Consider the following 115,343-nt stretch of genomic DNA (forward strand, 5'->3'; position numbering starts at 1 on the left):
AAGTCTTAGTGCTCCAAATAGCCCACAACAACTCGTAACAACCCTAAATATAGTCATAGTTTTAACCATACTAGCTCTTGCGCCTACCATTGTTTTTGTAATGACTTCTTTTTTAAGACTTGTTGTAGTGTTTTCTTTTTTAAGAACAGCTCTTGGCACTCAAACTATGCCACCAAATACTATTTTGGTTACCTTAGCTTTGATTTTAACTTTTTTCATTATGGAGCCTGTAGCTACAAAATCATACAATGAAGGTATAAAACCCTATATCGCCGAACAGATAGGTTATGAAGAAGCTTTTACTAAAGGTGTTAAGCCTTTTAAAGATTTTATGCTAAAAAACACTAGGGAAAAAGACTTAGCGCTTTTTTATAGGATTAGAAATTTAGAAAATCCAAAAACCATAGATGATGTACCTTTAACAGTTTTAGTGCCAGCCTTTATGATAAGCGAGCTTAAAACTGCTTTTGAAATAGGCTTTTTACTTTTCTTGCCATTTTTGGTTATTGATATGGTAGTAAGCTCGGTATTAATGGCTATGGGTATGATGATGCTACCTCCTGTTATGATTTCTATGCCTTTTAAACTTTTGATATTCGTGCTTGTAGATGGATGGAATTTACTCATACAAAATTTAGTCAAAAGTTTTTTAACCTAGCAGAATAAAATGTATATTTTTTCTTCCTTATTTAGTATATTTTGTTTGCTTTTTGGTGGATATTTTGCTAAAAAAATCAAAATTTTAAAACAAAAACAAGCGCGTGCTTTTTTAGATTTTGCTATTATTTTTGCCTTACCTTGCTTGATTTTTGAGCGCGCTTATCATTTAAATTTTGATTTTTCTTTGATTGTTATTATATTGCTTGGGTTAGGTTGTGCTATTGTTTCAGCATTATGTTGTGTGTTTTTAGCTTTTTGCTTTAAATTTAGTAAAAGTACTCTTGTAAGTATTTTTTTACTTTCTAGCTTTGGAAACACTTTATTTGTAGGTATACCTATTATTAGTGGAATTTATCAAGATCCTCATTTTTTGGGCGAAATTATCCTTTATGATGTTCTTGCTACTTCTTTACCAATGGCACTGCTTGCTCCTTTTATCATCTCTTTAGCTAGCGAGCAAAAGGTAAGCTTTTTGCAAAATCTTAAAAAAGTTTTCACTTTTCCACCTTTTGTTGCTTTGATTTTAGGACTTTGTTTTAAGCTTACCGCACTTCCTGATTTTATCTTTGAACCTTTGCGTATGCTTGGAGCTAGTGCCACACCTATAGCGCTTTTTGCCATAGGTTTAAATTTAGGCTTTTTAAGTATAAAAACTTCTTATAAAGCAACTATAATAGTCATTTTTGGCAAAATGATACTCACACCTTTAATATTTTTAGTACTTTTAAAGCTTTTAAATTTCAAATTAAATCCTAGCTCTACCATCGCTTTACTTGAATCAGCTATGCCTACTATGACAATGGTTGCAGCAATGATCATGAAAGCAAAACTTGATACAAATTTAGCGGTTAGTTCTGTGGCTTTTGGTATAGTTTTTGCCTTTGTTTCTTTACCTGTTTGGGTGTATTTTTTAAGCTAAGGATATAAATGGCATTTGCTATATTTGGAAAATATCTTTATGATGATCTTGCCTTCACTCTTAAAGCTCACACTCAAAAAGAAAGCAAAAAAGCTTTTAAAATCATAGAAAAATATAAAAATCAATATTATTTTTTAGGCTATATTCAATATGAATTTTATAAATATCTAGAAGATAAAAATTATAAAAGCAAAGAACCTTTTTTGTATTTTTTTGCTTTTAAAACAAGAAAAATCTTTACAAATAAAGAAAAAAATTTAGACTTTTATCCAAGCTTTTCATCTAATTTAAATCAAGAAAAGTATTTTGAAAATTTTAACAAAGTTAAAGATGCTATAGCTAAAGGTCAAAGTTATCAAGTTAATCTCACTCAAGAATTACATTTACAATCAAATCTTAATGTGTATGAGAGTTTTTTAAGCCTTTATCCTAAGCAAAATACCCCTTATAAAGCTTATATGAAAAATGAATTTTTAGAACTAGCTTCTTTTTCACCTGAACTTTTTTTTAAAATCAAAAATAAAAAAATCATCACAAAACCCATGAAAGGCACAATCAAACGCTCGAATAATCCAAAAGAAAATGAAAATCTAAAAAACTTTTTAAAATGTGATGAAAAAACCATTAGCGAAAATGTAATGATAGTTGATTTATTACGCAATGATATTTCAAAACTCATCAAAAAGCATTCTTTAAAATGCGAACTTTTTAAGGTTAAAACTTATCCTACCTTACACCAACTTATTTCAAAAATAAGCGGAAAATTAAAGCAAAAAAATGGTTATTTTAAAATTTTCAAAGCCCTTTTTCCATGTGGATCTATCACAGGTGCACCCAAAATAGAAACCATCAAACTTATAGAAAATTTAGAGCAAAGAAAACGTAGAATTTATTGTGGAGCAATAGGTTTAATCCATAAAAACAAAGCAAAATTTAGCGTAGCTATACGCACTTTAGAGAAAAAAAGCAATGATGATTTTTTAAGATATGGTGTGGGAAGTGGGCTTGTGTGGGACTCACAAAAACAAGATGAATTTGAAGAATTAAAACTAAAAAGCAAAATTTTAGAACCTAACTTTTACTTGTTTGAAACAATGTATTATAAAAATCATTCTATTTTATTTTTCAAAGAACATTTACAAAGAATTTTAAACTCAGCTAAATTTTTTGGCTTTGATACTCAAAGATTAAAACATGATTTTAAAAATATACTAGAGAGTAAAGATAAAAAATTCCATTTTAAATCTTTACAAAATTTTAACAATTTTGTTTTCAATCATCATCATTTTTTTGCAAAAAGTAATTTTACTCAAAAAGGCTCAAAGGCTATTAAATTAAAACTTTTCAAAAATGGCCTCTATGAGTTTGATTTTAGCAATATACAAGAAAATTCAAGCAAAAAACTACTCATAAGTAAAGACATCATAAAAGTAAATCTTTTAACACACCATAAAACTTCTCTGCGTAGTTTATATGAAGCAAATTCTTATCTATGGAAAGAAAATATTTGCTATGACATAGTTTTTTTTGATGAAAAAGGCATACTTTGTGAGGGTTCAAGAAGTAATATTATTATAAATTTAAATGATGAGTATTTTACCCCTTATGCTAAAAACTGCCTCAATGGTATTTATAGACAAACACTCTTAAAACACAAGCTCATCAAAGAAAAAGATATCACTAAAGATGCGCTTTTAAATGCTAAAGAAATTTATGCTATTAATTCTTTAAGAGGCTTAAAAAGGGTGTTTTTGTGAGAGTTTTAATTATAGATAATTATGATTCTTTTACCTACACTATAGCCTTTTATTTAAAAGAATTAAATATTACTTATAAAATCATCAAAAACGATAAATTTAAAAACCCAAAAAAGCTTAAAAAATATGATTTTACCCATCTTTTAATCTCCCCTGGACCAAATTCTCCAAAAGAATCAAAGCTAAGCTTAAAAGCTATAAAATATTTTAAAAAAGATAAAAAAATACTTGGAATTTGTCTAGGACACCAATGTATAGCACATATTTTTGGTGGTAAAATTTCTAAACTTCCAAACCCAACCCATGGTAAGGTAAAAACTATAAAATTTAAACCAAACCCACTTTTTAAAAACCTTGAGCAAAATTTTAAAATTTGTTTATATCACTCTCTTTATGTCAGTCATATAGGCAAAAAATGTGAAATTTTAGCCCATAGTGAAGATAATATCATCATGGCTTTAAAACATAAAAAATACGATATTTACGGAATCCAGTTTCATCCTGAAGCCATACTAAGTCAAAATGGTAAAAAGCTACTTAAAAATTTTCTTGCTTTATAATTACTTTAAGTTATATTTTCTATAATAAAACAAAAAGTTTAAAAATGAAAATTTTATATTTACTTTTCTTGCCCTTATTTTTACTAGCTAATAATCTTAAAGAATTTATAGATTTAAGTTTAAACAATGAAAATTACTTACAAAAGCAACTCCAATTTTCAAAAAGTATTTTAGAACAAGAAAGTGTGCAAAATGCTTATTTGCCAAGTTTACATTTAGGTGTTTCTTATCTTGGCTCAAACAAAGATCGCTTTATCATAGAACCCCAAGAAAGTCTAATGAGCACCCTTTCGCTTAAATTTTTACTTTTTGATGGGGGTAATAGAGAAGCAAAAATCGCTAGTATGCAAAGTCTAAAACAACTTGCTCATCTTGAAAAAGAAAACATGGCAAATTATATGGCACTTAGCGCTAGTGTTTTGTATTTTAATTATCTTAGTTTAGAAAGTATTATAGCAAGTGATAAACAAAAAGAAATCACTCTGCAAAATCAACTCAAACGCTTAGAAAATTTTTACCAAGCTGGACTTGCTAGCCAAAGTGAGCTTGAGAGCATAAGAGCAAAATTTGAGTTAAGCTCTTATGAATTAGCTCAAAATGAATTAAAACTGTATGAATTAAAAAATGAAATTTATAATCTTAGTAAAACGCATTTTACGCCTTCTTTTCAAAATATTTTACAAGAACCAAGTGTAGAAAAAAACAAAAGCTATGAAATAGCCCTTATGCAAGAAAAATTAAATTTAGAAAATTTAAAAATAGACTCTGCCAGAGCTGAGTTGTTTCCAAAAATATTTTTACAAAATAGTTTTAGTTTTTATGATATGAACTACAATCCTAAATTACCACATGAGCTAAAATCAACAAGCGAAAGCTTTTTAAAAGAACATGGACAAAGCAATCGTTTTATTTTAACTTTTGAGTGGAAAATTTTTGATTTTGGTGCTAATCAAAAAGCTCTAGAAGCTCAAAAATATACAAGCAAAATTACTCAATTAGAGCTTGAAAAAACCAAAAGAAAAGTAAATATAGAACTAGATAATCTTTTACAAGAAATTGAAATTTCTAAAGTTAAAATAAAAGCATTAAATGCAAGTTTCAAAGCAGCTAATTTAGCTTTTGAGGCCATTGAGAAAAAATACACCGCAGGACTTTGCTCATATGTAGAATACCTAAATGCATTAGAATTAAAATACAAAAGTCAAAGTCAACTTGAACTAGCTAAAAATGAATATGAAATCACAAAAGCAAGGTATTATTTTACAGCTGGAATTGATATAAAAACAAAGGTTTTAGAATGAAATTAGTATTTTTAACTTTATTTTCTCTACTCACTTTAAAAGCTGAAGAAATTTATGCTAGCTTTGATGTGCTTGCACAAAATCAATCAAAATTATCCTTGCAAAGTGCTGGTATAGTTAAAGCAATTTATGTGAATGTTAATGATAAGGTAAAAAAAGATCAAGTTTTACTTAAACTTGAAGATTCCAGCGAGCAAATAGCCTTAAAATTAGCACAAAATGAATACAAACTTGCTACTCTTGCACTAGAACATGCTAAAAGTTCTTTAGAAAAATTTAAAAAGGTACAAGAAGTTATAGATAAGCAAAGTTATGAAAATGTTTTATTTGAGTTTCAAAAAGCACAAAGCTTGCAACAAAAAGCCTTTTTAAATATACAACATTACAAAGACTTAATCGATAAAAAAACCCTAAAAGCACCTTATGATGGGATTATTTCTAACAAATATATTGACATAGGCGATGGAGCTAGGGGAATTTCTCATGTTTTATTTGATTTTTTTTCTTATCCAAAAGTAAAATTGCTTTTAAGTTTTGATGAAAAATTTAAAGATAAGATAAAAATCGATGATATTTTTATTTATAAAATAGACTCAAATGAAAAAGAATATCAAGGTAAAATCACACTTATTTATCCAAGTATAGACATAAAAACACGAAAAATTTATGCAGAAGTTGAGGCCTTAAACTTTACTCCAGGTTCTTTTGGAGAAGGAAAAATCATCACCAAGGATTAATCTTGTATCGTTTTGCTATTAATAATCCTATTGCTGTTTTGATGTTTTTTATCGCTTTGGTGATTTTTGGTACTTTTTCTATTTTTAGTATGCCCATTAATCTTTATCCAAAAGTAGATATTCCTTTGATTAAAATTACCACAACCGCTAATGGAGATTTAAAATTCATAGAATCTAAAATAACCAAAGAAATAGAAAATGCAATTTCAGATGTACAAGGGATAAAAAATATCAATTCTACAAGTTATAATAATTTTTCTATTTCTGTTGTTGAATTTGAATTAGGCAAAAACTTAGAAGTAGCTGCAAATGATATTAGAGATAAACTTAATACTATTAATCTTCCAGCAAAGCCAACCTTAGAAAAAATATCCCCTGATGCAGGATCTGTTGTATCATTATTTTTAAGTTCTAAGGATCATTTAAAACTTATGCGTAAGATTGACAATGATATAAAACCATTTTTACAAAAAATTTCAGGAGTTGGAACGATCAATGATATAGCCTTTTTAAAACCACAAGTTCAAATCAAACTCTTGCCTAACGCTTTACAAAAATACCACATTAATGCACTTGATGTAGCTAAAATCATCCAAAGCCATAATTTTAAACAATATCTAGGTGAGTTTGAAAATTCAAAAGATAATTTCACCATCAAAGGATATTTTGAAGCACAAAATTTAAAAGAGTTAGAAAATATACGCATTTTTAGTGGAATATTTTTAAAAGATATAGCAAATATTAGCTATGGCTTAGAAGATCAAAAGCAGTTTGCATTACTTGATACAAAAGATGGGGTATTGCTTGAGCTTAATAAAATTTCTGGCTATAACTCCTTAAAAGTTATAGAAAATATCAAAAATTCCTTAAAAACACTACAAACAATAGCGGGCAATGAGGTAGAAATTAAAATAGTTTATGATAAAAGCCAAAATATCTTAAAACATATCAATCAAGTTATTTTTGATATGGTTTTTGGTGTGATTTTGACACTTTTAATAGTGTATGTATTTTTAAGAAATATCAGTGCGACTATTTTAGCTTTTATTGTTTTACCAACTTCAATTATTTCTAGTTTTTTTCTCATTAATCTTTTAGGTTATGATATTAATCGCTTAACCATCATAGCTCTTACTTTAAGTATAGGAATTTTTATAGATGATGCTATAGTCATCATTGAAAGTATAGCCAAAAAAGCAAAAACACTTCCTCCTTTACAAGCTTCATTTGAAGGGATCAAAGAAATAGGCTTTAGCGTCTTAAACATTAGTGCGGTTTTATTGTGTGTATTTATACCTATTGCTTATATGAATTCAGTTCCTGGTTTATTTTTTAATGTATTAGCTACTAGTGTTGCTTCTGGTGTGATTATAAGCTATCTTGTAAGTGTATTTTTAATACCTACCTTAAGTGCTAGATTTTTAAACACTAGCGAAAGCACATTTTATAAAAAAAGTGAATTTTTATTTATAAAACTTGACTTATTTTATGAAAAGCTACTTTATAAAGTTTTAGCTAATAAGATTAAATTTATCCTATCAACGCTTGTTATAATTATTTTATGTTTTTCTTTAGCTCCTAAAATAGGATTAGATTTTCTAACTATAGAAGAAGATAGTGAAATACAAGTTTTATTAGAAAGCAAAAACGACTTATCTTTAGAAGCTATGAAAGAAAAAAGTTTAAAAGTATATGAAAATATAAAGCAAGATCCAAGTGTTGCTTATGCATATTTACTTATAGGATATAATGACGCAAAGGAAATTAAAAAAGCAAAAATTTATGTAAAATTAAAACCTTTAAATGAAAGAAAATTCAGACAACCTAAGCTTATTAGCCTTTTTCAAGAAAAATTAAACTCCTATGAAGACTTAAAGATAAAAGTTTTAGAACTCCCTAAAATAGAAGGAGCAGGCATTGAAGATCCGGTTCAAATTCAAATTTTAGGTGATGATTTAAAGCTAATAAAAGAAGCTATTAATAGAATGAAAGAAGTGTTTTTAAAACATGAAGGCTTTATTGCTATAGATGATAATGAAGGGGATTTAAAAGAAGAGATTGCTATTAATATCAATAGAGAAAAAGCTGCTAAACTTGGTATTAACCCTCAAGAACTTGCTTATGTCTTGGCTTATTCCTTTGGAAATTTAAGCGTTGGAAATATGGATTATAAAAATTTTAAAGATGAAATTATCCTTAGCTTTGATGAAGCTTTTAAACAAAATCCAACTAGTTTAGAGCTAATAGAACTTAAAAATCATAACAATAAAAGTATAAAACTTGCTAGTATTGCTAGCTTTTCTTATAAAAAAGATCTTTCTTTAATTAACAGACACAATAAAACTACTAGTATAAAACTCACTTCAAGCATAGAAAACATTTCTTTAGGTGAAGTAAGAAAAATTTTTGAGTCCAATTTAGCTTATATTTTAGGAAAAAATAACCTATCTTTTGCTTATTCTGGTTTTTTGGACTTTTTAGATGATACCATTAGTGGGTTTTTATTTTCTATATCTTTAGGGATGATTTTGATTTATTTAATCCTTGCTTCTTTGTATTCAAGTTTAATACTTCCTTTAATCATCATGATAAGCATGCCTTTGGCTTTTGGTGGAGCTTGCTTTGGAATTTTTATCACAGGAAATCACTTTTCTTTATTTGTGCTTGTAGCTATTATTTTGCTTTTTGGAATGGTAGGAAAAAATGCTATATTATTAGTAGATGTAGCTAATAAAAAATGCGATGAAGGTATGGAAGTAGAAAAAGCACTAATTTATGCAGGAAAAAGTCGTTTAAGAGCTATTTTAATGACAACTTTTGCGATGATTTTTTCCATGCTTCCACTAGCACTTTCAAGGGGTTCTGGTTTTGAAGGAAATTCTCCTATGGCCATTGCTATTATATTTGGTCTTATTAGCTCAACCTTACTAACACTTTTAGTAGTGCCAGCTTTATTTAAATTTGCTCATAATTTAGATGTGAAAATTAAAAAAATCTACCAAAGAGAGAAAATTTAATTACTTTTTGAAAATCTCATTTACTTTAAACTTAAATTTATGGGGGGGGGGAGGTATAATTGCTTTTTTTCAATTTAAACTTATGAAACTTTCTTATTGCACAAGTAAAGTTTTAATGGGAGTTGGTATTAGTGCTTTATTAAGCAATGCTGCTTTAGCTCAAGAAATTACCATAACAGATGACACTATAAAAAATTATTTTGAAACTAGTGATGGTAGAAATTTCAACTTAAAAACAGATTATACTAATGGTGATTTGACTCTAAATCTTTCCTATACAGACCTAGCTAACGATGAATTTAAAGATCTCTCAAGAGTAAATATTAACTTGGGTTCCAACAACCTTACTTTTAAAAATACTTCTGAAGGCGCTAGTTATGTAACAAACTATACCATTGATGCTAAAAAAACTGAGGCAACAGATGTGATATTTCAAAGCTTAGATGGAAAATCCATCGTAAATGGAGATTTTAATATAAAAGGTTCATCTAATCCTACAGATGGTGTTTTAGATGATATAAAATCTTCAGCTATTTTAATCGCTGATGGGCATGGCCTACAAGGTTCTCTTGAAGTAAATGGAAATTTTACAGCAGATAAATCTACTCTATTTACCATAGGTGGCAATAAAAGTCAAAACCACATACAAATAAACGGTAAAGCAAATATCACAAATTCAAACTTTTCCATAGGAACAACAAGCTTTGGTGATTTGGCTTTAAACAACTATGTTTTCATGAGTGCAAGCGAAGGGTTTAATGAAGATATAACAAGCTCAAATAAAGCTAGTGCAAACATAAGTAAAAATTTTGAAAACATTGTAGGTATGAGTAGCAAAGATTTAGGACTTGATTATGAAATTGTAAGAGCTATAGATGTAAAAGATTTTGTTGATTATGAACTTTCTACAAAAGATAATAAGCTTTTAATTAGCGGTGACGCAAATGAAAATGTACTTAATAATAAGAAAGTCTTAGAAAGTGATAAAAAATACCTAGAATTAATTAAAACTGATTTAGAAGATGCCAAAGATGATGAAGGTGCTAATATAGAAAAAATTGATGAAGCCATTGTAAAAATTGATGAGCAAATAAAACAAATTCAAGATATGATTAGCAATGCTGAAAGTGGAATAATCTCTAATGATGATTATGTAAAAAACGATTCTAGCGTTTCAACTTCCAACAAAGACTTTGTTTCTAAAATTTTAGATGGACTTACACTCGGTAAAGATTTAAATGCAATAGGTAGTATTAAATTTGATAAAGTCGGGGAACAAGTAGCAAATGATATAAAAGATTCAGCTAAATCTATCTCAAATGTAAATCAAGCCTCATCAGGTATAAACTCGACTATCAATGTATCAAATGATGTATCTATAGGTTCTCGTGTAGCTATGTTAAATAATCCTTATGGAAATTACGCTACAAAATTATCTCAAATAAGATTTGCTACTAATGATTATAGAGGAAATTATGTTGATAATTATAATAACAGCATTTGGGGTAATGTAATAGGTGGTGCAAACATCATAGATGGAGATAGTGGTGCTTTATATGGAGCTACTATAGGTATGGATAGAAAAATTAACGATGATGTTATTATTGGTGCTTATTTTACTTATGCAAACGCTGAAATAAAAGATAATCTTTTAACCCAAAAAATCAGATAATTTCCAATTTGGTGCTTATTCTAATATCTATATAAGTCCAAAAGTTGAAGTTAATGTTAGGGCTTATGCTCAAATTTCTCCAACAGATCAAGATATTATAAATAGAGGATTTAACACTACAAATGGTGCTGACTTTAATAGAAAATTCCTTGGTTTGAGTGCTAACATGGGATATGTTTTTGATTTTAGCGATAATACTTTATTTATCAAACCTTTTGCTGGAGCAAACTACTACTATGCACATACTCCAAGCTATAAAGAAAACGGCATAGCAGGAAAAGATGTCAATAGCGCTAGCAATAATTCTATCTCATTAGAACTTGGCGCTGAACTTAGAAAATATATGAGTGAAGAATCATATTTATTTATCACCCCAAAAATAGAACAATATGTAATGAATAATGGAGATGATTTTGTAGCAAGTTTAAATGGTGTAGCATTACCTAGCGTAAAAAGTGATGATAAGAAAAAAACCTATGGATAAATCATTATAGGTGGTAATGTAGATATTAACAAGCAATTTAGCTTAAATGCAGGTGTTGGAGCTAAACAAATACTAGCTGGTAAAACAGATGGTAAAAATGAAACTTATGTAAGTGGTCAAGTAGGTTTTAAATATAAATTCTAAAAATCTTTCGAGAAACTCCTTAAATGCTAGAGCAAAAACTCTAGCATTTTAAAAACTCTCATATTCTTTAGCTATAAAAACTTCATCATCTTTTATGATTAATGGGCGTTTTATAAGCGTTGGACTTTGTAAAATCATCGCTTTAATTTCATCTTGGCTTAAATTTTGAAGTTTTTCTTTATTTAACCCTAATTTTCTAGCACTCATGCCCGCTGTATTTACAAGCTCTAAAACACTTCTTTTACTAAGCCAAAAATCTAAAGTTTCTTCATCTAGTTTTTTAATGTCTAAAAATTCAAATTCAATTTGCTCAGAATTTAAATAATCCATAGCTTTTTTCACACTATTGCAATTTTTAATACCATAAAATTTTAACATTTTCTTGCCTTTTTAACTAAGTCTGCTATGATAAATGCTAATTCTAATGCTTGATCAGCATTTAATCTTGGATCACATTGTGTTTCATAACGTTTAGAAAGTTCTTCTTGAGTGATATTTAAAGAGCCTCCCACGCATTCGGTTACATTTTGCCCTGTCATTTCTAAATGCACCCCACCAGGATACACTCCCTCGCTCATAGCTATTTCAAAAAACGCACGCACTTCTTGGATGATTTTATCAAATTCTCTTGTTTTAAAATTACCCGATTTAACTGTATTTGCATGCATAGGATCTATGCTATAAAGTATATTAAATCCTTCTTGTTTTAACTCTTTAAATAATTTTGGTAAGGCTTTTTCTATCTTATTGCATCCCATACGGATGATGAAATTTAATCTTCCTGCTTCATTATGCGGATTTAAAATACCTACTAGCTTTTTTATCTCATCTAAATCATAATTAGCACTAAGTTTAACACCAAGTGGATTTTTTACTCCACTTAAAAAATGTACATGTGCTTCATCTACTTTTCTAGTACGCTCACCTATCCAAAGCATATGTGCTGAACAATCATAAATTTCCCCACTTAAACTATCTACCCTAGTTAAAGCTTCCTCATAAGGCAAAAGCAAGGCTTCATGAGAAGTATAAAAGGCTGTTTGAGAAAGATTTGGAGTATCAGTAATGCCACAAGCTTGCATAAAGGCTAAGGCTTGAGTGATTTTTTCACTAAGTTCATCATATTTTTTCCCAAGCTCTGCTTTTTTTAAAAAACCCAAATTCCACTTATGTACTACTCTTAAATCCGCTAAACCGCCTCTTGAAAAAGCTCTTAATAAATTTAAAGTTGTAGCACTTTGATAATATGCTTCTAACATTCTTTTAGGATCAGCTATTCTTGATTTTTCATTAAATTCAAAACCATTAATAATATCCCCACGATAACTTGGAAGCTTTACCCTATCAACCTCTTCAAAATCACTACTTCTTGGCTTTGCAAATTGCCCTGCAACGCGCCCTACTTTAACTATAGGGCAAGATCCTGCAAAAGTAAGCACTATAGCCATTTGAAGCATAACTTTGAACATATCTCTTATATTATCAGCACCAAAATTTACAAAACTCTCCGCACAATCTCCTCCTTGGAGTAAAAATGCTTGAGAATTTACAACCTTAGCAAGGGATTTTTTTAATTTATCCACCTCGCCTGCAAAAACAAGCGGTGGTAGTTTTTCTAATTTTTTAACAACATTTTGTAATTCATTTTCATCAGGATATTGTGGTTGTTGCTGAATTTTATAATTTTTCCAAGAATCTTTAGTCCATTTCATAGCTTAACTTCCTAATTTTAGTAAGCTAAAATTATACAAAATGAGGCTTAAATTAAAATTTTAAAACACCTTCAACACGTTCAAGACTATCTTGCTTATACAAAGTTAAGCGCACTATAGAATCTTCTAGCGCTAAAAGATTATGGATCTCATGAGTTTTTAAACTTATACTATCTAGCGTTTTAAGTAGAATTTTTTGATTTAAAACTCCAAAGTCAATGGAGCCTTTTAATACTTGTATGGTAATATCAAAAGGCGCTTTATGATCTTTCATAAAGCTATCTTTTGACATAGTTATGCAGATTTCTTTAGCATAAGCATTTTCTATTTTATTAGATATATTTATGCCATTTTGAATTTCTTGTTCCCAAGAAATTGCTTCATATATTTGAGTTCTAAATTTCACTTTTATTTTTTAAGTTCTTTAATACGAGCAGCCTTACCTCTTCTATCTCTTAGGTAGAATAATCTAGCACGGCGCACACGACCTCTTCTTAATACTGTAATACTTTCTAAACTTTCACTATAAATAGGGAAAATTCTTTCAACACCTACATTATTAGCACCTATTTTGCGCACAATGAAAGTTTCATCTACACCATTTCCTCTACGTGCTATACAAATACCTTCAAAATTTTGAATTCTTGTTTTATCGCCTTCTTTAATGCGAATAGCAAGTCTTAAAGTATCTCCAGCACGAAATTCTGGAACATTTTTACCTTCAATTTGTTTTTGCTCAAATTGCTCAATGTATTTATTTTTCATAACGATATTCCTTAAAATTTGCGTTCATGCTTTTGATACAAATCAGGACGAAAATATTTCGTTTTGCAAGACGCCAAAGTAGTTTTTAAAGCTGTGATTTTAGCGTGATTTCCCTTTAAAAACTCTGAAGGCACATAAAATTTTTTATTTTCCTTTTCAAAAATAAAGGGTTTAGAAAACGATGGGGCTTCTAATAAGTCATTTTCAAAACTTTCTTCACTTAAACTTTCACTATTTCCAAGAACATCTTGAATATTTCTGCTAATAGCATCACACATAACTAAAGACGCTAACTCTCCACCTGTAAGTATAAAATCACCTATAGAAAACACCTCATTAGCAAATTCTTCCACAATACGCTCATCCAAACCCTCATATCTACTGCTTACAAAGCAAATATGATCTTTCTTGCTTAATCTTTTAGCATCAGTTTGTTTAAAAGTCTTAGCACAAGGTAAAAGAAAAACAAAATGAACATTTTTATCTTGCTTTTTAATATGCATTAAGCAATCATACAAAGGCTGAACTTGTAGCAAAAGCCCTGCGCCTCCTCCTATTTTATAATCATCTACTTTAAAGTGCTTGTTTGTGGTAAAATTTCTAGGATTAACAAAAGCAAATTCTAATATCCCTTTTTCTTTTGCTCTTGCTAAAATAGAAGTTTGAAAATAAGGTTCAATAAATTCTGGGAATAAACTTACAAAAGTATATTTCATGAATTTTCTAAAATATCCAAAGCAGATTGTGTGAATATCTTTTTATTTTCTACATCAACTTTTTGAATATATTTATCAACATAAGGAATATAAAAGTTTTTAACCTTTGTCTGCAGTTTTTCATCACATTTTATACAAAATAAATACCCTACTCCATTTTCTAAAATGTCTTCAACTACACCTAATTTTTGCTCATTTTCAAAAACATCACATCCAATTATATCAAAATAAAAATACTCATCTTTTTTTAATTTACAAGTTTCTTTTGTAGCTTCAATAGTTTGAAAAAGAGTAATATTAGTTAAGGTTTTGGCAGTCTCAACACTCTCAAAGCCTTCAAACAAAACTAAAGATCTAGTTTTATCAAAAGCCTTTATGGTGTAAATTTTTTGATTAATATCAAAAAATTTAACACCTATTTTAAACTGCTCATAAAAATCACTAAGATTATGTAATTTTACATAACCTTTTAAACCAACACTTTTCCCAAGTTTAGCAACTTGGATCAAATCATTCTTCAATGGCTTTTACCGTTATACGATATGAAGTTGCATCTTTAACTTTGTAAGCCATAATGACTGTTTTTATTGCGTTGATTAATTTTCCATTTTTTCCGATCAACTTACCAGTATCAGATGGATCAACATAAATGATAATTTCAGCAAAATTATTTTCTAAATTTTGTCTTTGTATATCAACTTTTTCAGGAAAATCAACAATTAATTTTGCATATTCTCTTAAAAAATTTTCAACCATTTTTATTTGCTTGTAATAGCTGCTACTCTATCGCTTAATTTAGCACCTACGCTTTTCCAATAAGCTAAACGCTCAGCATCAAATTTTACCACTTCAGGTTCAACCATAGGATTGTAATATCCAATGCTTTCTATCCAGCTACCATCACGTCTTTTTCTACTATCAGTTACAACTATACGATAAAATGGTCTTTTTTTACGTCCCATTTTTGTAAGTCTGATTACTGTCATTTTAATACTCCTAAAAAAATTAAAATTTTGTTATAGATATTTTAACTCATATATCCATAAAAAAGCTTTAATTATTGCGGTCTTTTAGCTTGCTGTAACATATTCATAAAGTTTTCCATTCCTTTTTTGTTTGAAAATTTCTTTGCCAACTTAGCTGCATTGCTAAATTGTTTTAAAAAGCGATTTACTTCCATTTGAGATAAACCAGCACCCTCTGCAATACGACGCTTTCTTGCGTTGTTTAACAAATCAGGATTTTCTCTTTCTTTTGGTGTCATTGATGAAATCATTGCCTTAATATGAATAATTTCTTTAGATTTATCCAAATCAATATCTTTAATATTTGCTGCCATAGATGATAAACCAGGTATCATACCAATGATTGATTTCATACTACCAAGTTTTTTAACACTTTCCATTTGATTTAAAAAGTCATTAAAATTAAATTCACCTTTTTTAATTTTCTTATTAAGTTTTTTTGCTTCTTTTTCATCAATAATGGCTGCAGTTTTTTCAGCCAAAGTCGCTAAATCACCCTCACCCATGATACGATTAACAATTCTATCAGGGATAAATACTTCTAAATCAGCTACTTTCTCACCAACACCAATAAATCTTAAAGGCACACCAATTTGTTTTGCTATACCTAGCGCAACACCACCTTTAGTATCTGCATCAAATTTACTTAAAATAAACCCAGTGATTTCTAAAGCTTCATTAAAGCTACTTGCTGTTTTAACTCCATCTTGACCACTCATAGCATCAGCTACATAAAATACTTCATCAGGATTTAAAATAGCTTTTACATCTTTAAGCTCATTCATCAAAGCCGTATCAATTGCTAAACGGCCGGCAGTATCTACAAGCAAAACATCATACATAGAATTTTTTGCTTTTTCTAAAGCTTGTTTAGCTACATTTAAAGGATTACTTTCATTTTCTATAAAAAATAAATCAAGCTCATTAGCTTGAGTGAGTTGTCTTAGCTGTTCTACTGCAGCTAATCTTTGCAAATCACATGCAGCAATTAGTACTTTTTTATTTCTTAGTTTTAAGTAATTAGCAATTTTTACCGTAGTGGTAGTTTTACCACCACCTTGTAAACCACACATCAAAACAACCGTAGGCGGCTTACTAGCAAATACAAAACCTTGATTTTTACCTTTAACACTAAGAATTTCTTCTAAATTTTTCTTAATTGAGTCTAAAAATTGTTTTTGACCTATACCATTAATTTTTACATCATTTTCTACCAAAGTAAGTAATTCTTTAGTAACTTTATGATGTACATCTGCTTTTAAAAGGGCTTTTTTTAAAGTATCAAGAGCATTTTTTAAAGCTTTTTCATCATCAACAAAACGAAGTTTATTAACTGCGGATTTAAATGACTCACTAACTATTTCAAACACTTTATTTTCCCTTTTATTAAAATTTTAAAAAGCTAAATTATAAACCCTTTTAGCTTTAAACGCCTTTAAAAATTTAAATTTTTTATTTCAAAACCATAAGCATTGAAGCTCTCATCAAGTAAGGCTTTAAATTGATAATCAAAAATATGCGTTTCATATGAATGCAAATACATTCTAGAAGAGCTAATTTTTGCATATTTTTCATCACCTATAATACCATGTTTTATATGATTTAAATGCACTCTAATTTGATGTGTTCTACCTGTTTTAATGACTGCTTTTATTAAGGTTTTTTTAGCATTTACCATTAAAGGTATAACCTGACTATGAGCTTCTAAGCCAAATTTATCGATTTTACTAAAGGCTCCAAATTTATTTTTTATAGTAGTTATTTTTTCACAAATTTCAAGTTCTTCAGCAATCACTCCATCAACAATAGCTAAATAACTTTTATAAACATTTTGTTTTTTGTATTCTTGAATGCATTTTAGTCTAAATTCCTCATCTTTACTTAAAAGTAAAACTCCACTTGTTTCCTTATCAAGTCTATTGATTAATTTAGCATTATAAATACCTTCTAAATTCTCACTAATCTCACCATAAGGCTTATTTAAAGCTATGATTTTATCATCTTCAAAAAGTATTTTTGCTTTTTTTATTTTTTGCACAACAAATCTTGTTTTAGAACTCATTAAAGCCCTAGCTATAACAACCTTTTTACCCATAGCAAAAACACAGCCTTTGTCAATCAAATCCTTTGCTGCGTTATTAGAAATTTTTTCTTGCATTGCAAGCAATTTATAAGCTTTTTCTTGCATCTAAACCTTCTTTTATGCTTAATATAATTTCATTTAAATCACTTTGTTCTTTAAGTTGTGCTTGTGGTAATTTTTGCTTTAAAAAATTATTTATATCTTTTACACTCTCGCAAATATATAAACCATCAACTTCTTGATATAAACTTTCTTGATTAAAAAAATATCTCCCTGAGATAATAACATTATTCCATCTAGCTGCTTCTATGGGATTATGTCCACCTATATTATTTATGAAAGAGCCACATAAAAAAACCACATCACTAATCTTATAAAAACTTTCTAGTTCACCCAAAGTATCTAACAATAAACATTTGGTATTAAAAAAATTTGCAAAATTATTTTCGCTTAAAGTAAAGTCTGAAAATTTTTGCATATTATAGTGGTTTTTTTGACAAAAATCTTTTAAAATTCCCTCAACCTCGCCAAAACGCTCTGGATGTCTTGGGGCGATAATCAATTTATCGTTTTCTTCTAAATTAATTTCATTAAGTAATAATCGTTCTTCATTTTCATGTGTACTAGCAAATATAATAATCCTAGCTTTGGGCTTGGAATAGTTTTTCACTTGTTCTTGTTTTATATTAGCTTTGATATTTTTATATGCTATAACATTTTTAGCGCCCAAGCATTCTAATCTTTCTTTGTCTTTTTGACTTTGTGCAAATACAACATCAATATATTTAAAAATCAAACGATAAAAAAAGCTAAAACGCTTATAGTTTTTTAAAGATCTATCGCTAATTCTAGCATTTAATAAAATAACTTTTGCATTATAAAATTTAGCCATAAACACAAGCATAAGCCAAAGCTCTGCTTCAAAAATAACCAAAACTTTACAAGGTCTCATCCAAAAAGGTACAAAAATCTCAAAAGGGAAAAAATTTACTTTTTTAGAATATTTTAAAGCTTCACTAAAACCAGTTTGAGTTATGGTTGAAATTTTACAAGCTGGAAAAAGTTTTATTAAAGGAATAAGGCTTTTAATTTCACCAAAAGAACAAGCATGAAAATACACGTCACCTTGTTTTTGCCTTAAATTTTTGTAAAGAAAGAATCTTGATTTTAATGATATTTTATACTTTTCCTTACAAAAACTTAAAATCAATAAAAAAGGAGCTGCAATTATATATATAATCACAGCAAAAATATAATAAAAAAAAATCAATTTTGATTTTCTTCTTTTTCTTTGTATAAAATTCTTCCACAATGTAGGCAAGTTATGATTTCATCACCTTTTAAAACAGCCAAGTAAGTTTTATCATAAATTCTCATAAAACAGCCATAACAAGCATGTTTTTTTACAGGAACTACTGCAGTATTTCCTGCCCATTTTCTAATTTTTTCATAAAAAGTTAAAACTTTTTGATTTATTTCACCTACTAATTTTACCTTTTTATCATAAATTTGCAATCTTTCTTTTTCAATATCCACTAAAACAGTTTTAGTTTGAGCATCGATTTGATCCACTTCATTTTCAAGTTCACTTCTTTTAGCTTGCAATTCTTGTATAAACTTTTCTTTATTTTCTAAAATTTTATCCAATCTTTCAATTTCTTCATTTGCTGCATCAAGTTGTTCTTTGGCTATATCCTCTTCAATTTTTAAAGCATTTGCTTCTTTTTCAGTTTTTACCGCTGCACTTTTTTTGGCTATTTCTTTTATTTTTACACCAAATTCTGCAATATGATTGTTGTTTTGAATTTTTTGATTTTCTATATCTTTAATATCTTTCTCAAAACCTGCAATTTCTTCTTCTGTTTTATCAAGTAAATTGCGTTTTTCTTTTAAATCTTTTGTAGCATCTTCTACTTTATTTGCAAAACCATCAAGTTCTTTATCAATTTGCGATAAAGCTATAAGTTGTTCTAAATATTTACTCATTGAAATTTTCCTTAAAAATATTGAAATGGATTTTTTGAAACTGATATTATAACTTCTAAATGAAATTTTTGCAAATCTTTTGCTAAAATTTTACCAAAACAAGATTCGCTTTCATAATGTCCTATATCAATCAAACTAAGTTTATTATGATAACTTTCCAAAGCTTGATGATATTTAAAATCTCCACTTAAAAAGCAATCTGCCTTAATACTAGAAATTAAATCTCCTCCACTGCCTGTGCATATTGCTAAAGTTTTAATTTTCTCATTACCTGCATTTACAACTCTTATACAATCAAGCTTTAAACTTTTTTTTACATGATTAATTAAATCACTAAATTTAAAATCAACATCACAATAAATTAAAAACTCATTTTGTTCTTTAATCTTAAAACCTAAAATTTCACGAGCGAAATAAGCATTTAAATGACTTAAGTCAAAATTCGTATGCATAGCAATTAAAGCTATGTTTTTTTGTATCATTTTAGTAAGAATATTTTGCGGATAAAACACCCCGCTTAAGTTTTTTAAACCTTTAAAAATCAAAGGATGATGAACTATAAAAAGTGAATTTTCACGTGCATTTTCAATTAAATGCATATCCACATCAAGAGCAAGATAAATTTGATTTATTTCTTGATCTAAAGTTCCAAGTAATAGGCCACTATTATCCCATGAACTTTGCGTACTAAATGGGCTAATAGTATCCAAATAATCATAAATTTCTTTAATTTTCATCTAAACTTTCTTTATACACCAAAGCACAATTTTTAGATAATTCTCTAATTTTAAGCATAAAGTCTTGTCTTTGAGTTACTGAAATAGCTCCTCTTGCATCAAGCAAATTAAAAGTGTGCGCTGCTAACATACAATAATCATATGCAGGTAAAGCAAGCTTTGCTTCTAATGCATTCTTACATTCATTATAGGCATTTTCAAATTGCACATTTAAAGTTTTAACATCACTTACTTCAAAATTATATTTACTAAATTCAAACTCACCTTGCTTATGAACATCTTTATAGGTAATTTTTTCACCGTTAAATTCATTCCAAACTATGTCATATACATTATCTACATCTTGCAAATACATTGCAAGTCTTTCTAAACCATAAGTAATTTCAGCACTTACTAAATCTACGCTTATACCGCCAACTTGTTGAAAATAAGTAAATTGTGTCACTTCCATGCCATCAAGCCAAACTTCCCAACCCAGACCCCAAGCACCTAAACTTGGACTCTCCCAGTTATCCTCAACAAAACGAATATCATGTGATTTTAAATCAAAACCTAAATTTTCTAAACTTTTTAAATATAATTCTTGGATGTTATCAGGGCTTGGTTTAATCAAAACTTGAAATTGATAATAAGCACCTAACCTATTAGGATTTTCACCATATCTTCCATCAGTTGGTCTTCTACTTGGTGCTACATAAGCAGCTGCCCAAGGTTTTTTACCCAAACTTCTTAAAAAAGTTGCAGGATGAAAAGTCCCTGCACCTGCTGGAAAATCATAAGGTTGCATAATAGCACAACCTTGTTTTTGCCAAAATTCTTGTAAGTTTAATATCATTTGAGAAAAAGTCATTTTTCTTCCTTTATTTCTTCTGGCTTTTCAGGTGAATTTGCATATAACTCTACTGTTTTATTCCACATCATTTTGTATTTTCTTTTTAGAAATTCCACTTCATTGCGCGCATATTTGAGTTGCTCGTTAAGATTTTCTATGGTTTTTCTATCTTCATCATAAAGTTCTTGCATAGAATAAAGAGCATCTTTTAAAAATTTATTCTCACCCTTTAAAGCTTCTAAGGTCTCATCTTTAGCATCAAGAACTTTTTCGTGTAAGTTTAAAATAGTTCCTATGGTTTTTTCTACAAAACTTTCTCCTGCTAAAGTCATAGAATTTACCATAGCAGGTTGCTTTGAGCTTGTTGGAACCACACTAAATGTTCCTTGATTAGCTTCAATATAAATTTCACCCTCTTCTTCTTTGAAATTTAAAGCACCATTTGCCATCATTCCTTTTACAACATCTTCAGATAAATGCACTAATTGACAAAATTCTTTTAACTTCAAGTAAGTTTGCATAAATACTCCTTAAAGAAAAACTTCAATTGTATTAGAATCTTGAATTAATTTTTCTTGTTGTTTTTTTCTATCTTCTAATAATTTTTGTGCTAAAGATTCATCCTCTATAGCTAAAATTTGTACAGCTAAATAAGCTGCATTAATAGCCCCTGCTTTACCTATAGCCAAAGTTGCTACAGGAATCCCACTTGGCATTTGCACAGTAGAAAATAAAGAGTCCATACTTGCTAAATTACTTCCTGGCATAGGTATGCCTAAAACAGGTTTTGTTGTATGTGCTGCAACAGCTCCTGCTAAATGTGCTGCCATACCTGCTGCGGCGATAAATACTTTAGCACCTTTTTCTTCTGCGTTTTTAATGTATTCTTGGGTTCTTTGAGGACTTCTGTGTGCTGAAGTGATTAAAATTTCATATTTAACATCAAATTTTTCCAAAATTCCTAAAGCTTCTTTCACTACATCATAATCACTCTTACTTCCCATTAATATAGAAACAAATTTCACTCAACACTCCTTCTTAAAAAGCTAAATTCTGGAAGCTTAAACGGTAAAGTAATTTCATTTTCATTACCACTATGAATTTCACTAAATTCTTTATTATTTTTGGCCAATAATTGCTTAAAAACTATAAATTTCTTACCATCATTTTCATAGATTAAACCTAGTTTATTTTCTCCTAATTCTATATTAGAATTAACCGGAGCTAAAATTTCATATTCTTTGTTTAATTCTATCTTGCCTTTACATTTAAAAAACTCACCATCTTCACTAATAGCATGCACTTGATGAGTTCCTTCTTCTATGCTTGTATTGTGATTAATAGAATCGGTTTTTTCATAAGCTCTTGAGACTAAATATCCATCCGTAAAACCTCTGTGTTTTAAAGTATGGATTTCTTTTTCATATTTAGCAGCATCAAAAGTGTCTTCCAATACATCTTGCACTGCCATTTTATATGTTCTTGTAGTTAAAGCTACATAATACTCACTTTTTGTTCTTCCTTCTATTTTAAAAGCATGAATACAATTTTCTTGCATGATCTTTTGAATATATGAGCTTAAATTTAAATCTTTAGAATTAAATACATGTGTGCCATTTTCATCTTCTTCTAATCTAAAAAGTGTATTTGTCTCTGGATTTTTCGCATAAAGCTCATAATTAAATCTACAATCATTTGCGCAAGAACCACGATTGCTCATGCGTCCACTTTGTACTGAGCTTATTAAACATCTACCAGAATATGCAAAGCACATAGAGCCATGCACAAAACTTTCAAGCTCGATATCACAATTGTTTTTCAAATCTTTTGCATCTTTTAAGCCAAGCTCTCTTGCTATAACAACACGCTTAGCTCCTATGTCTTTATAGACTTGAGCGTCTAAATAGTTTAAAATATTAGCTTGAGTGGATACATGAAGATTGATTTCAGGTGCAAGTTCTTTAACTAAACGCATAGCACCTACAGAAGCTACTATAAAAGCATCAGGTTTCATTTCTTTTAATTTTAAAATATGCCTTTTTAAACCCTCAATTTGTGAACTAAAATGAAAACCATTAATGGTTACATAAATTTTTTTTCCTCTTGTATGAATATAATCAATAGCCTCTTTAAAAGTTTCATAATTGAAATCTCTAGCAGTTCTTGCTCTTAATGAAAAATTACTCACTCCCGCATAAACAGCATCAGCTCCATAAGCTAATGCTATTTTTAATTTTGTAAAATTTCCCGCAGGAGCTACTATTTCAGGAATAATCATTTTTTGCCTAAACTTGCGATTAATGCCTCAATATCATCATTGCTTACAACATCTGTAGTTGTATCACCTTGGATATGCACAGCCGATCCTACGCGTTTTTCATCATCAATTTTACCTTCAAATAAACTACTCATATATCTACTTAAAGCTCTCATAACATTAATAACACGTTCGATTTTTTGACGATGAATATCTTGATATTGCATAGCATCCATTGCCATCATAACTTCATCTTGTCCAGTTTGCAAACAACCTGTAATCTCATCTATAATATTTTTAGCATTATTGTTAGTTTCTATGGCTTCTTTAAAGCTTACAACATTAGGAAATTTTGCATTTAGCTTTTCAAAAATTTCTATATTTTTATTCAGAGCATCACTAATTACACAAAGCTCATTTTCTGAATTTGCAAAGAAATCATTAATAATTTCTAACTTTTCCATCATTTCAGTAGCTTTGATTTCACTATCTCTTGTAACATCATCAAGCTGATGCACAACTTTATGTTCTTTGCTAGGTGGTGGTGGTGGCCATGCCATATCTGCTCTTACTTTATAATCACCATTAATCATTGCATCAACAATTTGTTTATTTTTTTCCTCATCTTCATACTCTGTTTCAGGCTTTGTTTCTGTTTCTTCTACAGAATCAAGATCTAAATCTTCAGTGCTATTCATTAAAGCATCTAATTCTTCTTGAGTCATTTTTACACCTTTTTAATATAAAAAACTAATGTGAAATTATATTACAAAAAAATATAAACCAATATTAATTTTGTTAATTAATTATATAAATTAATATTTTTTATATTTGACTATAAAAAAAATATTAATTTAAACTTAATTTAATAAAAATATACTACAATCTTAAAAAATAAATTAATACCTATTAAAAAAGGAGAGAAAATGGGTAAGTTTGTAAATAACATTGGTGAGCTTTTTAGTTATTGTCAAGAACATGAGGTTTTATTTGTTGATTTTAGATTTACTGATATGATAGGTACTTGGCACCATATTACTTACAATATAAAAGCAATTGATGATAAAACTTTTGAAAATGGAATTCCTTTTGATGCAAGCTCTTTACACGGTTGGCAACCTATAGAAAAATCGGATATGATTTTAAAACCTGATGTAGAAAGTGCATTCTTAGATCCATTTACAGCAGATCCTACTATCATAGTAATTTGTGATGTATATGATATTTATAAAGATCAAATGTATGAAAAATGTCCAAGAAGTATTGCCAAAAAAGCAATGCAACACTTAAGTACAAGCAATATTGCCGATACAGCTTATTTTGGTCCTGAAAATGAATTTTTTATTTTTGATAATGTAAAAATAGTTGATTCTTCTCATTGTGCAAAATATGAAGTAGATACTGAAGAAGGTGAATGGAATGATAATAAAGATTTCACAGATAGTTACAATAGTGGACATCGCCCAAGAAATAAAGGCGGATATTTTCCTGTAAGTCCTATTGATTCTAGTGTAGATATTAGAGCTGAAATGGTGCAAGTTTTAGAAAGAGTGGGTTTAAAAACTTTCGTACATCACCATGAAGTAGCACAAGGACAAGCTGAGATTGGTGTAGAATTTGGAAATTTAGTTGAAGCTGCTGATAATGTACAAATTTACAAATATGTAGTAAAAATGGTAGCACATTTAAATGGAAAAACAGCAACCTTTATGCCAAAACCACTATATGGAGATAATGGAAATGGTATGCATGTACATATGAGCCTTTGGAAAGATGGAGTAAATTTATTTTATGATAAAGAAGGCTATGGAAAATTAAGCGAATGTGCGATTAATTACATCGGTGGAATTTTAGCTAATGCAAGAAGTGTTGCAGCATTTACTAATCCTAGTTCAAACTCTTATAAAAGAATAGTTCCAGGTTTTGAAGCACCTTGTATATTAACTTATTCTTGCCAAAATCGCTCTGCAAGTTGTCGCGTGCCTTATGGTATTAACGAAAAAAGCGCAAGAGTAGAAATCAGATTTCCTGATAGCACTTCTAATCCTTACCTAGCTTTTGCAAGCTTGCTTATGGCAGGACTTGATGGTATTAAAAATAAAACCATACCGGTTGGCCCTATGGATGAAAATTTATTTGCACTAACCCTAGATGAGATTAGAGAAAAAGGTATAGAACAATTACCTCACACTTTAAGAGGATCTTTAGAAGCACTCATTAGAAAAAATGCTTTCTTAAAACCTGTTATGAGTGATGTGTTTATCGATGATTATCAACATATGAAATTTGAAACCCAAGTATGGCCTGTAGAAGCTAGACCAACTGCATATGAGTTTAAAACTTGTTATTCTTGCTAATTTTTGATGCCTTTTTTGGCATCAAAAATTTAAAACACTATTGTTTTATTTTCGTGTATAAAAATCCTATCATCAAACACCAAATCCAAAGCCTTAGAAAAAACATTTTTTTCCACATTACGCCCTGCTTGTTGCATAGCCTGCCAAGAATATTCATGAGTAACCGGTATAACATCTTGAGTGATAATTGGTCCCTCATCTAAATTATTATTTACAAAATGTGCTGTTGCACCTATAATCTTAACCCCTCTTTCATAAGCTTGCTTATAAGGATTAGCTCCTATAAATGCAGGTAAAAAAGAATGGTGGATATTAATAATCTTCCCTTCAAAATGCTCCACAAAAGATGGAGATAATATTCTCATATATTTTGCTAAAACAATATAATCAAACTCATATTGCTTTAAACACTCTAGTAATTTTTCTTCATGCTCTTGCCTACTTAAGTCCTGTGCTAAAATAGTATGAAAAGGTATGTTAAATTTATCCACCAAAGGTTTTAATACCTCATAATTTGCAATAACTACTTTAATATTTGCGTTAAATTCACCACTAAATTGACGGATAAGCAATTCACCTAAACAATGAGTTTCTTTGGTAGCTAAAACAATAATATCTTTTTTTCTCTTTGGTGTAATTTCAATTTGTGCATTATCAGGAAGCATAGCTTCAAGCGTTCCTTTAAAAGCTTTTATATCAAGCTCACCTTCTAAATGCGCCCTAAAGAAAAAACGATCTTCTCCAACAAATTCATCATTTTTTATAATATTGATTCTATATTTAAAAATAACATCTGAAATTCTATAAATCAACCCTTTCTCATCGCTACTTGAAATTTTTAAAATATATTCATTCATTTTTACTCCTTTATATAGTTTTTTAATTCTTGTAATCTTCTTTTTTCAAGCTCAATCCCAAGCTCTTTCCCACTAAATCCTTCCTTTAGTAAATCATTTGCACTTATTTTACTTTCAAAAGTATGATGATATAAATTTAATTTCTTTGCTTGTGTTATACGCTCATTATCCCAAAGCCCAAGCCATTTACAAAGTGGCATTTTCAAAGCAATTTTAGCTAAATTAAAATCATCAATTTTACCCAAAATAAACTCTTGTTCACATTTTTTTAATAGTTCTTTTTTTAATTTTGTTTTTTTAAAAAAAATCTCTTTATTTATATGAAAAAAATTCAAATACAAATACAAAAACAAAGCTTCATTGCAAATTAATTTTTGACTTTGCTCTAATAATCTTTCAAATTCTTTATTACAGCTTTGATAAAAAAATATTTTTTTTTCTAAATTTAAAATTTTGAAATACTCATAAGCTTTATTTAGTCTTGAAGTTTTAAAAATTTTATAAAGTTCATTATTAATACGTTCTTTAGATAAATCACTTATATCCATAGTTTGCATTAATTTTAAACTTTCTTTTGCAATTGTTAAATCAAACCTGCATGCAAAAGAAATTCCACGAAGTACTCTTAAACTATCTTCAACAAAACTTATATCATTAATATGTCTTATAATCTTTGCTTGCAAATCTTGCAAACCATTAAAAAAATCTAAAAACTTAAAATCAAAAATATTTACCATCAATGCATTAACGGTAAAATCCCTTCTTTTAGCTCCTTCTTGTTCATCATTACAAACTTTAACCTCAAAACCTCTATGACCTGTAGAAATTTTATTTTCATAACGTGCTAGAGCTAAATCAAATTTTTTATATTTATATACAAAAAAACTTTTTCCCACTCCATTTGCACCAAGTTTTTGCATAAGCTCATCAAAAAGCTTAGGCTCAATATCATAAATTTCTATATCATAATCATCGCTAGATAAATCTAAAAAAGAATTCCTTACACAACCACCTACTAAATAAGCCCTTCGTGTGTAAGGCTTAAGTATATTTTTAATACTTAAAAAATCTTGGTCATTTTTTAAGTCTATCTTCAATCTTTGCAAGCAAAAACTCTAAAAAAGTAATGGTCATATCTAATCTTTTTTCCATATGCTCATCTTTGGTGTTTTTTAATCCTTCAAATAAAACCAAGATACGCTCTCTAAGATTTTTTAAGAAAAATTCTTCATTATTTATAATACTTTCTTCTTTTTCTTCTAAAGCTTCAACCTTAATAGCGACATTTTGTTTATCATCTTTTACTTTTACTTCTAAATCATCTAATTCCTGGATTAGCTCTTGCGTAACCTTGCTAATTTCTTCTTTGATTTTTTTCTCTTGAGTATTAACACTTTTTTCTTGAGTAATCTCTTCTACCATAGGAGCAAATTCATCATTTTTGCTTTTTTTGTTATCTAACTCTGAATTAACTTCACTAATAGCCATTTTTGCTAAATCTTCTATATTCATAGTTTTATCAACCACCTTTTAAATTCATTAATTTCTTCTTCGCTTTTCATATTGACAAAAAAATCAAGCATATCATAATTTAAATCTTCATGATTAGAACGCAAACCACTTAAACGCCTTATAGCATCAATGGCATTTTTATTTTGCGGATCTTGTTTTAATATATTTTTATAAATCTCCAAAGCTTCATCTTTTAAACCTTGTGCTTCATAAATAGAGGCTTCTGTTACTGTATATCGCATTATCAACTCACAAAAAATAAAATATCAAAATTCTAACAAAAAAGACTTTAATTTATTTTAATTTTTACTTAATCACAGGAGCTTTATAAGCTAAAAATACAAAAATATTAAGTATTACAGCTACTACAATAAGCATAATAAAGCCTGAAGTGAAATTTCTAAAATTATCATGGAGTATACCTATAATCCAAGGTGCTTGAGCTGCTATTAAATACCCTATGCCTTGTGACATGGCAGAAAGTTTAGCTGCTATAAAAGAATTTGAACTTTTTATAGCAATAAACAATAATGAAATTGTAAAAACCCCACTAGATGCAAAACCTAAAAAAATAGCTGCTAACAATAACACTAATTTTACATCACAAAAAAACACCAAAATAAAACTTAAAACATATAAAAAACCTAATATTATAATAACAAAACTCTCAGCATGAGCTCTTAGTTTTCCTAAAACAATAGGCAATAAAAATGCCACAGGCATGCCTATAATTTGAGAAAGTAATAAAACATTAGAACCAAAATCAATTCCAAAACCTTTTTCACTTATCATCACACTAAGCCAAGCAAAAAGACTATAAGATAAAAAACTTTGTAGTCCCATTACAATAGTAACTTTCCAAGCTGTTAAATTTAAAAAAAGATTTATTTTATTGATATTTTTCTTTTTAGGACGCAATAATCTTTTATTTTTCAAATGTGGAAAATAAAAAATCAAAGCAATCAAAGCTAATATAACCCAAAAAAACATAGCCTGTGGCACTTCAAAAATTTTAAGTAAAGGAAGCGATAAGGCCACGCCAGCAATTGAAGATAAACCCATAATTGATCCATATAAACCCATTATTTTATAAGCATTTTTTGCAAATTTTTCTTTTACAAAAGAAGGCAATAAAACATTAGCTATTGCAATGCCTGCTCCAATTAGAAAAACCCCAAAAAATAAACCTATATTACCCCCATAACTTCTAATAAGCTCTCCAAAAACAATTAAACACAAAGCAAAAAACAAAGCCTTAATTTGTGAAAAATATGCTACAAAAAAAGATATAAGACCAAAAGCTATCAAAGGTAAAGTTGTAAGCATACCTGCTAGAGCTGAATTTATCTTATAATATTCTTGAATGTATTCTACCATAGGGCCTATAGAGGTTATAGGTGCTCTTAAATTTAAAGCAAGGGTAATTACAACTAAAATATTAATCCAAAAGAATTTTTTATATGAAATTTGCGCATACATGATTATTTTTGATTTAATATATTTTCAAGATATTTTTGTTTATCTTGCTTAATATTTTTTTGTTCTATTTGCTTTTGCTCTTTTATTATTTCATTTTCTTTAGAAAAATAAAAATGATCAATGATAAAAATAGAAGATATGATTACTATTAAAGGTATTAAAAAAACCATAATCAATACTTCCTAAAGACATTACCATAGTATTCTATATTATCTTTTTTTAAATTCTCATCAAAAGTATTTGCTTCAAAATTTGCTTTTAAAATTTTCTCTCTTTCTTCGTCTAAATCCTGATAAGAAAAAACCATATTAATGCTTACTACCCCATCAAGTTGTTCTAATTGTTTATATGCTTTTAATTCATCATCTAAATTTTCACTTTCTATTACTACTATAATTTTTTCATCCTGAGCTAATTCCACACTACAACATGGTGTTTGTTGAATTTGCTTTTTAAGTTTTTCTAATTTTTCTTCTTTAGTTAAAATCAATACACTAGAAAGATTCATCTATACTCCAAAATATAATTTTGTTTTCATAACCTGCACTAATAAACTCATGCTCGTTTAAAAATATAAGATATTCTAGCAAAAAATCTTTATTTTGGATTTTTTTTATTGTTTTTAAATTTTTAGTATCTATAAGCTCTATAATATTTTTTTCATTATCTCCAAAAACCGCTATAGAACCACTTTTATTTAGACTACAAGCATATATTAAAAAGTCTCTTTCTATGCTTTTTTCTTGATCATTTCGCACTATGCCTAATTTTCTATCAGTGCTACAGCTTGCAATAATTGTGTTTTTAAAATCAAGTTGATAGATATTATCCTTATGAACACTCTTATAATTTTTTATTTTTTGCCACTTTTTCACATCAAAAAGTATTATTTCGCCACTTTCAAAACCTGCCACTAATTGAGTTTTAGTTTCATTTAAAACCACATCACTTAAGCTAGAACTAGAAAAAGTAAAATTTTTTACAACACTCTTTGTTTTTAGATCAAAAAGCTCTATATTAGAACCTAGCAAGGCTAATAAAATAGTATTATCATCTAAAAACAAAGCCTTTTTCACCCCATCATTAGCTAAATCATAGCTTAAAAGTTGTTTATTTTTGTAAACATGTAATTTTTTGCTTCCAAAATCACCTTCACTTAAAATCAAAATAGCCCCATTTAAGTAATCAATACTATAAATTCTAGGGCTAAAATTTGCTTCATAAAAATTTTTAATCTTATCTAACTGAGTGATTTTTTGCATTTTTTTATCTTTAATGAAATATTGATTTATTTCTCCATTATCAAGTCCCATAAACAAACTATCATCAACAATTTTCAAAGCATTTAAATTTGAATCAATTTTAAGCTCATAGCTAAATGCATATATACTCATTAGTAAGATTAAAAATATTTTTTTCATGATTTTATTTCACACCTTCATTTAAAACATCTAAGAAATTAGATTTTTTCTTTGATTCCTCGCTTTTAAATTTAGCTTCAAAGCTATTTCCTACTAAAGGCTTAGCATCACTTTGTGGCACATGACATTGTGTACAATTAAATCTTGCATCGCTTATCATATCTTTAGTAGATTTGTTTTTTCTTAAATCAAAATAATGACTACTTGGAAGTGGTGTAGCTCCAACATCTTTAGCAATAGTCTTATCATGACAACTTAAGCAAATATTATTATCCTTAGTAATTGGAAGCATATCCTCTAAAGTGTGCGGGATTAATGGCGGAGCATTTTCAAACGATCTTTCAATCAAAACAGATTCACCAGCCACTGCTTGAGAATATTTTACATCCAATAATTCTACATTTTCACTTTCTAAACTTGTTTTTCTTAAACCTATATCTTTTGAATCAACACTTTTAACAGCAAGCCCACAAGCACTTATTAAAACAGCTGCTGCTAAGGATAAAAAGATTTTATTTTTCATTTTCTCTCCTTAAATTTATTATACTAAAACCTAAAGCATCATCACCGCAAATATCAATACATTTTCCACATCTTATACATTCACCTGATTTTACATCTTGATCTTCTTTACCTATCATCCAAAGCACTTGCTTTTCAGGGCACACTCCAAGACATTTATAACACTTAGTGCATTTTTGTAAGCTATATCTTACTTTTAACAATGAAAAATGCGAACTTAAAGCCCAAAAAGCCCCTAAAGGACAAAAATGCGAACAAGTAAATCTTGGACTAAAAAATGTATCTATACAAAAAATAATCAAAGCCATAAAAAGCCAAGAAACACCACCGAAAATAATCCCTCTTTGGATTATTCCTATATAAGAAAATTCCTCAAAAACAGGAAAAGAAAAAAGAAAAGAAAAAATCAAAACAAAAGCTAAAACATAATAACGCAAATTTTTATTTACATTAAAAACTCTTGCTTGATTAAAACCTAATTTATTTCTAACAAAATAAGCAAAATCAGTAATGATATTGACAGGACAAACCCAAGCACAAAATGCTCTTCCAGCAAAAATAGCATAAAACAAAAATACTATCAAAGCACCACTTAAAGCCATTAAATCTACTTGCAAACTTGCTAAAGCAAGTTGAATAAATGCAAAAGGATCACTTAGTGGCACCGAAGAAAATAAAACCGAAGAGCTTAAATTTCCTTTTAATATAAAATTAAATACACCAAAAGAAAAAAAAGTTAAAATAGACAATTGCATTACTCTTCTTAAAATAAGATATTTCATAGCAATTCTCCATCATTAAGATAATCTTTAGCCTTATTTTTATTGAAATTTTTATCTGTGTTTACATCTTGCAAACGCTTTTCATCTTTTTCATCCCAACCTTTGATGTAATTATCCCCAGCTTTTCCTAAAACAAATTCTCTAGGCAAAACTTTAATAGCTGCTTTTTGTGTTATACAAGCTTTTTCACAAATCCCACATCCAACACACACTTCATGATCTACCACAGGTAGTAAAAATGCATGCTTTGCTGTTCTTTCGTTGCGTTTTGTTTCAAGTTTTAATGCTTTATCCATTAGAGGACAAGCTCTATAACAAGCATCACATTGAATTCCCCAATAAGCAACACAACTTGCACTATCAATTATAGCTATACCCATTTTTGTTTTATAAATTCCATTATTTTGCTCTAGATATTTATGATTTAGAGCATTTGTAGGACAATCCCTTATACAAGGTATATCCTCACATAACCTGCAAGGATTTTCTCTTGCTACAAAAAAAGGTGTACCATTTTTAGCACTATTTTCTAAATTTGCTAACTTTAAAACATCATAAGGACAGGCTTTTACACAAAGTCCACATCGTATACATTTTGATAAAAATTCTTTTTCATCATCTGCCCCAGGAGGTCTTAAAAAATACTCCTGATTTGAGCTAAATGCTAAACTTGCCAAAAATGCACTTCCGTTTCCTATGCATAAAAGCTTAAAAGCAAAGGCTAAAAATTCTCTTCTATTTTTCATTTTTATGCTTTAGTAATTTTTACGGCGCATTTTTTGAAATCTGTTTGATTAGACAACGGACAAGTTGCATCTAGTGTAACTTTGTTTATATATACATTCTCATCAAACCAAGGCACATACACAAGGCCTTTAGAAGGTTTATTTCTACCACGAAAATCTACTCTAGCTTTTACTTTACCACGACGTGATTCTACCCATACAATATCACCTTGATTAATTTTCATAGCCTTAGCATCATCTTCATTCATATAACAAAGTGCTTCAGGTACTGCACGGAAAAGCTCAGGAACCCTCATGGTCATAGTTCCACTATGCCAATGCTCTAAAACCCTACCAGTACATAACCAGAATGGATATTCTTCGCTTGGTCTTTCAGGTGCTTTCATAAATGGTCTAAAGAAAATTTTTACTTTGTTTTTTAAACTGTATTTTTCTTTAGTTTGTGGAGCTAGTAAATCTCCTTTTGGTAATTCTTTAGCAAAATCACCATAAAACGCAAAGTCTGATTTTGGAGCGGCTTTTTTAGCATAATAGTCAAATTTAGTATTAAATCTCCACTGGGTTTCCTTGCCATTTACCACAGGCCATCTTAAACCTCTTACTTTATGATAAGTATCAAAATCAGCTAAATCATGTCCATGACCTAAGCCAAATTTGCGGTATTCTTCCCATAGATATTTTTGTACAAAAAATCCATAACCTTCAAATTCTTTACCGTCACTACCTATAATTTTTCTTTCATCGCCATTAACATCACTATTATCAAATCCTTTTGCAATAGAATCGTTTGCTTTAAAAGATTTTGCTTCTTTATTAGCAAATAATACATCATATAAAGTATCATCTTCGCTATAACCCATAGCTTTAGCTTCTTCTAAAACACTTGGTAGGGTAAGCTTATCATTTACCTTAGTTTCGCCCCAAACTTCTTTTAATTTAAAGCGTTTTGCAAATTCCATCATTTGCCAAGTATCACTCATAGCTTCACCTACAGGCAGCACTTGTTGCTTCCAGTGTTGAGTTCTTCTTTCAGCATTACCATAAGCACCCCATTTTTCATAAATCATGGCACTTGGTAAAATTAAATCTGCCACCTTAGCACTAATTCCTGGGTAACAATCACTCACAACGATAAAATTATCCATTTCTCTAGCTGCTGCTATCCAGTGGTTTGCATTAGCAGTGTTTTGCCAAGGATTATTTACTTGTACCCAAGCAAATTTGATATTTCCATCTTCTAAATCTCTCATGATTTTTAAGTATGGAGCACCTGGTTTTGGATTAATCGTTTTTGCAGGAACTTTCCAAATTTTTTCACTAATTTCTCTATGTTTAGGATTTGCAACCACCATATCAGCAGGTAAACGATGTGAAAAAGTCCCTACTTCTCTTGCAGTTCCACAAGCACTTGGTTGTCCTGTTAATGAAAACGCACCACTTCCTGGCTTAGCTTGTTTACCGAGTAAAAAATGCACCATATAAGCTTGCTCATTTACCCAAGTACCTCTTGTGTGTTGATTAAAGCCCATAGTCCAAAAGCTTACAACTTTTCTATTTTTTTCTATATATAAATTTGCTAACTCTTGAAGTTTTTTCTTAAATTCTTCTATGCTTTCATCTTCATTACCCTTAGCAACTTTAGCAACATAATCAAGTGTATAAGGCTCTAAAGCTTTTTTGAAATCTTCAAATGAAATTTCCCAATGTGCATCAGGAGCATTTTGGTGTTTCATTTCAAATTTATCGCCTGCTTTTACACCCAAATAAGCCAAAGATACTGCTTCTTCTTCATCTACAATAATAGCATTTTGTTTTGCTACGGTATCTTTTTCACTTGCTTTAAATTTAGGATGGTTTGGATTATTTCTCATTCCATAACCAATATCAGTATAACCTGTTGTAAAAATACAATGTTTTTCAATAAATTCTTTATCCATAGCTTCAGGATGATTATAAACAATCTCTCTAGCGATATAATTCCAAATAGCTAAATCAGTATTTGGTTTGAAAATGATTTCAGTATCTGCTATATGAGAAGTTCTATTGGAAAAAGTAGATAAATTTACGATTTTAACTTTATCTAAATTACTTAATTTTCTATCACTTACCCTTGACCATAAAATCGGATGCATTTCTGCCATATTTGCACCCCAAGTAATAATAGTATCAGTAAGCTCTATATCATCATAACAACCAGAAGGCTCATCAACCCCAAAAGTTTGCATAAAACCAACAACGGCACTAGCCATACAATGGCGTGCATTTGGATCTATATTGTTGGATCTAAAACCAGCTTTTACTAATTTAGCAGCAGCATATCCTTCTTGTATAGTATACTGACCACTTGCAAAAATTCCAATCCCCTCAGCACCTTTTTCTTTATAAGCTTTTTTGAATTGTTTTTCCATTTCATCAAAAGCTCTTTGCCAAGAAACTTGTTGGAATTTTCCTTTTTTATCAAACTCACCTTTTGCATTTACGCGAAGCAAAGGTGTTACTAAGCGATCTTCTCCATACATGATTTTTGCATTAAAATAACCTTTAATACAATTTAACCCACGATTTACTGGAGCTGCTGGATCTCCTTTTACAGCAACAATTTTGCCATCTAAACTTGCAACTAAAATTCCACAGCCTGTACCACAAAATCTACAAACAGCCTTATCCCAACGCCATTTATTCTCAGTATTTGCAAGCACACTACTTGGAACACTAAGACCCGCAACACCACAAGCACTAGCAATAGCGGTATTTTTAATGAAGTCTCTTCTGTTCATTATATCCCTCGTTATTGTTTTATTTATGTATATTAAAGAATACATAAATAAAATATTACTATGATTAGTTTAAATTTAAATTATAAAAAGAATATTTTATAAGTATTTATAAATAGGAGTTTTTTAGTATTTTTTTAATATTTTTTGCATATTATAAAACGCTAGTTAATTCTAGCGTTTTAATTGATTTACAATTCCAAGCATATCATCACTTGTAGTGATTGCCTTTGAGCCAGCTTCATAAGCTCTTTGCCCTGTAATAAGATCAGTCATTTCTTCTACAAGCTGAACATTACTAAGCTCCACAAAGCCATGTTTGATAACAGAAAATCCATTCTCACCTGCTATGCCTGCAATAGGCGCTCCACTTGCATCAGTTTCTACCAAAAGATTATCTCCTAAAGCATGTAAACCTGCGGGATTAATAAAATTAACAAGTTCAATTTGACCTATTTGAGTTTCAGCTGTATTTCCTGGCTGCATAACAGAAACCGTTCCATCACTTGCTACGTTAATAGCTGTAGCATCCTCAGGTATAGTCATTTCCGGCAAAAGTCTATAACCGTCTGAATTTACAATATTTCCTTCAGCATCTTTGGTAAATTGACCATTTCTAGTATAAGCTATAGTTCCATCAGGCATTTGAATTTGGAAAAAGCCATTATTACCAGCAATTGCCATATCAAGACCTGAAGTTGAAGTTTGCTTTAAACTACCTTCGCTAAAAATTTTACTCACAGCTGTCACTCTTGAGCCAAGACCCACTTCTATACCACTTGGGTGTTTTGTGGTACTTGAGGTTGAAGTACCTGCGTATTTCATCGTTTGATACATCAAATCTGCAAATTCTGCACGCGATTTTTTATAACCTACTGTATTAACATTTGAAATATTATTTGAAGTTACATCAATTTGTGTTTGCTGTGATACCATCCCTGATGCTGCTGTGTATAATGATCTTAACATTTTATCTATCCTTAGTTTTATTTAGTACTTGCTAATTTATTAATAGCTTCTTGATTTAAATCATCCATATGAGATGTCATAACTTTTTGATACATCTCAACCATTCTATTTGCTTCGATTAATCCTACCATTTCTGTAACTGGATTAACATTTGATCCTTGAGTAAAACCTTGCTTAATGGCGTTTGAATTTGGCAAATCTCTAATTTTGTTTAAATTATCGATTTTATACATATTATCGCCATCTTTTTGCAAATCTCTCAAATCATCAACTTGTGCGACGAATAATCTTGCTATATCTTGATTAGATGCACTAATGATTCCGTTTTTATCCACATTAATAAAAGAAGTAGAATCTCCTATGCGTATGCCATCATTTTCAGGATTGTTAAAATAATCACTGCTTAAAACTCTATATCCTTGACGATTTACCAAATATCCCTCATCATCAAGCTGGAAATTTCCATCTTGGCTTAATCTTACTTCGCCATTATTTGTTTTAATTAAGTAAAAAGTATCCTCACGAGTAAGAGCTAAATCCAAAGGATTATGTGTCATTTTCATAGAACCTACGCTAAAATTTGTATAGACGTGGTTAACTTGTGGAACTCTATCTATAGTTGTATTTACAAATCTTGCAGCATCTCTTGTATGATTTTGTATAGGTAACTCATCTTGAGTTTCTTTAAAAATCCTTTTAAAATCTGCAATAACAACATTATCTCTTTTATAGCCACTTGTATTTACATTTGCTAGGTTATTAGTTACAACATCTAAGCGATTAAACTGCGTAACCATGGCACCGGTGGCTTGATAATACCCATTTTGCATTGTTTTTCCTAGCTAAAATCTTAATTTTTCACTAACAAAGCAAAAGTTGTTCCAAAATGTTTTTATTTGTTTTTAATTAATCTTTAGGCATAATATTTAGTTTTACACTTATTACTTAAATACAAGGGGTATCCATGGCTAATGAAACCAATGTTTTAGAAGAACTTTTCAAAGAAAATTCTAAAGATTATATCACATATGAAAAACTTGTCAAGTATTTTGCAAAGCTTCCAAATGCAACAAGTGCAAAAAAAATCCGTGATTTAATGGATAAATACAAAGTAGAGTTAATCTCTTCAGCAGAAATTGCTAAAAAAAGAAATTTAGAAGAAGCAAAAAAACTACAAGAAGAAAAACAAAAATTACAAGATACAAGTTTGGAAAATGAATTTGATTTAGCCAATGAAAATGATTTATTAGAATGGAGTAGATCAGACTCACCTGTGAGAATGTATTTAAGAGAAATGGGACAAATTGCTCTTTTAAATAAAGATGAAGAAGTTGAAATTTCTAAAAAAATCGAACTAGGTGAAGATATTATCATCGATGCTTTTTGCTCGGTGCCTTATTTGATTGATTTTATACTTGACTATAAAGAGCCTTTAATTAATAGAGAAAGAAGAGTAAAAGAGCTTTTTAAAAGCTTTGAAGATGATGATAAAAGTGATGATGATAAAAGTGATGATGAAATAGACTCTGAAGAAGAAAATGAAAACGAGGAAACTGAAAATTCAAGTGAAAAAAAACCTAAAAAAACAAGCAAAAAAGAAGACGAAAGAACCTTAAAAGTTATAGAAAGTTTTAAAGCTTTAGAAAAAGCAAAAAAAGAATGGTTAAAAACCATATCTACTATTAATGCAGAAAAAAATGATGATGAATTGTTAGATAAACTCATAATTGCTTTTAAGAAAAATATATTAAAAGAAAAACTAATGGATCTAGGTCCAACTTCAAAGCTTATCTCTGAAATCGTAAAATCCATGGAAACAGCTTTAAAAAGCGATGAGGAATTTGACAAAGAATTAAAACGCTTAGAATATCGTTTGCCAATGTTTTCAGAAGAATTAAAACAAAGACACCAAGATATCTTAAAAGATATTACAAAACTTAGCAAAGAAGAAATTGCCGAACGCGCCCTAGAAACTACCATGGTAAGCACTTATATGGAGATAAAAAAACTCATTCAAACCAAAGAAGCTAGTCAAAATTCTTTTGATTTAGAAAAAGATCAACTAAAAGAAATTCTAGAGCAAATCAAACGTGGTAAAAAAATCTCAGATGAAGCTAAAACCAGAATGGCAAAATCAAATTTACGCTTGGTTGTAAGCATTGCTAAAAGATACACTAATCGTGGATTACCATTTTTAGATTTGATCCAAGAGGGCAATATAGGCTTAATGAAAGCGGTAGATAAATTTGAATATAAACGCGGTTATAAGTTTTCAACCTATGCAACTTGGTGGATTAGACAAGCTATTTCAAGAGCTATTGCTGATCAAGCAAGAACGATTAGAATTCCTATTCATATGATAGAAACTATTAATCAAATCAATAAAATCATTCGTGAATACTTGCAAAAAGAAGGTAAAGAACCTGATGTAAGCATTATTGCCAAAGAAGTGGGACTTAGCGTAGATAAAGTAAAGCAAGTTATTAAAATTACTAAAGAACCAATTTCTCTAGAAGCACCTATTAGCAATGAAGATGATGGTAAATTTGGAGACTTTGTAGAAGATAGAACTTCAATTTCACCTATGGATCACATCTTAAAAGATGATTTAAAAGAACAAATTGATGAAGTTTTAGATCAGCTTAATGATAGAGAAAAAGCTGTTATTAGAATGCGTTTTGGTTTAATGGACGATGAAAGCGATAGAACCTTAGAAGAAATCGGCAAAGAATTAAATGTTACAAGAGAAAGAGTAAGACAAATAGAAAGCTCAGCTATAAAAAAACTCAAACACCCAAAAGTTGGTAGAAAACTTAAAAATTACATAGAAGGTTGGAAATAATCCTTGCTAAAAAAGCAAGGATTAGCTATCCCTAAAAAGCTTCGTTGCTAAGTGTGTTGCTCTACTATGATCAGTATCTTTTTTCAAGGTATTAAAAATTCTACTAATATATTCTTCTAAGATTTGCTGAGAATTATTAATTTTTTCTGCTTCATTTAAAGTAACCTTACGATATCTTCCTTCACTATCTAACTCATAAGCTAAATCATTATCACTTAATTGTAGTTTTAAAATTTGGGCTAATTTTGCACGTGAATGCTCATCAAAAATAGGAGTCATTAGTTCTAGTCTTCTTTCTAAATTTCTTGGCATCCAATCAGCACTTGAAATAAAATAATTTGGCTCAGTGTGTTTAAAATATAAAATTCTAGCATGCTCTAAATATTTTCCCACTATACTTCTAACTTTTATATTTTCACTATACCCTTTTACTCCAGGTCTTAAACAGCAAATTCCACGTACAATAAGATCTATTTTAACACCCTTATTTGAAGCCTCATATAAAGCCTTAATCACATCACCATCTACTAAAGCATTCATTTTAGCTATGATTACTCCATCTTTTCCGTGATTTGCTTCAGTAGCTATCATATCTAAAATTCTTTCTTTGATTTGCTTTGGACTCATTGATAAAGTCTTTAAACGACGACTTTTGCTATATCCTGAAAGTATATGAAAAAAAGTTGTGGTATCTTGAGAGTATTCTTCTTTAGAAGTAAAATAACTCACATCAGTATAAATTTTAGCTGAACTTGCATTATAATTACCTGTACTTAAATGATTGTAAATTTTTAATTTTTCCCCTTCTTTTCTAATCACTTGAGCCACTTTTGCATGCACTTTAAAACCAGTGATTCCATACACCACATGAGCTCCTGCATTTTCTAATGATTTTGCCCAGTGTAAGTTATTTTCTTCATCAAAACGTGCTTTTAGCTCTACCATTACAGTCACTTGTTTGCCATCACTGGCTGCGTCAATTAAAGCTTGAACTATGTTTGAATTTTTTTCCACCCTATAAAGAGTCATTCTTATAGAAATAACCTTAGGATCCTTACTTGCTTCTTTGATAAATTGATACACAGGCTCAAAACTCTCATAAGGCTGTATAGCCAATATATCTTGTTTATCAATTGCACTAAAAATAGATACATTATCTCCAAAAGGTGGTAAAATCTTTGGTGTATATACAGGGTTTAGTAAGTGTGTAAATTCTTTATTAGAAATGATTTGCCACAGTGATGGTAAATTTAAAAGTATGCTGTATTCGTAAATATCTTTATGAAAAATATTCATATGAGAACTTAAAAATTCAATCAACTGCCCATCTGCGCCTTTTTCTATTTGTAAGCGTATAAAAGCACCTTTTCTGCGAAGCTTTAAACCTTGCTCTAAAATCAACATAAAATCATCAGCCTCTTCTTCTTCTATCTCCATATCTGCATTTCTAGTTACCCTAAAAGCAGCAGAAGATAAAAGCTTATAGCCAGGAAAAATATGCTCCGTATGATGACGCACTATACTTTCTATAGGCACATAAATATTCGAACTTACTTGATAAAATCTTGGTAAAACTCTAGGTATGCGTATCATACCAAATTTTAAAAGCTCAGGATGCATAGGATCACAAAGCTTTACTGCCAAAGAAAACGAAAGATTATTTAAATGTGGAAAAGGATGGGTTGCATCAACCGCAATAGGCACTATCACAGGAAAAATATTAGAAAAAAAATGCTCATTGCATTGCTGCTTTAAGTCCTCATCAAGTTCTTCATAAGAGCGAATAAATAAATTTTCTTTTTCTAAATCTTGAGTAATTTTAGTAAAATACTGCTCTACTACATATTTTTCTTCATGTAAATAATTTCTAATGGCTTTAAGCTGCACAAGTGGGGTTATTTCATCATTACTTGCTGTGCTTATCCCTGCTACAAAAAGTTGTTTTAATCCAGCTACTCTTATCATATAAAACTCATCTAAATTTGTACAGTATATAGCAATAAATTTAAGTTTTTCAAGCAAAGGAAGATCTTTAGAACATTGATCCAAAACACGGGAGTTAAATGCAAGCCAAGAAAGTTCTCTATTAATATACATTGATGGTTGAATTTGCATAATACACCTACCTTATTTTCTAGTATTTAATATTTTAGTATTTCTTTTATTAAAATTTATTTTATTTTTATAATAGTAAATAAAATTATATAAAAAATAATACTTTTTTTCTCTTATTAAAAAAATAATAAATGATTAATAAACTTAATATTTACTTTTTAGGTTTTATAGTGTAATATAATTGCACTTAAGTTCTTGTAACTTAAACTTCATTCAAAGGAGAGACTTTGAATGAAGCAAACTCAAAACTTTTTGCTGTTTTCCTCTTCTTACTTGTAATTTTAGCGGGCGTGGGAATGTATACTTTCCATAATGCTAAAGGCACTTCTTATTTTAGTGATGCCAGTGAAAGCTGTAATAATTGTCACATTATGAACGATGTTTATAATGATTATTTAAAAGCTTCACACTCTAAAGAAGTTGATGGTAAACCAAGAGCAACCTGTAATGATTGCCATTTACCACATAGATTGCTAAAGCTCAAAGTGGCTTAGGACATGCTTATGCATTTACTTTCAAACTTAATTCTTTACCTACGCATTTAAGTGCAAATGCAAAAAGTAAAGAAATAGTCCAAAATAACTGTATAGAATGTCACAAAGAAATTGCGAGAACACTATCAACCCTACTCTAGATCCACATAAAGATAATGCTTTAAGTTGTGTGTCTTGTCATCAAAGTGTTGGCCATAAGAGAGGATTTTAAATGAAAGGAGTATTTAATAAATAACAAAGGCATTTTATATAGTGCTATTAGTGCTACTATAGTAACTATTGCGGGCGTATTGTGGTTAAATCAAGATATCACAGCCAAAACAAACGATTCAGTAGGTGGGATCATTTCTCAAGAAATCGTAAAACTCGGCGATGAAAATCCTACTTTTGACTACTGGGGAAAGAATTTTCCTGATTATTTAGACATGCATACAGCAGTGGAAAAACAAGCACCTAATGCAACAGAATTTGGTGGAAATTTAGCTTATTCAAAACTAATTCGCTATCCACAATTAACTGTTCTTTGGGCTGGCTATCCATTTAGTATTGATGCTGATGAAGAAAGAGGTCACTTTTGGGTCCAAGTAGATCAAATGGATACAGCTAGAAACAATAAAGATTTCTTGAACGCACACGGTTTTGCAGGATTTGGTGGTCAACCAACAGCTTGTATGAATTGTCATAGCGGATGGATCCCTTGGCTTTTAAACAACACTGCAAAAGGTGATTGGGTAGCATTTAACTCTGCAAAATATTGGACTATGGTAAAACTATCCCAGCTGTAAATGGAGCTAAAGAAAACTCACCTGAGCACAGTGGATCTCATGGCGAAAAAAGAATGGGTGTAACATGCGCAGATTGCTATAACCCAACAGATATGAGTTTAAGACTTACAAGACCAGCTTTAATCAAAGCATTAATTTCAAGAGGTTATGAAGCAGATGAAAAACAAGGCATTAAAGCTTCAAGAAGTGAAATGAGAACTTTAGTATGCTCTCAATATCACGTTGAATACTACTTCAAACCAACAGGCACCAAAGTAAAAACTATCGGAGAAAATATAGCTAATGATAGTTCTAAAAAATGGTGGAATGGTACTCAGAAAACTTATGATGAGTTTGATTCTTGGAGAGATGGTAATAAGCCGGTTGAAATCGAAGTAGATGGTATAGAACTGGCATTTCCTTGGAGTGAGTGGAAAAAAGGTGAACCATTTAGAATAGAAATGTTTGATGATTATTACGAAAAAAATAGAGAAAATTTCCCAAGTGATTGGGTTCATAAAATCACCAAAGCACCTATGCTAAAAATTCAACACCCAGAAAGCGAACTTTATAGTGGCGGTGTACATACTGCAAATGGAGTAAGTTGTGCAGATTGCCATATGCCTTACATTAGAAAAGGTGCAAAAAAAGTTACTAACCACAACATCACATCACCTTTAGTTGATATCAACTCAGCTTGTAAAACTTGCCATACTCAAAGCGAAGGCTATTTAGCTAAACAAGTAAAAGATATTCAAAATTCAGTAGCTCATGATTTAAGAACAGCTGAATATTCTTTAGTAAACTTGATTAAAGATGTAGAAACTATTCGTGCAGAGCTTGGAAAAATGCCTAAATTCCAAACTGATGGCAAAGCAAATGATGCTAAAATTTCAGCTGAATTAAAAGAAGTATTAGAACTACATAGAAAATCTCAAGTAAGAGTAGACTTTATAGGTGCTGAAAACTCAACAGGATTCGACAATCCTAGAGAAGCTTCAAGAATGCTTTTACAATCAGTTGATATGTCAAGACAAGGACAAACTAAATTAGTAGAAATTGCAGCCAAAAATGGCATTAAAGATTTCAAAACTTCAAATTTAGGTTTTGAAGATATTCAAAAATTAAATCCAGGTGAAATTCGCTATAAAGTAGATCTAAATGGCAACAAAGCAGGTGATCGCTACTATGAACATCAAGAAGTAAATGGTAATCCACCAGCAAAACTTCTTGAAGATGATAAAAATCTAAAACCTTATAATTATAAAGTGATAGATTAATCAAAATAAACCCTCATAATCGAGGGTTTATTCTTTTATCAAACTTACATCCTCGCCTTTTAAAATTTTATTCATAGTATTCATAGCACACATTTTTCCACACATTGAACAAGAATTAAGCTCATCAGGTTTTCTTTCATTAAACATTTTTTTAGCCTTTTCTCCATCGATTGCTAATTTAAACATTTTTTCCCAATCAATATCTTGTCTAGCTTTACTCATTACATCATCTATTTTTCTTTCTTTAGGAAGTTTGGCTATATCTCCTGCATGAGCTGCTATTTTAGTCGCTATTATACCATCTCTTACATCTTCTAAATTTGGAAGTCTTAAATGTTCAGCAGGGGTTACATAGCAAAGTATATCAGCACCAGCTGCTGCTGCAACTGCTCCGCCGATTGCCCCACTTATATGATCATATCCTGCACCTATATCAGTAACTAATGGTCCTAAGACATAAAAAGGTGCGCCGTTACAAATTCTTTTTTCAAGTTGCATATTAGCTTCTATTTCATTAATAGCCATATGACCAGGTCCTTCTATCATCACTTGCACATCTTGAGCCCATGCTCTTTTAGTTAATAACGAAAGTTCGATAAGTTCAGCAATTTGAGCTCCATCACTTGCATCATGAGTACAACCAGGTCTTAGTGCATCGCCCAAAGAAAGTGTCACATCAAATTCCTTACATATAGCAAGCAAATCATCATAATATTCATAGAATGGATTTTCAGCATCATTCATTTGCATCCAAGCATAAAGAACTGATCCTCCTCTTGAAACTATATTAGTAATCCTATCGCACTCTTTAAAAACCCTAGCAGCACGAGAATTTATCCCTGCATGAATTGTCATAAAATCCACTCCACTTTTAGCATGATGATATACTACATCTAAAAAATCTTTTGCCTTAATATTTTTTAAATCTTTTTCTAAAAATCCAACCGCATCATAAACAGGTACAGTGCCTATCATAGCTTTTGAAGTAGCAATTAACTCATCTCTAAAACGACTAGTTTTACCATAATTACTAAGATCCATAATAGCTTCTATATTAAATTTATGAGCCAATTCTACTTTTTTCATTTCTTCGCTATAATCTACACAATCATTTGAAACACCTAAATTTACATTTACTTTTGTTTTAAGTCCATAGCCAATACCATTTGGGTCTAGTGCTTTATGGTTGATATTTGCAGGAATGATAATTTTTCCACATGTTATATTTTCAAGCAAAAAATCTTCACTTACTTGCTCTTTTTGTGCAACAATTTGCATTTGTTTTGTGAAAATTCCTTCTTTTGCATAAGACATTTGAGTTTTCATTTAAATTTATCCTTAAAATAAAATTTGGATAAATGAAGGGTATGTGAGTAGTTGATAAATTATCCCAACGCTAGCATTACCTAGTTCTGGTGCGGTCTAAGCTTTTAGCTTACTCTCAGCCTGTATCACAAGCTCCCGTCATTTATGCAAAGCAAGTATAGCAATAAATACAAAACAGAATTTATTTTTTTATTTGATTTTTAGCTTGCTTGCTAAAATGTAACAATTCTTCGGTAGTTTTTATATAAAAAGGAATTTTTTTAAGACAGTATTTTAAAATTTCACTTGCAGCTAAAGCATCACTTAAGGCTCTATGATGTTTACTTTCAATACACAAAAACTCTTTTAGCGCATCAAGACCGTATTTTGGACTTTCAATACACTTTTTAGCTAAATCAATAGTGCATAATCTTCTATTTAAAAGCACCCCAAAATCATTTTCATACATAGCTTTAGATATAAAATGATAATCAAAGCGCACATTATGTGCTACAAAAATACTATCTTTTAAAAACAATTTAAAATCATTTAACACAGTTTTTAAAGAAGGTGCATTTTCTACCATATCCAAACTAATCCCAGTTAATTCTGTAATATTTTCAGGTATGCTTTCTACTTTTATAAAACTCTCAAATCTATCAATTTCTTTATAATTTTGAATTTTAACCGCACCTATTTCTAAAATTTGACCACTTTTTATCCCACCAGTGCTTTCAATATCTACTACACAAAAAATCTCATCTTTTATTTTTGTATTTTTACTTTTTAAGCACAAGCAATTTTGCGCATTAAGCTCCGCTCCTATTCCTAAAAGCTCAAAAATATATAAATCAAACTCATAATGATTTAATTCTTCTATTTTTGCAAGTTCTTTTAAAACCCAAGGAAAAGGTTTGTTTTCTTTGCTTAGCTTGATGATTAAATCATCGATTTGTTGTTGACTCAAAATTCAAGCTTTAAAGAATTGATTGCTGTTTTTTTATCTTGTGAGGAAAAGATATAACTACCTGCGACCAAAATATCAGCTCCTGCTTCATCTAAATCAGGCGCATTTAAACCATTTACCCCACCATCTACTTCTATAAAAACTTTAAGATTTTTCCTATCTATCATTTCCCTTAACTGTCTAATTTTATCATACACTAAAGGTAAAAAACTTTGCCCACCAAAGCCTGGATTAACACTCATTAAAAGCACCATATCTACAAATTCTAAAATATGCTCTATACTTGAAACTGGAGCATGTGGGTTTAAAACAATGGCCGGATGAATACTATTTTTTCTTATATATTCACACACCCTAATAGGATGACTTTCAGCTTCTAAATGAAAACTGATAAATTTTGGCTTTATTGGGATAAATAAATCTACAAAACTACCAACATTATGCACCATTAAATGCACATCTAAAGGTACTGAAGTAATTTTTGAAATATTTTCAATCACACAAGGACCAAAAGTAAGATTTGGTACAAAATGTCCATCCATCACATCAATGTGCAACAAATCAGCCCCTGCTACACACACATCTTTAATCTCATTTTCCAAATTTAAAAAATTTGCAGACAATAAACTTGGCGCTACATACATTTTATACCTCCAATAAAAGTAAAAAATAATTTTATCATACTTATTATCAAATTTTCTTTATGTATTTTTGATAATATTTGATTTTTTTAAGCTTGTTTTAGATACAATGCTAAAAATTATTTTTATTTCATAAGGAAAATTTATGTCAAGAATTTGCCAAATTACAGGAAAAGGACCTATGGTAGGTAACAATGTTAGCCATGCTAACAATAAAACAAAAAGACGCTTTTTGCCAAATTTAAGAACAGTTCGTATTACTTTAGAAGATGGAACTACTAGAAAAGTTAGAGTTGCTGCTTCAACTTTAAGAACACTTAAAAAGCAAAGTAGTAAATAATCCTTAATGCAAATGAGGAATTACTATGTCTTTTTTAAAAAAGCTACAAAAATTCCTCAATTGGTCTCCCTCTCCAAAACCTTCAATTAATCTCAATGATGAGCTTTATGAGCAACTTAAATTTTTAAGAATTCCTCTTATTGCCGTTGTTGTTATGACATTAATTGGGGCTTTTGGCTATATACTCACAAGTAATTACAACCTTAACGATGCTATTTATCAAGCCGGTATGACTTTTACCACTTTGGGTTATACTGAAGTTAATCCCATACCAACAGCGGGTAGAATTTTTACTGTTGTATATGTACTATTAACTTTTACAATATTTACTTTTTGTATGGGTTTAGTAATAGAAATAGTAAAAAAAGGTGTTTTGTCTAAAATCATCAAGGAAAGAAGAATGCTGCATAAAGTTGCAAGATTAAAAAATCATTTTGTAATATGCTACCATAATGATTTTACCATAGAATTGGCACAGCAATTTAGAGAAAATCATATTCCTTTTGTTGTGGTTGATGAAGTTGAAAATTTCAGCGAGATTGCTGAAAAATATAATTATCCTTATTATATAGAAAGCGCACCTCATACTAACACAGCCTTTTTAAAAACAAATCTTTCTAGCGCAAAAGGCGTAATAACCCTTAGTAATAACATAGCAGATAATATTGCTATCATTGCCTCAGTAAGATTATTTGAAAAAGAACTACAAAGAATTAATCCTTATTTTATACTAGCTAGTTCAAGCAACGAAGATGAAACAGAAAAACTTAAAAAACTTGGAGCAAATTCTATTGTTTCTGCTACAAAATTAGTCGCACAAAGACTTAGTGCGATGTCAGCAAGACCAGATATGGAAAATTTATTAGAAAATTATCTTTATAAAAAAAATAGCCCTATTGATTTAGAAGAGGTTAAAATTCCTGATGAATCGTGGGTGAGATTTAAAAGATTAAAAGAAATTCATTTAAGAGATATGGCAAACGTAAGTATAGTAGGAATTTTAGAAAATAAAAAATTCACACCTATGCCAAGAGGTGACACTTTAATAGGTACTGGAGCAAAATTATTAATCGTAGGTACAGCAGATAGCATAAAAATAGCCAAAAAGATTATAAAAAACAAGCAAAAACCCGATGAGTTAAAATATATTTAACTTATTTTAAGCTATAATCAAATATTAATTTTAAAAAGGAGGCTTATATGCTACATGAATTTAGAGATTTAATTACTGAGCTAAAAGGTAAAGACATGCACTTTGATAAATTGTTTGAAGAGCACAATAAACTTGATCACAAAATCAAAGACGCAGAAGAAGGTAGAATTCATCTAGATAGCTTGGAAATTGCAAATCTTAAAAAAGAAAAACTAAGATTAAAAGATGAGTTAAACACTTATTTATCAAATTATAAAAAATAATTTCTTTCTAATTCTAAACTTTCAAGGAAAAACTATGTTTGGAAAAAAAAGTCAATCAAAACAAGACTTTGAAGATTTACAAAATAAAATCAAAGAACTAGAAGAAGAAAGCAAAAAACTTCTTTTAGAAAAACAAGAATTAATCGAAAAATACGAAAAGCAACTTCAAGAAGATTGTGGGAAAACTGCACTTGAAACTCGTCTTTTAAAGATGTTATTAACTGGAGTGTTAAAAGGCATTTCAAATGTACAAGGCGATATGCAAGAAAATGTAAATAAAGCTGAAATGATTTCCCAGTATTCTGACTCATCATTAAAAGATATGCAAGAATTAAATGCAATTACGCATTCAATTATATCTTCACTTCAAAGCATTATTGAATCAGCTAACCGTTCAAGAGATACAGCGGATAATTTACACCGCAGTGTTGATGAAATCACTAATGTTATTAACTTAATCAAAGATGTATCTGATCAAACTAATCTTTTAGCACTAAATGCCGCAATTGAAGCTGCTAGAGCAGGAGAACACGGCAGAGGCTTTGCTGTTGTTGCCGATGAAGTTAGAAAACTTGCTGAAAAAACACAAAAAGCGACCTCTGAAGTAGAATTAAATATTAATCTATTAAAACAAAATGCAGATGAAATGTATGGACAAAGTGAACAAGTAGAAAAAGTATCATTAGAATCAAATGAACATATTATAAAATTCTCTAGTAATTTTGCTCAATTAATCTCTAATGCAAATTCAACTAGCTCGCACGCTAAACGTATTGCTTCTGAAATTTTTGTTTCCTTAGCAAAATTAGATCATGTTGCTTTTAAATTAAATGGTTATAATGAAATCATTCATGCTTCAGGTAAAGCACTCTCTGATCATTTAAGTTGTAGACTTGCAAAATGGATTGCAGGTGTGGGCAAAAAAAGATTTTCTAGTGGAAGAGCTTTTGGTAAGTTAAATTTACCACACCAAAAGGTGCATGAAAATATCAACCAAGCTGTTGCCTTGGCACATAATGAAAATACAGGCAATGAATTAGTTCAAAATCAAATTCTAGATAAATGCTCAAATGCTGAAAAAGCCTCTGAAGATTTATTTGTAATCTTTAAAGAAATGCTTGATGAAAAAGACCCAAACATTGAAAATAAAGAAGAAAAATAAAAGGTAAGATTAATTCTTACCTTTAAACCACAAATACGCATATTCAAGTAAAGGGGTTTTGATAGGATTTTCTTTAGAAAATTTTTCAAAGTCTTTTCTTTTTATCCATACTGCTTGAATATCCTCTCCATCAATTCCACCACCATGACCAGTTTTATCATCTTCGGTAATTTCAGCATAAAATAAAAACTGTCTACTTACACCTGAACCAAAACCTGTATAAAACTCTCCTATTTTTTCTACAACCCTAGGAACATAACCTAGCTCTTCAATACATTCTTCTTTAGCTATTTCGTCTAAACTCAAATTTTTATCAACAAGTCCTGAACAAAGCTCTATGCTAAATCCCATCTCATCTAATTTTAAATCATTACGTTTTTGATAATCCCATAAAGGAATTCTAAATTGTTTTACAAAGACAAAAGAATCTTTTTGAGTATGATATAAAAAAACAGAAACACTATCTAATGCTTCTATAAAATCCCAAGTATATTTTTTATTATCTTTGCCTATATAAGTATATCTTTTAGGTTTAATGTATTTTGAGTTGGAAAATCGCTCTTCTTGTAAGTTTTTCATGTAAAATCCTTATAATTTTACATCTATTATAACAAAAATAAAAATCAGTGCAGAAAAATAAAAAAGAGTGAGTTGCTTTATATAAAAAGCAACTCAAAAGCAGCAGAAAGATGGTATTACATCATACCTCCCATACCTCCCATACCACCCATGCCACTCATATCAGGCATAGCAGGTTTATCCTCTTTGATTTCACTAATTGTAGCTTCAGTTGTTAAAAGCATACTAGCTACTGAAACTGCATTAAGTAAAGCCACTCTTTCTACTTTAACAGGATCAATAATACCGCTTTCAAGCATATTTACATATTCACCTTTTGCAGCATCAAAACCAGTATTTTCTTCTTTACTATTTTCTACTGTATTTACAACCACGCCAGCATCAAATCCAGCATTTTCAGCAATTTGTCTTAAAGGTGCTCTTAAAGCTCTTTCTACAATAGCTGCACCAATAGCCTCATCACCTTGTAAATTCAAGCTGATTTTTGATTTTGCTTTGATTAATGCAGCTCCACCGCCTATTACTATACCTTCTTCAACAGCAGCTTTTGTGGCACTTAATGCATCATCAACTCTATCTTTTTTCTCTTTCATTTCAGTTTCAGTTGCAGCACCAACTTTAATCACCGCTACACCACCGCTTAACTTAGCTAGTCTTTCTTGTAGTTTTTCTCTATCATAATCTGAGCTTGTTTCAGCAATTTGAGCTTTGATTTGGTTAATTCTTGCATCAATATTTGCTTTCTCACCTGCTCCATTTACAATAGTTGTATTATCTTTATCAATAATCACGCTTGAAGCTTGACCTAAATCTTGGATACTAGCACTTTCTAAAGTTCTTCCAAGCTCTTCAGAAATCACTTCACCACCTGTTAAAATAGCGATATCTTCAAGCATAGCTTTTCTTCTATCGCCAAATCCAGGAGCTTTAACTGCTGAAATATTTAAAACACCTCTTAATTTATTTACAACTAAAGTTGCTAAAGCTTCACCTTCAATGTCTTCAGCTATAATTAAAAGTGGTTTTCCTGTTTTTTGAATTTGCTCTAAAATTGGTAATAAATCTTTTAAATTAACAATTTTTTTATCAAATAACAAAATAAATGGATTTTGCAATTCAGCTGTCATTTTTTCAGTATTTGTAATGAAATATGGGCTTAAATAACCTCTATCAAATTGCATACCTTCAACTACATTTAATTCATCATTGATTGATTTTGCTTCTTCAACAGTGATAACACCATCTTTTCCAACTTTTTCCATAGCATCAGCGATTAAATTTCCGATTTTCTCATCTGAATTTGCAGAAATTGTCGCAACTTGAGCTATTTCTTTTTTATCTTTAACTTCACGAGAAAGTTTTTTAAGTTCAGCTACTATAGCTTCGCAAGCTTTATCCATACCTCTTTTAACTTCGATAGGATTAGCACCTGCTGTGATATTTCTTAAACCTTCTTTAAAAATAGCATGCGCTAAAACTGTTGCTGTTGTTGTTCCATCACCTGCTTGATCAGCTGTTTTGCTAGCTACTTCTCTAACTAAAGAAGCACCCATATTTTCTAAAGAATCTTTTAATTCTACTTCTTTAGCCACACTCACACCATCTTTTGTGATAGTAGGAGCACCAAAACTTTTTTGGATTAATACATTACGACCGCGTGGTCCCATAGTAACTTTTACTGCGTCATTAAGTTTTTTAACACCTTCATAAAGTTTATTTCTTGCTTCATCTGAAAAAAATATTTCTTTTGCCATTTTTTATCCTTTTTTATTTAATAATCCCTAAAACATCTTCAACATTAAGAACTAAATACTCTTCATTATCAAGTTTAATTTCAGTCCCACCGTATTTTGCAAACATTACTTTATCACTTACTTTAATATCTTCTATTTCTTTACTTACTGCAACAACTTCACCATTTAATGGTTTTTCTTTAGCATTATCTGGTATAATAATCCCAGAAGCAGTAGTTTTCATTTCTTCTAAGCGTTTTACTAAAATACGCTTTCCTAGAGGTTGAAAATTCATTTTTTATCCTTTCTAAAATGTGCTATTTTTAGCACTCTTTGTTTTTGAGTGATAGAATTATACATTAAAGAAAGTTAATTGTCAATAAATTAAGTAAAATATATCATATAAGTTTAGTATATTACACTAAATTTTTATGATATATCATTATAAAGGTTTTTCATGAAAAAAATTCTTTACATTCTTTTAGGCGTAGTGTGCGTGGCATTATTAGCTATATATACATTACTATTTACAAGCATGGGTAATGATTTTTTAAAGCCAAGAATCGAAACGATTATTGCTCAAAAAAGCGGTATGAATGTTAAATTTGAAAATTTTAAAATTAGTTTTTCACAACTTGACATTAAAGCAAATATTGATGATAAATTTTTTGCTAACATAGAAGGTGGTATATCACCTTTAAGACTAGGGTTTGATTTAAACTATCTTTTAGGACTTAAACAAAATTATATTCAAGAACTTGGCTTAAAAAGCGATAAAGATTTTACATTTAAGGGCAATGTTGTAGGTAAAAGTAGCGATTTTTTAGTAAAAGGTAGTGGGTTTTTGTTTGATTCTAATCTTAGTTTAGATGCAAAAATCGTTGATTTTTCTCCTATAAATCTTGAATTTATTGGCAAAAATATAGATTTAGCCCAAATTTTAGATTTTGCTAATCTACCAAGATATGCTCAAGGAAAAATTAGTATTATCAGTGATATACAAGCTAAAGATTTAAAACCAAATGGTAATGCTTTGATTAATTTTTACACAAGTTCTATCAACAATACTCTCATTGAAAAAGATTTTAATCTAAGCCTACCAAAACAAAGCTATATAAAGGGTGAAATAAGATCTTTAATCCAAAACAATGAAGTTATATCTAAAAGTGAAATTTTAAGCAATTTTTTTAAACTTTATACACAAAAAAGTATTTATGATATAACAAAACAAAGCTTAACTAGTGATTTTGACATCAAAATAGATGATTTTAATCAATTTTCATCTCTAGCTAAAATGAAACTCCAAGGTAACAGTCAAATTCAAGGTAATTTACTTTTTGCAAACAATCAATTGCAAAAATTAGATGCTGACTTACTTGGATTTGGTGGTAGCTTAAAAGCTATTTTAGAAAATAATAATCTTAGCATCAACACAACCAATATAGAAGTAGCAGAGCTTTTAAAGACTATCTCTATGCCTGCTTTTATTAATTCTAAATTAGTTTTAGATTTAAAAGCACAAGGGATTGATTTTAAAAATTTCAATCTAAACACTAGGTTAAATAATGCAAATATAAATGTTATGGAATTTAAAAAACTAAGCAATCTTGATTTTCCAAAAACAAATTTTAACTTGCAGGCTAAAGCAAATGCAAAAAATTCTTTAATTGATTATGAAGCTTTGCTTGATTCAAACATAGTAAAAATACCTCAGCTAAAAGGCTCATATAATCTTACAAATAAAGATTTAAAAGCACAAATTAGTGCTTTTGTAGATAATCTTAATAAATTAAAACCTTTAACTAAGCAAGATCTCAATGGACCTTTAAATTTAGATACCAAAGTTGATCTTAAGGCAAATCAAATTCAAAATCTTGATGCAAATATTAAAATCATGCAAGGGCTTATCAATGCAAAATCTAATGGAAAAAGTTTACAAGCGAAAGTTGATAATATAAAATTAGAGCAACTTTTTCCTTTAATAGGACAAAAAGTTTTAGCTTATGGAGATGTAAATGCTGACATTGATTTAAAAACACTTGATTTTAACAATATTAATGGTGATTTTAAAGCAATCATTAATTCTTCTTTTAATGAAGTAGAATTATCTAAACTTTTAGAAAAAAAATTTCCAAAGAATACTTCAGCAAAAATCAATCTTGATGGAAAAATTTCTAAATCAATCATTGATTTTAATGCTAAAGCTCTAAGTTCATTTGCAAATATTAACTCATTAAAAGGAAAATTTGATCTTAATCAAATGGCTCTAGCAAGCACTTATAATATATCATTGCAAGATTTTTCCAAGCTAGGATTTTTAGTCGATAGAAACTTAAAAGGCAAGGCTGATTTTGAAGGAAAATTTGATTTTAAAAACGCTTTAATAGATGCAAGCGTTAATAGTAAAAATATATTTAATGGCTCATTAAATGCCACTTTAAAAAATAATATTTTTAATGCTAAAATGCAAAATACCGATCTTTCAAATTTAGCTCAAAGTTTAGATTTACCTGATTATTATCAAGCAAAATCAAATTTAAGTATTGACTATAATCTTTTAAAAGAAAGCGGTGTGGTGCTAATGAATTTAGCTGATGGACAACTTAAGAAAAACCTCATCACAAGCGCCTTAATGCTACTTTTACAAAAAGATATCACTCAAGATACATATCGCAATGGTGAAGCCAAAATAAATATCAATAAAAATCTTATAGATTTAAATTTAAACCTAGTGGCCGATAGAAGCAATATAAACATCAGCAAAGGCAAAGTTGATACAAAAAGTACTAAATTAAACATTCCTTTTAATATCGTCATTGATAGAGCAAATTTCAAAGGAATTATAAAAGGAACAACACAAGATCCTAAAGTAAGTCTTGATACAAAAAGTGTTGTAAATTCTATTGTTAATACAATAGGTGGAAATACTAGTGATGGTGCTAAAAATACGGGTAAAAAAGTAGATCAAGCAATAGATAAAATTTTTAACAAACTCTTCTAATAATCTAGCCTTTTTTAAAGGCTAGATTATTTAAAATAAACCAAATTTACCATCTTTTTTCTTATATAGCACTCTCATTTTTGCATCTATGTCATTAAAAACTAAAAATATATCTTTACTTGCTTTTAGTTTTTCCAATGCTTCATCAATTTCCAAAGGTTTATATAATTCAAGTTCCGTTGGAACTATCTCATCCTCTTCAATCACACTTGGTAATACTAAATTTTCTTTTATCTCATCTTGATGTTTATGGGTAATATTTTTATCATGCAATCTTCTTAAAACTTTAGAAATTCTATCAATAGCTAAATCTATAGCAGCGTATAAGTCTTTATCTTTTTGCTTTACAACCACTGTGTTAATACCAGCTAGGTTAATGCTAAATTCAGCCCAAAATCCTTTCTTTCCATGCCTTTCATCAGCACTTATAACACAACGTGCAGAAATCACATCTAAGCCATATTTGCTTAAAGCATCAAAGCTTTTTTCCACATACTCTTTTATAGACTCAGTTAGCTCAAATTGCTTTCCAACTATACTTGTATTCATTACTTCTCCTTTTTATGAAGTTAAATACATTATAGCACTTTAATCGTAAAAAAATAACTTTTTAAATAAAAAATAAATTTAAAATTTTAAAGGATCTAAAATAAGCGCACCATCTGCTGAAAGTTTTTTACCTTGAAAATACATTTTACAAAAAGAAACAATTAAAGCATGAAAAATTTGATAAAGCTCATATAACTTACATTCTTTTTTTAATAAAACACACAATTCTTGTTGATTTTTAGCTATGTCCTTTTTTAAAAAATCTGCCAACTCATCATAACTTTGGTACTCACAGCCTAAATAATTAGCTATTTTTGCACTATAAGCATCAACTACTAAAACTTCTTTTTTACATATATAATTTAAAATTCCATCTGCACTTTCTTGACCCAAGCCTTTAATACCTAAAAGCCATTCTCTATCTACTTCTTCTTTAAAAAGTTCAAAAGAATTAAAATCTTGGAAATATTTTTGAGTGAAATTTTTAATATATTTTGCCTTGGTATTATAAAATCCACTTGGCTTTATTAAAAGTGCTAGATCTTGAGTGTTTAACTTTGATAAATCTTCTATCTTAGTAATATTTGCTTGTTTTAAATTTATCAAAGCTTTTAACACATTTTTCCAGTTTGTATTTTGAGTTAAAACCACAGAAATTAAAATTTCAAACTCGCTTAAAGTATTATTTTCTAGCCACTCAAAATCGTTATAGTTAATATTTGCATTAACTAAAGCTTTAAAAATTTCATATCCGCTCATACTTTTTCACTCTTTCTTAAATGCATCAAAATAGCCTCGATCACATCATCATCGTCTTTACTTTTTGCTTTAATGACTTCTTTGCTCTCATCATCTTTTACAAAACAAATATTTTGCTCATAATTACTCACTAGTTTATAATGCTTGCTAGCTAAAATTTTTATAATGATTAAATTCAAAAACTGCTTTGTGAAGATATCAGGCTTGCCAAAACGATCATTCATCTCACTTTCTATCTCATAAACTTCATTAACACTCATACATTTACTAAGTCTTCTATAAAGTTCTAATCTCAAACGATCTTCACCAATATACTCACTATTTAAAAAGGCATTGATATTAAGCTTTAAATCTATTTTTTTCTCTTTAATTTCTTCTTTTTTGCTTAGCTTATTAATTTCATCTTCTAACATTTTAAGATATAAACTATAACCAATTTGCTCTATATGTCCACTTTGATCCACGCCTAATAAATTTCCACCACCACGAATTTCTAAATCATGATAAGCAAGTACGCTTCCTGAGCCTAAATAAGAATTACTCTCTAAACTCGTAAGTCTTTTTAAAGAATCTTTTGTGATTTTTTCCTTATCTTCAATCAAAAAATAACAATATCCTTGCTTAGCACTACGCCCTACTCTTCCTCTAAGTTGGTGCAAATCAGCCATACCAAAGCGGTCTGAATTTTCCACTATGATAGTGTTTGCATTTGCTAAATCAATACCACTTTCAACTATAGAAGTACAAAGCAATAAGTCATATTCTTTATTTTCAAATTTAATCATTTCTTCTTCAGTAGTTTTAGCATCAATTTTAGAATGCAAGATTAAAATTTTTAAATTCGGAAATAAATCTAAAAGATATTTTTTAGACCCATCAATACTTGCTATATGATTGTGTATATAAAAAATCTGTCCTGCTCTTCTTAATTCTCTTGAAATAGCTTCTTTAATCAAAGCGTCATTACTTTCTCTAACAAAGGTACGCACATCCAAACGATCCTCAGGTGGAGTTTGTAAAACACTATATGATTTTAAAGAACTAAGAGCTTGATTTAAGCTTCTTGGTATAGGCGTTGCTGACATAGATAAAATATGGGAGTTTTTACTTAATTCTTTGAGTTTTTCTTTTTGTTTTACACCAAATTTATGCTCCTCATCTATCACAACTAAACCCAAATTTTCACACTCAACCCCTAAAAGAGAATGCGTTCCTACCACTACACAAGGCTTATTTTCTTTTAAAAATGCCAAAACTTGTTTTTTTTCTTTAGCACTAGTAAAACGATCTAACTTAAAAACATCTATATTAAAAGAGTCAAATCTTCGTTTTAAGGTTTTAAAATGCTGGGCTGAAAGTAAAGTAGTTGGCACAAAAAACAAAGCCGTATAGCCACTTTTTACACAAGTAAATATAGCATTCATAGCAACTTCTGTTTTACCAAAGCCCACATCACCACTTAAAAGCCTATCCATTGCTTGAGAACTTTTTAAATCTTGAGTGATTTCTTGACAAACTTGACTTTGATCTTTAGTATAAAAAAATCCTGCTTTATTGATAAATTCATCTTGTAATTCTTGAGAAATTTTTAATTCTTTTGCTTTTATCAAAGCTCTAGCCGCTGCTAAAGAAACTATATTTGAAGCAATGGCAAATAATTTTTCTTTTAATCTTTCCTTGATTTTTAGAAAACTTCCTTTTCCAAGCTTATCAAGTAAAGGCACTCCACCACTTGCACCGATATATTTATCAATCATATACAAATTTTCAACAGGTAATAAAAGCTTATCGTTATTTAAATACCCAAGAGCGACAAATTCTTTTTTTGCTCCTGCAATTATAATAATCTCAAGACCTAAAAATTTAGCTATACCATAATCTTCATGTACAACAAAATCCCCAACTCTAAGCTCATCTATTACCAAACTTACTTTTCTAACTCTTTTACTTTTTTCTTTTTTATTTAAAGAGATAATAAGCTCATCTTGAGTGATTAGGTTGATTCTTTCTTGAGATATTTTTAATTTAATATTTGAAAATTCTTGTAATTTTAAAGCTTTAAACAAAGCTTCATTTTTTGCCAAAATAGTAATTTTTTTATCTTTGTGAAAGGTGAAAAAATCATGATTATAAGAACTTACTAAATCTTTATAAAATTTTGGTTCAGGTAAAATATTTTGATTGATTTTGCTAATATCTTCTTCAAAATCATTTACATCAAATTTTTTTATGCTTATGAAATTTAAATCTAAATAATCACAAAAATCATCAACACACCAAAATCCTAAAGAATTAACATCATTAATAATACTTTGGCTTTGGAAATTTTGAATTTTTTCTTGTAGATTTTCATATTGCTCTTGATTAAAAGCACTTAAAAATGGACAAATTTCAATTTTTGAAAGTTCATTTGGGATTGATTTTTGTGTATGAATATCAAAATATCTTATGCTTTCTATCTCATCTGAAAAAAGCAAAATTCTAAAAGGTTGTTCTTCGTTAATCGCAAAAATATCTATAATATCCCCGCGTATTGAAACCTCACCCTTATCTTGAACTATATCTACAAACTCATACCCACTATGTAAAATTTCTTCTTTAAATTTCTCTAAAACAAGAAGTGAATTTCTTTTAAGAATAATGTTTTTTAGATGCTTTTTCCCGGGGAGTTTTTGCAAAATTGTTTTTATAGGAGAAATTAAAATTTTATTTTCATCTTCTTTATGATAAGCATTTAAAACTTTACAAATTTCAAAAAGCTCTTTAGAAAAAGAGCGCAAGTCACTACCAAATTCTGCTCTAAAATCAGGTAAAACGAAAGTTTTTAAATTTAAAAATAAACAAACTTGAGCCAACTCATCTGCTTCTTTATCATTCTCACAAACTATTAACTCAGTTTTGTTACTTAATAAATATTCATATAATTTAGCTTGCATTTTCTGAATTTTCTATGCTCACATCAATAGTTGCAAGCTCTTCATCTTTTTCGATTATTTTACTGCTTCCATTAAATTTTCCACCATTTTCAATGCTTAATTGTTTAACTACGATATTACCATTAAGCACACCACCGGATAAAATTTCCAAAGAATCAACTTGCATTTCTCCTTCAAAAATCCCATTAATCACTATCTTACTTGCCTTAACTTTTCCTTTTAAAACACCACTTTTACCTATCACTATCACATTAGAAGAATCAATCACACCTGTAATCTCTCCATCTAAATGAAGCATAGAGTCAAAATAAAATTTTCCTTCTATTTTTGCTCCGTTTGAAATGACTGTAGTTTCGGATACTGTAGCAATAGAGCCTTTATTAAAGATTGCCATGGAACTCTCCTTTCTTTATCAAATATTTGTTCATAATTTTTTCGGTTTAAATCTATAAAAATTTTAGGATCTAAAAGTTTATTAATAAATCTAACCTCATAATGCAAATGTGGTCCCGTAGAAAGACCGGTATTTCCTGTATATCCAAGCAAATCACCTTTTTTTACAAATTGCCCTGCCTTAACAACATCTTTGCGCATCATATGTGCATATACTGTTTTAAAGCCAAAATTATGGATCAAAATCACTGAATAACCATAACCATTATTACTATATGCAGCATATTCAACTACTCCATTTGCCGGTGCATAAATAGGAGTATTTAAAGCTGCTCTTAAATCAATACCTGGATGAAACTCTTTTTTATTTAATATAGGATGATGGCGCCATCCGAAATTACCTGTGATTCCATTATCTTCTATCACATGGCCATTTGGAATTTGTGTTAAAAATAAATAGGCTTGATCGTTAGTAAGCTTAACTTTTTCCAATCTTTCTGGTATATCTAAACCCTCATCTTGCTTTAAACCTAAATTTTCTTCAATATCTGCAAGTTGAGTTTGGAGTTCATCATACAAGGCTGTTTTTTCCTCTAAACTTTTTTGCATACTTTCATTTTGAGAAAATAATTTAGTATTTTTTGCTGACAATGTTTCTTGCTCTTTTAAAAGCTCTGAACGCTTATCTGCTAAATAATTAATATATAAAGCACCCAAAACTATAACAACAAAAACAAAAGTAGTAAAATAAATAATTACTTTTTTTATGATCTGACTTAATAAAAAATGTCTAGAACCATTTACATCTGTGATAGTTAGCGTAAATTTATCTTTCATTATAGCCTCTTAAAAAATTTTCTACCAATACAAAAGAGCCAAAAACTAAATACAACTCATCTTTTTTTATTTGTTCAAATTTTTGATAAGCAATATCTAATTTTTCTAAATTTTCTAGCAAAACAGAGCCTGCTAAAGGTCTGTCTTTGCTTTCATATTCATAAATTTCAACTATTTTTATTATAGGCTTTAAAGCTCTTAAAATTTTATAAGAATCTTTATCTAAAAAGCAATTATAAACTAAATGAACTTTTTTTTCCTTGAAAATTTCAGCTAAAGTTAAAGCTGCCATTTCATTATGGCCTACATCAACAAAAATATTTTGACTTATTTGCTCACACCTTCCTTTTAAATCAAGTTTTGGCAAATTACTAATGCTGCAAATCAATTCTTTTTCATTTTTGGCACAAATTTTAGAAAAAGCTTCTAAGGCTAAAAAAAGATTATCTTTTAAAAAAGTTGCTAAATTATATTTTTGAATATATTTTTGCACATAAGGATAAATAGCCTTGTTTTCATCTAACGCACTAATATCTAAACTAGCTTGTTTTAATTTTGCTATTTTTTGAGCCAAATTTAATACTTTTGTTTCTTGCTTATGATTAATTAAAGCTTTAGCACTCATGGCTTTTAATTTTGTTCTTGCTATTTCATCTAAGTTTTTACCCAATAAATCTTGATGATCAAAACCTATTTTAGTAAAAATACTAAAATCTATCTCAAAAACACTTGTAGCATCGTACTCTCCACCTACTCCAGCTTCTAAAATCACATAATCACAATCTTTAAAAACAAAAAATGCTAAAAATGTAGCATACTCAAAATAGCTAAGTTTTTTCACATCATCTAAAAAAACACTTTCTAATTCTTCGTGTGCTTTTTCTAAAAGCTCATTGCTTGTAATTTTTCCATTTAACCAAAATCTTTCATTAAATTCAAAAATATGTGGACTAGTATAATGTCCTACTTTACATCCTTGCTCTAAGAGTAAAAGCGCTAAAAATCTACCTGTGCTTCCTTTGCCATTAGTGCCAATAATTTGAATATTTTTAGTTTTTGGGATAAATTTTTTATATTTTTCATACATACTAAACATAAAAAATCTACTGATTTTTTGTACATGCATAGTTTTTTGTGAAAGTGTTTGCTGGAATTTCATACTAAGCTTTTTGCATTAATTCTTTTAAAATATCGCCATCTGGAAATTCTTTTTTTTCTATACAAGAAGATGATAAAACAAGTCTAACTACTTCTTCTTTATAAATAAATTTATAATCATCTATAAGCTTCAAAGCTTTTTCCGTAAAGATTTGAGCATCTTCTAAGCTTTTACCCGGAAAAACAATTAAATAAGAACTTTCATCTAAAATCCAAATTTCAGCTAAATTTTTACATAAGTCTTTGAGGATTTTTTTAAACTTCCCACTAATAGTTTTAAAACTATCAATACCATAAGCATTAATAACATGTTCTATATTATTGATTTTAAAGAAAGATAAAGCATAATTAACCGCATAAAGCTTATAATTTTCATCAAGTTTTTTAAGCTCTTGAGCAAGACTCCATTGTTCTCTTTGCTCATCATTGCTTGTAGCTTGAATTTGAGTTTTAATTTGAGCTATTTGCTCGTTTGCATACAAAAGCTTATCTTTTAATGTATCAAAATTAATCTGCACATTACCATTTTCATCTTTAGTTAAAGCATTAATAAATTTCACATCTTCTTGGCTATTATCATAAAGCTTTGAAACCATTTCATTTAGACTTTCTAAATGCTGATTGAAAAAAGAAAGATTTTTTTGTATATAGTATTTATCTATTGCTTCTTTTTTTTGTAGCATCAAACAATATTCATGTGCAAATTCTTTTCTAGCAATCAATCTAGGGTTTTCTTTTAATTTTTGCTTAAATTGCTCTACTTCTTTACTCTCACCAAATAAAGGTTCTAAAGAAGCTAGTAAAAGTTCAGCTTGTTTTTCATAAGAACGTTCTTTTAGCATAGTGATAAGTTTTTCTATTAAAGCATGAAAATCCAAAAAAGCTCGGATATTAAATTCTTCTAATTTTTTTAAGAGTTCTCCATCTTCATAAGATTTTTCAAGTTCTTTCCATTTGGCTCTTAAAAGATATATGGTTTCTAAGTCCATAGCTTGGGATAATCTGTGTTGAGTAATTTGAGCAAGCTCTTTGATTTTTTTATCTTTACTAATACTAAGTTGTTGAATGATTAAGCCAAGCAAAGCATAAACATCTTCATATTTTCTACTTACCTGCCTATTGAGCCTAGAGACTAAAAACATCAAAAACTCATCAATAGTTCGAATGCTCTTTCCTTTTAATTCTTGTTTGTAAGAATCATCTAAAAGATTGGTGTATTTTTCTATTCTAGCTTTATTTGAACTCATCACTCCCGCTTTTTTAGCACACTCTTCAAACACCTCGCTATAATTTTCAGGAGTTGGATATAACTTACGCTCTTTTAGTTTTATCAATGTTTCTTTTGCAATTTCATTGATATGACTTGCCATTTTATTTATAACCCCTAATAGCTATAATAGAAACAAATTCATCAAAAGCTTCACTTGATGCATTTTTAATCGCTTCAAATCTTGCTTGATCACTGATAATAGAGTTTGGATTAATATCAAAATTATAACTTCCTTTAGTATTTACAATTTCTTCCTTGCCATTTTTATAACGCAACACAAACTCCAAATAAAGCTCTGCTTTATAATTAATCACATAACCATTTTTATCATAAACCATAGGATGAAATTCTAATTTTTTCATCGTGACTATAATAGAACTATCTGCATTATACTCATCTGTGATTTTTCTACCAAGCTTATTAAGCATAGCTTCTCTTAGAATATCTGTTATGTAAACACTGTTTTCAGGATCTTGTTTGCTAATATTGATTTTTAAAAATACATTTTCGCCCAAAACTCTACTTGCCATCTGCGAAGAGGGAATATATCCACAAGCTATGATGAAAAAAGCAAAAAACAACACTAGATATTTTTTCATTTAATCACCAAATTTACCAATTTCTTATCAATATAAATTTCTTTTACTATAGTTTTTCCTTCTAGCCATTTTGCAACATTTTCTTTAGCTAAAGCCAAAATTTCATCTTCTTTGGTCTCTGAATTTATTTCAATCTGCGCTCTTTTTTTACCATTAACACTAATAGCTATATTAAAACTATCTTTTACAAAAACTTCATCTTTTATTTTTAATACTTTAAAATTATCACATTTAAATAAATACTCACTAAGTTCAAAACAAACATGAGGGATGATAGGCTCTAAGATATTTAAAATAATATAAAAAGCTTCTTTTGAAACTTCTTTATGATTTATAGCATTTAAGGCATTTAAAGCCTCCATACATGCAGCTATTAAAGTATTAAAGGCAAAGCTTTCTTCATAAACTTCGAAAGATTTTTTCAAAGCTTCATATACTTTTAATCTAGCATATTTTTCTTCTTTATTTAAACTTTGATGATCAATTTCTTGTAATTTTCCACATTCTAAACTCATAGCCTTTTCATAAAGCCTATTGATAAATTTAAACGCACCTTCTAATGCACTATCGTTCCATTCAAGTTCTTTAGCAGGTGGTGCAGCAAACAATATAAACAATCTTGCACTATCTGCTCCATATTTTTCTATAATATAATCAGGATCAACCACATTCCCCTTAGACTTACTCATCTTAGCACCATCTTTAGTGACCATTCCTTGGGTTAAAAGTCTATTAAAAGGCTCATCATCTTTTAAATAACCCAAATCCCTAAGTGCTTTTTGGAAAAATCTAGCATAGAGTAAATGTAATATCGCATGTTCAATCCCACCAATATATTCATCAACACTCATCCAATAATTAACACTTTTTTCATCTACTGCTTTTTCTTGCCATGTTTTATCATCACTTGCAAAACGCGCAAAATACCAAGAACTTTCAAAGAAAGTATCTAAAGTATCGCTTTCCTTTTGTGCTTTTTTACCACATTTTGGACAAACGCACTCTTTCCATGTTTCATGCTTATCAAGCGGATTTCCTTCTCCATTTATCACCACATCTTCAGGCAAGGTAATAGGTAAATTTTCTATTTTTTGAGGAACTATGCCACAAGAATCACACTTAATCATTGGTATAGGAGCACCCCAATACCTTTGTCTAGAAACACCCCAATCACGAATTTTAAAATTGGTAACCTTTTTACCAATACCCAAAGATTCAATTTTTAAACTAATTTTTTCCCTAGCTTCATTGCATTCTAGTTGATCAAATTCGCCACTATTAATTAAAACACCTTCTTTTAAAGTATAACACTGTGTATCATTTTCATCTTTATAAATTACTTTTTTTATAGCCAAATTATAAGTTTTTGCAAACTCATAATCTCTTTCATCATGAGCAGGTACGCTCATAACAGCGCCGCTACCATAATCACTTAAAACAAAATTAGCCACCCATAAAGGAATTTTTTCTTTGCTTAGTGGATGGATTACATAAAGATTTAAAAAATATCCTTCCTTTGGTGCAGCTTGTCTTTGGCGCGGTGTTTGGTTTTGTATATTTTGAATTTTAGCTATAACATCTTGATCTAGTAACTTTTTATCAATTAATTCATTTACTATTTCATGATCAGGCGCTAAAGCAATGTAAGATACTCCATAAATAGTCTCAGCTCTTGTAGTAAAAACATTGATTTTTTTTGCACTGATTTTATCATTTTCTTCTATATCAAAATCAAAACTAAACCCTGTGCTTTTACCTATCCAATTCTCTTGCATAGTTAGAACTTGACTTGGCCATTTTCCTTCTAATTTTTTAAGATCTTGTAATAATTCATCTGCATAAGCGGTAATTTTTACATAATATCCTGGCATTTTTTTTCTAATGACTTCATGCCCACAACGCCAACATTTGCCATCTTCAACTTGCTCATTTGCTAAAACTGTTTTATCATTCTCACACCAATTAACTTCAGCTTCTTTAGTATAAACAAGCCCTTTCTCATACATTTTGATGAAAAATTCTTGCTCAAATTTAGTATATAAAGGATCAGAAGTAGCAAGCATTCTTTTTTTAGAAAAAGAAAAACCCAAAGAAGCAAGCTCATTTTGCATATAATCAATATTTTCATAAGTCCATTTTTTAGGATGGATACCATGTTTAATCGCAGCATTTTCAGCAGGCATACCAAAACTATCAAAACCTATAGGATGTAAGACATTAAAACCTTTTTTTCTATAATATCTAGCCATAGCATCGCCTATACTATAGTTTCTCACATGTCCCATATGAATTCTACCACTTGGGTATGGAAACATAGATAAAATGTATTTTTTTGGTAAAGAAAAATCATCTTTTGGTTCAAAATATTCTTTTTCTTGCCAAATTTTTTGCCATTTTTTTTCTATTTTACCTGCTTCATATGCCATTTTCACTCCTAATTTTCTTCTTGATTTTTTACTGAATCAACTATAACTAAAATCATTGAAAAGATATTAGCTATCAAAGCGCCAATTGCTAAAGTATAAACCATAACATTAGCTTCTGGATTAATTTGTATTAAAGCAAAAGCTGGAATTAAATGCAAATCAGCCACCAAAGAACTAGCAAATAATTCAGCTGCTAAGAAATTTCTAACCCCAATTTTCAATAAAGTAGAAATTAAATTCACACAAGCTGCAATAAATAAAGCAACTTCATTTTGATCATATAAAAATCCTGCGGTTGTAGTTAAGCTCATTAGAGCAAAAAAGATATAAATAACCTTACCCCAATTCATTTTTACACTGTTCCTTTTTCATACATCGCTCTTAATTTCTCTTTTTCTTGTTTTTTCTTAACTTTTTCTAATTCTTTTTGACGATACTGCGCAACACTAAATTTAAACCATAAAAGTGCTGGACTTGCTACAAATATAGAACTTGCAGTACCTGCTACAATACCTACTATCATAGTTAGAGCAAAACCTTCTATCATAGATCCACCAAAGAAATAAAGCACTACAACAGTAATTAAAGTTAAACCCGTTGTTAAAGTAGTTCTTGATAAAGTAGCTGAAACTGATTCATTAATAATTAAATCAAGTTTTGAATTTTTACTTGTTTTAACACCTTCTCTAATCCTATCAAAAATAATAATCGTATCATTTAAAGAATACCCAAGTACGGTTAAAACAGCCGCTAAAATATCTAAATTTACATCTATTTCAAATAACGCAATAGCACCTAAAGTAATGACTATATCATGAATTTCACACACAATAGAAGCCATAGCAAAACGCCATTCAAATCTTACTGCCAAATAAATCAAAATAGCAATCAAAGAAATTCCAACCGCCATAAGACCTTTATTGCGCAGTTCATCTCCTACTTTTGGACCTACTACATCCACACGGCGCACTTCAAATTTACCTGTATCTTTTAATAAATTTGCAATATTTACTCCAATATCACTTCCTAAACTATCGCTACTTCCTGAAAAACGAATAATCACTTCATTAGCACTACCAAATTCAGTAACACTAGCGCCTTTTAAATTTTCATTAATAGCTAAAGCTTTACGAATTTCAGCCAAAGGAGCTTTTTGCTCATATTGAAGTTGCACCAAAGTTCCACCGGTAAAATCAATACCAAAATTCAAACCCTTAGTAAAAAGGATAAAAATAGAACCAAAAAATAAAATAAAAGACAAAGAGATGGCTGCAAATCTCATTCTCATAAAATCATAAACATGTTTTTGACTAAAAAATTGCATTAAGGTCTCCTATATCCAAACCATAATCTTGTGTTATTGCTTTTTTCCATACGGTTCATAAACATTTCAAACATACCATGAGTTCCAACAATAGAAGTAATCATCGAAACTAAAATCCCAATACTCAAAGTCACCGCAAAACCTTTTACTGCACCTGTTCCATAAGCATAAAGCACCACTGAAGTAATAAGCGAAGTAATATTAGAATCTAAAATCGCACTCATTGCATGCTTATAACCATTTTCAACACTTTGCCTTATGCTAACACCTTCTCGTAACAATTCTCTAATTCTTTCATTAATAATAACATTAGAATCTACTGCCATACCCACAGTCAGTACAAGTCCTGCCATACCAGGTAAAGTCAAAGTTGCTCCAAACATAGCCATTACAGCAATAATCACTAAAATATTTGCCACTAAAGCAATATTAGCAAAAATTCCTGCTATACCATAATACATCACCATAAATGCAATAACTAATATAGAAGCACCTGCTAGGGCTATCATACTCATTTTAATACTATCAGCACCCAAAGATGGTCCAACACTTCTTTTTTCAAGCATTTTAACCGGTGCTAAAAGTGCCCCACTTCTTAAAGCAATAGCCACATCATGAGCTTCTTCTACAGTAAAGCTACCACTAATTTGGCCACTACCCCCACCTATTCTTTCATTAATTCTTGGAGCTGAATATACTTTATTATCCAAAACTATAGCTAAGCGTTTACCTACATTATTTCCTGTGTAGTCCCCAAATTTTTTCGCACCTTCTGAATTTAAGGTAAAATTAATCACAGGAAGATTATTACTTTGCGCAAAGCCTACTTTTGCATCTGTTAACATAGAACCATCAAGAATAGGTATAGATTTTACTAGATATTTAATTTGAGAATTTTTTGCATCTTCAAAAATCAAGTCTCCATATTCAGCAGCTTGAGCTGGAGTAAGATTATTTACCTGATCCATTCTAACATCATCTACTTCCATTAATTGCAAATGTGCAGCTTTTGCGATAAGCTCTCTAGCTCTAGCCTCATCTGCAGCAGTTTTAATACCTGGAAGTTCGACTAAAATTTTATCCTCACCTGATCTTGCTACATTTGGCTCTGCAAGGCCAAATTGATCAAGTCTGTTTCTAATGGTTTCTACAGCTTGTAAAATAGCTTGTTCATGAGTTAATTTAATTTCTTCTTGGGTTAAAGAAAGTGTGTAGTGTAAATTTTCATGTGTAATAGCCAAGCCTTTAATGTCTTTTAATAACAAATCAACCTTAGCTATATCATTTTCATCTAATAAACTAAATTCAATACTAGTATTATTTACTTTGATTTTATCAACAATAATATCTTCTTTATTGATAGAATAACTAAGAGAAGAGGCTATGGAATTAACCTTTGATTTAACCGCCTCTTCTACTTCTACACCTAATAACATATGCAAACCACCTTGCAAATCAAGTCCTAGGTTGATCTTAGCACCACTTTGGATTTGCATAAAAGAAGGTATGGAAAAAATTAATCCTATAAGAAAAACTACAAAGAAAATAATACTTCTATAAGTAATTTTTCCACTACACATCAATTTTCTTTGCTATGAAATCTCTAGAAATTTTTACAACTACATTTTCATCATTAAGCTTAACTTTGATAAAATCCTCTTCTGGTTTTACCACCTCGCAAATTATCCCACCATTTGTGATGATTTTATCTCCTTTTTCTAAAGATAAAACCATCAATTTGTGATCTTTTGCTTGTTTTTGTTGTGGTCTAATAACCAAAAAATAAAAAATCGCAAAAAGCACAATGAGAGGCAACAATGAAGTCCAAATATTTCCGTTTTCTGCCATTTCTTCCCCTTTTTTTAAAGTTCATAAATTCTAATTCTACCACTTTTAAAATAATAAAAGCCTTTTTTTCTGCACTTTTATTGTCAAATTTTATTTATTTTTCTTTTTTTGAAAATTTACTTTTTGAATTTATTTCACCATTTTTAAGTATATATGGTTTGGTTTTATTACTAAGAAATAAAAGTAAAATAGGATATTTTTATACCGGATTTTTTGTAGGAATTTTATGGTTTTGGTGGATAGCTTTATCATCAATTTATTTTGATTTAGCTTATTTAATTCCTTTAGAAATTATCTTAATAGGATTAATTTATGGATTTTTATTTTTAGTATGTTTTTTTCTTAAATATGATTTTTTAAGACTTTGTGGAATTTTTTTACTTAGTTTTGTTCATCCTTTTGGATTTGATTGGCTAAATTGGGGTGTTTTAAGTGTATATGGAATCTTTGATGCAAGTTATCAAGGCATTATAGCTATGTTTTTGATTGCTTATTTTTATTATGAAAAATACATTTCAAGATATTATAAAATAACAATCATTTTAATCCTTATTCTAATCGGAGCTCAATATAATCAAAAACAACCACAAACACTAAATTTAGACTATAAATTAATTCAAACTAATATCTCCCAAGATCAAAAATTCATACAAGAAAATTTACAAACTCACTCTAAAGATATATTTTATCAAATCAATCAGGCCATAAAAGAAGGCAAAGAAATAATTATTTTTCCTGAAACAGCTTTTGCCTTTGCTTTAAATAAAGCTCCAAGTTATTTACAAGCTTTAAAAGATTTATCAAAACAAATCATCATCATCACAGGTGCTATAAGTACCACACCTAATCATCTATACAATAGCACTTATGTATTTGAAAATGGCAACATACAAGTTTTTAACAAACACTATCTTGTACCTTTTGGGGAAGAAATTCCTATATTTAAAAACTTTTTTAAAAAACACCTTTTAAATATTGATGAATTTTCAAAAGGAAAGGAATTAAATCAATACACTCTAAATAATCAACTCATCACTAATGCTATATGCTTTGAAGCAACTAAAGAAAAACTTTACAAGAACTCAAAGATCATCATAGCCATTTCAAATAATGCTTGGTTTAATTTTTCAAGTGAGTATAAATTACAAAATTTTCTAATGCGCTTTTATGCAAATAATTATAATGTAAGTATATATCATACAGTTAATGGAAAAGAAAATGCTGTAATTAAGTCAAAAGAGATATTGATTTTAAAGATAAAAGAAAAACTATTAAAGCAAAATGAAGCTTAAAAGCTTCATTTTATAATGCTTTAAATTCATCAAGAGCGTCTAATTTTTCCCAAGGATAATCAGCTTGACCTACTTGACCACGAGCAGCTACATCAGCATACATGAAAGTATCTTTGCTTGGTTTATCAAGATTGAATTTATTTTTAATCCAATTTGGAGTTAATGGGAAAGTTTTCATTACAAAATCACTTAAAATATCATCATTTAATCTTGTGTTTGTTCCCATACAATCCACACTAACAGAAGTTGGTTTAGCCACACCTATAGCATAAGAAAGCTGTACTATACATTTTTTAGCAAGCCCTGCTGCTACGATATTTTTAGCGAGCCATCTTGCAGCATAAAGCCCACTTCTATCAACCTTAGTATAATCTTTAGAAGATTGTGCTCCTCCACCTATTGGAGCATAGCCGCCAAAGCTATCTACTATAAGTTTTCTTCCTGTTAAACCACTATCATGTAATGAACTGTGATTTACATATTTTCCCGTTGGATTGATTAAAATTCTTGTTTTTTCTGGACAAAAAAGCTCTTTTGGTAAATTTGAATCTAAAATCAATTCCATCACCAAAGCTCTTAGATCTTCTATTTTCATACTTTCAACACAAGGAGCTGAAACTACAATAGTATGGATGCTTTGAGGTTTGCAATTTTCAAAATTTTCTTTATTTACATAATCAATTGTCACTTGAGTTTTAATATCCACTCCAAGTTTATCAGGATTGTTTTTTGCAAACTCATATACTTTATCACAAAGCATTCTAGCATAAGAAATAGCTGCTGGCATATATTCTTTTGCTTCATTACTTGCAAAACCAAACATTATCCCTTGATCACCCGCTCCAATCTCTCCATCTTCTTGATCAACACCTTGATTAATATCAGGACTTTGCTCATTTAAAAATACCATTACATCTAAATCATCAGGATGTAAACATTGTTTTTTGCTAAAATGTGGATGCCCATCATAGCCAATATCTGTCAAAGCTTTTTTTACAATATTTTCATAATCTTGTTTTTCTAGTTTATGTTTTGATTTAATTTCACCACCAATTACTACTTTATTTCCTGCTACAAAAACCTCACTAGCAACCCTTGAATCTTTATCGTGAGTTAAGAAAGCATCCACTATAGAATCAGCTATAATATCAGCACATTTATCAGGATGTCCTGCACTAACAACTTCAGAAGTAAATAGATACATATTTTATATTCCTTATCATAAAAATTCTAGCTTTATTTTAACACAAGCTAGCTTAAAAATAAAAAAGCTTATTTAAGCTTTACTTTGTTAGAATAAATTAAAAATTTATCACTACAAAAAGGTAAAAAATGAGTTTATTTTCTTGTGCAATCAAACGCTATAAAGATGGAAATCTTATTTTACAAATTTGCATAGGTATTATTTTAGGAATTTTAGTAGGTGTTTTTTCTAAAGATTTAGCTATTTTTGCAAATATTTTTGGTGCTTTATTTACAGGAGCTTTAAAAGCTATAGCGCCAATTTTAGTTTTTATCTTAATCTTAACAACTATTTGCACAAAAGAATTTAACCATGGAAGCGAAAAAATAAAACATATCATTTTCTTATATATATTTGGAACTTTTTTAGCTTCTTTAAGCGCAGTTAGTATAAGCTTTGTCTTTCCCGTAGAATTAGTATTAACTGATATTGAAAAAGCTTCCACCACAAGTCCTGCACATATAGGCGAAGTATTTAAAACCTTACTTTTTCAAATCGTAGATAATCCTATCCACGCTTTATCTTCAGGAAATTATTTAAGTATATTAGCTTGGGCCATAGGCGGGGGTTTTGCTCTAAGGCATTGTTCAAATGACGCAAAGCAACTTTTTACTGATATCAACGAAGGTGTGTTAAAAATCGTTAAATTTATAGTCAAGCTTGCTCCTTTTGGAATTTTTGGACTTGTAGCAAATTCAGTTGCTCAAACAGGAGCAGCAGGACTTTTAAGTTATATTAAATTATTAATCATTTTAGTTTTAACCATGTTTTTTGTAGCCTTTGTGATTAATGCTTTGATTGTTTTTGCTTATACGAAGAAAAATCCTTATCCTTTGATTTTTATTTGCTTAAAACATAGTGCTGTTTTTGCATTTTTTACAAGAAGTTCTGCAGCAAACATCCCTGTAAATATGGCACTTTGCTCTAAATTAAATATCAATAATAATTTATATAGTATTTCTATTCCACTAGGCGCTACGATTAATATGGCAGGAGCAGCTGTAACCATAGCTATATTAAGTCTTGCAGCAGCTCACACAGTAGGCATTGAAATAAATTTTTTACAAGCTATGCTTTTGAGTGTTTTATCTGCATTTGCAGCTTGTGGAGCTAGCGGGGTTGCTGGAGGCTCGCTTTTACTTATACCACTTGCTTGCTCTTTGTTTAATATTGATTATGACATAGCTATGCAAGTAGTTGCGGTTGGATTTATCATAGGGGTTATCCAAGATAGTGTTGAAACAGCTTTAAATAGTTCAACAGATGTTTTATTTAGCGCTATTTGTTCAGATAATGAGCTTAATTTAAAAATTTAAGGAGGGCTTATGAGACATTTAATCACTACAAAAGATTTTAACAATGATGAAATCTTGGCTTTATTTAAAGAAGCAAAAGAATTTTTAGATGAACAATCACGTACATTTTTAGAAGGAAAAAGTGTTACAACAATTTTTTTTGAAAATTCAACACGCACTCAATCAAGCTTTGAAACAGCTGCAAGAAGACTAGGTGCTAAAGTTTTAAAATTAGATGTTTCAAGAAGTAGTTCAAGCAAAGGCGAAACACTTTTTGATACCGCTGCGAATTTAGATGCAATGGCACCAAGTGCTATTGTAGTTAGACACAAAAACTCAGGTGTGCCTCATACTTTAGCAAATTATACTCATTGCCCTATAGTTAATGGGGGTGATGGCAAACATGCTCATCCTACCCAAGCCTTGCTTGATCTTTTTACTATAATGGAGCATTTTGATTATAATGTAAAAGGTAAAAAAATAGCAATAGTAGGAGATATTAAAAACTCACGCGTTGCTGCTTCAAATTTAGAATTATTACCTCGTTTTGGTATAGACATTACCCTAGTAGCCCCACCTCATTTTATGCCAAATTATCCTATCAAAAAAACAAATAAACTAAAAGAAGTTATTGATGATGTAGATATTATCATGAGTCTTAGAACGCAAACTGAAAGACACAATATTCCAACCTATGCATCACTTAAAGATTATGCAAATGATTTTTGCATTAGTAAAGATTTAATAAAAGATAAAAATCTCATTATCTTACATCCTGGTCCTGTACATAGAAACATTGATATTAGCGATGAAGTAATGGCTGATAAAAGATGTAAGGTTTTAACTCAAGTTAAAAATGGTGTTGCCATTAGAATGGCTGTATTAAAAAAACTCATTTTAGAAAGCTAAAATCATGCAAAATTGGAACTTAAGTACATTATTTAAAGATGAGCAAGAATTAAATCTTTTTTTACAAAAAACCCAAGATGATGCTTATGAATTTAAAAAACAATATGAAAATAATCTTCATAGTTTAGACAATGAGCAATTTTTACAAGCTTTAAAAAACTATGAAGAATTAATCTTAAAACTTTCTCACATACTAACCTATGCGTATTTAAATTTTGCTCAAGATACCACAAAAGGTGCTTTTTATGCAAAATATGAAAATTTAAGTAAAAAAATAGAAGAAAATCTCTTATTTTTTGAACTCGAATTTTGCGAATTAAAAGAAGAAAAAAATAAAACTTTCATCACATTTTGCAAAGATTATGAGTTTTATTTAAATAATCTTATCAAACACAAAAAACACAATCTTTCTAAAAAGGAAGAAAGAGTCATCTTAGCTCTATCAAGTACAGGTTCAAATGCATTTGCAAGATTATTTGATGAAACCTTTAGTGCTTTAAAATTTAATTTTGAAGGACAAAAATTAAGCGAGGAAGAAATTCTAAGCAAGCTTTATGATAAAGATAGAAGCATTAGAAAAAAAGCTTCAAAATGCTTTAGCAAAACCTTAAAAAAACAAAACAAGCTTTTGGTATATATTTTCAATATGATTAAAAGCGAGCTTGCTAGTATTTGCGAGTTAAGATCTTATGAAAGTCCTGAAACCCCAAGGCATATAAGAAATCAAATTTCTAAAAAAAGTGTCGATGCGCTTATTAGTGCTAGCGAGAACAGCTTTGATATCGTTTCCAAATTTTACAATGCAAAGAAAAAAAATCTAGGATATAAAAAGCTAAAAGATTATGATCGTTATGCGCCTATTGGAAAAGAAATGCAAGTTGATTTTGATCAAGGAAAGGATATCGTTTTAAAAGCCTTTGAAAAATTTTCTAAAGATTTTTATATGATAGCAAAAGAAGCTTTTGAGAATAATTGGATCGATGTTTATCCTAAAGAATTTAAACAAAGCGGTGCTTTTTCTCACTCAAGCACACCACTAAGCCATCCTTTCATACTTTTAAACTATACCAACCAAAGACGTGATCTTTTTACCCTGGCTCATGAGCTAGGCCACACTATACATCAAAAACTTTCTTATAAAGTAAGTTTTTTAAATCAAGATACACCTCTAACTACAGCAGAAACTGCTTCAGTGTTTGCAGAAATGTTAATTTTTGATTATATTAAAGAAAATTTAGACAAAGAAGAGCTTCTGTCCTTATATGCAGCAAAAATCGAAGATATTTTTGCTACTCTTTATAGACAGATTAATCTTACTACTTTTGAACGCAGATTTCATGCTAAAAAAGAAGAGCTAAGCGCTCAAGAACTAAGTGCAATTTGGCTTGAAGAATCAAGAAAAATGTTTCAAGATAGCGTAGTTTTAACCAAAAACTATGGCCTTTGGTATTCTTATATACCACATTTTATACACTCCCCATTTTACTGCTATGCTTATGCTTATGCACAACTTTTAGTTTTAGCACTTTATGGTCTATATAAAAGTGGTAAATGTCCTGATTTTACTTCAATTTATATTGAGTTTTTAAGTAGTGGGGGAAGTAAAAGTCCAAAAGAACTTGTAGCTATGTTTGGCTTTGATATAGAAAGTGATGAGTTTTGGAATATAGGCTTAGAACAAGTTAGAATACTAGTAGATGAATTTTTAAGGCTAAGTAATGATTGATAAAATTTTAAATAATAAAAATTTTATAGGTTTAATGCAAAAAAGCATTTATGAATGTTTACAAATTTTAATCCAAGAAGATATTGAGTTTAATATCATTGTAAATGCTAAATTTGTTACACTCGAACCTCCTTTGCCACCAGAATTAGATGTAGTGAGTAAAAATCCTTATTGTCTTTTTGCTCTTGGTGGCTATACTTTTAAATCTATAGTTTTAACAAATGAGCATATAGAATTTCATGCAGGTTTTGGACCTGATGATTTTGCAACCTTTGTGAAAGTGGATTTAGGGGCAATCACTCAAATTCAAGTTGAAGATAATATCATTTTTGTTAATTTTTCAAACTATTTCAAAAAGCAAAATGATCAAAAATTAAAAGAAAAATCCATGAATGCTTTTTTGAACAATCCTAACAATAAAGATTTATTTAAAAAATGAGGTTTTTTGAAGGTTTAAATGATAGCCAAAAAGAAGCTATCATACATATTGATGGAGCTATGCTGATACTAGCAGGTGCAGGTAGTGGAAAGACTAAAACCATTACCACTAGACTTGCTTATTTAATCGATCATGTAGGTATTCCTGCGCAAAATACCCTCACACTAACCTTTACAAACAAAGCTGCTAATGTAATGAAAACAAGAGCCTTGGCACTTTTACAAGATCAAAATTTACACAATCCCCTTTTATGCACTTTTCATAAATTTGGCTTGTTATTTTTAAGACTTTATAGCGAAAGAATTAATAGGGCAAATAATTTTGTCATTATTGATACAGATGATAAAAAGAAAATACTAAAAGATTTAGCTAGCGAAAATTTGCAAAGCTCTTTAGCAAGCATAGGTGCTTATATTTCAAATTTTAAAAATCAAAGCAAAAGTGCTCAAGAAATACGCAAAGAATTAGAATTTTTAAAAGATGAAAAAAACAAAAATTACGAAGAAATCATTCATTTATATGAACAATATGAGTATTTTTTAATCCAAAATAATTTCATGGATTTTGATGATTTACTCATGCTAACTAATAAAATTTTAGAAGATGAACAATTTGCAAAAGAGCAAAGTCAAAAATATACTCATATAACAGTAGATGAGTATCAAGACACCAATGCCTTGCAATATCAAATTCTAAAAAAACTTTGTGCGTCTCATGAAAACATTTGCGTGGTAGGTGATGATGATCAAAGTATTTATGGTTGGCGCGGGGCTAAAATAGAAAATATCTTAAATTTCAAAGAACAATTTAACAATGTAAAATTAATTAAATTAGAGCAAAACTACCGCTCAACTAGCGCTATTTTACAAGCTGCAAATGAGCTTATAGAGCATAATAGAAAAAGACTAGGAAAAACTTTAATTTGCACCAAGGATGAAGGCGAAGAAATTACAATTTTGCAAAATGATGATGAAAAAATTGAAAGTTTTAAGGTTGTAAGAGAAGTTTCAAAACTTTTAAACTCGGGGATTAATCCTAGTGAAATAGCCATACTTTATAGAGTAAATGCCCTATCTCGTGCTCTTGAAGAAGCTTTTAGCAAAGAAAAAATTCCTTTTAAATTACTAAGTGGAATTCGTTTTTATGAAAGAGCTGAGATTAAAGATATCATTTCTTATTTAAGATTACTTTCAAATTTAAATGATGATTATTCTTTTAAACGCATTATCAACCGCCCTAAAAGAAATTTTGGTAATGCAAGTTTAGAAAAGCTAGAAAATTATGCTAAAGAAAATCATTTGTCTTTATTTGAAAGTCTATGTGCTTTGCAAGGAAGTGGTTTTTTTAGTAAAAAAACAGACAAAGAATTAGAAAAATTCATACTAAGCATACACAAAATCAAAGAAAAAGATGATTTACTTGCAACGATTTTAACCTTAGAAGAAGAATTTAAAATCAAAGAATTTTATAAAGATAACCCAGAGAGCGAAGATAAGCTTTTAAATATAGATGAACTTTATGCCAACTTAAAAGATAAAATCACTCATGGAAATTATAATGGCTTAGATGATATTTTAAATGAAATTTCTTTACTTAATGAGCAAGATGGACTTGATAAAGAAAGTATTTGTATTATGAGTATTCATGCAAGCAAAGGACTTGAGTTTGATTATGTTTTTATCATAGGCTTAGAAGAAGGATTTTTCCCACTCACTAGCGAATCAAGCAATATAGAAGAAGAAAGAAGACTTGCTTATGTAGCAATCACTAGAGCTAAGAAAAAACTTTATTTAAGTTATGCTAATTCTAGATTTTATAAAGGAAGTCGCACAAGATTAGAAAAAAGTAGATTTTTTGGCGAGAGCAATGTAATCAAAAAAGAATTAACACTAGATCATCAAAAAAATTGCTATAAAAAAGGCGATTTAATCAAACATAAAATTTTTGGTATAGGCAGAGTCACTGGGGTAAGTAAAATAGGAGCTGAAGAAAAACTCACGATTAATTTTGGAGGCATAGAAAGAATGATAATGTCAAGTTTTGTGGAAAAAGTGATATGAATAAACTTTTTGTGGCTTACAAACCAAGCGGAATGAGTTCTAATGCTTTTTTAGGTAAACTCAAAAAAAAATATAAAAATAAAAAAGCAGGTTTTTCAGGAACACTTGATCCTTTTGCAAAAGGTGTTTTACTCATAGCCTTTGATCAATACACAAAACTTTTTCGTTTTTTTGATAAAAATCCAAAGGTTTATAAAGCAACACTTTGGCTAGGTGTGCATTCACTAAGTCTTGATAATCAAAATATCAAAGAAATCAATCTTATAAATGCTTTTGACGAACAAATTTTAGAACAAATTAAAAATGAACTTTTAGGTAAAATTACCTACACCCCACCCGCATTTTGTGCAAAAAAAATAGATGGGGTGCGCGCTTATGAGCTTGCAAAAAGAGGTTTTGAAGTCAATTTAAAGCCCTGTGTTATGGAAATTTTTTATACTAAAATTCTACATTACAACCATCCTTTTTTGACTATAGAAATAGTAGTTAGTGAGGGTTCTTATATACGCTCTTATTGTGAGTTATTTGCTAGAAAACTTGGTATTAAAGCCACACTAAGCTCATTAGAGCGTTTAAGTGAGGGAAGGTTTTTTTATGAGAATGAAAAAGAGTTAAATCCTTTAGCTTATTTAAATCTTAGAAAAAATACGATAAAATATCCCCAAAAATTACACAATGGACAAAAAATATTTTTGGACGATTTGGAAATTCAAGAAGAAGGTAGCTATATTTTAGAAGAAAAAAATTTTTTTTCTATCATTTCTATCCAAGATAATCAAGTGCAATATTATTTAAATAAGGTATTAAAATGTTAATTTTATCAAGAAAAGAAAATGAAAGCATAAAAATCGGAGATGATATAGAAATTAAAGTAGTTCAAACAGGCAAAGGCTATGCTAAAATAGGCATCGAAGCTCCAAAGTCTTTAATGATACTACGCAAAGAGCTTATCGAACAAGTAAAAAGTGAAAATTTACATGCAATTAGCGATGAAACGATAAAACTTGATGATCTAAGTAAAAAGCTTAAAAAATGAAAGCTTATGCAAAAGCTAATATTTTTTTAAAAATCATAGGAATTGATTCAAGATCTTATCATTTATTACAATCACGCTTTGTTTTGTTAAAAGAGATTTTTGATGAGTTAAGCTTTAGTGATGAAAAAACCAAAGAAGGATTTGAAATCACTGGAAATTTCACCCAAGATACCATCATACACAAAGCTTATAAAGAATTAGAAAATTTAGGATTTTCTAATGAATTAAATGAATTTTTTAAAGACAAAAGTTTAAAGCTTATCAAAAACATTCCTATAGGTGGAGGTCTTGGTGGAAGTAGCACTGATGCGGTGACATTTTTGCTTATGATCAACGAAGCTTTAAATTTAAAACTCAACCAACAGCAATTTGAACAAATCTGCCAGAAACTTGGCTCTGATTTAATCTTTTTTTTAAGCGGATACGATAGTGCAAATGTTAGCGGGTGTGGCGAGATTGTAGAATATTTTGAAGATGATTTTACCCAACTTGATTTTACTTTTCCAGCTATTGAATGCTCAAGCGCAAAAGTATATAAAGCATTTGATGAAAGCTCATATGATTTAACAACGAATTTAAATTTAGCCAAAACACTTAAAACACTCAAAACAAGTGAAATTTTAGAGTATAAAAATACTGATTTAAACGACTTATTTGCTCCTTGTGTAAAAATTTATCCTAAAATGCAAACTTTTCTTAATGAAGCTTATTTTTTAAGTGGAAGTGGAAGTGGAGTTTTTAAGGTTAAATAATGAAAAAAACTATAGTTAAAAACAAAAAAGCTTTTTTTGATTATGAAATTTTGGAAAAATTTGAAGCAGGTATTGTTTTAAAAGGTTCTGAAGTAGTAGCACTAAGAGCTAGTAGAGCAAATTTGAAAGATTCTTTTGTGCGTATTATCAAGGGTGAAATTTTCTTACTTAATGCTCATATTTCTCATCTTAGCACTACTCATTCATTTTACAAACACGATGAAAAAGGCGCACGAAAACTTTTAATGCATAAAAAGCAAATCGATAGACTTTTTGGTAAAATTAGCACCCAAGGTTTTACTATAGTGCCATTAGAACTTTATTTTAATGAAAAAAATAAAGCAAAAGTCTTAATAGCCTTAGCCAAAGGAAAAAACTTACACGATAAAAGAGAAAGCTTAAAGAAAAAACAAGCAGATCTTGAAGCAAGAGCTGCTATGAAAAATCATTATTAAAAAAGGATTTTGATGAAAAAATTTGCTTATTTATTTTTTACATTTGCTTTTGCATTTTTAATAAATGCTTGCTCAAGTGAAGAAAAAATCGAAAATGAATTTGCTTTTGCTGAGTATAAAATGGGTGATGAAATTCTTTTAAAAAGCGTCAATGGCGGTGAAAAAACCTTAGTAAGAACACAAAATGGTTTTATGGTAAAGGGCGAAGAAAATAAAATTTTAATGTTTGATTTTTTTGGAACCTTTTGCACACCTTGCCAAGAAGAAGCTGCTCATCTGACAAGCTTATGGCAAAAAAATACCGATAATTTTATCATCATAGGGCTAAGTCATTTTGAAAATGTAAGCGATCAAGCCGTAAAAGATTTTGCCATTAAATATGGGGCATATTATTTCTTAAGCAATTCTAAAGAAAATGATAGAATTGTCGCACAAGCTTTAAAAGATATTAATTACCAAAGCATGGAGCAACTTCCTTTTAAAGTAGTTTTAAAAGATGGTGTTTATCAAGATTTAACAGACTTTTGGAATAAAAACTCAAAAAATTATGTGAAATATTATCTTGGAAAAGTTTCTACCGAAACTATGCAAGAAGATATCAATAGGATATTAAATGAGTCTAAAAAGTGAAATTTTAGAACAACAAAAATTAGCAGAACCTAAAATGTTTAAGGTTTTGCTTTTAAACGATGATGTTACCACTATGGATTTTGTAATTGAAATTTTAATGAATATTTTTCATCATGATTTTGAAAAAGCAAGTGCGATTATGCTTGAAATTCATCATCAAGGAAGTGGAGTTTGTGGTATATACACAGAAGAGATTGCGCTTAGTAAAAAACAGCAAGTTGACACAGCAGCAAAAAACAATGATTTTCCACTCCAAACAAGGATAGAAGAACAATGAAATATAAAGAATTAATTGACTCATTTATACCAAATGCAAGACATTTAAGCTTTATCAATCATCATGAATTTATCACTTGTGAACATTTGCTTTTTGCTTTAGTTAAGCTTAGCAATGATTTTAAAAATCTACTTGAAGAAATCGGAGATGGTGATTTACAAGGCTTTGAAAATGAATTAAAAAATTATCTAGCTAAAAATAATGAAATTTTAAAAAAAGAAATAGAACCTATTTTTTCTGTGATCTTGGAAAATATACTACACAAACTAAACGCAAAAAATCAAACAAATGTGATTGATTTTATCATCGCACTCTGTAAAGAAGAAAAAGCTTATTCTTATAATATTTTAAAAAAACACCTAATAGAAGAAGAAAAAATAAAAGAATTGTTACAAAATGCTAAATTTGAAAATTTAAAAACCCATACCATAGAGCTAGTTGAGCTTGCAAAAAAAGGTAAAATAGATCCTGTTATAGGTAGGAAATTTGAACTTGAAAGAATGATGCAAATTCTAAGCCGACGCAAAAAAAATAATCCTATTTTAGTTGGTGAGCCAGGCGTTGGTAAAAGCGCTGTTATAGATGGGTTAGCACTAGCTATAGCTGAAGAAAAAGTACCAAAACATTTAAAAAACTCAAAAATTTATAGTCTTGATATGGCAAGCTTGCTTTCAGGGACAAAATACAGAGGTGATTTTGAAAAAAGACTAAAAGATATCATTAAAGAATTAGAAAATATCCCTAATGCTATTTTATTTATAGATGAAATTCACACTATAGTAGGAACTGGCGCAAGCAATGAAAGTCATGCAGATATGTCAAATTTATTAAAACCTGCATTAAGCAATGGCAACATCAAATGCATAGGTGCAACTACTTTTATAGAATACAAAAATACTTTTGATAAAAACAAAGCTTTAAGTAGAAGATTTGCAAAAATTGACATAGATGAACCAAGTGAAGAAGAGTGTTTTTTGATCTTACAAGGCTTAAAAAGCAAATACGAAAATTTTCACAAAATCAAAATCAGTGATGAAATTTTACAAACAAGTATAAAACTAGCAAAACAATTTTTACATGATAAATTTTTACCAGATAGCGCGATTGATTTAATTGATGAACTTGGTGCAAGCTTTGCTTTAGAAGATAAAAAAAGTAAAAAAATAGTAAAAACAAAAGACTTAGAAAATACTTTAGCAAGGATGACACATTCTCATAAAATTTATGAAAGCGATCAAGGTAAAATTCTTAAGAACTTAGAGCATGATTTAAAACAAAACATCTTTGGGCAAGATGAAGCTATTAAAGCTTTGTGTTCTATTTTAAAACAAAGCTATGCGGGATTAAAAGGTAAAAATACCCCAAAAGGTGTATTTTTATTTACCGGATCAAGCGGGGTTGGTAAAACCGAACTTGCTAAAAATTTAGCACAAATTTTAAACCTTAACCTTGAAAGATTTGACATGAGTGAATACTCACAAAAACACGATGTGAGTAAACTCATAGGAACTTCAGCAGGTTATGTGGGCTATGAAGATGGTGGCTTGCTTAGCAATAGTATTAGAAAAAATCCTTTTAGTGTGGTTTTATTTGATGAAATAGAAAAAGCTCATCCTGATTTAACTAATACCTTTTTACAAATTTTTGATAATGCAAGTTTGACGGATAATAGTGGATTAAAAGCTGATTTTAAAAATACTATTATCATTATGACTTCAAATTTAGGTCTAAAAGAAAGTAATGAGCTTGGTTTTTTAAGCAGTGATAAAGAAAAAAGTAATAAAGCCATAAAAGATTTTTTTACGCCTGAGTTTATCAACCGTATAGATAAAATCATTCATTTTAATGACTTAAATCAAGAAATTTTAGAACAAATCGTTCAAAAAGAGCTAGATTTAATGGCAAAAAATTTAAATAACATCACCATAGAAGCTGATAAAAAAGTAAAAGAATTTCTTGCTAAAAAAACCAATAACAAAGATTTTGGAGTAAGATTATTAAAACGCATTATTGCTGAAGAATTAGGAGAGAGATTGAGCGATGAGATTTTATTTGGAAAATTAAAAAATGGTGGTAAATTAAAACTCAAACTTTCCAAAAATGAAAAAATCGAATTTGTATTCTAAACTTTTAAAAAGCCCTGATGATGCGCCTGTTTTTATTAGTGAAAAACTAGAGGTAGACTTTATACCCCATGCTTATAGCTTAGGGCTTTTTCCATGGACTAGCAATCCTGTTACTTGGTGGTGCCCTTCTCCTAGAATGGTACTTTTACCTGATGAAGTGCGCATACAAAAAAGTATAAAAAAAGCTTTAAAAACTTATGAAATAAGACTTGATTTTGATTTTAACTCGCTTATAAGTCATTGCGCAAAAAGAAAAAAAACTTGGATAAGTCAAGAATTTATACAAGTTTATACAAAGCTTTTTGAGCAAAATTTAGCTCATAGTGTCGAAGTTTATGAAAATGATGTTTTAATCGGCGGTTTATATGGACTTATCATAGGCAAAATATTTTTTGGCGAAAGCATGATAAGCCTTAAAAAAGATGCTTCAAAAGTATCCCTAATAAGACTTTGTGAGCTTTTAAAACCATATGATTTTTTAATAGATTGTCAAGTGCCTAATGAGCATTTAAAATTTATGGGTGCTAAAGAAATGACAAAAAAAGATTTTTTAAAAACACTAGAAAAAAAAGTTTCACTTGAAAGTGGCTTTAAAAATTTCAAAAATTTACTATAAAAAGATATACTTATATATAAACAAAATTGCATAAATATTTTGGAATGATTTTTGCTTTTAGTCTATAAAAGCTTTATTTTAAAGGAAAAACTATGATAAGCCCTTTTAAGTCAAAAGAACTTATTGTTGATGCTTTAGCAGGAAGAAACCTAAGAAGTCAAATGATTAATTCTAACCTTGCAAATGTTGATACTCCTTTTTATAAAGCAAGAGATATAGAATTTGAAACTGCTTTAGTTAATAGAGCAAATGAAATTTTTAAAAAGAAAGATACCAAAGAGCTTGAATTAGCAAGTACGAATGCAAATCATCAAAAACCTTGGAAATTTCCAGATCCTAATAAATCAACCATTTATTTAAGAGATGGACATTTAGCAAGAAATGACGCAAATACAGTAGATCTTGATGTAGAAACTACTGAAATGAGTAAAAATACTATGATGATTACTGCTTTAGATGGTGTTTTAAGAAGACAAAGTAATATTTTTTCAACCATCATAGACACAAGCTCTAAATTAGGCTAGGAGAAAAATAATGGCTTATTTAAGTGATTTTGATATTAGCGGATACGGACTTAGTGCTCAACGCTTTAGAATGAATGTAATTAGCTCAAATATAGCTAATGCAAACACTACTAGAACAGCAGAAGGTGGTCCGTATAGAAGAAGAGAAGTGATTTTTAAAGCAACTGATTTTAATGAATTACTAAATAAACAAATCGCTAAAGATAATAATTTTTTAGAATATGAAAATCCTTTAAATGATCCTGCTTCGCAAAAAGATGCAAAACCTGCTATAATGAGCGTAGTAGTTGATAAGGTTGTAAGAGATGATAAAGATTTTCGTATGAAATTTGATCCATCTCATCCAGATGCGAATGAACAAGGCTATGTTGCTTTTCCAAATATAAACCCTGTCGTTGAAATGGCCGATTTAATAGAAGCAACAAGAGCTTACCAAGCAAATGTAAGCGCTTTTACAAGCACTAAAACTATAGCACAAAGTGCGATAGATTTACTAAGAGGTTAATAAATGAACACTATTAATGGTATAAATCAATTTAACAATGTTAACAATAAAAATAATAACAACTCAAATAATATAGGTGATGAATTTTCAAGCTTATTAAAAAATTCTATTAATAACCTTAATAAAACTCAAGAAACAGCTGAAGCTGCTATGGTAGACATCGCAACAGGTGAAGTAAAAGACTTACACCAAGCGGCAATTGCGATTAGCAAAGCTGAATCAAGTATGAAATTTATGCTTGAAGTTAGAAATAAGGCTATAAACGCATATAAAGAAATTTCAAGAACTCAAATTTAATATATGCTTTCAAACACCATTAGAAATAGAGTTTCAAAGGTAGCTTTTGCTTTTTGTATGGCTCTGTTTTTTATGGCCTTGTTTTTACTTTCTACTTTTTTTCTAACCTCAAAACGCCATATACCAAATACTCAAAAAGAACAATATTTTTCTGCTCTTAGAGGTAATATTATCACAAGCGATAATTTCACCGTAACTTCTAGTAGGCAAATTTATAGAGCAGAGATTGATCTAAGAAGTTTAAATCCTGATAAAAAAGAATTATTTTTAACACTTTTTCAAATTTATAGTGGCGCAAGCGATGAGCAAATGCAAGATATCAAAAAAAGAATGCTTGCAAAAAAAAGAAGAAGTTATAATTTTATTTTACTCCAAGATATTAATTCAAAAGATGCAAGTTATTTAAAAGAATTAGCTAAAAAGCTTTATACTCAAGGCTTTTTTAAGTCTTTTACAAATAACAACGGCAGGGTTGAAACAAGAGGGCTTGATATCATAGAACACAAAGAAGATCGTGTGTATATGCCAAAAGACTCACTTACCCCAATTATAGGCTACACAAGAACTTATATGGATGAAAAAAGTGAAATTTTCAAAAATGTTGGTATAAAAGGCTTAGAAAAATATTACAATGAATGTTTAAGCCCTTTGCAAAATGCAAAAATCCAAGGTTTAAGAGATATAGGTGGCAATATTATCTTAAATTTACACTCTTATGAAAAGCGTAAAATAGATGGTTGCAATTTATACTTAAATATTTCACTAAAACTTCAAAAAGGCTTAGAAAAGGCTATTGATAAAAGAAATGAAGATCTAAAAGCTAATGAAATTATAGTTGCAATTATGGAAAGTAAAAGTGGAAAAATTTTAGCCCTTGCTAGCTCAAGAAGATACGATCCACAAAATCGTGGAAAAGATCTATCTGTGCTTAATGCAAGTGCGATAGAATATGGCTATGAAGCAGGTTCTGTTATAAAACCTTTTATATTTACTACCGCTTTAATGCTTAATAAAATCAAAGTTGATGAAATCATTGATACTCAAGGTGGACAATACAAACTTGGTCGTTTTACCATACGCGATGATCACAAAAAAAACAAAATGAGCATGGAAGAAGTTATCACCTACTCTTCAAATGTTGGTATGATTAAAATCGCTCAAAGATTAAGCAATCTTGAAATTATCTCAGGACTTAGAATTTTTCGTTTTGGAGAAAGAAGCGGCATTGATCTTCCTTATGAACAAAAAGGAGAAATACCAAATCCGAAAAGATTAAGAGAGGTAGAAAAGTCTGTATTAAGCTATGGATATGGCTTAAAAACAACATTCATACAACTTTTAGCTGCTTATAATGTATTTAACAATGATGGAATTTATATCACTCCACAACTTTCAAATAAAATTTACCAAGATGGACGTTTAATAAAACTTGATGATGAGGCTAAAAAAGAAAAAATTCTTTCAAGTAAAGCTGCTAAAGAAATGCAACAAATTTTAATCAATGTTATAGAAAAAGGAACTGGTAAAAAAGCGCAAACTCAAGGCATCATCATAGGTGGTAAAACAGGTACAGCCAGGATTGCTGAAAGGAAAGGCTATACTTCAAATCGTTATAACGCTTCATTTTTTGGCTTTGCAAATGATGAGAAAAATAATTACACCATAGGAGTTTTAGTAAGACATCCTACTAAAGCTTATAGTTATTATGCTGCACAAAGTGCCTTACCTATGTTTAAAGATACAGTAAACCTTATGATAAAAGAAAATTATTTAAAGCCTATAGAAAACAAAACGATAAAAAACTAATCCAAACTAACTTTAAAATTTAGAGTTTTATTTAAATCTAAACTAAACAATTTAAAACAAACTCTATAAACTCATCGCTATCATTAGGGCAAGTAATAAGCGCATAATCACTTTTTGCTAAGTGTCTATATTCTACTCCAAGTTCAAAAATCGTTTCAGAGCAATCTATACAAAAAGATATAGGATAAATCAAAGCTTTTTGATCTAAATTTTCTAAAATATCACTTGTGTTAGGTTCAAGCCATTTTACCGGGCCTAGTTTTGATTGATACGATAAAATGATTTGATCAAATTCATTTTTAAGTTTTTCTTTTAAGACACCCACATGCTCTTGCACATGTTTTTCATACAAATCGCCTTTTTTAATCACTGAAAGTGGTAAAGAATGCGCAGAAAAAATCAAAGTTTTATAATCGTATTCTCTCTTTTTTTCTAAAATATGCTTTATAATCATTTCATTATAAAGTTCATCTTTATAAAAAACATCAATGATTTTTACATTAGCTTGGTTTTGGATATTTCTTAGCTCATTTTCCACTACTTCTAAAGAACTAGTTACAGTGGTTTTAGAATGATGAGGATACAGAGGAAATAAAATAATTTCGTCATTTTGCTTAAAATCATATTTTGAAAAAACCTCATTTGCAAAAGGTGGTACATAAAGACTAATAAAATCGAATTTATATTCCCCAGTTTTAGAATTTAATTTATCACATAAACTTTGTGTGATTTGAGTAAGTGGGGATTTTCCACCCATTTTTTCATAGTTTTGTTTCATAGCTTTTAATCTTGATTTTCTTATCATAAAGGCTACAAACTTTCTTAAAAAAACATTTTTTATCCCTAAAATATAAGGATCATTAAACATATTTTTTAAAAAAACTTCACATTCGTCAAGTTTATTCACTCCACCCATATTTAAAAAAAAGACATATTTCACTATCAAACACCCTCTAAAATTTCTTGTACTCTCAAAGCATCTTCAATGCTAGCTAAATTTTTACAAACTCCATTTTGCAAAAGCTCAAAAAAGGCTTCATGCTCAGCATATAAAGGAGAATTGTCATATAAATTTGGAATTTTTTGCATATTGATAAAAAGTTCAAAATTTTTAAGATCAAGCTCATAAGTATGTTTTTTACCCAAAAGCGTGATCTTTCTTATAATGCATTGTCCATTCCAACTATCATGAATGCTTGCTAAGATATTTTCTAGTTTTAAGCTTATCATTACCTCATCTTCGAATTTATCATGATGAAAGCTTTTATAAATATTTGCTTTTAAAATTTGTTCTTGACTTAAAAATCTAACTAAATCAATATCATGCACACTAAGATCACTTAAAACACCTACATCATTTATTCTTTGTGGATAAGGAGAAATTCTTTGTATATTAATACTTACAATCTCATCTTCTAAAAGTTTTTCTTTTAAAGTTAAAACAGCAGGATTAAATCTCTCGCAAAAGCCCACCCCTACTCTGACTTTATTTTCTCTAACTTTTTGCTCTAAAATTAAAATTTCATCAATATTTAATGCCAAAGGTTTTTCTATCAAAACATTTTTTATTTTAGGAAAAACCTTTAAAGCTATGTCCAAATGCGTATGAGTAGGCGTAGCAATAATAACACCATCAAGATTTTGCACTAAAAAATCATCAAAATTTTTATGCAAAAAATGTTTAAATTCATCTTTGCAAAAAGGATCATAAAGATGAATTTCTTTTACTTTTAAATTACGCTCAAGTTCTTTTAAATGATTTTTACCCATTTTACCAAGGCCTATAAGCCCTATTTTCATTTAAAAGCCTCAATCACTCTAGCTTGGTGCTCTTCTTTTAAAAATGCACTCATAGGTAAAGATAAAATTTCATCACTTAAAAGCTCTGTATTTGGTAAATCGCCTTTTTTATAAGCAAGATAATCAAAAGCTTCTTGCAAATGAAGCCCTAAAGGATAATGCACCGCAGTAGGTATGCCTTGCTCTTGTAATTTTTGCATGAAATTTTCTCTATTTTTTACACGCACGCTATATTGAGCCTGGGCACTCATAAAACCATCTTTTCTTGGCGGTAAAATACAATTTTTTAAATTTTCATCATAAATTTTTGCTATTGCTTCTCTTTTTTTAATCTCTTCGTCTAAGTATTTTAATTTCACATTTAAAATAGCTGCTTGGATGGTATCAAGCCTTCCATTAATACCGATGTATTTATGCTTATATCTTTGCACTTGTCCATGGTTTAAATAAATTTTTATTTTTTGTGCTAATTCATCATCTTGGGTAAAAATCGCCCCACCATCTCCATAAGCACCTAAAGGCTTAGACGGGAAAAAGCTTGTACAAGATATATCAGCTATAGCACATGATTTTATACCTTTTTGACTAGCTCCAAAACTTTGTGCGCTATCTTCTATCAAAGCGATGTTTTGACTTTTACAAAGTTCTTTTAGAGTAAACATATCGGGCATAAGCCCAAAAATACTCACAGCAATTACAGCTTTAGTTCTAGGCGTGATAGCACTTTGAACTTTTTCTAAACTAAGATTATAATCTTTAAAATCAATATCTACAAAAACAGGCTTAGCGCCGATTAGAGCAACCATTTCAGCTGTAGCTACAAAGGTAAAACTTGGTACTATTACCTCATCATTTTTACCCACGCCCAAAGCCATCAAGGCTAAAAATAACGCACTTGTACCACTTGAACAGCCTATTGCATGTTTAACACCTACATATTTAGCTAAATTATTTTCAAATTCTTCTAATTTTGCACCACCTATAAAAGAGCTGCTTTGTAAAACTTCACTAATAGCCTCATCGATTTCATTTTTATAAGCATTATATTGAGCATTTAAGTCTATAAAAGGAATTTTCATTGTATTAACCTTGTAAATTAAAATCGTGATTATAAGATAGTTTTACTTAATTTAAAGTATTTTTGGTATTATTTTAAGCAAAAAACTAGCTAGGAAAATCTATGGATATAAGAAAAGAATATTTAGAATTTTTTAAGTCAAAAGGACATGAAATCACTCCTTCAAGCCCTTTAGTTCCTGATGATGCGACTTTACTTTTTACTAATGCAGGTATGGTGCCTTTTAAAAGTATATTTACCGGAGAAGTACCACGCCCTAATCCTCCGCGTAAAACAAGCTGTCAAACTTGTATAAGAGCTGGTGGAAAACATAATGATTTAGACAATGTAGGCTATACAGCAAGACATCATACTTTCTTTGAAATGCTTGGGAATTTTAGTTTTGGGGATTATTTTAAAGAACAAGCCATTGCTTATGCTTGGGAATTTGTAACTGAGGTTTTAAAACTACCCAAAGAAAGATTATATGTAACTGTACATGAAAGCGATGATGAGGCATATGAGCTTTGGCAAAAACATATAGAAAAAGAAAGAATTTATAAATTTGGCGATAAAGATAATTTTTGGCAAATGGGCGATACTGGACCATGCGGGCCTTGTAGTGAAATTTTTTATGATCAAGGTGCTGAGCATTTTAATTCTAGTGAAGATTATATGGGTGGTGATGGAGATAGGTTCTTAGAAATTTGGAACCTAGTTTTCATGCAGTATGAAAGAAGTGCTGATGGCACACTTACTCCATTGCCAAAACCAAGTATTGATACAGGTATGGGACTTGAAAGAGTTAGCGCTATAAAAGAAGGAAAATTTAGCAATTTTGATAGCTCTTTATTTATGCCTATTATTGAGAGTATTGCAAAACTTTGCGGTAAAACTTATACCTATGAAAGCGGGGCTAGCTATAGAGTAATCGCTGATCATATTAGATCAAGTGTATTTTTACTTGCTCAAGGAGTTGGCTTTGATAAAGAAGGTAGAGGTTATGTTTTAAGAAGAATTATGCGCCGTGCCTTAAGACATGGATATTTACTAGGTCTTAAAAGAGCTTTTATGTATGAGCTTGTAGATGTAGTGTGTGAGTTAATGGGTGGGCATTATACCTACTTAAATGAAAAAAAAGAATTTATTAAAGAGCAGATTAAACTAGAAGAAGAAAGATTTTTAAGCACTATCGAAAATGGTATTGAAATTTTCAATGAAGAACTTAAAAAAACTAAAGATATTTTTAGCGGTGAAGTAGCTTTTAAACTTTATGATACTTATGGTTTTCCACTTGATTTAACCCAAGATATGTTAAGAGAAAAAAATCTTAGCGTAGACGAAGCTAAATTTAATGAGCTTATGCAAGAACAAAAAGATAGAGCCAAAGCTTCTTGGAAAGGAAGCGGGGATAAAGCAGTTAGTGGGGACTTTAAAGTTTTATTAGAAAAATTTGGCAAGAATACTTTTAGTGGTTATGAAAATTATGAAGAAAAAACTAAAATCATGGCTATTCTAGATGAAAATTTTAAAATCACAACCGAAGCTAAAGCAGGAGATATAGCGTGGTTAATGCTTGAAAAAACTCCATTTTACGCAACAAGCGGAGGGCAAAGCGCTGATATAGGTTTTATCAATGAAAATGAGGTTTTAGATACGCAAAAATTCTTTGATATTAATCTTAGTCAAGTGAAATTAAAACAAGATCTTAAAACAAACGATGAAGTGTTAGCTTGCATAGATACTAAAAAAAGAGAGCAAATCGCAAGACATCATAGTGCGACACATTTATTACACCATGCTTTAAGAGAAATTCTTGGCTCACACATTAGCCAAGCAGGTTCTTTGGTGGAATATAATAAATTAAGATTTGATTTTACTCATCCAAAAGCTCCAAATAAAGAAGAATTAAAGCGAATAGAAGCTTTGGTAAATACTTACATCATGCAAGCAAATGAAACTAAAATTGAAATTTTAGCTTTAGATGAAGCTAAAAAAAGTGGTGCTATAGCTTTATTTAGTGAAAAATATCAAGAAAAAGTAAGAGTTTTAACCATAGGGGCTAGTAAGGAGCTTTGTGGTGGTACCCATGTGAAAAATAGCCCTGAAATAGGAAGTTTTTACATCATCAAAGAAAGCGGAGTTAGTGCTGGAGTTAGAAGAATAGAAGCAGTAGTAAGCAAAGCTGCGCTTGATTATGTTAGTAAAAATTTAAAAGAGCTAAACCAAGCCAAAGAAGAGTTAAAAACTCATGATATTTTAAGCTATGTGGCAAAATTAAAAAATGAAATAGCTAATTTAAAAAATGAATTAAAAAATTCAAACAAAGCAGAATTAAGCTCTAAAGAACTAAATGGCATTCAATATTGTGTGCAAAAAATAGATAGTGGTGATATAAAAACTATGATAGATGAGTTTAAAAACAAATTTAATAAAGCTGTGATTTTACTTTTACAAGAAAAAGAAGGCAAAATCATCATCGCAGCAGGTGTTAAAGACGCTTCATTAAAAGCTGGTGTTTTGGTAAAAGAAATTGCACAAATGCTTGATGGAAACGGTGGCGGTAGAGATGATTTTGCAACAGCTGGTGGTAAAGATACAAGTAAAATAGAACAAGCACTTGATCATGCTAAAAAAATCATAGAAGAAAGTCTTGCTTAATGCTTTATCTAGCTTCAAGTTCGCCTTCACGCGTTGCTTTATTAAAAGAAGTAAATATCGCTTTTGAGCAAATTATTATAGATTATGATGAGAGCTTGGTAAAAAAAGACAATCCAAACTCTTATGTGCAGAAAATTGTTTTAGAAAAAGAAAGGCAGTTTTTTGCAAAATACCCTGATTTTAAAAATGTTTTATTTGCTGATAGTATAGTTTGCACTCAAAATATCATTCTTACTAAAGCTAAAAGTGATAATGAGGCTTTTAATATGCTCAATTTGCAAAGTGGCAAAAGCATTAGCGTTTTAAGCGCGATGATTTTAGTTTTAGAAGATAAAAAGATTTTTAATCTTAGCAAGTGTGATTTGATCTTAGATAAATTTGATTTAAAAGATATGCAAGAGTACATTGATTCAAAACTTTATCAAGGTAAAGCCGGAGCTGTGATGTGCGAGGGGTTTCATAAAAAATACATTAAAAAAATCATAGGCCATCAAAGTACAGCACTAGGGCTTAATATAGAACTTTTGAAAGCATTTTTATGATAAAAATTTTAAAAATATTTCTTTCTTTTTGTATAGTGTGTGCGGTTGGAGTTTTTATATTTATTGCATATTTGTTTTCTGATTCTGATTTAAATCAATACACCTTTAAAGATTATAAACCACCTCTTACAACACAAATTTTTGATAAAAATGGAAAATTAGTTGCAAATGTTTTTGAGCAACACCGCTTTTATGCTCCTTATGAAGAACTTCCTCCAAGACTTATAGAAGCTTTAGTAGCCATTGAAGATACTAGCTTTTTTGAACATGGTGGGGTTAATATAGATGCGATTTTTAGAGCAGCTATTAAAATCATAAGAAGCGGTGGAAAAACCATGGAAGGAGCTTCCACTCTTACACAACAATTCATAAAAAACACAGAATTAACCCCAGAGCGCACTTTGAGTAGAAAGCTAAAAGAAGCTTTGCTTGCATATAAGATAGAAAATACTTTAACTAAAGAGCAAATTTTAGAAAGATATTTAAATTTCATATTCTTTGGACATGGATATTATGGAGTAAAAACCGCTGCGCTTGGGTATTTTAGAAAAAATTTAGATGAGCTTAGTTTGAAAGAAATTGCCATTTTAGTAGGTATGCCAAAGGCTCCAAGTACTTATGATCCTACTAGACATTTAGATCTTTCTTTAGCAAGAGCAAATAGCGTAGTACAAAGAATGTATAATCTTGGTTGGATTTCTAAAGAAGAGTATGAAAATGCCTTAAAAGAGATTCCAAAAGTATATGATGATACTTTAACACAAAATGCAGCTCCTTATGTTACTCAAGAAGTTTTAAAACAACTAAGCGGGATTAAAGACTTAAAAAGTGGTGGCTATAAAATAGAACTTGCCATCGATCTTGATGTGCAAAATATTGCAAAAGAGGCCTTAAAATTTGGCTATGATGAAATAGTTAAAAGAGATAAAGATGCAAATTTAAGCACACTTAATGGAGCTATGATAGTAGCAAATCACCAAAACGGAGATATATTAGCTTTAGTAGGTGGGGTAAATTATGCAAAAAGCAATTTTAACCGTGCTACTCAAAGCCTAAGACAGCCTGGAAGCTCTTTTAAGCCTTTTTTATACCAAATCGCCATTGACATGGGCTATTCTCCTATGAGTAAGGTTGCTGATATTTCAAGAATTTTTGAAAGCACCAAAGAAGATGAGAAAGACTGGAAACCTAAAAATTACGGCGGAAAATTTCTAGGACTTATAAGTTTAAAAGAAGCACTAACTGGCTCAAGAAATCTAGCCACTATAAATTTAGCTCTTGCCTTAGGACTTGATGTAATCCATGATAAACTTAGTTTTATGGGTTTTGAGAATATACCGGTTGATTTATCTATAGTTTTGGGTAGCTTTGGAATTTCTATTTATGATTATGCTAAACTTTATACAGTATTTGGAAACTATGGTGTGCAAAAAGATTTGATACTCATTAAAAGAGTAATCGATAAAAATGGCAAAATAGTAGTAGAATTTAATTCTGGAGAAAGAAAAATCAGTGAACCCGAACAAGCCTTTTTGGTCAATGATATGATGCAAAATGTTGTTAAAAAAGGTACTGGGCGTAATGCTAGAGTAGAAGGGATTGAAATAGCTGGAAAAACAGGTACTTCAAATAAAAGCATCGATGCGTGGTTTTGTGGCTTAACTCCTGAAATAGAAGCTATCATTTGGTATGGAAATGATGATAATAAACCTATGAAACAAATAGAAGGTGGCGCAAGAACTGCTGCTCCGGTTTTTAAAGAATTTTTAACAAAATACTTAGAACTTTATCCTGATAGCGCTAGAAAATTTATCATTCCAAAAGGGGTTTATCAAGGAATTTATGAAAAGCAAAAAGAGTATTACACTAATACCTCCCCATTTCCAAAAAACAACCCTGCTCTTTCTGAAAATCATGAGGTAATTTTTTAAAAATATTTTTTATAAAATAATAAAAATTATCCTTTCATTTTCCTTTATATGTTTTAATATCACAAAATATATAAAGGATTTTTATGAATATCACAAATGAGCAATTGTATAACAAAAGACGTCATTTTTTAAAACTAGGTGCTGGAGCTTTTGTTAGTTCAGCCTTAGTTCAATCTGAATTAATGGCATTAAATTTCTTTCCTGATCCTAACAATGAAAAATTAAAACTTAGCGATGAAAAAATTGCAGCTAATTATGTTAATTTTTATGAATTTTCTACTGATAAAAAAAGAGCTGTTGAGCTTGCAAAAAATTTCAACACAAAGGGCTGGAAGATAGAAATTAGCGGGGAAGTTGAAGAACCTTTGACTTTAACCATGGAAGATTTATTAGCCTTTCCTTTAGAAGAGAGAATTTATAGATTTCGTTGTGTTGAAACTTGGTCTATGGTGGTGCCTTGGGTTGGTTTTGAATTGCGCGCTTTGATAGAAAAATGCAAAGTTAAAAGTGAGGCTAAATTTATAAAATTTACCACTCTTTTTGATAAAAACCAATTTGCTGATCAAGCTTCATTTTTCCCAACTCTTGATTATCCTTATGTAGAGGGCTTAAGATTAGATGAGGCTATGCACCCACTAACACTTATGGCTGTAGGAATGTATAAAAAGCCTTTATTAGGACAAAATGGAGCACCGATTCGCCTTGTAGTTCCATGGAAATATGGCTTTAAAAGTATAAAATCTATTGTAAAAATAGAATTTACCAAAGAGCAACCCAAAACCACATGGGAGTTAGCAAACCCTAGAGAATATGGTTTTTATGCTAATGTTAATCCAAATGTTTCTCATCCAAGATGGTCTCAAGCAAATGAACGTCCTTTGGGAGGTTTTTTCACTAAGCCTACACAGATGTTTAATGGCTATGAAAAAGAAGTAGCGCATTTGTATAAAGATATGGATTTAAAGGTTAATTTTTAATGAGTAAAAAAGTTTATAATATCGGCGGATTTTTAGCCTTTGCTTTAAGTGTTATTTTTAGCATTTATCAAATCATGCAAGAATTTGATATTGTAAAATCTTTGTATTTTTATAGTGGCGTATTTGGCTTAATCTTTTTTGGATTAAGCCTATTCTTTTCACTTTTAAAGTATAAACACACAAAAGATTACCCTAAATTTTTAGGTTTTTATGCATTTTTTTGGGCTTTAATTCACTTTTTTAATTATTTTGCTTTTGGAAAAAATTTAGATCTAATACTTTTTTTCAAAGATACTTTTAGTAAAAATTTAGAATTTAGTGGTTTTATGAGCTTTTTCATACTCACATTTATGTTTATAAGCTCATTTAAGCTTTTTAAAAAATTAAGCAAAATAAGAAAACTTGGATATTTTTGCTTTTTACTAACAACTTGGCATTATTTTTTATCTGCAAAAATACCACAAATTCCACATTTTTTAGCTTTAAGTCTAGCCTTGATTTTTCTACTTATTAAACTATATAAAAATTACAAAAAGAGAAAAAGAGTAACTTTTTTGTAAAAATTTTTGTATTTACAAAATACTTTAAGAATAAAAATATAAATATATTCTTAAAATAAGACTTTATATATCTTATTTTAAGGACAACTATGCAAAGAAGGGATTTTTTAAACGGAATGGCTTTAACTATACTTACAGGAATGACTCCATTGCAAGTATTATATGGTAAAGAAGCCAAAATCGAAGATTTCACTAAAGAATACTACCCACCAAAATGGCTTGGGTTAAGGGGTAGTAATAATGCAAGTTATGAATTTGCACATATGCTAAGAGATGGTGAAAAATTTGACTTTAGCGCTATCAAACCTAAACAAGAATATGACTTAGTTGTTGTTGGAGCTGGAATTAGTGGTTTAGCAGCGGCTTGCTTTTATCAAAACAAATTTGGAAAAAATAAAAAAATTCTTATCCTTGATAATCATGATGATTTTGGTGGACACGCTAGAAGAAATGAAATAGAACTAGAAGATGGCACTATTTTAAGTTATGGTGGTAGCGAAACATTTCAATCACCAAAGGCATTGTATTCTAAAGAAGTAGTAGATTTATTATCATCTTTGGGTGTGGATATTGATGAACTTGCTAAACGTTTTGATGTAAATTTTTATCCTGATTTAAAACTTAGCAGAGGTGTGTATTTTTCTAAGTCTGAATTTGGAGTAGACAAAGTTGTAAATGGTAATCCTAGAAAAGTAATTTGTGATGATATTCCTGAAGAAAAAAGCAACGGAAGAAGCATTGAAGCCTTTATAGGAGATTTTCCACTTAATGATAAAGATAAAAAAGATCTTATTGCTTTATTTAAAAGTGAAAAAGACTATTTAAAAGGCATGGATAAAAAGCAAAGAGATGAATATGTAGCAAAAACAAGCTATAAAAAATTCTTAGAAGAAAAAGTTAAGCTTTCACCACAAGCTGTAAAATTCTTTGAAGGTATGACAGATGACTTTTTAGCTTTAGGCATTGATGCTGTTTCTTGTGAAGATGCTAGAGTTTCTTTCTTACCTGGTTTTGACAAGCTTGGTCTTGATCCAATCGAAGGAGAGGCTTTAGCTGAAATGGAAGAGCCATATATCCACCACTGTGCTGATGGCAATGCTACTGTTGCTAGATTAATGGTTAGAAGATTAATTCCTGATGTGTCTAAAAAAGGTAAAGATATGGATGAGATTACCTTGGCTCATTTTGATTATTCTAAACTTGATCTTGCTAAAAACAAAGTACGTTTAAGATTAAACAGCACTGTTATAAATGTAGAAAATACAAAAGATGGAGCTTTGGTAACTTACGTTAATAAAGGCAAAAATTACAGAGTAAAAGCTAAAAAAGTTGTAATGGCAAATTATAATAGTATGATTCCATACATAGTGCCAAGTATGCCACAAGATCAAAAAGATGCTTTGAGTAAAAATGTAAAAACTTCTCTTTTACATACTAAAGTTATCATAAGCAACTGGGAACCATTTATAAAACTTGGAGTACATGAAATTTATTCACCAAAAATGCCTTATGCTAGAACCAAGCTTGATTATCCTGTAGATATGGGAGGATACCGCCACCCAAGAGATCCTAAAAAGCCTATTTGTGTTCATATGGTTTGCTCTCCTTTAGCTTTTGCGAATATCCAAGGGATTGACCTTGAAGGAATGGATGCAAGAGATAGAGCTAGAGTGGGTAGAAATTTATTATTCACTATGAGTTTTGAAGAACATGAGAAAATTATTCGCGATCAACTTCAAGGCATGTTAGGCTCAGCTGGATTTGACCATGAAAGAGACATTAAGGCTATAGTTGTAAATCGTTGGGGACACTGCTATTCATATACAGAAAATAGTCTTTTTGATGATAGTGAAGAAGCACAAAAAACTATAGAACTTGCAAGAAAACCTTTTGGAAATATCGTTATAGCAAATTCAGATTCTGACTGGTCAGCTTATATGCATTCAGCAATCGATCAAGCATATCGTGCTGTTAATGAATTATAAAATCAAACTCCTTTTAGGAGTTTGATAAATTAATCATCGTTTTTAATACTAATATAAATTAAAGCTAAAAGCATATAAGTTACTAATCTAGTAGCATCAGGCAAGCCGTTCCAAGTTTTACTCATCCACATACCAAACCATTCTGCAGCCACTACTTGAAAACCAAAAAACCAAAGTAAACAACAACAAGTTAAAGCAATGATTCCAAATTTTTTAGCTTCATGGAAAGTTTTCGCGTCCAAATTTCTTGCTTTAAACATATCTAAAGCACCTTTTAAAGCGGTTAGCATAATAAAAGCTTCAAAACAAATAATAAAAATATAGGCAATATGATGGATAGTAGGATTTGTAATGGCTCTATAAACAATAGCATTACCTAAATAATCAGGTTTGGTATCCATACTCATAACATGCTTTACAAACTGAAAATTTGAATTATAATCAGTTATATTACCAAAAACAACAATAGCCGCTAAAGAGGCAACTGTAAGCAAGATAATCATTTTAGAATATCTTACTATGCTCGTCATAGAAAAACCACAATTGCAATTCATTCTAGTACTCCTTTTTATTAAATTTATATTAATATATTATAGAAAATATTAAATAAAACTGAAATGCCTAACGCAATCTTAAAGAATTAACTACAACCGTTACCGAACTAAAACACATTGCTAAAGCTGCCAAATGCGGACTAAGACTTATAAATGGTACAAGACCTGCTGCGATAGGAATGCATAAAGCATTGTAAATGAAAGCCCAAAAAAGATTAAGTTTGATGATGTTTTTAGTTTTTTGAGAAAGCTCAAAACAATAAGCTATTAAAGATAAATCATCTTTTATCAAAATCAAATCTCCGCTTTTTTTAGCAAGTTCGCTTGCTTTGGAAAAACTTATACTTGCGCTAGCTAAATTTAAAGCAGGAGCATCATTAATGCCATCTCCTATAAAAAGCACTTTTTCTTTTTTAATTTTTTCTTTTATAAAATCAAGTTTTTGTTCAGGTTTTAAGTCAGAATAGTATTCATCAATATTAAGCTCATTTGCTATTTTAGTAACACTTTTTTTATTATCACCACTTAAAATAATGCTTTTTATACCTTTTTGTTTTAAATTTGCTATCAAATCTTTAGCTTCGTTTTTAAGTTTATTTTTTAAGCAAACCCCACCAAGACAAATATTATTTTTTACAAAATACAAATATATAGGTGCTTGATCTTCAAATTCTTGCAAAAATTGTTTGCTTTTTTGTATATCAACACCATTTTCAAGCATTAATTTCTCAGTACCTATTAAATACACATCATCATTTTCTTCATAAAGCAAACCACTCCCCACCAAAACACTTAATTTTCCTTGCAAATTTAAATTTACATTTAATTCTTTAGTAAAAGCCTTTGCGATTGGGTGTGAGCTTAAATTTTCAATTTGGGTAAGTTTTTGAAAATCTTCTTGAGTAAGATTATGCTTATAAATACTTAAATCATCTTGACTTAAAGTACCTGTTTTATCAAAAATAGCAAGCTTTATACTGGATAAATTCTCTAACACTGCTGGATTTTTTACTAAGATAAAATTTCTTGCACCATTTGCCAAAGCACTAACTATAGCTATAGGAGTTGCTAAGCCCAAAGCACAAGGACAAGAAATTAAAAGCGTGGCGCAAGCATGCAAAAATGCTGCGTTGACCCCTTCTTTAAAATACCAAAAAGCAAATACAAAAAGCGATAAAACAATAATACAAGCTACAAAATAAGCTGAAATTTTATTAGCTAAATTTGCTAAAGGTGTTTTGACATTACCTGCTTTAAAAACAAGATCTTTGATTTGTTCTAATGAACTTTCAATCGCCTTTTTATTGGCTTTAATCTTTAAACTTCCATTAATCAACATAGTTCCTGCTAAAATCTCATCATCTTGCTTTTTAAAAAGCGGCAAAAACTCTCCTGTTAAAAAACTCACATCAACCTCAGCCTCACCTGCTATAATTATCCCATCAGCGACAACGCTTTCACCCTCTTTTACTAAAATCACATCATTTTCTTTTACAAAAGCACTAGGTATGCTTTTTATACTTCCATCTTCTAAGATTATATTAGCTTTTTTAATATCTATGTTTTTTAATTTATTTTGATATTCTAAGGATTTAAATTTGGCCTTTTCTTCTAAGTATTTACCTAATAAAACAAAGCTTATAATCATCGCTCCGCCACTAAAATAAAAATAATCATCTTTGCTAAATACCTCAAAATACACAAAAAAAGAATATACAAAAGAAGTAAAAGCACCTAGAGATATCAAGGTATTCATATCTAAATTTTTATGCCTTAATCCTTTAAGAGCGTGGATAAAAAAACCTTTTCCACAATAAAAAATCGCTATCATAGATAAAAGCATTTGAATTAAAGCAGAAACATTTCCTTGAACAAACATTTCAAAATACATCGCAATAGAGCTTAAAATTATACTCATGATAAGCTTTGTTTTCATATTTTTAAGCTCTTTGAGTTTAAACTCATATAAATTTTGCTCTTCTTGCAATATTTCAAAACCCAAAGCTTTGATTTTTTCTTTAATTTTTGCTTCCAAAGATAAATCTTTAAGCAAAAACACTCCACTAGAATTAACATAAGAAACACTTATATCCTCTACACCATCAATTTTTGAACAAACTTTTTCTATAGCATTAGAACAATTAACGCAAGTCATATTGCCTATTTTTAATCTTAACTCATACATTATTCTATCTCAAAACCTAAATCTTGCAATTGTTTTTTAAACTCTTCAACTTGCTCTGCTTTTAAATCAATCTCTATGCTTTTTGTTTCAACATTTATTTGCATGGTACCAAATTCATCTTCCAATGAAGCCTTGATTAAATTGACACAACTTTGACAATTAATATTTTTAGTTTTTATAATCATTTATTCTCCTTTTTCTCTGTATTCATATTTATGAGAGTGAAAAATTTTATTTTTTATAAATTTAAAGCCCATTTTTTCATAAAGCATTTTTGCATTTATATTTTCATCTTCTACGATTAATGAAAGCTTTTTACCATTTTCCAAAGCTTCATTGAAAGCATATTCAATCAATTTCTTAGCAATGCCTTTTCCTCTTGCTTTTTCATCCACACAAATACAATCTAAGTAAAACTCATTTTCACATTCTTTTAAAACTTTTTCATTAATTCCTAAAAATTCTAAATGCTCATTTAAAGGCTTATCTAGCTCATCTGCCAAAGCCCCATCGTAAAAACAAATCGCACCTAAAATTTCACTATCTTCTTCATAAACATATATATTTTCATAGCTTAAACGATTATTTTCTTGAGTGAAGAAATTTTCTAAAACCTCTATGGCTTTTTGATGATCATTATAACCACTAAGTTTATATATAAAATGATCCATTGCTAAAGCAAGCAATTGTATGCATTTTTTAACATCATCTTTCCTAGCTTTTCTGATCACTCTTTTACTCCTTTAAAATCAAATTTAGACTTCTTAGTTTATACTTTTAACTTTAAAACAATATAAGAAAGAGAGAATTTATGGGAAGAGCGTTTGAATATCGCAGAGCCTCTAAAGAAGCAAGATGGGATAAAATGAGCAAACTTTTTCCAAAACTTGCAAAGGCTATACAAGTAGCAGCAAAAGAAGGCGGAGCTGATCCTGATATGAATCCAAAGCTTCGTAGTGCCATAGCTACTGCAAAAGCTAATAATATGCCAAAAGACAATATCGATGCAGCTATTAAAAGAGCAAGTGGAAAAGATAGTGCTGATATTAAAAATATCCACTATGAAGGAAAAGCAGCACATGGAGCTTTAATTATCGTTGAGTGTATGAGTGATAATCCTACACGCACGGTGGCTAATGTAAAAGCGATTTTTAGCAAAAATGGTGGAGAAATTTTACAAAATGGCTCTTTAACTTTTATGTTTTCACACAAAGCTGTTTTTCATCTTGAAAAATATGATGGAGATTTAGAAGAACTTGAGCTTGAACTCATTGATGCAGGACTTGAAGAACTTGAGCAAAATGAAGAAGAATTACTAATTATAGGTGATTACACTGCTTTTGGTGAGCTTAGCAATGCCATAGAAAAAAAAGGCTTAGTGCTTAAAAAAGCAGGACTTGAATACCTTGCAAACAATCCTGTAAATTTTAGCGAAGAACAACTTCTTGATATTGAAAAATTGCTTGATAAATTAGATGATGATGATGATGTACAAGCAGTTTATACCAACATAGAATAGGAGCAAAAAATGCTTAAAAAAATCGACACAAAAGATGCAAAAAAATACAATTTTGCTATCATTAGCACCGAAAAAGGTGATATGAAATTAGAACTATTTCCCGATGAAGCACCGCAAACTGTGTGTAATTTTGCTAACTTAGCTAATGATGGTTTTTATGATGAGCTTGTTTTTCACCGTGTGATTCCAAATTTTGTGATACAAGGTGGTTGTCCTTATGGTATAGGCTCAGGTGGTCCTGGTTATGAGATAGAGTGTGAATGTGACGATCAAAAACACAAGCACTTAAGAGGTAGTTTATCTATGGCTCATGCTGGTAGAGATACAGGCGGATCACAATTTTTTATCTGTCATAGTCCACAGCCTCATTTAGATGGAGTGCATACTATCTTTGGACAAATCAATCCTGAAGATAAAGAAAGTTTGGAAGTACTAGATAGCATTAGAGCAGGAGATAAAATCAAAACTATCCAAATTTTAGAAAAACTTTAATTTTACATCTCCTTAAAATTGTGCTATGATTTTTTAAGGAGATTAACTATGCATTTTATTTTTATTTGTATTCATCTTATTTGCGCTGTATTTTTTATAGCCTATGTATTTTTTGATGTATGTGTTTATCGCTTTGCTTATCAACACGCAAACAAAGAAGATTGTGATAAAATTAAAAAAGCCTATACTAAATCAAGTATTTTTATTTTTGCTGGTATTTTTATCTTACTTTTACTAAGTGGATTTTATCTTTTGAGCTTTTATGAATTTAACTCTTTTTGGGATTTTTTTGCGAGTAATTTTGGCATATTTTTATTTATCAAACTTTTATTATTAATAACAATGCTAGCTTTGACTTTTTATTCTTTATTTTTTATAAAAGTTTTAAAAAGAAAAGATCCTTTGAAATCTCACTTGATTGCATTGATTTTATGTATTTTAATAATCATTTGTGCAAAAGCCATGTTATATTTTTAAAACATTAAAACTAAGCTTATATCATTAGCTTAAAAAATAAAGGTTATTTATGCTTGGTGATATTATAGATTTTTTACTCACTCTTGCAAAAGATTGGGGTTATTGGGGGATTATTTTTCTTATGTTTGTAGAAAGTTCCTTTTTTCCTTTTCCCAGCGAAGTAGTGATGATACCTGCTGGATATTTAGCCCATCAAAACGAACTTAACTTTTGGCTATGTCTGCTTTGTGGGACTTTTGGAGCTCTTTTAGGAGCTTTGCTTAATTATTATTTATGTTATTTTTTAGGACGGGAAGTTCTTTTAAAAATATGCAAATATTTTGGAGTTAATGAAGCAAAATTTGCTCAATTTGAGGCCTTTTTTAACAAACATGGTGAAATATCAACCTTTAGTGGTAGATTAATCCCTGGTTTGCGTCAGTATATTTCTTTACCCGCAGGATTAGCAAGAATGAATTTGAAAAAGTTTATATTTTATACTAGTTTAGGGGCTGGAATTTGGTGTTTAATTTTGCTTATATTAGGCTATGTTTTAGGTAAAAATGAAGATTTAATCAAAGAATATTTGCATTTTGTTATTATAGCTTGTATTATTTTTGCTACTATGATTGTGGTTATTTATATCTATATCCAAAAAAGAAAAAAGATATCTTAAAATTTCAATTTTAAATACCTAGTTTCATTAGCTAAGTATTTTATTATTTTCTTTAATTTAATATATATTTTCTAAAAACATTTAAATTTATATGATTTTATATTTGATTTTTGATAAAATCTTATAAAAATTATTTCAAAGAAAAATGTTATGCAAAAGCCATCTATTCAAAATTTAACAGATTTTTTAATCGAATACATCAGTGTTTTTTAAGCGCTGGAACTTACACAGCAAGAGTAGCAAAGTGCATTGGAAGAATAGCTAATGCATATGGTTATGAGATTAACATGAATTTTTTCTTTCATCATACCACACTAAATATTTTTGATAAAGATGATAATTCCATACAAAGAACCTATATCATACCTAATAAACACAATCATATTAATTTTAAACTTATATTAGCACTTAGCGCATTAAGCTGGCAAATTCATGATCATAAATATAACCTAGAAGAAGCTAAATTTTCTCTTTCAAAGCTCAAACAAAGTAAAAGAAATCCTTTTTTAGCGAATTTATTTTTAGTTTCAGTGGCAAACTCAGCATTTTGCAAGCTATTTGGGGGAGATTTTTACGGCTGTTTATTTGTATTTTTAGCTACTTTAGTAGGTTTTAGCTTAAGAGTTTTACTCACTAGAATAAAAATTGATTTAAGAATTCAATACATTATTTGTTCTTTTTTATCCTCTTTTATTGTATTTTTTGGAGTGGATTTAAAACTCGTGCAAGAAGCTAATGTTGCTTTGGGTTCTAGTATATTGTATTTAATTCCTGGGGTTTATTTTATAAACTCCGTTATAGACATTTTAAAAGATCATATACTTATGGGACTTAGTCGTATTATTAGTGTGGCGATATTGGTATGCTGTATTGCCATTGGAATTTATACTACTCTTGGTATTAATGATTTTGGGATTTTAAGATGATTGATTATTCTTCTATACTTTGGGATATGTTTTTTGCGGCTTTAACAGGATTTGGCTTTGCTTATGTGTGTAACCCACCCTTTAAAACACTCATACTTTCAGCCATATTAGCTGCTATAGCTCATGGTATGTGCTTTACTTTGATGGGGTATTTTGGCTTTCAAACCTTGGCTATTGCAACCTTTATAGCTTCTTTTAGTATAGGTTGTCTTGGTTTGTTTTTAGCTAAGATTTTTAAAACACCTGCTGAAATCATAGCTTTTCCCGCTCTCATTCCTATGATACCTGGAATTTATGCATATAAAGCCATATTGTATTTGATTTCTTTTATACGCTCAGAGGATATTAGCGAAAAGACTAATTTCTTGATTCAATTTTTCGATCATTTTTTCACAACGCTTTCAGTAACACTAGCTCTAGCAGTAGGAGTAAGCGTAACTTTGCTTTTGTTTTTTGAGCAAAGTTTTATGATGACAAGAAGTATAAAAAAGTAAAAATCACGATCAAAATTAATCGTGATTCATTTTATTTTTTGCTTCTATTCCCATGAGTGCAAAAGCTGTTTTAATACTTAAAGCACATACAGCAAAAAGTTTTAAAAGCTCATCTTCATTATCTGAGCCAACAACTTTGTTTTCATTATAAAATTTATGAAATAAAGAAGCCAAATTTTTCAAATAATCAGGAATTTTTTGCAAGGCTCTTGATTCAAACGCATCATTAAGCACTGCTTTTAAATTTAAACTTTCAAATAAAAGATTCATACCATCTTCATTTAAACTCTCAAATTTAGCATGCATAACATCATTTACACTTTTACCTGCTTTAGCAAATACTTGATGAATTCTCGCATGAGCATAATTAATATAATACACAGGGTTAGAACTATCTTCTTTTTTAAACTCATCTACATCAAACTCTAAATGTGTATCACATTTTTTACTAATAAAAATATACCTTAACACATCACTACCAAGCTCTTCTAAAACATCACCCATTAAAATGAAATTTCCTGCTCTTTTACTCATTTTATAAGGTTCGCCATTTTTTAAGAGTGAAACCATTTGCGCTAAAATAATTTCAAGATTTTGACTATCATGACCTAAAAATTCCATAGCAGCCTTCATTCTAGCTATATAACCATGATGATCAGCTCCCCATATATTAATACACTTATCATAACCACGGCTCATTTTATCTTTATGATAAACTATATCAGCAGCTAGATAAGTTCCTTTTCCATCATCTTTGATAATCACACGATCTTTTTCATCACCTTTAGCACTTGACGCAAGCCAGATTTTACCATCTTGTTCATAAGTACCACCATACTCTTTTAAAGCTTTTAAGGTATTTTCTAATTCATTATAATAACTTGTTTCGCTCACATAAGTATCAATAAATATCTTAGCATCGGCCAAATTTTGCTTGATAATTTTAAGCATTTTATCCTTAGCCCAAAATGCTAATTGCGGAATGTTTTCTTCTACAAAGAAATCTTTTTCAAAATCAACAAAAGCTTCTTTTGCTACATCTACGATATATTCGCCTTTATAATACTCATCAGGATATTGAACTTGCTCTTTTAAACAATGCTCTTTTACTGCAAGTAATATAGAAAGACCTAAAAGATAAATTTGATTACCCGCATCATTGACATAATATTCTGTATCAAATTTATATCCTAAATGCCTAGCAACCCTAGTTAAAGTATCGCCAAAAATAGCCCCTCTAGCATGTCCTATGTGTAAAGGTCCTGTCGGATTTGCACTCACATATTCAAATAAAAAACTCTGCTCTTTTTTATCATCTTTTGCAAAATTTTCACTATCGCTCAAAGCTTGCGTAGCCAAAGAATTTAAAAAAGCTTTTGAAAGTTTAAAATTTACATAACCATTTAAAGTCTCTACACTTTCAAAACAATCACAATCTTTTAACTTAGCAACAATATCATTGGCAATTATCATAGGATTTTGCTTTAATTCTTTAGCCAAAGAAAAAGCCAAAGGCGTGGCAAAATGAGCTAGATTTTTATTCTTGGGATTTTCTAAGATAAAATCTCTTCCTAGTTTTTCTTTAATTTCTTTATAAACTAAAGTTTTCAATGTATTGCCTTAAGCTTTTTTTACTTCTTCGTTATTTTCTTTTACAAGAACATCTTTTTCATTGATTTTTTCAATTTTTTGCGCATCTTCTTGAACAATTTTTTTATCATCTTCTGTATTCATTTCATCTTTAAAAGTTTTAATACCTTTTCCTAAACCTTTGGCAAGTTCTGGAATTTTTTTTGCACCAAAAAGTAACACCACAATAAGTAATATAATCAACCATTGAGTTCCACTTGGCATATGCATTTTATTCTCCTTTATTCCATTGAATTTGAATTTGTTTTAAATCATGTTTTGTACTTTTTAATTTTGAAGCTTCAAAAACCGCTTCTAACTCCCTATAGCTTTTTTCAAGATCATCATTTATGATTAAAAAATCATATCGATCCAAACAAGCCATTTCATCACTAGCATTTTCCAATCTTTTGCTAATATCTTCTATTTTATCAGTATTTCGCTTAAGCAATCTTTTTTCAAGTTCTTTTTTATTTTTAGTTGTAATAAAAACAGAAGTAATATATTCAGGCATTTTTTCTTTAGCTATACAAAAACCTTGCACATCGATATCAAAAATGACACTTTTACCCTCTTGCAATGCTTTTTTTACAGGAATTAACGAAGTACCATAATAATTTTTATGCACCAAAGCCCATTCTAAAAAATCGCCTTTTTCTATACCTTGTTTAAATTTTTCTTCGCTGATAAAAAAATAATCTACTCCATTTTTTTCATTTTCTCTAGGAGCTCTTGTTGTGCTTGAAATAGAAAAATAAATATTATCTTTTTCTTTAAAGAGCCTTTGAAGCAAAGTGCTCTTACCTGCTCCACTTGGTCCTGAGATGATTAAAATTTGGCCACTCAATGTTTATCCTCATCAAAGCTTATATTAATGTTTATATTCATTTTCATGCCTTTTAAGGCTGCTTTTAAAGTATCATCGGTAATACTCGAAGTGATAGTTTGAGCTATGCTTTTACTAAGCTCATTTACCATTTCATCTTCTTGTAAATTCTCCGCTTTTTCTTCAATGTTTACCTTACTTACTTCTTTCTTTTCTACAACAGCTGGAGCAAGTTCTTCTCCTAAAGCTAACATAATATCATTTTCGTTTAAATTTGCAAATTCATCTTGCGTTTCATCTAAAACTTCACTCATATTTTCCTCTATATTTTCCTCATTCATATCGGCTTGTGATTTCATTTGTAAATCTTCACCCTCACTTAAATCCTGCATATCAAAATCACTCATTAAATTCTCATCAATATCACCAAATTCTTCATCTAGTTCATCAATAGCAGCTAATTCTTCTTTTATTTTATCTTGAGTGCTTAACTCCTCTTCTGGTTGAAAATCATCTATACTTTCATCTTCAAAAACCTCTTCTACTAAAGGTTCATTTTCTTCTGCAACACTATCATCATCTTTTGCTTCACCAATAAATTGAGCATCTTCAGGTAAATCATCAAAACTCATCTCTTTTTCGCTCATTTCTTCAACCATAGGTAAATCATCAAGAGAATCAAATTCGGCGGGGTTTTCTTCTATATTTTCTTCTATATTTTCTTCTATATTTTCTTCTATATTTTCTTCTATATTTTCTTCTATATTTTCTTCTATATTTTCTTCTATATTTTCTTCTATATTTTCTTCTATATTTTCTTCTATATTTTCTTCTATATTTTCTTCTATATTTTCTTCTATATTTTCTTCTATATTTTCTTCTATATTTTCTTCTATATTTTCTTCTATATTTTCTTCAAAAAAATCTTCTTGTAGATTTAAATCATCTTCACTTAAACTTTCTTCATGCTCAGACAAATCAATACCAGCCAAAAGTTCATTTCCATCTAAAGGCATATCTTTATCAATTAAAACATCCTCATCAAAACTCAATTCATCTTCTTCTAAAGTACTATCCTTACTTTCACTTAAAGTTTTTTCATTACCCAAAAGTTCTATAAAATCGGTCGGTAAAAAAGGCTTATATAAACACTCTACGCCTTCTACTTGCTCTTGGTTTCTAGGCAATAAATAAATCAATCTATTACATTTACTTTTCAATTCATCTAAATTAGCTTCAATATCATGATCTATGATGATAATATCATAAAATTTTTCAAGTTCTTCAGCATTTGCAAGCTCTTCAAATTCATAACCTAGTTTTTGAACCCCCAAACTAATTAATTTTGAAACAGCTACATTAGAATTTATCAGCACAACCTTCATCTGTCATCTCCCAAGTTAAAGAAATGTATTATTTTAAAACATTTTTAATTATTTATTGCTTATATATTGAAAAACAATAACTCCATATGCTCAAAACTTTTTAACATTAAATTTTTAAAATACTGCATCATGATGAGTAAAATAGCAATAAGCACTGCAAAAGATAAAAATATCTTGATAGGATAACCCACCACTAAAAGATTAAATTGTGGCATAGTTTTCATAAGCATACCAAAAATAACATCTGATAATAAAGATATTGCTAAAATAGGAAAAGCCATAGAAAAACCGAGCACAAAAATATTTACCATAGCTTTATTCAAATAAAGCATTAAATTCTCATGCGGATAAAATCCACCCAAACTAATATAATCTAACGAACTAGATATAAAAAGCAATACCAAATGATGACCATCAAATGCTAAAAAAACCAACAATGCAAGCAAATTTAAAACTTGAGAAATTACTGGAGTATTAGCACCTGTAGCTGGATCTAAAATACTAGCCATAGAAAAACCCATGGTAAAAGAAATTTGCTCACCTGCCATTTGTAAAATGGCAAAAATCATTTGCAAAATTAAACCTGCAACCATCCCAAAAAGCACTTCACTTAAAAGATATAAAATAAAAAAAGAATCAGGTGTATTATTTTCAAGTTTTGCCAAAGGATATAAAAACATTGTTAAAAATAAAGCTAAAGTTGTTTTTACTACCAAAGGTATACTATTGTGAGAAAAAAAAGGGAAAAATACTATTAATCCACTCATTCTGGCAAATAAAAGCATGAAGATTACAACATTTTCATCGCCTAAATATTTAACAAATTCCATAATTACTTAAATGATAAATCCTATCACATTTTTTAGCAAGTTCTTGATCGTGAGTTACAAAAACTAAGGCTGCATTATTTTCTTTGACATAACTGATCAAAATATCTAACACATTTAAAGCATTTTTAAAATCTAAATTACCGGTAGCCTCATCAGCAAAAATGATTTTTGGTCTTTTACTTAAAACTCTAGCTATACTTACTCGTTGCTGTTGTCCGCCGCTTAATTTTGTGATCTTTTGATTCATTAAATCAACAATATCAAGTTTTTTTAACAACTCATAATCGATATTTTGTCTACTCAAAATACTTGCGAGCTCTATATTTTCAAAAGCTAAAAAACCTTTAAATAAATAATGCATTTGAAAAATAATCCCAAAATCTTTTCTACGAATTTCTAATAAAGCTTCATCGTTTAAGGAATACAAATCCTGATTATTATAAAAAACTTTTCCTGATTGAGGTTTTAACAAGGTAGATAAAATATGCAAAAGAGTAGATTTGCCACACCCACTACTTCCACATATTGCAATACAATCTTTTGCATTTAAAGCAAAATTTAAATTTTCAAAAAGCGGAATATCAAAACTATGGCTTAAATTTTCCGCTTTTAAAAGTTCCATTTTTAACCAATTTGCGCAGCAACTTCAGCAGCAAAATCTTCAGTTTTCTTTTCTAGACCTTCGCCCACTTCAAAACGAACAAATTCTACTATTTTAATAGTTCCACCAAATTCTTTTTCTTTTTCTGCAATTACTTGCTCGACAGTTTTTTTATCATCCATCGCATAAAACTGTCCCATTAGAGTAAGTCTACCATCAAGCTGAGAATTATCCGCTATAAAGCTATTTAGTTTACCTGGGATAATGTTAGGCCAAATTTTTTCTGGTTTTCCCTGTGCTTGAAGCTCAGCTTTAATAGCTTCTTCAACTTCTTGGATTATCTCTTGGGTTAATTGCTTTCTACTTGCAAATTTTGGAATTTTAAGCTCTGGCTTATTAGGGTCTTTCAATCTTCTTCTTTCTTCATTTTCTTTTTCCAACTCTGCAACTAAAGCTTTATATTCATTTTCTACAAAATCCATATCAAGTTCTTCATAAGATAGATAACTTGGTTTCATTGCAGCAATATGCATACAAAGGTGTTTTAAAAATTCTCCACACTTATTAGCCGTAGCTTCACTATCACAAGCTGCAGCAATAATAACACCCACGCGTCCATTAGAATGAACATAACCATTTACCGCTCCACTAGCTCCAGCTTTTACAGTAGCAAATCTTCTTACAACTAAATTTTCACCTATAGTTGCAATTTGATTTTTTAAATATTCTTCAAATTTAACACCATTAATCTCACTTGAATGCAACTGCTCAACATTTTGAAGGCTTTTAGCCTGAATATGTGCTGTTGTATCTTTTGTTAAAGCAATAAATTGTTCATTTTTAGCAACAAAATCAGTTTCAGAATTGATTTCACTTACAGTTGCACATTTTAAATCATCGCTTACTTTTACACTTACCAAACCTTCAGCAGCTAAACGATCAGCTTTTTTATCAGCTTTTCCAAGTCCTTTTTCTCTTAAAAGTTGCACTGCTTTTTCAAAATCACCATCTGTGTCTTTTAAAGCATTTTTACAATCCATCATACCTGCGCCAGTACTTTCGCGCAGTTCTTTTACCATTTGTGCAGTGATTTCAGCCATTATTCTTTATCTCCTTCAAAATCTTCTTCACTCATAGCTTCTTCTAGAACTTCTTTTTTTTCTTCTTCAGAGATTGGTTGTTCTTCATTTACTTCGCCATCTTGCTCTCTTAAAGCTTTACCTTCATTGATTGCTTCAGCCATTTCTTGGCAGAAAAGTTGAACTGAACGAATCGCATCATCATTTCCTGGAATTGGGAAATCTACTAAGTCAGGATCGCAGTTTGTATCTAGTGGAGCAATCACAGGGATTTTTAATCTATTAGCTTCTTGTACTGCAATTTTTTCTTTAACAGTATCAATAACAAAAATCATATCAGGTTGAGTTTTCATATATCTAATACCACCAAGATATGCTAACAACTTTTCTTTTTTTCTAGTAAGCATTAATGCTTCTTTTTTAGTTAAAAGTTTAATGCTTCCATCTTCTTCCATTTTTTCTATAACTTCTAATTTTCTAATAGATTGGCGGATAGTTCCAAAGTTAGTCATCATACCACCAAGCCATCTGTGATTTACATAAGGCATACCGCATTTTTCAGCATATTCTTTAATCGCTCCACCTGCTTGTTTTTTAGTACCAACAAATAAAATTGTTTTACCTTCTGCAGCAGCATCGCGAACAATATTATATGTATATCTAAAGTATCTAAGTGTTTTTTGTAAATCAATTACATAAATACCTTTTCTCTCACCAAAAATAAATTTTTTCATTTTTGGATTCCATCTTCTTGTTTGGTGTCCAAAGTGTACACCGCACTCTAATAAATCTCTCATGCTTACCATGAAATTCTCCTTGAAATAAAATAATTAGGTTTATTCCTCCGCATTCTTTAACCCATAAGCAACCTAATAAGGAAATTAATGCGTGTGAAATGAAAAAGTATTATATCAAATTTTATTTTATATTTAGCTTATTATTGAAGAAAAAGAACGCCTTGCGGCGTTCTTTGGGTAAATTAGTGTAGTTTAGACCAAACTGATCTTTTCCAACCTATAGCAAAAATACTTAAGATAGCAAAGAATATCATGATATAAATTCCTGTTTGCTCTCTTTCTTCTTTTTTACTATCACCAACTTTTTCAAGATAATTAATAACTTGGGTTTGTGCTTTTTCATTCAAACCAACTCTTGGCATAGCAGTTCCATGAATTTTCTTTTGAGGTTCATTGATGAAGATTTCAAGATAATGTGCGCCTTTAGAACGAATCATCATAGATAAATCTGGAGGTGTCATACCAAGATAATTTTTTAAATCACTCATATTTGAGCTTGAAACAAAGCCATCATATTTTACATCATGGCATCTTCCACAAGCATTTTCAAATGTATGTTTGTTTTTAGCAAAATCAAACTCTTTTGCAATTAAAGCTGTTTTTACTTGCTCTGAAAGTTCTTGATTTTTAGCATATTTTTCTTCTAAATCGGCTTTTAATTTTACATCAAATTCTTTTTCATATTCACTAGCTGTATTTTTAAAGAATGCAATTAAATCTGCTAAATCTTGATTATCTTGTGTTTCATCGCCACTTAAAGGATAAGCAGGCATTAAGAATGGATTTTCATCATTAAATTTATGTGAAATTTGTAAAGCTTTAACTGGATCAACAATCAATGCTGCTAAAAATTTCTCATCATAGATAACACCTGCATCACTCAAATCAGGAGGCGTTACACCCAAAGAAGAATCTGTAATAGTAGCAGGAATTCCGACGGCTTTCACACCATGGCATGCAATACAATTTCCTTCAAAAAGCTCTTTGCCTTTTTGTATATTACCTTTACTAAAATCAATTTTTGCGATTTTTTCCCATAATTGCTTAGTAGCTTCTTCTTGGCTTTTTGCAAGCTCTAATGCTTTTTGAGCATTAGCTATAGCTTTTTCACTTCCTGAAGCATTAGCATCCACTGCTGCTTTTTCTTTTAAAGCAACTTCACCTTTGGTAAATTCTGCATCAGCTTTTGCAAAGTCAAAATTAACTGGAGTTGAAGGAGGATTCATCACTGAATGCGCGTAAGGCTCAACCCCCCAATAAACTAAACCTGTGAAAAAGACAACTACAAAAAATATTTTTAATTCTCTCATTATTAGCCCCTTTTTCTTTCCATGATAGTAATAATTGGTAAAACTACTAACAATAATAGTAAAAATACCATAGAAGCGTAAAATCCTATCCAAGCATTAATTCCTGTTGGAGGAAGTTTTCCATAAACTGTTAGCACAATTAAATCTATCAATAACACCCAAAACCATACAAAAAACATCGGTCTTTCATGTGCTGGTTTTACAACATCACTTCTATCAAGCCAAGGTAATAAGAAGAAAATAATTTGTGCTATACCAAATGCTGTAAGCCCTATATCAAAAGCTTTAATGCTTCCAACATCAAAGAAAAATCCTCTTAAAACTTCATAACTCCATAAGAAATACCATTCAGGATAAATATGAGGAGGTGTTTTTAAAGAATTTGCTGGGTCAAAGTTGATTGGATCCATTGCAAAATTAAATTTAAAACATACCAAATAAAAGAAGAAAATCATAAATAGCGCAATATACATGAAATCTTTAGCTAAAAATCCTGGCCAAAAAGGAATAACTTTAGAACCTTTTGTATCACCTGCTAAATATTTTTCAGCTTCTAAATCAA

The 115,343-nt window shown here is 29.7% G+C and carries 113 protein-coding genes, 4 pseudogenes and 1 riboswitch (1 of these 118 running past the window's edge); of the genes and pseudogenes, 47 read left to right on the forward strand and 70 right to left on the reverse strand.

From position 1 onward, the window contains the following. The 8 genes and pseudogenes from fliP to CAMP18498_RS02250 all read left to right on the forward strand — a co-directional run. A partial coding sequence (gene fliP, locus CAMP18498_RS02215; protein ID WP_337197217.1) for a flagellar type III secretion system pore protein FliP occupies positions 1–658 on the forward strand: 658 nt, incomplete at its 5' end. A gap of 9 nt (positions 659–667) precedes the next feature. Then, entirely contained in the window at positions 668–1,579 is a 912-nt protein-coding gene (locus CAMP18498_RS02220) for an AEC family transporter (protein ID WP_337197218.1), read from the forward strand. Positions 1,580–1,587: 8 nt separating this feature from the next. Continuing rightward, a complete protein-coding gene (locus CAMP18498_RS02225; protein WP_337197219.1) occupies positions 1,588–3,336 on the forward strand; it encodes a bifunctional anthranilate synthase component I family protein/class IV aminotransferase in 1,749 nt (582 codons plus the stop codon). Then, entirely contained in the window at positions 3,333–3,896 is a 564-nt protein-coding gene (locus CAMP18498_RS02230) for an anthranilate synthase component II (RefSeq protein ID WP_337197221.1), read from the forward strand. The genes CAMP18498_RS02225 and CAMP18498_RS02230 overlap by 4 nt, the downstream gene beginning before the upstream one ends. 44 nt (positions 3,897–3,940) lie before the next feature. Then, a complete protein-coding gene (locus tag CAMP18498_RS02235; RefSeq protein ID WP_337197223.1) occupies positions 3,941–5,197 on the forward strand; it encodes a TolC family protein in 1,257 nt (418 codons plus the stop codon). Then, positions 5,194–5,934, forward strand: a complete 741-nt coding sequence (locus CAMP18498_RS02240) for an efflux RND transporter periplasmic adaptor subunit (RefSeq protein ID WP_337197225.1) — start codon at positions 5,194–5,196, stop codon at positions 5,932–5,934. Before CAMP18498_RS02235 ends, CAMP18498_RS02240 begins: the two co-directional genes overlap by 4 nt. Before the next feature lie 2 nt (positions 5,935–5,936). Continuing rightward, positions 5,937–8,951 (forward strand): efflux RND transporter permease subunit, encoded by a 3,015-nt coding sequence (locus CAMP18498_RS02245; RefSeq protein WP_337197227.1) that lies wholly within the window; start codon positions 5,937–5,939, stop codon positions 8,949–8,951. Positions 8,952–9,033: 82 nt separating this feature from the next. Then, positions 9,034–11,251: pseudogene (locus tag CAMP18498_RS02250) on the forward strand (autotransporter domain-containing protein). Positions 11,252–11,299: 48 nt separating this feature from the next. Here CAMP18498_RS02250 and CAMP18498_RS02255 read toward each other — a convergent pair. From CAMP18498_RS02255 to CAMP18498_RS02340, 18 genes are all read right to left on the reverse strand, one after another. Then, the gene (locus CAMP18498_RS02255; protein ID WP_337197229.1) at positions 11,300–11,629 is read right to left on the reverse strand and encodes a Spx/MgsR family RNA polymerase-binding regulatory protein; all 330 of its coding nucleotides are present in this window, start codon (positions 11,627–11,629) and stop codon (positions 11,300–11,302) included. Beyond that, entirely contained in the window at positions 11,623–12,963 is a 1,341-nt protein-coding gene (locus CAMP18498_RS02260; protein ID WP_337197230.1) for a class II 3-deoxy-7-phosphoheptulonate synthase, read from the reverse strand. Before CAMP18498_RS02260 ends, CAMP18498_RS02255 begins: the two co-directional genes overlap by 7 nt. Before the next feature lie 52 nt (positions 12,964–13,015). Then, positions 13,016–13,369, reverse strand: coding sequence for a cupin domain-containing protein (locus CAMP18498_RS02265; RefSeq protein WP_337197232.1), 354 nt, complete (start codon positions 13,367–13,369; stop codon positions 13,016–13,018). Between the two features lie 2 nt (positions 13,370–13,371). Continuing rightward, positions 13,372–13,728, reverse strand: coding sequence for a 50S ribosomal protein L19 (rplS, locus tag CAMP18498_RS02270; protein WP_012661698.1), 357 nt, complete (start codon positions 13,726–13,728; stop codon positions 13,372–13,374). Between the two features lie 11 nt (positions 13,729–13,739). Continuing rightward, complete coding sequence (trmD, locus tag CAMP18498_RS02275) at positions 13,740–14,444, reverse strand: tRNA (guanosine(37)-N1)-methyltransferase TrmD (protein ID WP_337197234.1); 705 nt, start codon at positions 14,442–14,444, stop codon at positions 13,740–13,742. After that, positions 14,441–14,965: a ribosome maturation factor RimM gene (gene rimM / locus CAMP18498_RS02280; protein ID WP_337197236.1), complete on the reverse strand. Its 525-nt coding sequence runs from the start codon at positions 14,963–14,965 to the stop codon at positions 14,441–14,443. Before rimM ends, trmD begins: the two co-directional genes overlap by 4 nt. Continuing rightward, the gene (locus tag CAMP18498_RS02285; RefSeq protein ID WP_012661701.1) at positions 14,955–15,200 is read right to left on the reverse strand and encodes a KH domain-containing protein; all 246 of its coding nucleotides are present in this window, start codon (positions 15,198–15,200) and stop codon (positions 14,955–14,957) included. Before CAMP18498_RS02285 ends, rimM begins: the two co-directional genes overlap by 11 nt. A gap of 2 nt (positions 15,201–15,202) precedes the next feature. Continuing rightward, the gene (gene rpsP / locus CAMP18498_RS02290; RefSeq protein ID WP_012661702.1) at positions 15,203–15,430 is read right to left on the reverse strand and encodes a 30S ribosomal protein S16; all 228 of its coding nucleotides are present in this window, start codon (positions 15,428–15,430) and stop codon (positions 15,203–15,205) included. Positions 15,431–15,501: 71 nt separating this feature from the next. Continuing rightward, entirely contained in the window at positions 15,502–16,839 is a 1,338-nt protein-coding gene (gene ffh / locus CAMP18498_RS02295) for a signal recognition particle protein (protein ID WP_337197239.1), read from the reverse strand. 65 nt (positions 16,840–16,904) lie between these two features. Beyond that, positions 16,905–17,657 (reverse strand): pseudouridine synthase family protein, encoded by a 753-nt coding sequence (locus CAMP18498_RS02300; protein ID WP_337197241.1) that lies wholly within the window; start codon positions 17,655–17,657, stop codon positions 16,905–16,907. Then, complete coding sequence (gene waaA / locus CAMP18498_RS02305) at positions 17,638–18,822, reverse strand: lipid IV(A) 3-deoxy-D-manno-octulosonic acid transferase (protein ID WP_337197243.1); 1,185 nt, start codon at positions 18,820–18,822, stop codon at positions 17,638–17,640. Before waaA ends, CAMP18498_RS02300 begins: the two co-directional genes overlap by 20 nt. Continuing rightward, entirely contained in the window at positions 18,819–19,538 is a 720-nt protein-coding gene (locus CAMP18498_RS02310) for a zinc ribbon domain-containing protein (protein WP_337197244.1), read from the reverse strand. Before CAMP18498_RS02310 ends, waaA begins: the two co-directional genes overlap by 4 nt. A gap of 11 nt (positions 19,539–19,549) precedes the next feature. Continuing rightward, the gene (locus tag CAMP18498_RS02315) at positions 19,550–20,275 is read right to left on the reverse strand and encodes a Nif3-like dinuclear metal center hexameric protein (protein WP_263678743.1); all 726 of its coding nucleotides are present in this window, start codon (positions 20,273–20,275) and stop codon (positions 19,550–19,552) included. Next, the gene (gene glyQ, locus CAMP18498_RS02320) at positions 20,265–21,125 is read right to left on the reverse strand and encodes a glycine--tRNA ligase subunit alpha (RefSeq protein ID WP_039668538.1); all 861 of its coding nucleotides are present in this window, start codon (positions 21,123–21,125) and stop codon (positions 20,265–20,267) included. The genes CAMP18498_RS02315 and glyQ overlap by 11 nt, the downstream gene beginning before the upstream one ends. Next, positions 21,122–21,628, reverse strand: coding sequence for a DUF3972 domain-containing protein (locus CAMP18498_RS02325; RefSeq protein WP_039668539.1), 507 nt, complete (start codon positions 21,626–21,628; stop codon positions 21,122–21,124). The genes glyQ and CAMP18498_RS02325 overlap by 4 nt, the downstream gene beginning before the upstream one ends. 9 nt (positions 21,629–21,637) lie before the next feature. Further along, positions 21,638–22,132 carry a 5-(carboxyamino)imidazole ribonucleotide mutase gene (gene purE / locus CAMP18498_RS02330; RefSeq protein WP_337197246.1) on the reverse strand — a complete coding sequence of 165 codons (495 nt, stop codon included), beginning with the start codon at positions 22,130–22,132 and terminating at the stop codon, positions 21,638–21,640. Beyond that, a complete protein-coding gene (locus CAMP18498_RS02335; RefSeq protein WP_337197247.1) occupies positions 22,129–23,385 on the reverse strand; it encodes a peptidase U32 family protein in 1,257 nt (418 codons plus the stop codon). The genes purE and CAMP18498_RS02335 overlap by 4 nt, the downstream gene beginning before the upstream one ends. After that, the gene (locus tag CAMP18498_RS02340; protein ID WP_337197249.1) at positions 23,382–24,089 is read right to left on the reverse strand and encodes a chemotaxis protein; all 708 of its coding nucleotides are present in this window, start codon (positions 24,087–24,089) and stop codon (positions 23,382–23,384) included. Before CAMP18498_RS02340 ends, CAMP18498_RS02335 begins: the two co-directional genes overlap by 4 nt. Before the next feature lie 201 nt (positions 24,090–24,290). Between CAMP18498_RS02340 and glnA the strand changes: the two genes are divergently transcribed. Continuing rightward, positions 24,291–25,721, forward strand: a complete 1,431-nt coding sequence (gene glnA, locus CAMP18498_RS02345) for a type I glutamate--ammonia ligase (protein ID WP_337197250.1) — start codon at positions 24,291–24,293, stop codon at positions 25,719–25,721. Positions 25,722–25,750: 29 nt separating this feature from the next. On the opposite strand, the gene purU is transcribed toward glnA, so the two are convergent. The 14 genes from purU to CAMP18498_RS02415 form a co-directional block, all read right to left on the reverse strand. Next, positions 25,751–26,578, reverse strand: coding sequence for a formyltetrahydrofolate deformylase (gene purU, locus CAMP18498_RS02350; RefSeq protein ID WP_337197252.1), 828 nt, complete (start codon positions 26,576–26,578; stop codon positions 25,751–25,753). A gap of 2 nt (positions 26,579–26,580) precedes the next feature. Beyond that, positions 26,581–27,684: a CCA tRNA nucleotidyltransferase gene (locus CAMP18498_RS02355; RefSeq protein ID WP_337197254.1), complete on the reverse strand. Its 1,104-nt coding sequence runs from the start codon at positions 27,682–27,684 to the stop codon at positions 26,581–26,583. After that, positions 27,653–28,090 carry an effector protein CiaD gene (gene ciaD / locus CAMP18498_RS02360; protein ID WP_337197256.1) on the reverse strand — a complete coding sequence of 146 codons (438 nt, stop codon included), beginning with the start codon at positions 28,088–28,090 and terminating at the stop codon, positions 27,653–27,655. The genes CAMP18498_RS02355 and ciaD overlap by 32 nt, the downstream gene beginning before the upstream one ends. Beyond that, complete coding sequence (locus CAMP18498_RS02365; RefSeq protein WP_087691144.1) at positions 28,087–28,335, reverse strand: hypothetical protein; 249 nt, start codon at positions 28,333–28,335, stop codon at positions 28,087–28,089. The genes ciaD and CAMP18498_RS02365 overlap by 4 nt, the downstream gene beginning before the upstream one ends. Positions 28,336–28,396: 61 nt before the next feature. After that, complete coding sequence (locus tag CAMP18498_RS02370; RefSeq protein ID WP_337197258.1) at positions 28,397–29,569, reverse strand: MFS transporter; 1,173 nt, start codon at positions 29,567–29,569, stop codon at positions 28,397–28,399. A gap of 2 nt (positions 29,570–29,571) precedes the next feature. Continuing rightward, a complete protein-coding gene (locus tag CAMP18498_RS02375; protein ID WP_337197260.1) occupies positions 29,572–29,739 on the reverse strand; it encodes a hypothetical protein in 168 nt (55 codons plus the stop codon). 2 nt (positions 29,740–29,741) lie between these two features. Further along, on the reverse strand, positions 29,742–30,077 hold the full coding sequence (locus CAMP18498_RS02380) for a chaperone NapD (protein WP_039618619.1): 336 nt from the start codon (positions 30,075–30,077) through the stop codon (positions 29,742–29,744). After that, positions 30,064–30,990 carry a WD40 repeat domain-containing protein gene (locus CAMP18498_RS02385; protein ID WP_337197263.1) on the reverse strand — a complete coding sequence of 309 codons (927 nt, stop codon included), beginning with the start codon at positions 30,988–30,990 and terminating at the stop codon, positions 30,064–30,066. The genes CAMP18498_RS02380 and CAMP18498_RS02385 overlap by 14 nt, the downstream gene beginning before the upstream one ends. Positions 30,991–30,994: 4 nt before the next feature. Further along, positions 30,995–31,513: a nitrate reductase cytochrome c-type subunit gene (locus tag CAMP18498_RS02390; protein WP_337197265.1), complete on the reverse strand. Its 519-nt coding sequence runs from the start codon at positions 31,511–31,513 to the stop codon at positions 30,995–30,997. Next, positions 31,503–32,294, reverse strand: a complete 792-nt coding sequence (napH, locus tag CAMP18498_RS02395) for a quinol dehydrogenase ferredoxin subunit NapH (RefSeq protein ID WP_337197266.1) — start codon at positions 32,292–32,294, stop codon at positions 31,503–31,505. Before napH ends, CAMP18498_RS02390 begins: the two co-directional genes overlap by 11 nt. Next, a complete protein-coding gene (napG, locus tag CAMP18498_RS02400) occupies positions 32,291–33,040 on the reverse strand; it encodes a ferredoxin-type protein NapG (protein WP_337197268.1) in 750 nt (249 codons plus the stop codon). Before napG ends, napH begins: the two co-directional genes overlap by 4 nt. Before the next feature lie 2 nt (positions 33,041–33,042). Next, positions 33,043–35,817 (reverse strand): periplasmic nitrate reductase subunit alpha, encoded by a 2,775-nt coding sequence (gene napA, locus CAMP18498_RS02405; protein WP_337197269.1) that lies wholly within the window; start codon positions 35,815–35,817, stop codon positions 33,043–33,045. Between the two features lie 171 nt (positions 35,818–35,988). Then, complete coding sequence (gene flgG / locus CAMP18498_RS02410; RefSeq protein WP_039626513.1) at positions 35,989–36,783, reverse strand: flagellar basal-body rod protein FlgG; 795 nt, start codon at positions 36,781–36,783, stop codon at positions 35,989–35,991. A gap of 17 nt (positions 36,784–36,800) precedes the next feature. Then, entirely contained in the window at positions 36,801–37,613 is an 813-nt protein-coding gene (locus tag CAMP18498_RS02415; RefSeq protein WP_039618632.1) for a flagellar hook-basal body protein, read from the reverse strand. Between the two features lie 134 nt (positions 37,614–37,747). On the opposite strand from CAMP18498_RS02415, the gene rpoD reads away from it, so the two are divergent. Beyond that, a complete protein-coding gene (gene rpoD, locus CAMP18498_RS02420; RefSeq protein WP_337197271.1) occupies positions 37,748–39,625 on the forward strand; it encodes an RNA polymerase sigma factor RpoD in 1,878 nt (625 codons plus the stop codon). A 21-nt stretch (positions 39,626–39,646) separates the two neighbouring features. Here the strand turns inward: rpoD and CAMP18498_RS02425 are convergent, their stop codons facing one another. Next, on the reverse strand, positions 39,647–41,740 hold the full coding sequence (locus CAMP18498_RS02425; RefSeq protein WP_337197273.1) for an RNA degradosome polyphosphate kinase: 2,094 nt from the start codon (positions 41,738–41,740) through the stop codon (positions 39,647–39,649). A gap of 296 nt (positions 41,741–42,036) precedes the next feature. Here CAMP18498_RS02425 and CAMP18498_RS02430 point away from each other — a divergent pair. Next, positions 42,037–42,445, forward strand: a pseudogene (locus CAMP18498_RS02430) (NapC/NirT family cytochrome c). 16 nt (positions 42,446–42,461) lie between these two features. Further along, positions 42,462–44,278, forward strand: a pseudogene (locus CAMP18498_RS02435) (ammonia-forming cytochrome c nitrite reductase subunit c552). 27 nt (positions 44,279–44,305) lie between these two features. Here CAMP18498_RS02435 and thiC read toward each other — a convergent pair. From thiC to rpe, 3 genes are all read right to left on the reverse strand, one after another. Continuing rightward, entirely contained in the window at positions 44,306–45,604 is a 1,299-nt protein-coding gene (thiC, locus tag CAMP18498_RS02440; RefSeq protein ID WP_337197274.1) for a phosphomethylpyrimidine synthase ThiC, read from the reverse strand. Positions 45,605–45,649: 45 nt separating this feature from the next. Continuing rightward, positions 45,650–45,753: riboswitch (TPP riboswitch) on the reverse strand. A 32-nt stretch (positions 45,754–45,785) separates the two neighbouring features. Next, a complete protein-coding gene (locus tag CAMP18498_RS02445; protein ID WP_337197276.1) occupies positions 45,786–46,550 on the reverse strand; it encodes a 3'-5' exonuclease in 765 nt (254 codons plus the stop codon). Further along, positions 46,547–47,194, reverse strand: a complete 648-nt coding sequence (rpe, locus tag CAMP18498_RS02450; RefSeq protein WP_337197278.1) for a ribulose-phosphate 3-epimerase — start codon at positions 47,192–47,194, stop codon at positions 46,547–46,549. Before rpe ends, CAMP18498_RS02445 begins: the two co-directional genes overlap by 4 nt. A 142-nt stretch (positions 47,195–47,336) precedes the next feature. On the opposite strand from rpe, the gene rpmB reads away from it, so the two are divergent. From rpmB to CAMP18498_RS02470, 4 genes are read left to right on the forward strand one after another with little or no spacing between them, the layout of a single operon-like run. Continuing rightward, positions 47,337–47,531, forward strand: coding sequence for a 50S ribosomal protein L28 (gene rpmB / locus CAMP18498_RS02455; RefSeq protein ID WP_012661734.1), 195 nt, complete (start codon positions 47,337–47,339; stop codon positions 47,529–47,531). A gap of 25 nt (positions 47,532–47,556) precedes the next feature. Continuing rightward, positions 47,557–48,684 carry a potassium channel family protein gene (locus tag CAMP18498_RS02460; RefSeq protein ID WP_337197280.1) on the forward strand — a complete coding sequence of 376 codons (1,128 nt, stop codon included), beginning with the start codon at positions 47,557–47,559 and terminating at the stop codon, positions 48,682–48,684. Between the two features lie 47 nt (positions 48,685–48,731). After that, positions 48,732–48,947: a YdcH family protein gene (locus CAMP18498_RS02465; RefSeq protein ID WP_039664223.1), complete on the forward strand. Its 216-nt coding sequence runs from the start codon at positions 48,732–48,734 to the stop codon at positions 48,945–48,947. Between the two features lie 34 nt (positions 48,948–48,981). Continuing rightward, positions 48,982–50,109, forward strand: coding sequence for a methyl-accepting chemotaxis protein (locus tag CAMP18498_RS02470; protein WP_337197282.1), 1,128 nt, complete (start codon positions 48,982–48,984; stop codon positions 50,107–50,109). 9 nt (positions 50,110–50,118) lie between these two features. Here the strand turns inward: CAMP18498_RS02470 and CAMP18498_RS02475 are convergent, their stop codons facing one another. From CAMP18498_RS02475 to groES, 3 genes are all read right to left on the reverse strand, one after another. Beyond that, entirely contained in the window at positions 50,119–50,688 is a 570-nt protein-coding gene (locus CAMP18498_RS02475; protein WP_337197283.1) for an NUDIX domain-containing protein, read from the reverse strand. Between the two features lie 116 nt (positions 50,689–50,804). Next, the gene (gene groL / locus CAMP18498_RS02480; RefSeq protein WP_337197285.1) at positions 50,805–52,442 is read right to left on the reverse strand and encodes a chaperonin GroEL; all 1,638 of its coding nucleotides are present in this window, start codon (positions 52,440–52,442) and stop codon (positions 50,805–50,807) included. Between the two features lie 13 nt (positions 52,443–52,455). Further along, positions 52,456–52,716 carry a co-chaperone GroES gene (gene groES / locus CAMP18498_RS02485; protein ID WP_039664227.1) on the reverse strand — a complete coding sequence of 87 codons (261 nt, stop codon included), beginning with the start codon at positions 52,714–52,716 and terminating at the stop codon, positions 52,456–52,458. Between the two features lie 162 nt (positions 52,717–52,878). Between groES and CAMP18498_RS02490 the strand changes: the two genes are divergently transcribed. After that, positions 52,879–55,422: a hypothetical protein gene (locus CAMP18498_RS02490; protein WP_337197287.1), complete on the forward strand. Its 2,544-nt coding sequence runs from the start codon at positions 52,879–52,881 to the stop codon at positions 55,420–55,422. 30 nt (positions 55,423–55,452) lie between these two features. Here CAMP18498_RS02490 and hpf read toward each other — a convergent pair whose 3' ends face one another. The 13 genes from hpf to yajC form a co-directional block, all read right to left on the reverse strand. After that, on the reverse strand, positions 55,453–55,971 hold the full coding sequence (hpf, locus tag CAMP18498_RS02495) for a ribosome hibernation-promoting factor, HPF/YfiA family (RefSeq protein ID WP_337197289.1): 519 nt from the start codon (positions 55,969–55,971) through the stop codon (positions 55,453–55,455). Between the two features lie 78 nt (positions 55,972–56,049). Then, positions 56,050–56,730, reverse strand: coding sequence for an endonuclease III domain-containing protein (locus CAMP18498_RS02500; RefSeq protein WP_337197291.1), 681 nt, complete (start codon positions 56,728–56,730; stop codon positions 56,050–56,052). Further along, positions 56,727–59,666, reverse strand: a complete 2,940-nt coding sequence (locus CAMP18498_RS02505; protein ID WP_337197293.1) for a DEAD/DEAH box helicase — start codon at positions 59,664–59,666, stop codon at positions 56,727–56,729. Before CAMP18498_RS02505 ends, CAMP18498_RS02500 begins: the two co-directional genes overlap by 4 nt. Continuing rightward, positions 59,656–60,060: a bactofilin family protein gene (locus CAMP18498_RS02510; protein ID WP_337197294.1), complete on the reverse strand. Its 405-nt coding sequence runs from the start codon at positions 60,058–60,060 to the stop codon at positions 59,656–59,658. The genes CAMP18498_RS02505 and CAMP18498_RS02510 overlap by 11 nt, the downstream gene beginning before the upstream one ends. Beyond that, the gene (locus CAMP18498_RS02515; RefSeq protein ID WP_337197379.1) at positions 59,988–60,899 is read right to left on the reverse strand and encodes a M23 family metallopeptidase; all 912 of its coding nucleotides are present in this window, start codon (positions 60,897–60,899) and stop codon (positions 59,988–59,990) included. The genes CAMP18498_RS02510 and CAMP18498_RS02515 overlap by 73 nt, the downstream gene beginning before the upstream one ends. Beyond that, the gene (locus tag CAMP18498_RS02520) at positions 60,886–62,055 is read right to left on the reverse strand and encodes a Mur ligase family protein (protein ID WP_337197296.1); all 1,170 of its coding nucleotides are present in this window, start codon (positions 62,053–62,055) and stop codon (positions 60,886–60,888) included. Before CAMP18498_RS02520 ends, CAMP18498_RS02515 begins: the two co-directional genes overlap by 14 nt. 1 nt (position 62,056) lies before the next feature. Then, positions 62,057–63,424: a hypothetical protein gene (locus CAMP18498_RS02525; RefSeq protein ID WP_337197297.1), complete on the reverse strand. Its 1,368-nt coding sequence runs from the start codon at positions 63,422–63,424 to the stop codon at positions 62,057–62,059. A gap of 1 nt (position 63,425) precedes the next feature. After that, a complete protein-coding gene (gene lptE, locus CAMP18498_RS02530) occupies positions 63,426–63,923 on the reverse strand; it encodes an LPS assembly lipoprotein LptE (RefSeq protein ID WP_039668573.1) in 498 nt (165 codons plus the stop codon). Beyond that, a complete protein-coding gene (leuS, locus tag CAMP18498_RS02535) occupies positions 63,920–66,349 on the reverse strand; it encodes a leucine--tRNA ligase (protein ID WP_337197299.1) in 2,430 nt (809 codons plus the stop codon). Before leuS ends, lptE begins: the two co-directional genes overlap by 4 nt. 8 nt (positions 66,350–66,357) lie before the next feature. Continuing rightward, positions 66,358–66,699 (reverse strand): DUF6394 family protein, encoded by a 342-nt coding sequence (locus CAMP18498_RS02540; protein ID WP_039618681.1) that lies wholly within the window; start codon positions 66,697–66,699, stop codon positions 66,358–66,360. A 2-nt stretch (positions 66,700–66,701) separates the two neighbouring features. Next, positions 66,702–67,673: a protein translocase subunit SecF gene (gene secF / locus CAMP18498_RS02545; protein ID WP_337197302.1), complete on the reverse strand. Its 972-nt coding sequence runs from the start codon at positions 67,671–67,673 to the stop codon at positions 66,702–66,704. Further along, a complete protein-coding gene (gene secD, locus CAMP18498_RS02550) occupies positions 67,673–69,253 on the reverse strand; it encodes a protein translocase subunit SecD (RefSeq protein WP_337197303.1) in 1,581 nt (526 codons plus the stop codon). The genes secF and secD overlap by 1 nt, the downstream gene beginning before the upstream one ends. Then, positions 69,246–69,521, reverse strand: a complete 276-nt coding sequence (yajC, locus tag CAMP18498_RS02555; RefSeq protein ID WP_337197304.1) for a preprotein translocase subunit YajC — start codon at positions 69,519–69,521, stop codon at positions 69,246–69,248. The genes secD and yajC overlap by 8 nt, the downstream gene beginning before the upstream one ends. On the opposite strand from yajC, the gene CAMP18498_RS02560 reads away from it, so the two are divergent. Further along, entirely contained in the window at positions 69,491–70,813 is a 1,323-nt protein-coding gene (locus tag CAMP18498_RS02560; RefSeq protein WP_337197305.1) for an apolipoprotein N-acyltransferase, read from the forward strand. The two genes, yajC and CAMP18498_RS02560, sit on opposite strands and share 31 nt — an antisense overlap. Positions 70,814–70,823: 10 nt before the next feature. Here the strand turns inward: CAMP18498_RS02560 and metK are convergent, their stop codons facing one another. After that, positions 70,824–72,017 (reverse strand): methionine adenosyltransferase, encoded by a 1,194-nt coding sequence (gene metK / locus CAMP18498_RS02565; protein WP_337197307.1) that lies wholly within the window; start codon positions 72,015–72,017, stop codon positions 70,824–70,826. A gap of 128 nt (positions 72,018–72,145) precedes the next feature. Between metK and sstT the strand changes: the two genes are divergently transcribed. From sstT to CAMP18498_RS02650, 17 genes are all read left to right on the forward strand, one after another. Further along, a complete protein-coding gene (sstT, locus tag CAMP18498_RS02570) occupies positions 72,146–73,372 on the forward strand; it encodes a serine/threonine transporter SstT (RefSeq protein WP_337197308.1) in 1,227 nt (408 codons plus the stop codon). A gap of 9 nt (positions 73,373–73,381) precedes the next feature. Then, the gene (locus CAMP18498_RS02575; protein WP_337197309.1) at positions 73,382–74,260 is read left to right on the forward strand and encodes an aspartate carbamoyltransferase catalytic subunit; all 879 of its coding nucleotides are present in this window, start codon (positions 73,382–73,384) and stop codon (positions 74,258–74,260) included. A gap of 4 nt (positions 74,261–74,264) precedes the next feature. Further along, positions 74,265–75,986: a M3 family oligoendopeptidase gene (locus CAMP18498_RS02580; protein WP_337197310.1), complete on the forward strand. Its 1,722-nt coding sequence runs from the start codon at positions 74,265–74,267 to the stop codon at positions 75,984–75,986. Further along, positions 75,979–76,425, forward strand: coding sequence for a hypothetical protein (locus CAMP18498_RS02585; RefSeq protein ID WP_337197311.1), 447 nt, complete (start codon positions 75,979–75,981; stop codon positions 76,423–76,425). Before CAMP18498_RS02580 ends, CAMP18498_RS02585 begins: the two co-directional genes overlap by 8 nt. Next, positions 76,422–78,485: an ATP-dependent helicase gene (locus CAMP18498_RS02590; protein ID WP_337197312.1), complete on the forward strand. Its 2,064-nt coding sequence runs from the start codon at positions 76,422–76,424 to the stop codon at positions 78,483–78,485. Before CAMP18498_RS02585 ends, CAMP18498_RS02590 begins: the two co-directional genes overlap by 4 nt. Continuing rightward, positions 78,482–79,300, forward strand: a complete 819-nt coding sequence (gene truB / locus CAMP18498_RS02595) for a tRNA pseudouridine(55) synthase TruB (protein WP_337197313.1) — start codon at positions 78,482–78,484, stop codon at positions 79,298–79,300. Before CAMP18498_RS02590 ends, truB begins: the two co-directional genes overlap by 4 nt. Beyond that, positions 79,294–79,521: a carbon storage regulator CsrA gene (csrA, locus tag CAMP18498_RS02600; RefSeq protein WP_012661763.1), complete on the forward strand. Its 228-nt coding sequence runs from the start codon at positions 79,294–79,296 to the stop codon at positions 79,519–79,521. Before truB ends, csrA begins: the two co-directional genes overlap by 7 nt. Further along, entirely contained in the window at positions 79,518–80,273 is a 756-nt protein-coding gene (locus CAMP18498_RS02605; protein WP_337197315.1) for a 4-(cytidine 5'-diphospho)-2-C-methyl-D-erythritol kinase, read from the forward strand. Before csrA ends, CAMP18498_RS02605 begins: the two co-directional genes overlap by 4 nt. After that, a complete protein-coding gene (gene smpB / locus CAMP18498_RS02610) occupies positions 80,273–80,728 on the forward strand; it encodes an SsrA-binding protein SmpB (RefSeq protein WP_039668585.1) in 456 nt (151 codons plus the stop codon). The genes CAMP18498_RS02605 and smpB overlap by 1 nt, the downstream gene beginning before the upstream one ends. Before the next feature lie 12 nt (positions 80,729–80,740). Continuing rightward, positions 80,741–81,358: a TlpA family protein disulfide reductase gene (locus CAMP18498_RS02615; RefSeq protein WP_337197317.1), complete on the forward strand. Its 618-nt coding sequence runs from the start codon at positions 80,741–80,743 to the stop codon at positions 81,356–81,358. Further along, positions 81,342–81,635, forward strand: coding sequence for an ATP-dependent Clp protease adaptor ClpS (locus tag CAMP18498_RS02620; protein WP_087684979.1), 294 nt, complete (start codon positions 81,342–81,344; stop codon positions 81,633–81,635). Before CAMP18498_RS02615 ends, CAMP18498_RS02620 begins: the two co-directional genes overlap by 17 nt. Then, entirely contained in the window at positions 81,632–83,761 is a 2,130-nt protein-coding gene (locus CAMP18498_RS02625) for an AAA family ATPase (protein ID WP_337197319.1), read from the forward strand. The genes CAMP18498_RS02620 and CAMP18498_RS02625 overlap by 4 nt, the downstream gene beginning before the upstream one ends. Then, positions 83,736–84,377 carry a leucyl/phenylalanyl-tRNA--protein transferase gene (gene aat / locus CAMP18498_RS02630; RefSeq protein ID WP_337197321.1) on the forward strand — a complete coding sequence of 214 codons (642 nt, stop codon included), beginning with the start codon at positions 83,736–83,738 and terminating at the stop codon, positions 84,375–84,377. Before CAMP18498_RS02625 ends, aat begins: the two co-directional genes overlap by 26 nt. 92 nt (positions 84,378–84,469) lie before the next feature. After that, complete coding sequence (flgB, locus tag CAMP18498_RS02635; RefSeq protein WP_039618716.1) at positions 84,470–84,901, forward strand: flagellar basal body rod protein FlgB; 432 nt, start codon at positions 84,470–84,472, stop codon at positions 84,899–84,901. Positions 84,902–84,911: 10 nt separating this feature from the next. Further along, positions 84,912–85,406, forward strand: coding sequence for a flagellar basal body rod protein FlgC (gene flgC / locus CAMP18498_RS02640; RefSeq protein WP_337197323.1), 495 nt, complete (start codon positions 84,912–84,914; stop codon positions 85,404–85,406). A gap of 3 nt (positions 85,407–85,409) precedes the next feature. Then, positions 85,410–85,703, forward strand: a complete 294-nt coding sequence (gene fliE / locus CAMP18498_RS02645; protein ID WP_039668591.1) for a flagellar hook-basal body complex protein FliE — start codon at positions 85,410–85,412, stop codon at positions 85,701–85,703. 3 nt (positions 85,704–85,706) lie between these two features. Then, the gene (locus CAMP18498_RS02650; protein ID WP_337197324.1) at positions 85,707–87,509 is read left to right on the forward strand and encodes a peptidoglycan D,D-transpeptidase FtsI family protein; all 1,803 of its coding nucleotides are present in this window, start codon (positions 85,707–85,709) and stop codon (positions 87,507–87,509) included. A gap of 37 nt (positions 87,510–87,546) precedes the next feature. On the opposite strand, the gene hemH is transcribed toward CAMP18498_RS02650, so the two are convergent. The 3 genes from hemH to CAMP18498_RS02665 are packed head-to-tail and all read right to left on the reverse strand — an operon-like array spanning position 87,547 to position 90,382. Then, on the reverse strand, positions 87,547–88,449 hold the full coding sequence (gene hemH, locus CAMP18498_RS02655) for a ferrochelatase (protein WP_337197326.1): 903 nt from the start codon (positions 88,447–88,449) through the stop codon (positions 87,547–87,549). A 2-nt stretch (positions 88,450–88,451) separates the two neighbouring features. Beyond that, positions 88,452–89,309 carry a Gfo/Idh/MocA family protein gene (locus CAMP18498_RS02660; RefSeq protein ID WP_337197328.1) on the reverse strand — a complete coding sequence of 286 codons (858 nt, stop codon included), beginning with the start codon at positions 89,307–89,309 and terminating at the stop codon, positions 88,452–88,454. Then, positions 89,306–90,382, reverse strand: a complete 1,077-nt coding sequence (locus tag CAMP18498_RS02665; protein ID WP_337197380.1) for a DegT/DnrJ/EryC1/StrS family aminotransferase — start codon at positions 90,380–90,382, stop codon at positions 89,306–89,308. Before CAMP18498_RS02665 ends, CAMP18498_RS02660 begins: the two co-directional genes overlap by 4 nt. 107 nt (positions 90,383–90,489) lie before the next feature. Here CAMP18498_RS02665 and alaS point away from each other — a divergent pair, with 107 nt between their 5' ends. The 6 genes from alaS (at position 90,490) to CAMP18498_RS02695 (ending at position 99,022) form a co-directional block, all read left to right on the forward strand. After that, complete coding sequence (alaS, locus tag CAMP18498_RS02670; protein ID WP_337197330.1) at positions 90,490–93,027, forward strand: alanine--tRNA ligase; 2,538 nt, start codon at positions 90,490–90,492, stop codon at positions 93,025–93,027. Further along, positions 93,027–93,569, forward strand: a complete 543-nt coding sequence (gene maf / locus CAMP18498_RS02675) for a septum formation inhibitor Maf (protein WP_337197332.1) — start codon at positions 93,027–93,029, stop codon at positions 93,567–93,569. Before alaS ends, maf begins: the two co-directional genes overlap by 1 nt. After that, positions 93,569–95,500 carry a PBP1A family penicillin-binding protein gene (locus CAMP18498_RS02680; protein WP_337197382.1) on the forward strand — a complete coding sequence of 644 codons (1,932 nt, stop codon included), beginning with the start codon at positions 93,569–93,571 and terminating at the stop codon, positions 95,498–95,500. Before maf ends, CAMP18498_RS02680 begins: the two co-directional genes overlap by 1 nt. An 83-nt stretch (positions 95,501–95,583) precedes the next feature. Then, positions 95,584–96,477, forward strand: a complete 894-nt coding sequence (msrP, locus tag CAMP18498_RS02685; RefSeq protein WP_337197333.1) for a protein-methionine-sulfoxide reductase catalytic subunit MsrP — start codon at positions 95,584–95,586, stop codon at positions 96,475–96,477. Beyond that, positions 96,477–97,037, forward strand: a complete 561-nt coding sequence (locus CAMP18498_RS02690; RefSeq protein WP_337197335.1) for a sulfite oxidase heme-binding subunit YedZ — start codon at positions 96,477–96,479, stop codon at positions 97,035–97,037. The genes msrP and CAMP18498_RS02690 overlap by 1 nt, the downstream gene beginning before the upstream one ends. A gap of 89 nt (positions 97,038–97,126) precedes the next feature. Beyond that, complete coding sequence (locus tag CAMP18498_RS02695; protein WP_337197336.1) at positions 97,127–99,022, forward strand: NAD(P)/FAD-dependent oxidoreductase; 1,896 nt, start codon at positions 97,127–97,129, stop codon at positions 99,020–99,022. A 29-nt stretch (positions 99,023–99,051) separates the two neighbouring features. On the opposite strand, the gene CAMP18498_RS02700 is transcribed toward CAMP18498_RS02695, so the two are convergent. The 4 genes from CAMP18498_RS02700 to CAMP18498_RS02715 all read right to left on the reverse strand — a co-directional run bounded on the left by CAMP18498_RS02700 (position 99,052) and on the right by CAMP18498_RS02715 (position 102,492). After that, positions 99,052–99,576 carry a DUF2165 family protein gene (locus tag CAMP18498_RS02700; protein ID WP_337197337.1) on the reverse strand — a complete coding sequence of 175 codons (525 nt, stop codon included), beginning with the start codon at positions 99,574–99,576 and terminating at the stop codon, positions 99,052–99,054. A 67-nt stretch (positions 99,577–99,643) separates the two neighbouring features. Then, entirely contained in the window at positions 99,644–101,761 is a 2,118-nt protein-coding gene (locus tag CAMP18498_RS02705; protein WP_337197338.1) for a heavy metal translocating P-type ATPase, read from the reverse strand. Further along, positions 101,761–101,946, reverse strand: coding sequence for a heavy-metal-associated domain-containing protein (locus CAMP18498_RS02710; protein ID WP_337197340.1), 186 nt, complete (start codon positions 101,944–101,946; stop codon positions 101,761–101,763). The genes CAMP18498_RS02705 and CAMP18498_RS02710 overlap by 1 nt, the downstream gene beginning before the upstream one ends. Then, a complete protein-coding gene (locus tag CAMP18498_RS02715) occupies positions 101,947–102,492 on the reverse strand; it encodes a GNAT family N-acetyltransferase (protein ID WP_337197342.1) in 546 nt (181 codons plus the stop codon). A gap of 80 nt (positions 102,493–102,572) precedes the next feature. Between CAMP18498_RS02715 and CAMP18498_RS02720 the strand changes: the two genes are divergently transcribed. The 6 genes and pseudogenes from CAMP18498_RS02720 to CAMP18498_RS02745 all read left to right on the forward strand — a co-directional run bounded on the left by CAMP18498_RS02720 (position 102,573) and on the right by CAMP18498_RS02745 (position 106,324). Continuing rightward, a complete protein-coding gene (locus tag CAMP18498_RS02720) occupies positions 102,573–103,280 on the forward strand; it encodes a YebC/PmpR family DNA-binding transcriptional regulator (RefSeq protein WP_337197343.1) in 708 nt (235 codons plus the stop codon). A 9-nt stretch (positions 103,281–103,289) separates the two neighbouring features. Continuing rightward, entirely contained in the window at positions 103,290–103,772 is a 483-nt protein-coding gene (locus CAMP18498_RS02725) for a peptidylprolyl isomerase (protein ID WP_263677775.1), read from the forward strand. Positions 103,773–103,820: 48 nt separating this feature from the next. After that, positions 103,821–104,249, forward strand: a complete 429-nt coding sequence (locus CAMP18498_RS02730) for a trehalose-6-phosphate synthase (RefSeq protein WP_263678811.1) — start codon at positions 103,821–103,823, stop codon at positions 104,247–104,249. Between the two features lie 49 nt (positions 104,250–104,298). Then, the gene (locus tag CAMP18498_RS02735) at positions 104,299–104,904 is read left to right on the forward strand and encodes a DedA family protein (protein WP_337197346.1); all 606 of its coding nucleotides are present in this window, start codon (positions 104,299–104,301) and stop codon (positions 104,902–104,904) included. A gap of 150 nt (positions 104,905–105,054) precedes the next feature. Beyond that, positions 105,055–105,830, forward strand: a pseudogene (locus tag CAMP18498_RS02740) (threonine/serine exporter family protein). After that, positions 105,827–106,324 (forward strand): threonine/serine exporter family protein, encoded by a 498-nt coding sequence (locus CAMP18498_RS02745; RefSeq protein ID WP_337197348.1) that lies wholly within the window; start codon positions 105,827–105,829, stop codon positions 106,322–106,324. Before CAMP18498_RS02740 ends, CAMP18498_RS02745 begins: the two are co-directional and overlap by 4 nt. Positions 106,325–106,339: 15 nt before the next feature. Here the strand turns inward: CAMP18498_RS02745 and argS are convergent, their stop codons facing one another. From argS to CAMP18498_RS02795, 10 genes are all read right to left on the reverse strand, one after another. Next, positions 106,340–107,935, reverse strand: a complete 1,596-nt coding sequence (gene argS / locus CAMP18498_RS02750; protein WP_337197349.1) for an arginine--tRNA ligase — start codon at positions 107,933–107,935, stop codon at positions 106,340–106,342. Positions 107,936–107,944: 9 nt separating this feature from the next. Further along, positions 107,945–108,184 (reverse strand): twin-arginine translocase TatA/TatE family subunit, encoded by a 240-nt coding sequence (locus CAMP18498_RS02755; RefSeq protein WP_039618758.1) that lies wholly within the window; start codon positions 108,182–108,184, stop codon positions 107,945–107,947. Between the two features lies 1 nt (position 108,185). Continuing rightward, on the reverse strand, positions 108,186–108,800 hold the full coding sequence (gene gmk / locus CAMP18498_RS02760) for a guanylate kinase (RefSeq protein WP_337197352.1): 615 nt from the start codon (positions 108,798–108,800) through the stop codon (positions 108,186–108,188). After that, positions 108,797–110,164 carry a hypothetical protein gene (locus tag CAMP18498_RS02765; protein WP_337197354.1) on the reverse strand — a complete coding sequence of 456 codons (1,368 nt, stop codon included), beginning with the start codon at positions 110,162–110,164 and terminating at the stop codon, positions 108,797–108,799. The genes gmk and CAMP18498_RS02765 overlap by 4 nt, the downstream gene beginning before the upstream one ends. A 59-nt stretch (positions 110,165–110,223) precedes the next feature. Next, positions 110,224–110,994, reverse strand: a complete 771-nt coding sequence (gene fliR / locus CAMP18498_RS02770; RefSeq protein ID WP_263664301.1) for a flagellar biosynthetic protein FliR — start codon at positions 110,992–110,994, stop codon at positions 110,224–110,226. Then, the gene (locus CAMP18498_RS02775; RefSeq protein ID WP_337197357.1) at positions 110,981–111,616 is read right to left on the reverse strand and encodes an ABC transporter ATP-binding protein; all 636 of its coding nucleotides are present in this window, start codon (positions 111,614–111,616) and stop codon (positions 110,981–110,983) included. Before CAMP18498_RS02775 ends, fliR begins: the two co-directional genes overlap by 14 nt. A 2-nt stretch (positions 111,617–111,618) precedes the next feature. After that, positions 111,619–112,695, reverse strand: a complete 1,077-nt coding sequence (gene tsf / locus CAMP18498_RS02780) for a translation elongation factor Ts (RefSeq protein WP_337197359.1) — start codon at positions 112,693–112,695, stop codon at positions 111,619–111,621. Next, complete coding sequence (rpsB, locus tag CAMP18498_RS02785) at positions 112,695–113,480, reverse strand: 30S ribosomal protein S2 (RefSeq protein WP_337197360.1); 786 nt, start codon at positions 113,478–113,480, stop codon at positions 112,695–112,697. Before rpsB ends, tsf begins: the two co-directional genes overlap by 1 nt. A 173-nt stretch (positions 113,481–113,653) precedes the next feature. Beyond that, the gene (locus tag CAMP18498_RS02790; protein WP_337197362.1) at positions 113,654–114,781 is read right to left on the reverse strand and encodes a c-type cytochrome; all 1,128 of its coding nucleotides are present in this window, start codon (positions 114,779–114,781) and stop codon (positions 113,654–113,656) included. Positions 114,782–114,783: 2 nt separating this feature from the next. Continuing rightward, positions 114,784–115,343: the final stretch of a cytochrome b gene (locus tag CAMP18498_RS02795; protein WP_337197363.1), read on the reverse strand. It continues 685 nt past the right edge of the window; 560 of the gene's 1,245 nt are visible here — the last part of the coding sequence; its start codon lies off the right edge, out of view; it ends in the stop codon at positions 114,784–114,786.

The organism is Campylobacter sp. W0066.2 (genome assembly GCF_024723515.1).
Classification (GTDB): Bacteria; Campylobacterota; Campylobacteria; order Campylobacterales; family Campylobacteraceae; genus Campylobacter_D.

Bases quoted from the DNA above. Each gene is read 5' to 3' on its own strand.
- flgB (WP_039618716.1), top strand. From the start codon at position 84,470: ATGATAAGCCCTTTTAAGTCAAAAGAACTTATTGTTGATGCTTTAGCA.
- maf (WP_337197332.1), top strand. From the start codon at position 93,027: ATGCTTTATCTAGCTTCAAGTTCGCCTTCACGCGTTGCTTTATTAAAA.
- CAMP18498_RS02575 (WP_337197309.1), top strand. From the start codon at position 73,382: ATGAGACATTTAATCACTACAAAAGATTTTAACAATGATGAAATCTTG.
- CAMP18498_RS02730 (WP_263678811.1), top strand. From the start codon at position 103,821: ATGCATTTTATTTTTATTTGTATTCATCTTATTTGCGCTGTATTTTTT.
- rpsP (WP_012661702.1), bottom strand. From the start codon at position 15,430: ATGACAGTAATCAGACTTACAAAAATGGGACGTAAAAAAAGACCATTT.
- CAMP18498_RS02755 (WP_039618758.1), bottom strand. From the start codon at position 108,184: ATGCATATGCCAAGTGGAACTCAATGGTTGATTATATTACTTATTGTG.
- tsf (WP_337197359.1), bottom strand. From the start codon at position 112,695: ATGGCTGAAATCACTGCACAAATGGTAAAAGAACTGCGCGAAAGTACT.
- CAMP18498_RS02765 (WP_337197354.1), bottom strand. From the start codon at position 110,164: ATGAAGGTTGTGCTGATAAATTCTAATGTAGCTGTTTCAAAATTAATT.
- napG (WP_337197268.1), bottom strand. From the start codon at position 33,040: ATGAAAAATAGAAGAGAATTTTTAGCCTTTGCTTTTAAGCTTTTATGC.
- CAMP18498_RS02415 (WP_039618632.1), bottom strand. From the start codon at position 37,613: ATGCAAAATGGGTATTATCAAGCCACCGGTGCCATGGTTACGCAGTTT.
- CAMP18498_RS02705 (WP_337197338.1), bottom strand. From the start codon at position 101,761: ATGTATGAGTTAAGATTAAAAATAGGCAATATGACTTGCGTTAATTGT.
- napA (WP_337197269.1), bottom strand. From the start codon at position 35,817: ATGAACAGAAGAGACTTCATTAAAAATACCGCTATTGCTAGTGCTTGT.
- napH (WP_337197266.1), bottom strand. From the start codon at position 32,294: ATGAAATATCTTATTTTAAGAAGAGTAATGCAATTGTCTATTTTAACT.
- CAMP18498_RS02585 (WP_337197311.1), top strand. From the start codon at position 75,979: ATGATTGATAAAATTTTAAATAATAAAAATTTTATAGGTTTAATGCAA.
- fliE (WP_039668591.1), top strand. From the start codon at position 85,410: ATGAACACTATTAATGGTATAAATCAATTTAACAATGTTAACAATAAA.
- thiC (WP_337197274.1), bottom strand. From the start codon at position 45,604: ATGAAAACTCAAATGTCTTATGCAAAAGAAGGAATTTTCACAAAACAA.
- CAMP18498_RS02490 (WP_337197287.1), top strand. From the start codon at position 52,879: ATGAAAAAAATTCTTTACATTCTTTTAGGCGTAGTGTGCGTGGCATTA.
- ciaD (WP_337197256.1), bottom strand. From the start codon at position 28,090: ATGAATATAGAAGATTTAGCAAAAATGGCTATTAGTGAAGTTAATTCA.
- CAMP18498_RS02425 (WP_337197273.1), bottom strand. From the start codon at position 41,740: ATGCAAATTCAACCATCAATGTATATTAATAGAGAACTTTCTTGGCTT.
- yajC (WP_337197304.1), bottom strand. From the start codon at position 69,521: ATGGCAGAAAACGGAAATATTTGGACTTCATTGTTGCCTCTCATTGTG.
- CAMP18498_RS02580 (WP_337197310.1), top strand. From the start codon at position 74,265: ATGCAAAATTGGAACTTAAGTACATTATTTAAAGATGAGCAAGAATTA.
- metK (WP_337197307.1), bottom strand. From the start codon at position 72,017: ATGTATCTATTTACTTCTGAAGTTGTTAGTGCAGGACATCCTGATAAA.
- CAMP18498_RS02615 (WP_337197317.1), top strand. From the start codon at position 80,741: ATGAAAAAATTTGCTTATTTATTTTTTACATTTGCTTTTGCATTTTTA.
- CAMP18498_RS02720 (WP_337197343.1), top strand. From the start codon at position 102,573: ATGGGAAGAGCGTTTGAATATCGCAGAGCCTCTAAAGAAGCAAGATGG.
- hpf (WP_337197289.1), bottom strand. From the start codon at position 55,971: ATGAATACAAGTATAGTTGGAAAGCAATTTGAGCTAACTGAGTCTATA.
- secF (WP_337197302.1), bottom strand. From the start codon at position 67,673: ATGCAATTTTTTAGTCAAAAACATGTTTATGATTTTATGAGAATGAGA.
- CAMP18498_RS02790 (WP_337197362.1), bottom strand. From the start codon at position 114,781: ATGAGAGAATTAAAAATATTTTTTGTAGTTGTCTTTTTCACAGGTTTA.
- leuS (WP_337197299.1), bottom strand. From the start codon at position 66,349: ATGGCATATGAAGCAGGTAAAATAGAAAAAAAATGGCAAAAAATTTGG.
- CAMP18498_RS02225 (WP_337197219.1), top strand. From the start codon at position 1,588: ATGGCATTTGCTATATTTGGAAAATATCTTTATGATGATCTTGCCTTC.
- CAMP18498_RS02695 (WP_337197336.1), top strand. From the start codon at position 97,127: ATGCAAAGAAGGGATTTTTTAAACGGAATGGCTTTAACTATACTTACA.
- flgC (WP_337197323.1), top strand. From the start codon at position 84,912: ATGGCTTATTTAAGTGATTTTGATATTAGCGGATACGGACTTAGTGCT.
- CAMP18498_RS02220 (WP_337197218.1), top strand. From the start codon at position 668: ATGTATATTTTTTCTTCCTTATTTAGTATATTTTGTTTGCTTTTTGGT.
- CAMP18498_RS02380 (WP_039618619.1), bottom strand. From the start codon at position 30,077: ATGAATCTTTCTAGTGTATTGATTTTAACTAAAGAAGAAAAATTAGAA.
- secD (WP_337197303.1), bottom strand. From the start codon at position 69,253: ATGTGTAGTGGAAAAATTACTTATAGAAGTATTATTTTCTTTGTAGTT.
- rpoD (WP_337197271.1), top strand. From the start codon at position 37,748: ATGGCTAATGAAACCAATGTTTTAGAAGAACTTTTCAAAGAAAATTCT.
- CAMP18498_RS02660 (WP_337197328.1), bottom strand. From the start codon at position 89,309: ATGAAAATAGGGCTTATAGGCCTTGGTAAAATGGGTAAAAATCATTTA.
- glyQ (WP_039668538.1), bottom strand. From the start codon at position 21,125: ATGACTTTTTCTCAAATGATATTAAACTTACAAGAATTTTGGCAAAAA.
- trmD (WP_337197234.1), bottom strand. From the start codon at position 14,444: ATGAAATATACTTTTGTAAGTTTATTCCCAGAATTTATTGAACCTTAT.
- msrP (WP_337197333.1), top strand. From the start codon at position 95,584: ATGAATATCACAAATGAGCAATTGTATAACAAAAGACGTCATTTTTTA.
- CAMP18498_RS02475 (WP_337197283.1), bottom strand. From the start codon at position 50,688: ATGAAAAACTTACAAGAAGAGCGATTTTCCAACTCAAAATACATTAAA.
- CAMP18498_RS02325 (WP_039668539.1), bottom strand. From the start codon at position 21,628: ATGCAAACTTACTTGAAGTTAAAAGAATTTTGTCAATTAGTGCATTTA.
- sstT (WP_337197308.1), top strand. From the start codon at position 72,146: ATGAGTTTATTTTCTTGTGCAATCAAACGCTATAAAGATGGAAATCTT.
- CAMP18498_RS02560 (WP_337197305.1), top strand. From the start codon at position 69,491: ATGAAGTCCAAATATTTCCGTTTTCTGCCATTTCTTCCCCTTTTTTTA.
- CAMP18498_RS02700 (WP_337197337.1), bottom strand. From the start codon at position 99,576: ATGAATTGCAATTGTGGTTTTTCTATGACGAGCATAGTAAGATATTCT.
- CAMP18498_RS02465 (WP_039664223.1), top strand. From the start codon at position 48,732: ATGCTACATGAATTTAGAGATTTAATTACTGAGCTAAAAGGTAAAGAC.
- CAMP18498_RS02625 (WP_337197319.1), top strand. From the start codon at position 81,632: ATGAAATATAAAGAATTAATTGACTCATTTATACCAAATGCAAGACAT.
- CAMP18498_RS02590 (WP_337197312.1), top strand. From the start codon at position 76,422: ATGAGGTTTTTTGAAGGTTTAAATGATAGCCAAAAAGAAGCTATCATA.
- CAMP18498_RS02460 (WP_337197280.1), top strand. From the start codon at position 47,557: ATGTCTTTTTTAAAAAAGCTACAAAAATTCCTCAATTGGTCTCCCTCT.
- CAMP18498_RS02520 (WP_337197296.1), bottom strand. From the start codon at position 62,055: ATGAAATTCCAGCAAACACTTTCACAAAAAACTATGCATGTACAAAAA.
- CAMP18498_RS02310 (WP_337197244.1), bottom strand. From the start codon at position 19,538: ATGAGTAAATATTTAGAACAACTTATAGCTTTATCGCAAATTGATAAA.
- fliR (WP_263664301.1), bottom strand. From the start codon at position 110,994: ATGGAATTTGTTAAATATTTAGGCGATGAAAATGTTGTAATCTTCATG.
- CAMP18498_RS02710 (WP_337197340.1), bottom strand. From the start codon at position 101,946: ATGATTATAAAAACTAAAAATATTAATTGTCAAAGTTGTGTCAATTTA.
- flgG (WP_039626513.1), bottom strand. From the start codon at position 36,783: ATGTTAAGATCATTATACACAGCAGCATCAGGGATGGTATCACAGCAA.
- CAMP18498_RS02335 (WP_337197247.1), bottom strand. From the start codon at position 23,385: ATGATTATTCCTGAAATAGTAGCTCCTGCGGGAAATTTTACAAAATTA.
- CAMP18498_RS02775 (WP_337197357.1), bottom strand. From the start codon at position 111,616: ATGGAACTTTTAAAAGCGGAAAATTTAAGCCATAGTTTTGATATTCCG.
- truB (WP_337197313.1), top strand. From the start codon at position 78,482: ATGAATAAACTTTTTGTGGCTTACAAACCAAGCGGAATGAGTTCTAAT.
- CAMP18498_RS02540 (WP_039618681.1), bottom strand. From the start codon at position 66,699: ATGAATTGGGGTAAGGTTATTTATATCTTTTTTGCTCTAATGAGCTTA.
- alaS (WP_337197330.1), top strand. From the start codon at position 90,490: ATGGATATAAGAAAAGAATATTTAGAATTTTTTAAGTCAAAAGGACAT.
- csrA (WP_012661763.1), top strand. From the start codon at position 79,294: ATGTTAATTTTATCAAGAAAAGAAAATGAAAGCATAAAAATCGGAGAT.
- CAMP18498_RS02525 (WP_337197297.1), bottom strand. From the start codon at position 63,424: ATGGCAAGTCATATCAATGAAATTGCAAAAGAAACATTGATAAAACTA.
- CAMP18498_RS02725 (WP_263677775.1), top strand. From the start codon at position 103,290: ATGCTTAAAAAAATCGACACAAAAGATGCAAAAAAATACAATTTTGCT.
- CAMP18498_RS02500 (WP_337197291.1), bottom strand. From the start codon at position 56,730: ATGAGCGGATATGAAATTTTTAAAGCTTTAGTTAATGCAAATATTAAC.
- CAMP18498_RS02240 (WP_337197225.1), top strand. From the start codon at position 5,194: ATGAAATTAGTATTTTTAACTTTATTTTCTCTACTCACTTTAAAAGCT.
- rplS (WP_012661698.1), bottom strand. From the start codon at position 13,728: ATGAAAAATAAATACATTGAGCAATTTGAGCAAAAACAAATTGAAGGT.
- CAMP18498_RS02315 (WP_263678743.1), bottom strand. From the start codon at position 20,275: ATGAAAATTAAAGAAATTTATGATTATTTGGATACTATTAGCCCATTT.
- CAMP18498_RS02390 (WP_337197265.1), bottom strand. From the start codon at position 31,513: ATGAAAAATAAAATCTTTTTATCCTTAGCAGCAGCTGTTTTAATAAGT.
- smpB (WP_039668585.1), top strand. From the start codon at position 80,273: ATGAAAAAAACTATAGTTAAAAACAAAAAAGCTTTTTTTGATTATGAA.
- CAMP18498_RS02260 (WP_337197230.1), bottom strand. From the start codon at position 12,963: ATGAAATGGACTAAAGATTCTTGGAAAAATTATAAAATTCAGCAACAA.
- rpsB (WP_337197360.1), bottom strand. From the start codon at position 113,480: ATGGTAAGCATGAGAGATTTATTAGAGTGCGGTGTACACTTTGGACAC.
- CAMP18498_RS02735 (WP_337197346.1), top strand. From the start codon at position 104,299: ATGCTTGGTGATATTATAGATTTTTTACTCACTCTTGCAAAAGATTGG.
- CAMP18498_RS02300 (WP_337197241.1), bottom strand. From the start codon at position 17,657: ATGCAAGAAAAAGCTTATAAATTGCTTGCAATGCAAGAAAAAATTTCT.
- CAMP18498_RS02285 (WP_012661701.1), bottom strand. From the start codon at position 15,200: ATGGTTGAAAATTTTTTAAGAGAATATGCAAAATTAATTGTTGATTTT.
- CAMP18498_RS02510 (WP_337197294.1), bottom strand. From the start codon at position 60,060: ATGGCAATCTTTAATAAAGGCTCTATTGCTACAGTATCCGAAACTACA.
- rpmB (WP_012661734.1), top strand. From the start codon at position 47,337: ATGTCAAGAATTTGCCAAATTACAGGAAAAGGACCTATGGTAGGTAAC.
- CAMP18498_RS02745 (WP_337197348.1), top strand. From the start codon at position 105,827: ATGATTGATTATTCTTCTATACTTTGGGATATGTTTTTTGCGGCTTTA.
- CAMP18498_RS02620 (WP_087684979.1), top strand. From the start codon at position 81,342: ATGAGTCTAAAAAGTGAAATTTTAGAACAACAAAAATTAGCAGAACCT.
- aat (WP_337197321.1), top strand. From the start codon at position 83,736: ATGAAAAAATCGAATTTGTATTCTAAACTTTTAAAAAGCCCTGATGAT.
- CAMP18498_RS02370 (WP_337197258.1), bottom strand. From the start codon at position 29,569: ATGTATGCGCAAATTTCATATAAAAAATTCTTTTGGATTAATATTTTA.
- CAMP18498_RS02690 (WP_337197335.1), top strand. From the start codon at position 96,477: ATGAGTAAAAAAGTTTATAATATCGGCGGATTTTTAGCCTTTGCTTTA.
- CAMP18498_RS02255 (WP_337197229.1), bottom strand. From the start codon at position 11,629: ATGTTAAAATTTTATGGTATTAAAAATTGCAATAGTGTGAAAAAAGCT.
- glnA (WP_337197250.1), top strand. From the start codon at position 24,291: ATGGGTAAGTTTGTAAATAACATTGGTGAGCTTTTTAGTTATTGTCAA.
- rpe (WP_337197278.1), bottom strand. From the start codon at position 47,194: ATGTATGTAGCGCCAAGTTTATTGTCTGCAAATTTTTTAAATTTGGAA.
- groL (WP_337197285.1), bottom strand. From the start codon at position 52,442: ATGGCAAAAGAAATATTTTTTTCAGATGAAGCAAGAAATAAACTTTAT.
- lptE (WP_039668573.1), bottom strand. From the start codon at position 63,923: ATGAAAAAATATCTAGTGTTGTTTTTTGCTTTTTTCATCATAGCTTGT.
- CAMP18498_RS02470 (WP_337197282.1), top strand. From the start codon at position 48,982: ATGTTTGGAAAAAAAAGTCAATCAAAACAAGACTTTGAAGATTTACAA.
- CAMP18498_RS02650 (WP_337197324.1), top strand. From the start codon at position 85,707: ATGCTTTCAAACACCATTAGAAATAGAGTTTCAAAGGTAGCTTTTGCT.
- CAMP18498_RS02605 (WP_337197315.1), top strand. From the start codon at position 79,518: ATGAAAGCTTATGCAAAAGCTAATATTTTTTTAAAAATCATAGGAATT.
- CAMP18498_RS02340 (WP_337197249.1), bottom strand. From the start codon at position 24,089: ATGACTCAAGAAGAATTAGATGCTTTAATGAATAGCACTGAAGATTTA.
- CAMP18498_RS02505 (WP_337197293.1), bottom strand. From the start codon at position 59,666: ATGCAAGCTAAATTATATGAATATTTATTAAGTAACAAAACTGAGTTA.
- CAMP18498_RS02385 (WP_337197263.1), bottom strand. From the start codon at position 30,990: ATGAAAAAAATATTTTTAATCTTACTAATGAGTATATATGCATTTAGC.
- CAMP18498_RS02375 (WP_337197260.1), bottom strand. From the start codon at position 29,739: ATGGTTTTTTTAATACCTTTAATAGTAATCATATCTTCTATTTTTATC.
- groES (WP_039664227.1), bottom strand. From the start codon at position 52,716: ATGAATTTTCAACCTCTAGGAAAGCGTATTTTAGTAAAACGCTTAGAA.
- purU (WP_337197252.1), bottom strand. From the start codon at position 26,578: ATGAATGAATATATTTTAAAAATTTCAAGTAGCGATGAGAAAGGGTTG.
- CAMP18498_RS02235 (WP_337197223.1), top strand. From the start codon at position 3,941: ATGAAAATTTTATATTTACTTTTCTTGCCCTTATTTTTACTAGCTAAT.